Source organism: Citrobacter sp. UYEF32 (genome assembly GCF_040546205.1).
Taxonomy (GTDB): domain Bacteria; phylum Pseudomonadota; class Gammaproteobacteria; order Enterobacterales; family Enterobacteriaceae; genus Phytobacter; species Phytobacter diazotrophicus.
This window is the reverse complement of the sequence record NZ_JBEPNI010000002.1, coordinates 172,548-287,890: the sequence shown is the minus strand read 5'-3', so window position 1 is coordinate 287,890 and position 115,343 is coordinate 172,548. Positions and strand designations below refer to the sequence as shown.

Sequence of the window (115,343 nt, the reverse complement as noted above, 5' to 3'; positions counted from 1 at the left end):
GATCCGTTGCATCAACAATCCATATGTCCCTGTTATTCAGTAGTTCCAGCGCGCTGGTCAGTTGCGCCCAGTCCCCATCCTCCATATCTTTCGGATTACGCAGGCGCGAAACTGACATATTCCCGGTGCCTGCGATCGAGCGCTCGACAATTTGCCCGGCATGCATTTCCATACTGAAAACCAGCGCGCCTCCGCCACGTCCGGAGACCGCATGAACAATGTTCAGACTGAATTCGGTTTTTCCCATACCCGGGCGGCCAGCAACAACCACTAAATCGGTGGTATTAATGCCGCCTGTCGCCCGATCCAGGTCTTCTATGCCTGTCATTAAATTGCGGATTTCAGCATCACCATTTATCCGTTTTTGAACCGTATTCATGTAGCGCGGTAACAGATCCTGGATGTGCACCGGCTGAACATGGCCGGTGTCGGCGGTCATATCCAGCAACTGCGCGATAGTGTTCTCTGTGATCTGGTCACGCTGGTCCTGATTGACGGCATTGCGTATGCCGTCAGCACCATCCTGAAGCAAGCGCGCCATTTCTCGACTACGCCATGCCTTAACCATTTTTGCGGCGTATCCCTTGAGGTTCGGCACAGTAGCAGGTTGTTTGCAGATTTCCGCCAGGTTACCCAGGGTCCCCTGCCCGCCCAGCGCCTCACTCACAAACAGCAGGTCGATCAAGCCGTCCGTGAGCGCCTGTTTTTTAATCTCAGCAAATGCCCGGCGGTAAAATCCAGTGCTGAATGCCGTATCTGGCGTCGTGGCTATAACGTCAAACGCGTCTGGCGTTGCGCCGCCGTTCAACAGCCCGGCCAGCACGATTGATTCCAGTTCCTGCGGCGTCACAGTGCCCCCTCACGTGTTTTGCGGAGTGTTTCAGGCTTCATTAGGTAATCAAAGCTGGCACGCCAGCCGTCGTCGTGTTCACCACCGAAATAAAAATCAGAAGCGATTTCACGGAATCTCTCGAAGTACCCCAGGAATGCCCCGGTTGTCTGGTTTTTCATGTGCGCAGCCAGACGGATAATTGAGCGACGACGGTCAGCGTCCAGTTCTGCCATCGGCATAAGCCCGGCAAAAATTTGATTGAAACCCTCCATGACAGCCGCCGGATCAATGTTTGCCTCAGTAATGGCCCATTTTTCAGCGTCAGCGATGTATCCATCGAACCGGTTCACGCGGCAAATATTCACCGGTTTTGGTAAGCCGGTGCCGCGTCGATTCCAGGTTGCCAGCACCCAGCGAATAACCAGTCTGATGTCGTCCAGGCTATATGCTGTCCGGGTGCTTGTCGGTGTCAGCAATACAACGAACGGTTTCATGTCACGGCAGCGGGTCTCTGTTTTGGCGTTGTAGTAGTCCAGGGCTTTTTGAGCGTCAGCGTGAATTCCCATATCCTCCTCCCGCTGGGGATAAGGGGGATCTTTTGGATCAATGGCTGATTCAAAATAGTGACCGATTCTGGTGCCGCCAACTGGCATAGGGGGAGTGCTGCCTGGCGGCATAGCTGTGTTTTCTTGTGGCACAGGGGGTGTGCTTTTTCGCGGCACAGGTTTATCAAGATTTAACGTATAAATGTTTGATGCATTGCCCTTTCCATTTTTAACGCCTGGACGATTAAGTTTTTGTAGCAAGCCCATTTCAATCAGGGCTTCAACATGTTCGCGCACGGCACTACGGCTGCATTCACAGTGATCGGCAATATGTTGGTACGACGGCCAGCATTCACCGTTGTCGTTGGCGTTATCAGCCAGCTTGATAAGGACCAGTTTACGAATTGGGTTGCCCGTTTTAATGCTCATGGCGCGGGCTGTCAGCGTCATGCTCATCGTTAGATCCCCAACAATTCAGCCTGGTATCGGCCCACGTATTCATCATTAGCTGTCGACAGGCATTGTTTACGAGTTTCAGCTTTTCGCAATCCAGGGACGTCCTGGTTTTCCGCGTAAATCTGCACCACATAAACTTCCTGTTCGTCAGAAATAAATACCGGCTCAGCATTCAGGCGAAAGCCATTAGGCCATGTAATACATTGTGTTTGCATTGGTCTTTCCTCGGCACAGTTAAACGCTGGTCAGGCGCTGTGTTTCCTGCTGGGTCTGTAAGGCGCATGCAACGTGCTGCGCTCGGTCTCTCGCATCGAACAGCCGCGCAGCGGTCATTTACAATCGGCCAGCTCCTGTTGCTAAGCTGCATCATGGGTTGAATGAATGCGATTTTTGTAAGCCTCAGGGTCATATTTCAAAACCCCTTCTGTGATCAGCGCTAATCGAGCGGCTTTACCTTCGGGCACCAACTCACCCCATGCATATACGGTCGGTGCTTTCACACCGGCGGCCTCAGCAAGCTTTTTCTTACTACCGAAATGTTTGATCGCTTCGCTTGTTAACATGTCCCCTCCCGTTTGTTAGATTTTTCTAACAAGCTAGGTGTTCGAGATAACGAAGTCAAGGGAATTTAGAATTATCTAACTATGACGATGCCAGGTGAGCGCATTAGAGCGCGCAGAAAAGAATTGAATCTTACCCAGAGGGCGTTAGCCAAACTGGTTAAAGTCGCGCATGTTACTATTTCACAATGGGAAACTGGAGATAGTGAACCTGGGGGCAAGAACCTCTTTTCCCTTAGTTCGGCCCTGCAATGCTCGCCTACATGGATTCTTTACGGCGATGAAAACAGCGCCCCAGGCGACCCCATCCCCCCGCAAAATCAGCTAAACGAGAGTGAAAAAGAGCTGTTATCGCTATTTGCATCCCTTCCCGAGTCTGAAAAAGAGCGACATTTGTCCGACTTGCGTGAAAAAGTGGCAGATTTCAATCGGTTGTTCGAAGAATTGCTCAAAGCAAGAAACAATAAATAATTATTTATTTTTCAATTACATAACTTTATTTTTGCTTACTTTGTTCGTTTTAGCTAATTTTAAAGTTGCATTGAAAGTTAGATTTAACTAAATTAATCACACCAACAACGCACTAACCACGCGGTAGTTGTTCAGTAAAACGTTCTGACAGTCTGGAAAGACAGACAAAAGATCCGAGGTAAGCCCCGTAGTGAATTGCAGTTGCATTGACAGCAATCAGAAGATAAACACCTGACACCACAACCTTAAAGACGTAAAAAAGCCCACCGAAGTGGGCTCTTTTACCCCGAGCGGAGACCAATCCATCGGGTAGTGGCAACGGGAGACCAATCCCGCGCCGAGGAAAGACCAACGACTATGCCGTGGCTCGGCAGAAAGTATATCACAGGCGTCGCTATGCAAGCGCATACCACCACGCTTTCGACTCATCTGTATTTAAACCCGCATACCAGAAATAAGCTCATGGTCTCCACGACGGGTATACCCAATCCGATGGCGCAAAACATGCACCACATTCCGTTTTAGCCGCGCCTGACCAGCGCAAATCCATCAATTGAGGAAAGACCATGATCAGTTTTAACGCATTATTTGAGTCCAAAAAGTTGACGCGGCAAGCTGCTGTGCTGGGGTTGGGCTGGATGCAGATGTCTGATAAGGGGAGTTTTATTCAGCAGACCAAAACAGAAAGTCAGGTGCTGATCTATAACCGAAGAGTGCAAATCTGTCTGAGATGTGATCGCGCGCTTATTGGGAAAAGTCACTGTTAAGGCAAATGGCGGGGTGAGCTATTCTTCTCGAAAAGTCTTTTTATTCTTCGCCTCAAAAACAAAGGGCTTACCTAATGGTAAGCCCTTGTTTAATCTGGCGGAAGCGCAGAGATTCGAACTCTGGAACCCTTTCGGGTCGCCGGTTTTCAAGACCGGTGCCTTCAACCGCTCGGCCACACTTCCGGAATGAGGCGCACTATAAACATCCCCGATGCATCTGTAAAGCCCTGAAATGTTCATATGCCTGAAAAACAGCCAAATGTGTGTTAATCGCCTGAAATAACAACACACTGACCATTTTACAGCCGTTTTTTATGGCGACAGCACCTCAATGTTTTTTGATGTACATATCCTTCGTTAAATAATACCCGAGCCTGTCCGGGTCAAACCCGCCGACCCACGGCTTCACAAGATGCACGCGGACATAATGGTAAACAGGGATCGCCGGGACATCTTGCCCCAGTAAATCTTCCGCCTGCTGGTAATATTTGCTTCGCCCGGCGAGATTGCTTGCTTTGGCAGCATTTCGTAATGCGTCATCGTAAGCCGGATTACTGTACTGCGAGGTATTCTCGCTATCGCCCGTACGGAAGTTGTTCAAAAAGGTTGCGGCATCATCATAGTCGGCATTCCAGGCATAGCGAACCAGATCGAAGTGACCGGTATGCATGGCATCAAGCATCGTTTTCCACTCCTGGTTTTGCAGCTTTGCCTCTACTCCCAGGTTTTTCTTCCACATAGAACTAACGGCAATCGCGATGCGCTGATGGGTCTCCATGGTGTTATAAAGCAGATTAAACGACAGTGGATGCGCCTCATTAAACCCGGCTTCATTAAGCAATCGTTTCGCTTCTGCAATCCGTTTTTCCTGTGGCCAGGCGGCGTAATCCGGTGCGGACAAGGTTACTCCGCCGATTTCTGGCTGGCTGATTAACCAGGCCGGACGCTGCCCCTGCCCCATCACCTTATCGGCAATAATATCTTTATCCAGCGCCATATTGAGCGCCCGACGTACGCGCGGATCGTTGAACGGTGCTTTAGTGGTATTGAATTCGTAGTAATAGGTCGCCAGCAGCGGCGAAACGTTGACCTGATCGCCGAGCGTCTTTTTCAACTGGGCGAATTGATTTACCGGCACGGTATAGGTGATATCTATCTCACCGGCTTTATAGCGGTTTACATCGGCGGTTTCAGAAGAGATGGGCAGGTACGTCACTTTATTGACGACCGTCGCGCTATTATCCCAGTAGCGCGTATTGCGTACCGCGACGATACGCTCATTGACTACCCAGTCGCTAAGTTTGTAGGCGCCGCTGGTAACAATATGTTCAGGCTTGGTCCATTTTTCGCCAAAGCGGTTGATGAGAATCTTATCGACCGGCACCATTGCCGGATGCCCCAGCATAGCGAGGAAAGCCGCCGTCGGCTGCGTCAGGCGAACCTCAAGGGTATTATCATCCAGCGCCTTAACACCCAATGTCTCGGGCGCTTTTTTTCCAAGAGCAATGTCGGCGGCATTCTCTATATGCATGTTGCCGGGGTAGCTGGCATAGGGTGACACGGTTTTCGGATCGACGAGTCGCTGCCAGCTCCAGACGAAATCTTTTGCCGTAATGGCCGTGCCATCAGACCACGTCACGTTAGGGCGCAAATGAAACACCCATACCGTGTTGTCTTTGTTTTCCCATGATTGCGCGAGACGAGGCTCAACAGTGCCATCTTTTTTTACCGCAACAAGCCCATCGAATAAATCTCTGATAATCCCGAATTCGACATCGCTTTCTACTTTATGCGGATCGAGAGACGCAGGTTCGCTGCCATTGTTACGCACCAGCTCCTGCTGGGCCGCCAGCTCAGTTCCTGCGGGAACTGTCGCCGCGTTTAACGACGCGGAGGCGCTCATAATGCCTAACGCTAAGGCGCTTAGGGTAATACGGGTAAAATATCGTGATTTCATCTTTTTCGCCCTGATTATATTCCTGATGACGACGCGACTTCTTTCTTAGCGCGCTCAAGTCATCAGGGCAATATTTTTCAGTGACATATAAGACACTGGTATGGTTATTTTCTTCAAATGCGCACTTATGCTTAATTTTTGAGCATTTGAAGCATATTTAACCAAATGGATTTGCTTGCTTTTTGAGTAAAGATGGGTAAAACAACTTTGTAAGGAAACGGGGATTTCCTATCCTCGACATTTAATGACATCTGTTATGTTAAAAGAGAGTGCCTCATGGATCGTATTATTACCTCCTCGCGCGACCGTTCATCGTTGCTTAGCACCCATAAAGTGCTGCGCAATACCTATTTCTTACTGAGCCTGACGCTGGCCTTTTCCGCCATCACGGCAACCGCAAGCACCGTGCTGATGCTGCCCTCTCCGGGTTTGATTCTGACGCTGGTTGGGATGTACGGCCTGATGTTCCTGACCTATAAAACGGCGAACTCACCGGCGGGTATTTTTTCGGCCTTCGCTTTTACCGGCTTCCTGGGTTACATCCTGGGCCCAATCCTGAACGCTTACCTGTCTGCGGGCATGGGCGATATCATCGGCCTGGCGCTCGGGGGTACCGCACTGGTGTTCTTCTGCTGCTCAGCGTATGTGCTGACAACGCGCAAAGACATGTCCTTCCTCGGCGGTATGCTGATGGCAGGTATTGTGATTGTGCTGGTCGGGATGGTTGCCAATATCTTCCTGCAACTTCCGGCGCTGCATTTAGCTATTAGCGCAGTGTTCATCCTGATTTCCTCAGGCGCAATCCTGTTTGAAACCAGCAACATCATTCACGGCGGCGAGACCAACTATATTCGCGCAACCGTGAGCCTGTATGTGTCGCTGTACAACATCTTTGTAAGCCTGCTGAGCATTCTGGGCTTCGCCAGCCGCGACTAATCGCGTCATCGTGCATTACCAGGGCCCCGCTTATGCGGGGCTTTGTTTTTTGCTACACTCCCCGCGTTATTGACTCACCTTGCGAACGACCATGATCTTTGACGGTAAAGAAATTGAAACCGATAGCGAAGGCTATCTGAAAGACACGACTCTGTGGAATGAAGCACTGGCATCGGCGATTGCCGAAAATGAAGGTATCACCCTCGCAGAAGAACACTGGGAAGTGGTGCGCTTTGTGCGCGAGTTTTATCTGGAATTCAATACGTCGCCCGCCATTCGCATGCTGGTAAAAGCGATGGCTAACAAATTTGGTGAAGAAAAAGGCAACAGTCGTTATCTGTATCGCCTCTTCCCGAAAGGACCGGCAAAGCAGGCAACAAAAATTGCCGGCCTGCCAAAACCGGTAAAATGCATTTAATAGCGAATCCCAAAATTCGTCCATTCTCTGCCGGGTTGATGAGGCTCTGTTAAGACCTTTTCAACCCTGGCGCTGCGCGGCCCACCGGCTTTCAGCCAGGTAATGAGTTGCTCCACTTTCTCGTTATCGCCACAAGCGACAACCTCTACACTGCCGTCGTCCATATTGCGCGCGTAACCGGTTAACCCCAGACGCTGCGCCTCACGTTGCGTGCTATAACGAAACCCGACGCCCTGGACCATGCCATGAACCCAGCATATTACGCAATTCGATGTTGTCTCGTTCGCCATAACCACCTCCCCTCACGCAAAATCAGTCTCTCTTTTAATAGTAGAAACGTTAATCATCAGCGTACAGTTTTAGGTAAACATCCATAATGCTCACGGAACCTGGCAGTGAAACGCGAACCCGAAAGATACCCACAGCGAGAAGCTATTTCGCCAATAGGCAAGGTAGTGGATTGTAGCTGTGATAATGCAAGCGACATGCGAACCTCCTCGACAATTAGTCGGTAACTTTGAGACTCATCTTTAAGCCGTCTGCGTAAAGTGGATTCGCCAATAGCAAGTTGCCCTGCTATCTCTTGCACACTCCATTTTTTTGCGGGAGACAACATGACAATTTGTCGCACCTGCTCGGTCAGACTATAACGACGCTCAATCAGAAGCGGACCCGCACCCCCCTCTTCAAGCAGTGCTAACAAAAGCCCCATCGCCTGATGTTTTTGCAATTTTTCCGGTAAATCATGGCGAACCGCATGTAATAAATTGTCCCACATAAAGGCCAGATCGTGACTTAGAGGGGCGCATACGGACGCAGGCCTGGCGGCTGGAAAATCCCGTATATATTGTGACTTAAACTCTGTGAGCAGATCGGGCGATAATACTAATAAATCGGAGTGAAACTGGCCATGTACTGGCTGATTAATGATTTCGAGAGAGGTATTTGCCGGAACGATAATAAGCTCATCAGGTGTCGCGACAACCCGATTCTCTTCCTGAATAATAACCTTGCTTCCCTGCGTAATATGGCAAATGGCAGCACTGAAAAGCTTTACACGATGCAGACGATGCAGATGGTTCGAACGGACTTCTGCCGCCGTTAACGTTTTATGCTGAAACTGGACTTTCTGCACCGTGTCACCTTTATCTTCCGTAGGTTGCTGTGAAACTCGCTTTTGCAATGACATTACTGTTGAGCATATAGCCAACCAGAGCACCACTTGCATTGCTATCAATAGGCAGTTTATCAGTACTCAGCGCCCATACGGTGAATTGATACGGATGCGGTTTATCGCCGACGGGAGGACACGCCCCCCCAAAGCCCGCATAGCCATAATCGTTTCGCCCCTGAACTGCCCCGTCAGGCAACGTAGGGCTCTTTTCATCTCCCGCGCCCGTTGGGAGTGTTTGTGTTTGCACCGGTATGTTCACCACCGTCCAGTGCCACCAGCCGCTTCCCGTCGGGGCTGAGGGATCATAAACGGTTATCGCAAAACTTTTGGTTCCTGCTGGTGGATTATGCCAGCCCAGTTGCGGAGATGTATTGCCGCCATGACAACCAAATCCCGCAAAAACCTGTTGTTCTGTTAAACGATGGTTCTGAATATCCGCACTGCTGAGGCTAAACGTCTCAGTCGCGAAGGCATTAACGCTCCCGGCGGCCAAAAAAATTAAGATGGTGAAGGTGATTTTTTTCATTGTATTTCCTCGTTGATGTTGAGAAATACAATTTAAGATTTAGCGTGCGCAGACGTTGTGCCTGAACGTTTTGTTTTTGTGCCGAAACGCTCACCCCATCAGGCGGGTGCCTGGCCCGGGCATGTGTGCTACCCTACGCGCCGTTTAATTATCAAGAGCCGGGCCGATATCCCCCGGTTAATATTGACGTTCGTCAGAGGTTCCCCGGTATGACCGAATCTACAAGTGCAAGGTTTCCCCGTTTAGTGTTAGCCAAAGGGCGCGAGAAATCCTTGCTGCGCCGCCATCCCTGGGTGTTCTCCGGCGCCGTAAGCCGTATGGAAGGAAAAGCCCGTCTCGGTGAGACTATCGACATTGTCGATGCGCAGGGTAAATGGCTGGCGCGCGGCGCCTTTTCGCCGGAGTCGCAAATTCGCGCTCGCGTCTGGACCTTCGACAAAGACGAGCTCATCGACATCGCGTTTTTTACCCGCCGCCTGCAGCAGGCACAGCAATGGCGTGACTGGCTGGCAGAGCGCGACGGGCTGGACAGTTACCGTCTGATTGCAGGTGAATCCGATGGTTTACCGGGCGTTACCATTGACCGCTTCGGTAATTTCCTGGTACTGCAATTGCTTAGCGCTGGTGCTGAATATCAGCGCGCTGCCATTATCTCTGCGCTGCAGACACTCTACCCGCAATGCTCCATCTACGATCGCAGCGATGTTGCGGTACGTAAAAAAGAGGGGCTGGCGCTCGCGCAGGGTCCGGTTGTGGGTGAGTTGCCGCCTGATCTGCTGCCAATCCAGGAAAATGGCATGAAGCTGTATGTCGATATTAAGGCCGGCCATAAAACCGGCTATTACCTCGATCAACGCGACAGCCGCCTGGCAACCCGCCGTTACGTTGCCGACAAACGCGTCCTTAACTGTTTCTCTTATACGGGTGGTTTCGCCGTATCCGCTCTGATGGGCAATTGCCGTCAGGTGGTGAGTGTGGATACCTCCCAGGAAGCGCTGGACGTTGCCAAAAAGAACGTTGAGTTAAACAAGCTTGACCTCAGCAAGGCTGAGTTCATTCGTGATGACGTCTTCAAACTGTTACGCAAATATCGCGATCAGGGCGAGACATTTGATGTCATCGTCATGGATCCGCCAAAATTCGTAGAAAATAAGGGGCAGCTTCAGGGCGCATGTCGTGGCTATAAGGATATCAACATGCTCGCTATCCAACTGTTGAACCCCGGCGGCGTGTTACTGACTTTCTCCTGCTCTGGCCTGATGACCACAGATTTATTTCAGAAAATCATCGCCGACGCCGCAATAGATGCTGGCCGTGATGTACAATTTATAGAGCAGTTCCGTCAGGCCGCCGATCACCCGGTGATCGCTCCCTACCCGGAAGGACTGTACCTTAAAGGGTTTGCCTGTCGCGTCATGTAACTTGATTTTTGGAGCCTTGCCCGCATATCTGGGTCATGTACAGGTTCCCGGGAGGTGACAATGATTGCCAGCAAATACGGTATTGGTCAGCAGGTTCGCCACTCGCTGCTGGGCTATCTTGGCGTAGTGGTGGATATTGACCCTGAGTATTCACTCGACGAACCGTCAGTCGACGAGCTGGCGGTTAACGATGAACTCCGGGCTGCGCCCTGGTACCATGTGGTGATGGAAGATGATGACGGTCAGCCAGTGCATACCTATCTGGCTGAAGCACAACTGACCAGTGAGATTCAGCAAGAACATCCTGAACAACCTTCGATGGATGAGCTGGCGCGGACGATCCGCAGGCAACTGCAGGCACCCCGCCTGCGTAACTGACAACACCCCGCAATGCGGGGTGTTTTTATTTTGCGAGTCCTAACCGCGGGATTTCAATAGCCGGACATCTGTCCATCACGACCTTCAATCCCGCCTCACTGGCCAGCACGGCGGCCTGTTCGTTGATTACGCCAAGCTGCATCCATAATGTTTTCGCGCCGATGGCAATAGCTTCCTGGGCAACGCCCCATGCCGCTTCGGAATTACGAAATACGTCAACCATATCCACTTTTTCCGGCACATCAGCCAGCGTGGCATATCCTTGCTGCCCCAGAAGCGTTGCACCGGCAACTTTCGGTGATACCGGAATAACGTGGTAACCCTGGTCAAGCAAATACTTCATGACCCGGTAACTCGGCCGGTCAGGTTTGTCACTCGCCCCCACCAACGCGATGGTACGTGTCGATTTCAGGATCTCGGCGATATCGGTCTCTTTCATGGTTTCCTCCAGCGGTTTTCCAAAGTGTATGTCAAACATTGCGCTACAACCATGCATCCCATACAGAAGTATGAGTGCGAGAACAGGTTATATGTCTATAAGTTAATAAATAAATTGAAATGTGAATTGGCAATGAGCCCCCAGGAGCGCGCAATGAAGTGCGGGTGGACAGTATTCATTATCACGTGTTTGATACCGGTTAATGTACTGGCTACGTCGCTTCGCCTGTCCGGCGATATCGACCTGTTGGTTCTTGATGGCAAAAAGGTGTCCAGCTCACTGCTTCGCGGCGCGGAAAGTATAGAACTGGAAAACGGCGTTCATCAGGTGGTTTTCCGGGTTGAAAAAAATATGGAGCCTGGCAATCACGAATCCCGGCTATTTATTTCCGTACCGCTGATTGCCACCTTCGATACGCAGCGCATCAGCCAGGTCAACTTCAACCTTCCCCCTATCGACACACAAAAGGCAGCCGAGGCGTTTAACGCCACGCCTCATCTGGCTTTACTGGATGGCAACGCCACACCGATTCCGGTAAAACTCGATATCCTTGAGATCAGTGCAAACGGGAAAATCATTGACTATGAACATGAGACAGAGCATTACAACAAAGCGGGGAAATATGCTTCGCTACCCAAATTTGCAACGATGATGGCCGATGACAGCACCTTACTCTCTGGCGTTTCAGAACTGGATACCCCACAGACACAATCGCAAACCCTCACAGAACAGCGCCTGAGGTTCTGGTACCAACAGGCCGACCCGCAAACCCGTGACCGTTTTATGCAATGGATTAAGCAACAACCCCCGTCATGATCCGCGCGAGTTAACATTACGCGCATTCGCGCATAATTTTTTACGCCATTCTCTTGCAGCATCAGGCGCTTCCAGTAATCTGTAGCGAAAATACTTTGACGGAATCGGATTATGGAACTCACAACACGCTCCTTACCCGTGCGTAAGCACATCGCACTGGTTGCGCATGACCATTGCAAGCAGATGCTGATGACATGGGTTGAACGCCATCAGCCAAAACTGGCTAACCACGTTCTCTATGCCACCGGGACAACCGGGAACCTGATTCAGCGGGCTACCGGTCTTGAAGTGAATGCCATGCTGAGCGGCCCGATGGGGGGTGATCAGCAGGTTGGGGCGCTCATTTCGGAAGGCAAAATTGATGTGCTGATTTTCTTTTGGGATCCGCTGAACGCAGTGCCGCACGACCCGGATGTTAAGGCGTTGCTGCGTCTGGCGACCGTGTGGAATATTCCGGTCGCCACCAACCTTTCCACCGCTGATTTCATCATCCAGTCTCCCGGTTTCGCAGAAAGTGTCGAAATCCTGATCCCGGATTACCAGCGCTACCTCGCTGAACGTCTGAAATAGTCTGTGCGGGCGGCTGATGCCGCCTGCTCTCAGGGTTTCCTCGCCACCGGCACATTAAGCTGCCTGAGCGCATCAACGAATCGCGACGGGTTGTCTTTATCAAACAGCAGCCAGACGCGTTTACGTGCTCGAGTGATAGCGACATACAACAAGCGGCGCTCTTCGGCGTCAGGAAAATCTTCCGGCACCGGCAACAGCGCCTCCTCCATAATGGACTCACGGGCGGGGGCCGGGAAACCGTCCTGCCCTTCGTGTAACCCCAGCACAATGACATATTCCGCCTGCTGACCTTTACTGGCATGAATGGTCATAAAATCGAGCTGCAGTTTTGGCCAGCGCGTGGCGGCTTTATCAAGGCTGGCGGGCTTACCATGGTGATAACGCGCCAGCACCAGAATACGATCCTCCTGGGTGGCATAACCGCTGAGCTTATCGAGAAGCGTATCCAGTTGGTCCGCCGCCAATAATGTCACCGCGTTTTTATCGCCGGCGCTCAGGCTGTTAAGAGGTTTATTGAGCTGGTGCGGATTCTGCTGGATAAATCCATTGGCGACTTCACCAATGCGCGTGTTGAAACGATAGGTCGTATCCAGCGCGCACAGATCGCCTTCGCCAAAATAGTCATGAAACGCCGTGGTCAGCGAGAGTTGCGCGCCGCTGAAACGGTAAATGGCCTGCCAGTCATCACCCACCGCAAACAAAGTGGTTTGTGAATTCTGCCACCGTAATGCAGCCAGCAGCGCGGCGCGTTGCGGCGAGATGTCCTGAAACTCATCCACCAGGATATGCTTCCAGGGGCTGACAAAACGCCCTTTATCCAGCACGTTAATCGCCTGATGAATCAATCCGGAAAAATCAACGGCGTTTTCCGCTTTGAGCGCGGTTTTCCAGGCTTTCAGCAGGGGTGCCATCAGTTTGACTCGCTTGCTGAACAGCGTGCGTACCTCTTCCGGCGCCGCATCAATCATTTCAGTCTGACTGCCACCATGCATACGCATCAGGCTGACCCAGCGATCCAACCGGGGTCCCATCCGACGCCGCAGTTTCTCATCGTCCCAGAAGTTGCCTTCCGGAACCTGCCACTGCAGCTCCTCTTCCAGCCACTGTCGCCAGCCTTTGGCCTGCGCCTTTTTCTCTGCGCACTGAGTTTGCCAGGCTTTAAGCAATAACGTTTGTCGTGCGCTGGTGTCGCTCTCAAGTTTGCTAATTTCCGGCGCTTTTTTTCCACCCTGCTGGATGATGTATAACGCCAGCGCATGAAACGTACGTGCAGTGATGTCATCCGTATGCAACCGCTCACGAATACGCTCATCCATCTCTTGCGCGGCTTTTCGACCAAAGGCCAACAGCAGGATCTGATCCGCTGATGCTTCGCCGCGCAGCAGCAGCCAGCCTGCGCGAGCCACCAAAACCGAGGTTTTTCCACTGCCTGCCCCGGCGAGCACCAGCAGCGCGTTTTCACCATTGACCACCGCCCTTGCCTGCGCCGGGTTGAGCGGAGAACTTTCGATGTTTTTAAAAAAGGCCTCGTACTGGACCAGCATTTTGTCGGTCCAGTCCTGATTGTGTTTGGCGCGTCCAGCCTCTGTATCTTTTAACCAGGCCTGACATTGCCGCCACAGGTCCCGACAGTTAGCAAAAGATTCAAGGCGGCTGGTGGGAACAGGCAACGCATCGAACGCCTTGTGAAGCTGTTGCTGAACACCTTTAAGCTGCGCGCGAGTGAGCCATTTTTCCTGATCCATACGTCCGGAAATGTCCGCGAGTTGTTCGGAGAGTACCCCCGCTGCCACCTCGCTCATCTCGGTGCTCCACGCCACCCAGCGTTCATTCAGATGCTGATAAAAGCGCTGTGTTTCATTCCATTCAGTCCCGTGCAAACGAACGACTTTATTATCTGCCAGAACAAATTCCAGCTCGCCCCATACCAGGCCACGTTTGCACTCGATTGCCAGCAACTGATTAAAAGGAATAAGGTATTCATGTCGATCACCTGAAACCTTCACGCCCGCATTGAGGATGACTACTCGATCATATGGATGCTGCGCCAGCCGCTTTCCCAATGAAGTCGCTTTTAGTTCCATCACACATCCTTTTTCAGCTTATGACTGTGATTGCCAGTTTAACCGCCAGAGAATACGTGCTCCAGCCAAAAAAATCGTTACAATTGTCAGGTCAATTCCCTGACAGAATAGCATTGAGGTAATATGCGTACCGTTCTGAATATATTGAACTTTGTCCTTGGCGGTTTTGCCACCACACTCGGCTGGCTATTAACAACGGTTTTGAGTGTTGCATTGGTTATTACCCTGCCGCTTACGCGCTCCTGTTGGGAAATCACTAAATTGTCGCTGATCCCCTGGGGCAACGAAGCTGTGCATGTCGATGAGCTGAACCCTGGCAGTAAAAATACCCTCATGAATGCTGGTGGGACCGTGCTCAACGTTCTCTGGTTCGTGCTGTTTGGCTGGTGGCTCTGCATGATGCATATTATGGCCGGTATTGCCCAGTGCATGACCATCATCGGCATCCCGGTCGGTATCGCCAATTTTAAAATTGCGGCAATCGCCTTATGGCCGGTTGGCCGCCGTGTTGTGTCGGTTGAAGTGGCCCGTGCCGCGCGCGAAGCCAATGCTCGCCGTCGTTTCCCGTAAACGAGTCACGAATACTATGCTAAGCCCCCTCCTTCGCCGGTACACCTGGAATAGTGCCTGGCTTTATAACATCCGTATCTTTCTTGCGCTAAGCGGAACGGCGGCATTGCCGTGGCTGCTTGGCGACGCGAAACTAACGATCCCTTTAACACTGGGCGTTGTTGCCGCAGCGCTGGCGGATCTCGATGATCGTCTGACCGGCCGTTTACGTAATTTAATCATTACCCTGATTTCTTTTTTTATCGCCTCGGCATCGGTCGAGCTTCTGTTTCCCTGGCCCTGGTTATTTGCCATTGGGCTTATCACGTCGACCATTGGGTTTATTTTGTTGGGAGGGCTGGGGCAACGCTACGCCACCATTGCGTTCGGCGCATTGCTTATCGCCATCTACACCATGCTTGGCACCACGTTATATACCGCATGGTATCAGCAGCCACTTTTACTGCTGGCAGGCGCCATCTGGTTTAACGTGCTGACGCTGGTCGGGCATCTCGTTTTCCCCATCCGCCCGCTGCAGGATAATCTGGCGCGCTGCTACGAGCAGTTATCCCAATATCTGGAGCTCAAAGCGCGACTGTTCGATCCGGATATTGAGGAGGAAAGCCAGGCCCCGCTTTATGAGCTGGCGCTGGCTAACGGGCAGTTGGTGTCAACACTAAACCAGACCAAGGCGTCATTATTGACCCGCCTGCGGGGCGATCGCGGACAGCGAGGAACGCGGCGTACGCTGCACTACTATTTTGCCGCACAGGATATTCATGAACGTGCCAGCTCTTCGCATATACAGTACCAGACACTGCGGGAACATTTTCGCTACAGCGACGTGATGTTCCGTTTTCAGCGGTTGATTACTCTGCAATCCCAGGCCTGTTCCAGGCTTGCTAACGCCATCCTGCTTCGCACACCTTACCAGCATGATCATCGCTTCGAACGCGCATTTATACATCTTGATGCTGCGCTAGATCGCATTCGAGCCAGTGGTACAACGTCGTCTGATCAACTGAAAGCGTTGGGTTTCTTACTCGATAATCTCCGCGCCATCGACGCACAACTGGCGAGTATCGAGTCCGGACAAGCGCAAACTGCGCAGAAAAACGAAACGGAAAACTTACTGGCAGATGACAGCCTGCATGGATTGAGCGATATCTGGCTGCGTTTACGCAACAACCTTACACCGGAGTCGGCACTGTTTCGCCATGCCGTGCGGATGTCTGTTGTGCTGTGTGCGGGCTACGCCATCATCCAAATTACCGGTCTGCACCACGGATACTGGATACTGCTCACCAGCCTGTTTGTCTGCCAGCCTAACTACAACGCCACGCGCCACCGTCTCACGCTGCGTATCGTTGGAACTATTGCAGGTATCGCCCTCGGCCTCCCCGTCCTTTATTTTGTTCCCTCCCAGGAGGGGCAACTGATACTGATTGTTGTTACCGGTGTGCTTTTTTTCGCCTTTCGTCTTGTACAATACGCGCAGGCCACCATGTTCATCACCTTACTGGTGCTGCTCTGCTTTAATTTGCTCGGCGAAGGTTTTGAAGTCGCCATGCCGCGAGTTATTGACACAATCATCGGATGCGCCATCGCCTGGGCCGCGGTAAGTTTTATCTGGCCAGACTGGCGTTTTCGCAATTTGGCACGCGTGACCGAGCAGGCATTTAATGCCAACTGCCGTTATCTGGACGCAATTCTCGAACAATATCATCAGGGTCGTGATAACCGGCTGGCCTACCGTATTGCCCGAAGAAATGCCTATAACAGAGATGCCGAACTGGCGTCGGTGGTCTCGAATATGGCATCGGAACCAGGTGCGACACCTGAACTGCGTGAAGTGGCATTTCGATTACTTTGCCTGAATCATACTTGTACCAGCTATATCTCTGCTCTTGGCGCACATCGCGAACAGCTTACTCATCCGGCCATTCTTCGCTTATTGGATGATGCAGTCTGTTATGTTGATGACGCCCTTCATCACCAGCCTGCTGATGAAGAGCGCGTACAGTTGACACTGGCAGATTTGTCGCGACGAATTAAGCATCTTGAGCCGCGACCTGACAGCAAAGAACCTCTTGTATTGCAACAAATAGGTCTGCTTATCGCCCTTTTGCCAGAAATGTGCCGTTTACAGCGGCAGATCATGACTTAATGATCCTGGTTTTTTTTCTGACCCACCTCGTGGTACCAGTCGATTAACTCCTGGCGTCTCAACGCCGGGAGCGCGGCTTCATGCAGCCCAATGATCGCGCCTTCCAGACCCAGCAGCACCTTGATGCCCATGTGTTTGTTCAACGCCTTCAAACGCAACCAACACGCTTTGGCGCCCAGATGCCGCAGCATACGTTCGTCTGGTATACCTGCGTCAAAAAGCATCATCTCAAGTTGAAAGCTTATGTTTGGAAGGTCCTTAAGGCGATGAGGCGTATCTCGCGCCGCTTTTTCCTCCCGGGCCGCCGCGAGCGATTGTGATGAAAGCCGCAACAATGTTGGCAAGTCATGCCAGAGATGCTCATCAACAAAGTAGTAGTTAAGTGAAACAGCGCGGCCACGCTTCTGGATTGTCAGAAGAGGTGAACTTCGCGTTACCCGATATTCCGCGCTCTCCTCACAGGCACGCAGGTATAACTCTCCTTCTGAAATCATCGCAAACACGGTGTTGTCTATCGATAAGCTGTAGCCACCAAAATGCGCGCGAAAGCGAATTTTCCCCAAAGGTGCGAGGTATTCCCGGGACTGATAGATCCTTTGATAGGATATGTTTTTCATGATTATTCCCTTGTAAATCATGGAGTAAAAACATTAATTCTGTTAACCGATCCGCTACTGAGGAACATAGGCAAGTGCGCGCAACTCAGCAAGAAAATTTTGCGCCTTCATCGCAATACAAGACAAAATTGCGAGATGCTTTCAGAAAATGAGGTTGATCTTTGAACGTCCAGGGGTTACTGTATGTTTATACAGTAACTAACAGGGCTGGGTTGATCATGTACCATTCATTAAGCCGTGCAAATCGTTCAACACAATTTCTTTCCGCACACAGCGCAGAGGCCATTGAGGCTTCTACGGGTCTGATCAGTGAGGTTGTTTATCGCGAAGATCAGCCCGGCATGACACAATTGCTGCTGTTGCCGTTATTACAGCAACTGGGTCAACAATCGCGCTGGCAGCTCTGGTTGACGCCGCAACAAAAATTAAGTCGTGAATGGGTGTTGTCGGCAGGCCTGCCGCTGACTAAAGTTATGCAAATCAGCCAACTCTCTCCCTGCCTTACGCTGGAATCAATGATTCGCGCGTTACGTACAGGCAACTATAGCGTTGTGATTGGCTGGCATGCAGAAGAGCTGACCGAAGAAGAACACCGCCGTCTGGCGATTGCAGCCGAAGAAGGGAACGCTATAGGCTTCGTTATGCGCCCAGTACAATGTAATCCTCTCGCTGCGAGACAGCATTCCGGGATAAAAATTCACTCGAATTTGTATCATTGAGTAAAATTAGGATAAATCCTGGCATTATTTTTCTGTCTGACAAGGTTTACCGTGTAATCAGCGAAATACGCCGCCAGCGCCCGATTCAGGCGACTTGCAAGGCAACTGAACTGGCGAATAGTTCCGCAAAAGTGTTAAATATTGTGTATACAAAGCCTTTTTTTTCATATGCCTGACGGACTTCACACTTGTAAGTTTTCAACTACGTTGTAGACTTTACATCGCCAGGGGTGCTCGGCATAAGCCAAAGATATCGTGAAGATATCTCTATAGGGACTGATGAGCAACGCCCCCGGTGAAGGATTTAACCGTGACTTCTCATCGAGATTTTCATGGCGATTTTTGGATGATAACGAGGCGCAAAAAATGAAAAAGACAGCTATCGCGATTGCAGTGGCACTGGCTGGTTTCGCTACCGTAGCGCAGGCCGCTCCGAAAGATAATACCTGGTATGCAGGTGGCAAACTGGGCTGGTCTCAGTTCCACGACACCGGCTTCATTGCGAACGACGGCCCGACCCATTCAAGCCAGCTTGGTGCAGGTGCGTTCGGTGGCTATCAGGTTAACCCGTACGTTGGTTTTGAAATGGGTTACGACTGGTTAGGTCGTATGCCATACAAAGGCGACAACGTAAACGGTGCGTTCAAAGCTCAAGGCGTACAGTTGACCGCTAAACTGGGTTACCCGATCACTGACGATCTGGATATCTACACCCGTCTGGGCGGCATGGTATGGCGTGCAGACGCTAAAGACAACAGCGGCTTCAAAGACCACGACACCGGTGTTTCCCCGGTATTCGCTGGTGGTGTTGAGTGGGCAGTTACCCGTGATATCGCTACCCGTCTGGAATACCAGTGGGTTAACAACATCGGTGATGCAAACACCGTTGGTACCCGTCCGGACAACGGCATGCTGAGCGTAGGTGTTTCCTACCGTTTCGGCCAGCAGGAAGAAGCAGCGCCAGTAGTTGCGCCGGCTCCGGCTCCGGCTCCGGAAGTACAGACCAAACACTTCACTCTGAAGTCTGACGTCCTGTTCAACTTCAACAAAGCGACTCTGAAACCGGAAGGTCAGCAGGCACTGGATCAGCTGTATGGTCAGCTGAGCAACCTGGATCCGAAAGACGGTTCCGTAGTGGTTCTGGGCTTCACCGACCGTATCGGTTCTGACGCTTACAACCAGGGTCTGTCTGAGAAACGTGCTCAGTCCGTTGTTGATTACCTGGTTTCTAAAGGTATCCCGGCGAACAAAATCTCTGCACGTGGCATGGGCAAATCCCAGCCGGTTACTGGCAGCACCTGTGACAACGTGAAAGCGCGCCCTGCGCTGATCGATTGCCTGGCGCCGGACCGTCGTGTAGAAATCGAAGTTCGTGGCAGCAAAGACGTTGTAACTCAGCCTCAGGCTTAAGTTCACGTGCTGTAAAAAAACCCCGCGATGCGGGGTTTTTTATTGCCTGAACAAAACCAATTGTACAAAAAATCACTCTTTGCCTAATAGCGCCTGCAAATCCTGTTTCAGTGACGACATGGTGGTGGCGTATTTTTCTTTATGCTCGGCATCTTCAATTAACTGCACAATGGTCTCCGAAAGGGTTTTGCCCCGACGCTGTGCCAGAGCGGCCAAACGTTGCCAGACAACAAACTCCAGGTCGATTGATTTCTTGCGCGTATGCTGATGCTCGGCATTAAAATGGCGTTTGCGCCGCGCCCGAATAGTCTGTTTCATGCGGTTCATGAGAGACGGATTAATATGCTGCTCAATCCAGGCATTCACCTGCACGGGTTCATTTTCGAGGGTTAGCAATAAATCGACGGCCTCTTTGGCCGCGCTGGCTTCAATATATCTTGTAATAAGCTCACCTTCCCGGTGCTTTTTCACCAGATACTTCCATTTCCAGCCGCTTTCAAGATTTTCCAGTTGTTGATATTTCATTGCGATCTCAACGTTACCGTGTAACTCTGTTCAGAATATCAGTTTTTTTCTGCTCTGCTGAAAAGAAATCACATTCTGTATATCCCAACAACATATCTGCAACGGGAAAACGTGTATTCCCTGTGTGCTGCCCATGCGTTTACGGTATAATCCCGCCTTTTACATCAGACTAAAAAAACGACTTTGACCATTACAAAACTTGAATGGAATGAACTGACTCCGGATACCGAGAGCTATCAGGATGTGTTTAAGCAGTCCGCACTCACTGACGAGACGGTCTTCTTCCTGGGCAATACCCAACCCCGATTACACTATGCGCTGGAACAGTTGCTTCATCCTGCGGCGACGTCACGCTTTATGCTGGCCAAAGCGCCAGAAGAAGAAGAGTATCTGACGATCCTCGCCGGGGCTGTGTCAGCGCTGCAGTCCGAGGAGATCGACGTTGTAGGTGGCGACTATCAGGTTAATGGTGCGACAGTTACGCTTACCCCCGCACAAAACGCAGAAGCCAATTTTGCCGGTAAAAACCAGGTAGTTATTGCCGATTGGGTTGAAGCTGAGCAGTTGTTTGGTTGCCTGCGCCAGTTCAATAACGAGATTACCCTGCAGCCCGGGCTGGTACATCAGGCCAATGGTGGCACGCTGGTTATCTCTCTGCGCACCCTTCTGGCGCAACCTTTACTGTGGATGCGTTTAAAAACCATGGTGACGCGCCGTCGTTTTGACTGGGTTGCATTTGATGAGTCTCGTCCCCTGCCCGTGTCAGTTCCGTCATTGCCGCTCGATCTTCGGGTTATCCTCGTGGGTGAACGCGATTCGCTGGCTGATTTCCAGGAGATGGAACCAGAGCTTGCCGAACAAGCTATCTATAGCGAATACGAAGACAACCTGCAGATTAGCGATGCGGAAACACTGGCGCAATGGTGTCAGTGGGTTCAACTGGTCGCCCGGGAGGCAGAATTGCCTTCACCGTCTGCAGATGCGTGGCCGGTACTGATTCGGGAAGCCGTTCGTTATACCGGCGATCAAGAGACGCTCCCGCTCTGCCCGCTATGGTTAACCCGCCAGTTAGGCGAAGTGTCCGCTATGACCGACGCCCGGACATTTGATGCTGAGCAGCTTACCACCATGCTTACTCAGCGTGAATGGCGAGAAGGCTATCTGGCGGAGCGCATGCAAGATGAAATTCTGTTAGAGCAGATCCTCATTGAGACTGAAGGTGAACAGGTCGGTCAAATCAATGCCCTGTCAGTGGTTGAGTTTCCGGGACATCCACGTGCATTTGGCGAACCTTCACGTATAAGCTGCGTCGTGCACATCGGCGATGGCGAATTTAACGACATTGAACGTAAAGCGGAACTCGGCGGCAACATTCATGCGAAAGGCATGATGATAATGCAGTCTTTCCTGATGGCTGAACTGGAACTTGAGCAACAGATCCCGTTCTCCGCATCGCTGACCTTTGAGCAATCTTACAGTGAAGTGGACGGTGACAGCGCCTCGATGGCTGAACTGTGTGCCTTGATCAGCGCCCTGGCGGATGTCCCTGTCAGCCAGAGTATCGCTATCACCGGTTCGGTGGATCAGTTTGGTCGCGCCCAGCCTGTGGGTGGGCTTAACGAAAAGATCGAAGGATTCTTTGCTATCTGTCAGACTCGTGGTCTGGACGGCAACCAGGGGGTGATCATACCCGTTGCTAATGTGCGCCATCTTTGTCTGCGCCAGGAGTTGCTGGATGCCGTCAAGGCAGGTCAATTCTCTATCTGGGCCATAGAAGATGTCATGGATGCCCTCCCCTTATTGACCAGACTGGTCTGGGATGCAGAAGGACAAACTACACTGAAGCAGACCATCCTGGAGCGTATCGCCCAGGCGACGCAACAAGACGCTCGTCACCGTTATCCGTGGCCGCTTCGTTGGCTTAGCTGGTTCAGTCCCAACTGATCGGACTTGTTCAGCGTACACGTGTTAGCTATCCTGCGTCCGAAACTCACAATAAGGCTTACATAGAACATGGTAGATAAACGCGAATCCTATACAAAAGAAGATCTTCTTGCCTCTGGTCGCGGAGAGCTGTTTGGCGAAAAAGGCCCACAATTACCAGCTCCAAGCATGCTGATGATGGACCGTGTGGTGTCAATGACCGAAAACGGTGGGAATTTCGACAAAGGATATGTTGAAGCTGAATTAGATATTAATCCGGATCTGTGGTTCTTTGGTTGCCACTTTATCGGCGACCCGGTAATGCCAGGGTGCCTCGGTCTGGACGCTATGTGGCAGCTCGTTGGTTTCTACCTGGGCTGGCTCGGTGGCGAAGGCAAAGGCCGTGCGCTGGGCGTAGGCGAAGTGAAATTTACCGGTCAGATTCTGCCGACCGCGAAAAAAGTCACCTACCGTATCCACTTCAAACGCGTCATCAACCGTCGTCTGGTGATGGGCCTGGCCGATGGTGAAGTGCTGGTTGATGGCCGTGTTATCTACACTGCGACCGACCTGAAAGTGGGCCTGTTCCAGGACACCTCTGCATTCTGATGCTGATTGCCGTGTAACGCGCCACAAAATGGCGTAGGGCAAAAAAGGCGAAACCTCCGCAATGCGGAGGTTTCTTGTTAAAGAGACAGAATCAGGCAATGACGGCCCTGTCCTCCATGGCTTCTCGCCAGCCTCCCATCCATTCGGATCTCTGATTCAGCGTCTGATAAGGACACATTTCTTTTGGCCGTCCGGTGATTCCGGCCTGATACCCACGTTGATGTGCCCGTTCCAGGCGATCTCGCTTTTGTCTCTTCATGCCTCGTTTCCCTCATTTTTTGGTCTGGTGGAAAAGAAAACAGTGGTTACTAAGTATGCAACCACAGGCTACGAATACCCTGGATACGGTTTGTCGTCAATGCGCAAAATTCACGCCAGTGTCATAAATGTGACCTAAACAGAAGTTCATTTGTACAAAAACTGTGAACCAGCACAGGTAATGAATTGAGCACAAAATAAAAAAAGCCGTCAGACAAAAATGACCTGACGGCGTAGATAATGCAGTCAATTTTACTATGGCAGACGTTTAAGCTCGCTGGCGATACTTGCCGATTCCTGTTGCCACGCCTGGGCCAACATTTTCACCATCTCGTCATAGCCGTCTTGCTGCTGCTTAAGCTCAATGTGGAAAGGACGCTTAATCAGTTGCCCACGATGATTAACCAGCCATTCGCCGCTCACGATAACCCGCCCGTCATAACGACCATGAAAGCCGGTCACGGTGACGTTGAGCGTGTCCTGCTCACTGCCAAGCGGTTGCGAAGCCACAACCCAGCCGGGAAGAGCGTTACTTAAATTCGCCACCAGCGTCGTGCGAAGCTGTTGGTCCAGCGGGCTCGCCCACAGGTTATTGGTGGCAATAACGTATTGCACATCGGTTGTCTGATAGACCACGCCATTTCCTGCGAGATAATCCGGCACCGTCACCTGCTCGACCCACAGCAGGTGTTGCCCACGCGCATCACTTTGCGTCACCGTTGATTGCGGCGGTGATGGTAGCTGATAATAGCTCTTCTTATCACCGCTCGCGCTGCAGGCCGTCAGAAGCATGGCCAGAAGCGCTATCATTCCTTTTTTCATTCTTTCGCCCTCTTCGGCTGCGGATCGTCTTTACCCTTCGCTTCAAATACGAGCGCATTACTCTTATCGTTCAGCGTTTTGAGCACCGGCTGTAGCTCACGCAACACCTGATCAAGACGCTGCATATCCGCCACCATCTTGTTGTACGCGGCCGACCCCGGCTGGAAGCCCTGCATACTGCGATTGAGCTCACGCAGCGTATTTTGCATATCTGCTGGCAACTGCTGCATAGACTGACTGGCTGTCAGCTTATTCAGATTATCGAGTGTCGTCTGCAGACGGCGCATCGTCTGCTGGCTCGCCGTTAATGTATTGGTCGCCTGCTCGATCATTGGGTTAAGTGGCAGATTGTTAATTTTATCCAGCGTATCCATCAGTTTTTGCTGAATCTGCGCCAGACCGCCGCTGACCGTCGGGATGATGCGATAACCACCAAATTCCGGCATATCGGTGACAGGTGGTGCTTTAGGATAAAAATCCAGGTCGACATACAGGGCGCCCGTCACAATATTGCCGGTTTTCAGCGCCGCACGCAGGCCACGTTTCATTAACTCGGTAATATGCTCATCCACGTTAGGATCGCCGCCAAACTGGCTAATCAGACGCTGAGGCTCAATACGAATCAGAATAGGTATCCGGTAATCATCATTCAATTTCTGACGCATTTCTGGCGTGAAGAACGGGACTTTCGCCACGGTCCCCAAGCGAATACCGCGAAACTCGACCGGCGCGCCGGGTTGCAGACCGCGAATCGAATCTTTGAAGAACATCAGATAATCGATATGTTCGGTATACAGGGACTCCTGAATACTGCGCTGGTCGTCATACAACATAAACGCCGTTTTTTCAGCAACAGGCTCGCCCAGTTCATTCCCTTCCGGCACGTCAAAGCTCACGCCACCACCAAACAGGGTACTGAGCGATCCCATTTCAACCCGCATTCCGGCAGAGGTTAAATCAACGGCGATACCGCTGTCTTTCCAGAAACGCACGTTGCTGGTGACCAGGCGATCGTTTGGCGCATTAATAAAAAGCTGATAGGTGATCGTACGTTTCTGCGTGTCGAAAGTACTTGTCTCGACAGAGCCGACCCGGTAACCACGGAAAAGTACCGGATCGCCCGGAGAGAGTTGCCCCGCTTTTTTGCTGTCCAGGATAATCCGAATCCCTTTTGCATCCGGCGGTGCCAGCGGCGGCGAATCAAGCAGGTTATATCTCTCCGGCTGATTGCCCTTTTTCCCTGGCTGGAGCTCGATGTAGGCGCCAGAAAGTAATGTCCCGAGCCCGCTGATCCCTTCACGGCCAACCTGCGGTTTAACCACCCAAAAAACGGAGTCGTTGTAGAGCAACTTTTCCATCCCGGTATTCAGGCGCGCTTTAATCTCAACGTGGGTGAGATCGTCCGTCAGCGTCGTGCTCTCTACCACGCCGACATCCACGCTACGGCTTTTGATGGTCGTTTTACCCCCGATGATGCCTTCGGCATTGGTGGTAATGAGGGTGACTTCCGGCCCCTGGTGGCTGTAATGGTAAAAGAGGATCCACGCACCGATGAGGGCCGTGACGATCGGGAATATCCATACCGGCGACCAGTTTTTAACTTTCTGCACTTTCGCCTCCCCACTGGTTTTCTCCATGTTCTTACGACTCCTCATGGCTCGATTCAGGCTCGCGATCCCAACTCAGGCGGGGATCGAACGTCATTGCCGCAAACATTGTGATGATGACGACCAGCGCAAACATCAGCGCCCCCATGGCCGGATAAATATTCATTAATCCTCCCATGCGCACCAACGCGGAGAGCACGGCGATGACAAACACATCAATCATCGACCAGCGCCCAACAAACTCAACGATTTCATAAATAAAGTGCATACGTTCACTGTCTCGTCGGCCGTGGCCTTTCGCATCCCAGCATAACCAGGCGATGGCGATCATTTTCAAGGTGGGCACCATGATACTGGCGATGAAAATCACCAGCGCAACCGGATACGACCCCTCGCTCCAGAGTAAAATCACCCCGGCAAGGATCGTCGATGGCATCTGATCGCCCAACAGATCGGTAATCATGATCGGCAAAATATTGGCGGGCAGATACAGCAGGATCGACGTCACCAGTAGCGCCATCGTCCACTGCAGACTGTTTCTGCGCCTGACATAGCCTTTGGTATGACAACGCGGACAGACGGGTTCGTCCGCCGCCACAATGGCGGTGCAACATGGGCAACTGCGTAATCCCTGATGAATGCCCGGCACACCAACGCGCAACGGCGCGACCGGCACCGGCGCAGGGGCGATATCATCCCACAGCCAGTGACGATCCACACACTGCATGGTACGCAGTTGTAGCAGGCAAAACAGACACCATGGAATAAAGCTGCTGCCGATGCCCACATCACCATAGGCCATCAGTTTGACAAAGCTCACCAGCACGCCGGCCAGAAAAATCTCTGCCATACCCCAGGTTTTAAGCTGGAAAAGGATACGCGCCAGAAACGTTTTGGTCTGCTGCGACATCGGCACGCGATTGACCAGCAGCAGTATGGTCACCAGGCAAAATGCCGGGACCATCTGAACGAAAAGTAAAAAGAGCGTCCCAAGACTGGCGTAATCTTCCGAGAACATTACGCCCGGGATCTCCAGTAGCGTCACCTCACTGGTGACGCCTGCTACTTTCATATTCACAAAGGGGAACAGATTGGAAAGCAGTAGCATGAACAGCGCCACCAGCGCATACGCGGTGGGCCGTTGTCTGGGCTCATCCCATTGCGTGGTTAATGTTGCGCCACAGCGAGGGCAAGCCGCTTTATGACCATGCTGTAATGGGGGCAAAGCCACCAGTAAATCGCACTGGGTACATAAAATATGCCGTGTGGCGTGGTGATGTTCACACATACTGACTTCCTGAGTTATGCGCCGTTTTTTAGAGCCTCCAGATACTCCCAGCGTTCAAACGCTTCTTCCAGCGCCTGTTCCGCCGAAGCCAGTTCGGCTAATACTTTCTGCGTGTGGTCGTGAGGCTGGCTGAAAAAGCTGGCATCTGCCACCTGAGCCTGCAATGTTTCCAGTTCCGCCTCCAGCTTTTCCAGCTTTTGCGGCAGTTGTTCCAACTCACGTTGCAGGTTATAGCTTAGTTTGTTACTGGTTCGTTTAACACTTTCTGTTTTGTTAACCGAAGCTTCGGCAACTTTCTTCTCGGATGCGGCTTTGTAGGCCTGCGATGCCGCTTGCTGACCACGCGCATCATGATAACCGCCAACATATTGACCAATCCGTCCCGCGCCTTCGAAGATCCAGCACTCTGTAACGGTGTTATCGACAAACTGACGGTCGTGGCTGACCAGCATAACAGTGCCCTGGTAGCTGTCGATAAGCTCTTCAAGCAGCTCCAGCGTTTCGACATCCAAATCGTTGGTAGGTTCGTCGAGAATCAATAAGTTACTGGGTTTCAGGAACAAACGTGCCAGCAAGAGTCGGTTACGTTCACCGCCGGAGAGCGCGCGAACCGGTGTCATCGCCCGTTTCGGATGGAAGAGAAAGTCCTGCAGGTAGCCCAGCACATGGCGTGGCTTACCGTTTACCAACACTTCCTGTTTGCCTTCCGCCAGGTTATCCATCACCGTTCTGTCCGGATCGAGCTCCGCGCGGTGCTGGTCAAAGTAAGCCACTTCCAGCTTGGTACCGCAATGGATGCGCCCACTGTCGGCCTGCAACTGACCCAGCATCAATTTGAGCAGCGTGGTTTTACCACAGCCATTCGGTCCGATCAGGGCAATCTTGTCGCCGCGCTGAACCTGAGCAGAGAAATCTTTGACCAGCACTTTGCCGTCCACCTGATAGTCGACATTTTCCATCTCAAAGACGATTTTGCCCGAGCGGCTTGCCTCTTCCACCTGCATCTTCGCGCTGCCCATCACCTCGCGGCGTTCGCTGCGTTCGCGACGCATGGCTTTCAATGCGCGCACACGGCCTTCATTACGGGTACGGCGAGCCTTGATGCCCTGGCGGATCCAGACTTCTTCCTGCGCCAGCTTGCGGTCAAACTCCGCATTTTGCAGTTCTTCAACGCGCAGGTTTTCTTCTTTTTCCAGCAAATAAGTGTCGTAATCGCCGGGATAGGTCACCAGTTTTCCACGATCCAGATCGACAATGCGGGTCGCCATATTGCGGATAAAGGAACGGTCATGCGAGATAAAAATAATGGTACCGCTGAAGGTTTTCAGGAACCCTTCCAGCCAGTCGATGGTTTCGATATCAAGGTGGTTTGTTGGTTCATCGAGCAGCAGTACTTTTGGTCCGCTGACCAGCGCTCGGCCCAGCGCCGCCTTACGCAACCAGCCGCCCGAGAGCGATGCCAGCGGCATGTCAGCTTCCAGCCCCAGTTGTGCCAGCACTTCATTGATACGGTTTTCGAGCTGCCAGAGACCGTGGTGGTCCAGCAGTTCCTGTAAGCGCGCCATCTCGTTCAGGTTTTTATCGCTTGGATCGGTCATCACCAGATGCGAAATTTCGTGATAACGCTTGAGGTACTCCGCCTGCTCTTCAATCCCTTCGGCCACAAAGTCGTAGACGCTGCCCGCGACATTACGCGGCGGATCCTGTTGCAAACGTGCCACGATCAAATCCTGTTCGTACACGATGCGGCCATCATCCAGCCCCTGTTCGCGGTTGAGGATTTTCATCAGCGTCGATTTGCCCGCGCCGTTACGTCCTACCAGACAGACACGTTCGTTATCCTCGATATGCAGTTCGGCATTATCGAGGAGGGGCGCATCGCTAAACGACAGCCAGGCGCCATGCATACTAATTAATGACATCTATTTATCCTTTCAGGCTGCGGTAATCAGCCAGCAGTTGTGGATCTGACGGTTACGGGCGAAATCTTGCGACTGCGTTTTTTGGGTAATTTCTTGTGCTTTGAGCCCAAGCGTAGCCAGCCCTTCAGTATCCATACGGAAACCGCGTTTGTTGTTTGAGAACATTATCGTGCCGCCTTTACGCAGCAAACGTTTAAGATCTTTCATCAGTGCCAGGTGATCGCGCTGGACGTCGAAAGAGTCCTCCATACGTTTTGAGTTCGAGAATGTAGGGGGATCGATAAAAATCAGATCGAACTGCTCGTCACTTTCACGTAACCATGCCAGTACATCGGCCTGTAGCAGGCGGTGCGGACGACCTGTCAGACCGTTGAGACGCAAATTGCGCTCCGCCCACTCCAGATAGGTACGCGACATATCCACGGTCGTGGTGCTGCGCGCGCCGCCAAGCCCCGCGTGTACACTCGCGCTGCCGGTGTAAGAGAAGAGATTCAGGAAGTCTTTCCCCTTACTCATCTGGCCCAGCATACGGCGTGCGATACGGTGGTCGAGGAACAGGCCCGTATCAAGATAGTCCGTCAGGTTCACCCACAGTTTGGCGTTGTATTCGCTAACCTGAATAAATTCACCCTTTTCATTCATCTTCTGATACTGGTTATTGCCTTTCTGCCGCTCACGGGTTTTCAGCACCAGCTTGTTCGGCGCAATACCCAGCACGGCGATGGTAACGGCAATGATGTCAAACAGACGCTGACGCGCTTTTTGCGCATCAATGGTTTTGGGCGGCGCGTACTCCTGCACTACCACCCAGTCACCGTAGCGATCGACAGCCACGTTATAATCCGGTAGATCGGCATCGTACAGGCGGTAGCATTCGATGCCTTCCTGACGCGCCCATTTTTCCAGTTTCTTAAGATTTTTACGCAGACGGTTGGCATAATCCTCAGCCATTACCGGCGCTTTTGCTTCGCCGGTGTTTTCCGCCAGGTGGTAGTTTTTCTGCACGCAATCCAGCGGGCCATTTTTAGCCTTGAACTGACGGTCAGCGCGCAATTGCAGGCAGTTAAGCAAATCGACAGAGGCGCTGAACAACGACAGATTCCAGCCGCCAAACTGCGATTTTAACGTCCGACCAAGCAGGCTATGCAGGGCAATCAGCGCCGGTTCGCTCTCCAGACGCTCACCGTACGGGGGGTTGCTGATAACAGTGCCATACGGCCCTTTTGGCAGCGGGTTGCTTAACTGCGCCACGTCTTTTACGTCGAAAGTGACCAGCTCGCCAACGCCAGCACGGCGGGCGTTACGCTGCGCGCGCTCAATGACACGAGGATCGTTATCGGAGCCATAAAAATGCGATGTGTAATTAGCCAGCCCAGCCCGCGCGCGGGTCTGCGCCTCGGCTTTCACTTCCTGCCAGATTGCCTCATCATGTTGAGCCCAGCCGCCAAAGCCCCAGCGACCGCGGTGTAAACCTGGTGCACGGTCGGTAGCCCACATGGCCGCTTCGATCAACAAAGTGCCGGAACCACACATCGGATCAAGCAGCGGCGTGCCCGGCTGCCAGCCAGAGCGCATCACAATCGCCGAGGCGAGGTTTTCTTTGATTGGCGCCATACCGGTGCCATCACGGTAGCCACGCAAATGCAGCCCTTCACCACTCAGGTCGAGCGCAATGCTGGCTGTCTCTTTGTTCAGCCAGACGTTGATGCGTAAATCCGGCGATTCACGATCAACATTCGGACGCGGCAGATTTTTGCGCGTAAAGCTATCGACAATGGCGTCTTTTACTTTCAGCGCGCCATACTGACTGTTACGAATTTCTTCATTCAGGCCGCTAAAATGCACCGCAAAGGTGGCGTTCGGGCTGAAAATCTCCGTCCACGGAATCGCCTGCACGCCGAGATAAAGGTCCAGATCGCTGTAAACCTTACACTCACTGAGCGGCATCATGATGCGCGAGGCCAGACGACTCCACATCAGGCTTTGGTAAATCAGCCGTGTGTCACCATGGAAATGGACGCCCCCCTGAACCACCCGGCACTCTTGCCCGCCCAGGTTTTCCAGTTCAGTTTTTAATAGCTCTTCCAGCCCACGGGCCGTACTGGCAAACAGAGAAATCATAAAATCACTTATCGATGAAGAAAATTGTTGCGCATTATAGCCAATCTGGCGTTCATGTCATAAAGTTGAGGGCTTATTTTCGTTCACAGAGGAAATGACGTGGCTACCCTTTCGCGTCTTTTTATCCATCCAGTGAAATCCATGCGCGGTATTGGCCTGACGCATGCCCTGGCAGACACCAGCGGGTTATCCTTTGATCGCATTTTTATGGTGACCGAAGCGGATGGCACCTTTATTACTGCACGACAGTTCCCGCAGATGGTCCGTTTTATTCCTTCTCCGCTGACGGATGGCTTGCATTTAACCGCACCTGATGGCAGCAGCGCCGTGGTGCGTTTTAATGATTTTGCGCCTCAGAATGAGCCAACGGAAGTATGGGGGAATCATTTTACTGCCCGGGTTGCACCCGAACACATCAACCAGTGGCTCAGCGGTTTTTTTGCTCGAGATGTTCAGCTTCGCTGGGTGGGGCCGCAAACCACGCGCCGGGTAAAACGTTACGAGGATATTCCGCTCTCATTTGCTGATGGCTTTCCGTTTTTATTGACCAACGAAGCCTCATTACGTGATTTACAAAACCGCTGCCCGGCAAGTGTACAAATGGAGCAGTTCCGCCCTAACCTGGTGGTCACCGGTGCCAGTGCATGGGAAGAGGACTCGTGGAAAGTAATACGCATCGGTGATGTCGTCTTTGACGTGGTGAAACCGTGCAGCCGTTGCGTTTTTACCACCGTCAGTCCCGAACGCGGGCAAAAACATCCCGCTGGCGAACCCCTGGCAACCCTCACCCGTTTTCGCACTGCGCAAGATAATGGCAATGTTGATTTCGGTCAGAACTTAATTGCCCGCAATAGTGGGGTCGTCCGGGTAGGTGATGAGGTCGTGGTCCTTTCCAGTGCACCCGCTAAACCCTATGGCGCAGGACAGGCTGTTGAGTCTGTAGAACAAGAACAGAAAACAGAGGACGTGGTAGATATTGTCTGGCAGGGGAAAAGCTTTCGCGGTAACAATCAGCAAATCTTGCTTGAGCAACTGGAAAACCAGGGGATACGCGTGCCCTATTCCTGTCGGGCGGGCATTTGCGGCTGCTGTCGCATTCGCCTGATTGAGGGTGAGGTCAGCCCGTTGAAAAAATCAGCTATTGCGCAAGATGGTTCTATCCTGAGTTGTAGCTGTGTACCAAAAACCTCCGTTCGCCTGGAAAGTTAAACGGCCTGTTCAAAGCTGAAACTGGCAGCACTGAGCTGCGGTTTCAGCCTGTCATTCATGATCTTAATGGGATCGCCTAATTGCATCGTGCGCCCGGCGATAACCACACCCGGCTGGGCCAGCAGACAAAGTGCGGCATTTTCACCCGGTTCAACGACCAGTAAACTCACCTCTTCGCCGCTGTCGCTCATCACGACGCTCGCAGCTTCTCCCGCACAGGGAGACCACGGCTGATTGTAGCTGGTAAAGTGCCAGCTTTTTGGCATTTGCGGCTTCAGAAAACGAATGGCCACCAGTGCGTTAAGCACCAGCTCGGCACGTTGTTCGTTAGAGAGCATCAGATCGCGGCATTTTTCATCAAAGGAGAAGTATAAGGCGGCATCGTCTACGCAAAATCCGCAGGGGGAAAACGCATCCGGGGTAAGCATTTTACGGGCAAAACGTGAGCGAAATAACATGCCATTGGCCAGATCGAGCATCATACGATCGTGCTCGTCATCAAAATACCAGCGCCAATTATCGTCAGGTTTAATTCGCATTTCGTTCCCCTCTCTCCGTAAACATCCCTTTGCCTTTTTCATCCTTTGCCGTTTCGCTTATTACGCTAAATAAGCAAAGACTAAAATGTACAAATTAGCAACAATCACGGAATATAAAACAACCAGGGCCGGAAATAAAGCCCTGGTTGTCCGATAGTGAGCAAAAGATTAGATATGGGTAACGATTTCTTTAATCAGTTGCGGTCCTTTAAATATAAAGCCGGAATAAATTTGTACCAGTGATGCTCCCGCGTCCATCTTCTCGCGCGCGGCAATCACGGAGTCGATGCCACCCACGCCGATAATCGGTAAGCGGCCATTTAATTCCAGGGACAGGCGACGAATAATTTCGGTGCTTTTTAATTGCAGCGGACGGCCACTTAACCCACCCGCTTCATCACAATTTTTCATTCCGCGAACCAGTTTTCTGTCCAGCGTTGTATTGGTGGCAATGACGCCATCAATATTATGGCGAACTAAACTGTCGGCCACCTGGATCAATTCTTTCTCGGAAAGATCCGGGGCGATCTTCACAGCAACAGGAACATATTTATGGTGGGTCTGATGAAGCTCATTCTGCTTATTTTTAATGGCACCCAGAAGGTCATCCAGCGCTTCGCCATATTGTAATGTTCGCAGGCCCGGCGTGTTTGGCGAGGAAATATTAATCGCAATATAACCGGCATAGGCATAGATTTTTTCCATACAAATCAGATAGTCATCTTTGCCGTTTTCAACAGGCGTATCTTTATTTTTGCCAATATTAATACCCAGCACGCCGTCAAAATGCGCTTTTTTCACATTCTCAACCAGGTTATCAACGCCCAGATTGTTGAAGCCCATACGGTTGATCAACCCTTCTGCGTCGACCAGGCGGAAGAGGCGCGGCTTGTCATTGCCCGGCTGCGGGCGCGGCGTCACGGTACCGATCTCGATCGCGCCAAACCCCATAGCACCCAGCGCATCGATACATTCACCATTCTTATCGAGGCCAGCGGCAAGTCCCAGTGGGTTTTTAAACGTTAGCCCCATGCACTGTACCGGTTTTTCCGGCACACGCTGACGCACCAGTGCCTCTAGCGGCGTACCCGTAATGCGGCGTAATTGTTGAAAAGTAAATTCATGAGCGCGCTCGGGGTCGAGCTGGAAAAGGGCTTTACGAACGAAGGGGTAGTACATGAACTCTCCTGGATTCCCGGTGTGCAAACCGGGGGCGTATTATCTTTGATTAGCCGAAGAAATGGAATTGACCTTGGGCAAAAAAAGGTGAACTGAACGCAATCGTTTTCTTATCCTTTTCTGCATATTCGTTTTTTAACGTGTTTTCACTAAAAAAATCATTTAGCGGAATATAAAACCTCTGCGACACTGAGAAAATAGTTATCGATGTTTGATAAAACGAAGCAAATGGTTATAAGGAGTGAATATGCGAGTTGTTACCCTGGCGGGAAGCCCGCGTTACCCTTCCCGCTCAAGCGCCCTGCTGGAATACGCGCGCGAACGCCTGACGGCCCTTGATGTTGAAGTGTGTCACTGGCATTTGCATAACTTTGTCCCGGAAGATTTGCTCTACGCCCGCTTCGACAGCCCGGCGCTGCAGACACTGCTCGAACAATTACATGAGGCCGATGGGCTGATCATCGCTACCCCGGTGTACAAGGCCTCCTTTTCCGGCGCGCTAAAAACCCTGCTTGATCTGTTCCCCGAACGAGCGCTGGAAGGCAAAGTGGTTCTTCCGGTCGCCACTGGCGGTACCATTGCACATATGCTGGCCGTGGATTATGCGCTTAAGCCAGTTCTGAGCGCATTGAAAGCCCAGGAAGTGTTGCATGGCGTCTTCGCCGATGACAGCCAGGTGGAGGATTATCAGCATAAGCCACGCTTCACCGCGAATTTGCAGACGCGTCTGGACAGTGCCCTGGAAACATTCTGGCAGGCCTTACACCGCCGTGACACGCAAGTCCCCACCTTCGGTGCTCATATACCGGGTGTTGCCAGAGCCTCGTAATAAAAAACCGGGTCGCGCTGTAGACGCTAACCCGGCTTGTTATCACCCAGGGCCTGCCCGCTGAATGTTATGCCAGCGCTTTGCTGATTTTCTCAAACAGATCGCCTGACAGATTCGGCAATGCTTTGAGTTGCTCAAGCGCCGCACGCATTTTTTCCTGACGTTTCGCATCGTAACGTTTTAAACGAATCAGCGGTTCAATCAGGCGGGAAGCCACCTGCGGGTTACGGCTGTTCAGTTCTGTCAGCATTTCGACCATGAACTGATAGCCGCTACCGTCTTGCGCATGGAATGCTGCCGGGTTGCTGCTGGCAAACGCGCCAATCAGTGAACGCACACGGTTCGGGTTGCTCATCGTAAACGAACGGTGTTTAAGCAGACCGCGCACGGTTTCCAGCACATTTTGTGCCGGGCTGGTGGCCTGCAGAATTAGCCACTTGTCCATCACCAGACCATCCTGATGCCATTTGTCATCGTATTCCTGCATCAGCGCATCACGGCACGGCAGTTGGGCGGCAACCGCGGCAGACAGCGCCGCAAGCGCATCCGTCATGTTATCAGCATTGTGATACTGCTCGCTTACCAGCTTATCGGCCAGTTGCGCGTCGCCGAAAGCCAGATAACGCAGACAGGTATTACGTAAGGCACGTTTACCGATATCCGCATGTTCCACGCGGTAGGTATCCAGCTTATTGGCGTTATAAACGGCCAGCACTTCATCTGCCAGTTCGGTGGCCAGGGTGCGGGTCAGCGCTTCACGTACCGCCACGATGGCTACCGGATCGATAACGTCAAACAATTCGGCAATCTCATTTGCCGACGGCAGCGTCAGAATTTCCGCAGCCAGCGCCGGATCGATGTGTTCGTCCAGCAGGATCGCGCGGAACGCATCGGCAACGTGCAGTGGCAAAGACAGCGCCTGCCCCTGCTGATGGCGGGCAACGTTGAGCTTAATGTGCGTCGCCAGCAGACTCTGTGCGGCATCCCAGCGAGAGAAATCATTGCTGGCGTGGCGCATCAGGAACGTCAGTTGCTGATCGCTCCATTTATATTCCAGTTTCACCGGCGCGGAAAACTCACGCAACAGCGACGGCACGGGCTGGAAGTAGACGTTATCAAAGACAAAAGTCTGTTCTGGCTGGGTGACATTCAGCACATGATGCACCGGGTGACCGTCTTTCTGCAGCGGGATAACCTTGCCTTCATTATCATAAAGTTCAATATCAAACGGGATGTGTAGCGGGTGTTTCTCCTGCTGTTCCGCTGTAGGCGGCGTACGCTGGCTGATGGTGAGCGTGTACTGCTCGGTCGCCGGGTTGTAATCGTCATGTACCGTGACAATCGGCGTCCCCGCCTGGCTATACCAGCGACGGAAATGCGACAAATCGATATTTGAGGCATCTTCCATTGCCTGGACGAAATCATCACAGGTTGCGGCGCTACCATCGTGACGCTCAAAATAGAGCTGCATCCCTTTCTGGAAATTCTCTTCACCCAGCAGGGTGTGGATCATGCGGATGATTTCTGAACCTTTCTCATACACCGTCAGGGTGTAGAAATTGTTCATTTCAATCACTTTATCCGGGCGAATAGGATGCGCCATCGGGCTGGCGTCTTCGGCGAATTGCAGCCCGCGCATGGTACGGACATTATTGATACGGTTTACCGCACGGGAACCCAGGTCCGAGCTAAACTCCTGGTCGCGAAACACAGTCAGCCCTTCTTTCAGGCTGAGCTGGAACCAGTCGCGACAGGTCACGCGGTTACCGGTCCAGTTGTGGAAATATTCATGACCAATCACCCGTTCGATATCAAGATAGTCTTTGTCGGTCGCGGTATCGGTACGGGCGAGCACATATTTGGAGTTAAAGACGTTGAGGCCTTTATTCTCCATCGCGCCCATATTAAAGAAGTCCACGGCGACAATCATATAGATGTCGAGGTCATATTCGAGGCCAAAACGGGTCTCGTCCCATTTCATGGAGTTCTTGAGCGAGGTCATTGCCCACGGCGCGCGGTCAAGGTTGCCACGGTCAACGAAGAGTTCCAGTGCAACTTCACGCCCGGAGCGGGTTGTAAAGGTATCGCGCAGCACATCAAAATCACCCGCCACCAGCGCAAACAGGTAACACGGTTTCGGGAATGGATCCTGCCATTGCACCCAGTGACGGCCATTATCCAGCTCGCCCTGGTCCACGCGGTTACCGTTAGAGAGCAGGTAAGGATAGGCAGCTTTGTCGGCGATGATTTTAGTGGTAAACCGCGCCAGAACATCAGGGCGATCCAGGTACCAGGTAATATGGCGGAAACCTTCTGCCTCGCATTGGGTACAGAGTGCTTCGCCAGACTGATAGAGGCCTTCAAGCGCAGTATTCGCAGCCGGGCTGATTTCATTCACGATACGCAATGTGAATCGTTCAGGCAGGCCGTCAATGACCAGGTGATTGTCTTCTTCTTTATATTGTGTCCATGGCTGGTCGTTAACATGGATTGACACTAACGTCAGGTCTTCGCCATTCAGACGCAATGGCACTGGAGAGGCGCTATGACGCGAAATAGTGCTCAGCGCAGTGACAACGGTTTTTGCGGCATCCAGGTCAAAGGTCAAGTCAATATCGCTAATCAGGTAATCCGGCGCACGGTAGTCGTGGCGGTATTTGGCTTGTGGCTGTTGTGTCATAAAAAACCTTTAGCATCTTCTGTTTGGTTACGTCTCCAGTCTATTCCTGTTGCGTAAATCCCGCCACGCAGAATGTTCATCTTTTCAGGGAGAAAAGCTCACTATGCTACATTTTAGTAACACGCGGCACGAAATGCCCTCGACCCGTTTTGCGCCTTATGGTGTGATCGGGGTTCAATAAATCAATAAACAAGGTATACTCCAGCGGTTTCCACCTGCTTTGTTTATTGTACTAAACGCTCCTGTGAGAGGATGCTACGGCGCACCATGACACGACTCGCTCCCCCTGCTCTGCAGACGCTGCTGGATACTGATGCCTACAAATTGCATATGCAACAGGCGGTGTTCCATCACTATTACGATGTGCATGTCACAGCGGAGTTTCGCTGCCGCGGCGACGATCTTCTGGGCATTTATGCCAGCGCAATTCGCGAAGAAATTGACGCGATGCAACATCTGCGCCTGCAGGAAGACGAATACCAGTGGCTGTCCGGCCTCCCCTTCTTCAAAGCGGATTACCTGCAGTGGTTACGTAATTTCCGTTATGACCCGTCGCAAGTGACTGTCATTAATGATAATGGCAAGTTGAACATTCGTATGTCCGGGCCATGGCGTGAGGTCATCATGTGGGAAGTGCCGCTACTGGCGGTGATTAGTGAACTGGTGCATCGCTGCCGCTCTCCACAAGTGGGTGTTCAGCAGGCCCTGCTACATCTTGAAACGAAACTGGCAGATTTTGCTAACCGCACCGCAGAGCTGGATATGTCAGGCTTCCGTCTGATGGATTTCGGCACGCGCCGCCGTTTCTCGCGCGATGTACAGTACGCTATCGTGGAACGTCTCAAACAAGAACCGTGGTTTATTGGCACCAGTAATTACGATCTGGCGCGCCGTCTGTCGCTTACGCCAATGGGAACTCAGGCGCACGAATGGTTTCAGGCGCATCAGCAAATCAGCCCGGATCTGGCTACCAGTCAGCGTGCTGCGCTGGCCGCGTGGCTGGAAGAGTACCCGGAGCAACTTGGTATTGCCCTGACAGACTGCATTACCATGGATGCCTTCCTGCGTGATTTCGGGCCGGTGTTTGCACAACGTTACCAGGGGCTGCGCCATGACTCAGGCGACCCGGTGGAATGGGGTGAAAAAGCCATCGCGCATTATGAGAAGCTCGGCATCGATCCGTTATCGAAGACGCTGATTTTCTCAGACAATCTTGATCTGAATAAAGCACTGGATCTCTACCGCCACTTCGCCTCCCGCATCAAACTGGGCTTCGGTATTGGCACGCGGCTGACCTGCGACATTCCACATGTGAAGCCGTTGAATATCGTCATCAAGCTGGTTGAGTGTAACGGCAAACCGGTGGCGAAGTTGTCTGACAGCCCGGGAAAAACGATTTGTCACGACAAAGCGTTTGTGCGTGCGTTACGCAAAGCGTTTGACCTGCCGCAGGTGAAGAAAGCCAGCTAACGTTCTGACAGAACAAAAGAAGCGTCCCGATATGGACGCTTTTTTTATGCCTGATTCCCGGCGTTATTCTGTTTAAAGAGGCAGACGTGTTCTGATGACCTCGGCGAAATATTCCGCCCCGGTCACCAGGATGTCGTCGTTGAAATCGTAACAGGCGTTATGCAGCGGCGTTGCGCCTTTTGCATCGCTGTCGTCACCGTTACCCAGGAAGATAAAGCAACCAGGGATGTGCTGTAAAAAGGCGCCGAAGTCTTCAGAAATCATCATCTGCTGAACGTTGCCGTCGACGTTTTCTTCTCCCACCACGTTCTTCGCCGCGTTCACCGCCACATCCACGCAAACCTCGTGATTCACCGTCGGAGCAAATTCGTGGGTGTAGGAAAATTCACACTGCGCCCCGTGCATGGCGCAAATGCCCTCGCAAATGGTACGCATCCGCTCTTCAAGCAGTGCCTGTACCTGTGGTGAATAGCTGCGCGTGTCGCCTTTGATTTCAACATGCCCGGGGATCGCATTACGGATGCCATCCGTGTGCAGTTCGGTGCATGAAATCACCGCCGGGACGTTGGGATCGACGTTACGCGAGACAATCGTCTGCAACGTGAGAATGATCTCCGCCGCAATCACCAGCGGGTCTTTGCTCATATGCGGACGTGCCGCATGGGAACCCTGCCCCTGAATGCGAATAACAAAGTTGTCTTCGCTGGCCATAATGCCACCGACGCGGGTCGCTATCGTCCCGGCTTTCATCCCGGGCATATTATGCAGGCCGTAAATCTCTTCGATACCAAAACGGGTCAACACACCATCGACCATCATCGCGTTCGCACCATAGCCGGGTTCTTCTGCAGGCTGAAACACAAAGCACACCGTGCCGTTAAAGTTTTTGCGCTGAGCCAGTAACTGCGCTGCCCCCAGCGCAATAGAAGTGTGTCCGTCATGGCCGCAGCCATGCATCCGTTCAGGCGTGGTGGAACGGTAGGTATGTTCGCCCTGCTCGGTAAGTTGGATGCAGTCGATATCAGCGCGAATGCCAATAACACCTTTACCTTCACCGCATTTCAGCACCCCCACCAGCCCGGTTTTGCCCAGATTGCGATGAACTTCGATCCCCATTTTCTCAAGCTGCTGTGCAATAAATGCCGATGTTTTGACCTCTTCAAATGCGCTTTCGGGATGTGCATGAAGATGATGACGCCATGCCATTAACTGCTGTTTTAACTGTTCCTGATTCATAAATTCTCCGGTCATGTCGTTAGTCTGTTCTCTGGGCGCGCGTTAAGACCACCTGCAGCAATACGTTGCCGCCGGCGATCAGGTCTTTCGCGTCGGTATGTTCTTTGACGTTATGGCTGATACCGCCGACACAGGGCACGAATATCATCCCGGCCGGGCAAACGGAGGCCATAAACTGCGCATCATGGCCTGCGCCGCTGGGCAATCGCCGATAGCTCAACCCTTGTGACCGGGCTTCATCCTCAACGGCATCCACGATCTCATCGGCGAAAATCACCGGCTTAAAGCGCACCAGTGAACGTGTTGCGACCGCCACGCCCTCTTCCTGCGCCGTTTTGGCAACATAGTCTTTCAACTGACTTTCAGCGCGCTGTAGTGCATCGTTATCGGTATTGCGTAAATCCACCGACATGACGACATGGTTGGGGATTACATTGATGAGATTGGGTTTAAAGGTCATATGCCCGACGGTAGCTACCTGATTACCGCCAAACTCTTGCGCCAGTTCACGGGCAAAAACCGCCACTTTCGCCGCCACCAGCCCCGCATCGTGGCGCATCGCCATCGGCGTCGTACCTGCATGGTTTGATACGCCGCTAAAGGTGAATTCACTCCATGAAATCCCCTGCACGCCAGTGACAACGCCGATATCAATGCCGTCTTTGTCCAGAATCGGCCCCTGCTCGATATGCAGCTCGACATAGCTATCAACAGCCATATTGCCAGGCTGGTGGTCACCTTTGTAGCCAATCCCGACAAGCGCTTCATCAAGCGTGATACCATCCAGATCTTTGGCTGCTAATGCCGTCTCCAGCGGATAGTCACCGGCAAACACCACGCTGCCCATCATATCCGGCTGGAAACGCACGCCTTCCTCATTCGTAAAGAAGGTCACCGCAATCGGGCGTATGGGGCGAATACCCGCTTCCTTAAGCGTGGCAATCACTTCCAGCCCGGCCATCACGCCGTAATTACCATCGTAAAGGCCGCCGGTCCCCACGGTATCAATATGCGAACCCATCATGACCATCGGGAGGTCGCGTTCACCAGCATAAACACCCGTCACATTACCAATGGCATCAACGCGGATGGCAAGCCCCAAGGCCTGCATGCGGGCAACCACAAAGTCCCTGCCCGCTTTATCTTCCGCCGTCGCGGCCAGGCGGCAAACGCCCCCACCCTCCAGCGCGCCGTATTTGCCCAGCTCGAAAAGTGAATCAACCAGTCGTTGACCGTTGATCTGCAGATGTTGACTCATATTGCTGTTTCCCTCTTTATCGTGTCTTTACTTCGCCATGCCGTAGAAGATGGCGGAGACCGTAATCAGGCCGATAACCGTGACAAAAACGTTGCTGATTTTGCCCCGGTACGGTGCCAGTACGGGCAGTTTGTGGATGGCGTACATCGGCAACAGCAACAGAATCGCCGCACCGGTCGGCCCGCTGATGCTTTCAATAATTCCCAGAATGCTGGGGTTTCTCCAGGCGGCGAACCAGCAGGTCGCAACCATAAAGATAAAAATCATGCTGTCCACCAGGCGGATCCCCGGTTTCTTTCCTTTCGATCTGGCGGCTTCAACGATCATGTCGCGTAAGGATTCATAAGCGCCGATGTAATGGCCGAGAAAGGATTTCGTGATGGCAACAAAGGCGATGATGGGGGATAGCCAGGCGATAATCGGGGTATCAAAGTGATTCGCCAGGTACGAAAGGATGGAAAGGTTTTGCGCTTTGGCTTCTGCCAGTTGCTGAGGTGATAAACTCAACACGCAGCTGAGGACAAAAAACAGCACCACAACTACCATCAGCACAATGCCATAGCGTTGAATTTGTTCGCATTTTTTGTCGGCCGTTTTCAGTCCATAGCGTTGTTTCTGGCGCACCACCAACGGCGAGATAATCGGATAGTGATTAAACGACATCACCAGCACTGGAAACGTCATCCATAGCGTCATCAGAATGCCGTGCCCCTCCCCCACATGGCTCAGGGTCGTAGTCTCAAGAATGGCACCATTCCACTGAGGAATAAGAAACAGCGCCATAAAAATCAGCGAGATAATGAAAGGATACACCAGCGTGCTCATCACGCGCATGATGAACTGCTGGCCCAGGCGCACAATAAACATCAGCCCAAGGATAAGCGCGATAGCCACCAGCGCCCTCGGGGGTTCCTCCATGCCCAACTGGTGCGTAATAAAGCTTTGCGCCGTATTGGTGATGGCAACCGCATACATAATCAGAATGGTATAGATGGCAAAGAAATAGATAACCGTGAATGTTTTCCCAGCCAGGGCACCAAAATGTTCACCAATTACATCGGTGATGGTGCTTTCCGGCGTGCTGGAGGAGTAGATAAAGCGCGCCAGGCCACGGTGAGCCAGGTATGTAATCGGAAAGGCTAATGCAAACACAATCAACAACGGCCAGACCCCCCCGATGCCGGCGTTAATGGGCAAGAAAAGCACGCCTGCACCAATAGCCGTGCCAAATAATCCCAGGACCCAGACGGTGTCCTCGCCGTGCCATTTTTGCGGATTGCTTATTTCATTTTCTTCAAGGGTCGCTATATTTTTCATAGGTGATGTTCTCTTATTTTTTCCGCGTTATCGCGTCTTTTTATTTATTGTCAGGACGAGTAAAGTCTTAGGGCGTGTAGGGTAATATTGCCGCCCCATTTTTATGCATAAGAAATATCAGGCGCTGCGACCAAACCATACGATATCTTCATAAACATCCGGAGAGGTATCGCCTTCCGTACTAATAAGCAGGACACGCGATTGTTTATTCAGGTTCAGGCGTTCTTTTAATTCCTTGTGACATTGATTGCTCATCAGTTCATAAATAAACCCGGTGCCAATAGCGCCTGACTCCCCGGAAATAAAAGCGTCATCGGTTCCCGGCCGCGGCGCGGCTAAAATACGCATCCCGTTGGCCGCCAGTCGGTCATCTGCTGAAATAAAACAGCTCGTATAATCACGAATCATCGGCCAACTGGTGATATTGGGTTCACCACAGGCTAACCCCGCCATCAAGGTTGCCATATCGCCACCCACACTATGGGGTTGCCCGTCATCGATCATGGCCGACTGGTACAGGCAGTCTGCTTTGCGCGGCTCGACGATGATGATGGTGGGGGCCTGCGCTTTCATTCTTTCAATAAAGTACCCCATGATGCTCCCGGCGAATGAGCCAACCCCCGCCTGCAAAATCAGATGCGTTGGCAGAGGTTCGCCGCGCTCTTCAAGTTGCTGCCAGGATTCAATCGCTAAGGTCATGTAGCCCTGCATGACCCATGTTGGGATCTGTTCATAACCTTCCCACGCCGTGTCCTGCAGCAATACCCATCCGTGCTCTTGCGCTTGCTGATGGGCGAAACGCACGGTGTCATCATAGTTCAGTTCGGTAATGGTACATTCGGCACTGTGGTGGCGGATGTTCTGCGCGCGGATAACCGAGGAACCTTTTGGCATATAAACAACCGCTTTCAGTCCCAGTTGTTCTGCAGCCCATGCGATCCCGCGCCCATGATTGCCATCTGTCGCCGTCACGAAGACGATATCGGCGATCTGCTTTTTCATTTCGGGTGAATTCAACGCGGCAAAGGTGAGCTCGTTAATGTCACGACCGATTTTTTCAGCCAGATATTTCCCTACCGCATAAGAGCCGCCCAGACTTTTAAAGGCATTAAGGCCAAAACGCTGTGATTCATCTTTAATATGAATCGCCCCCAGCCCCAATCGCTGACTTAAAAAAGGCAAATTGCGCAATGGGGTCACGGAATATTGTGGAAATTTCTTATGAAAAGACAATACCTCGTCAGCCACTGACGAATTTAATAAACTTAAATCAGTACCTGAACCATACGTTTTTCGGCGGTCGTTAAATTTATATTTAATGATTTCCGTCATACAAATACCTTTTCTCCCACGAATATCATGTTTAGTTGAATACGATGTAGAATCGTAACGGATAAAATGATTGCTCAAGCAGCGTCATCAAAAAAGAATGCGGATAATTAAATAAACATCAGGACCAGACCGCGTCGATAAATGCATTCACTTTCAGCGCTCGCTATTTCAATCATGTTTATTCCACTGGTTGAAATGGTACTATGCTTGTGGCTGTTAAATGACGCAAAATTGCCCGAAACCATGCAATTTTCACTCTGATTCACCACCTAAGCGCAACAAAATTGCGTGAAGTGATCTGAATCACAAAAATGAGGGAGTTCAAAATGATGTCGCTCGATGCCTGGGATAAAAAAATTCTGACCCTTCTGCAACGCAACAATCGTCTCTCGCAGCGAGAAATTGCCGACCTGGTGAATTTGTCCGCATCGGCGGTAAATCGACGTATTGCCGCACTGGAAGAGGCCGGGGTCGTGAAGGCGAATGTCAGCATCGTGGACGCCAGTAAAGTCGGGAGGCCGATCACCATCATGGCGCAGGTGATGGTGGCTAATGAGCGTCTCGATTTATTAGAAGAAGACCGACAGCGCTTTGTGAATTGCCCACAGGTGCAGCAGGTTTACTACGTGACAGGTGATTTTGATTTCCTGCTGGTGATAAATGTGCGCGATATGGCCGAATATGAAATGCTGACCCGCGAGCTGTTTTTTGTCTCGGGCAACATTAAATCATTTAAGACGATTGTCTCAATGCAAAATGCCAAGCAAGAAATGACCGTCTTGATCGAATAATGCATGCTTGCACCGTTGGTAAAATGCGCCCCACCATCACGCTCTTCACGTTGAGAAAAGATTAATTTCCGAAATCCCCCTTTTCGCTGCGAATTCTACTTGTCTGATGGCGCTCGCCAGGTAACATAGGTATCCCCCCTTTGTGGGCGGACAAACGATGATCTTTTCCAGACAATTAACAGAGAGAATATTATGAGCGTTGTGCCTGTAGCCGACGTACTCCAGGGCCGCGTTACCGTTGACCAAGAAGTCACCGTGCGCGGATGGGTACGTACCCGCCGAGATTCAAAAGCTGGCATCTCCTTCCTCGCCGTTTATGACGGCTCCTGCTTTGATCCTGTACAGGCTGTCATTAATAATTCTCTGCCCAATTACAATGAAGAAGTTCTTCATCTGACCACCGGCTGCTCCGTTGTTGTCACTGGCAAAGTGGTGGAGTCCCCCGGTGAAGGCCAGAGCTTCGAGCTGCAGGCGACTCAGGTAGAAGTCACCGGCTGGGTTGAAGACCCGGACACTTACCCGATGGCGGCGAAACGCCACAGCATCGAGTATTTGCGTGAAGTGGCGCACCTGCGTCCGCGTACCAACCTGATTGGCGCTGTCGCCCGTGTTCGTCATACGCTGGCGCAGGCGCTGCACCGCTTCTTTGATGAGCAGGGTTTCTTCTGGGTTTCCACGCCGCTGATTACCGCATCTGACACCGAAGGTGCGGGTGAAATGTTCCGCGTATCGACGCTGGATCTGGAAAACCTGCCGCGTAACGATCAGGGTAAAGTCGATTTCGACAAAGATTTCTTTGGTAAAGAGTCTTTCCTGACCGTATCGGGCCAGTTGAACGGCGAAACTTATGCCTGCGCGCTGTCCAAAATCTACACTTTTGGGCCAACGTTCCGCGCGGAAAACTCCAACACCAGCCGTCACCTGGCGGAATTCTGGATGCTGGAGCCGGAAGTGGCATTTGCCGATCTGGAAGATAACGCCCGTCTGGCGGAAGCGATGCTGAAATATGCCTTCAACGCAGTTCTGACTGAGCGTATGGATGACATGAGGTTCTTCGCTGAACGCGTTGATAAAGATGCAATTGCCCGTCTGGAGCGTTTTGTTGCGGCTGATTTCGCGCAAGTGGACTACACCGACGCCGTGACCATTCTTGAAAATTGCGGTGAGAAGTTTGAAAACCCGGTTTACTGGGGCGTTGACCTCTCTTCCGAGCATGAACGCTACCTGGCCGAGAAACACTTTAAAGCACCGGTCGTTGTGAAAAACTACCCGAAAGACATTAAGGCTTTCTATATGCGCCTTAACGATGACGGTAAAACCGTAGCAGCGATGGATGTTCTGGCGCCGGGCATTGGTGAAATCATCGGCGGCTCGCAGCGTGAAGAGCGTCTGGATGTGCTGGATGCGCGTATGGCTGAAATGGGTCTTAATAAAGAAGACTACTGGTGGTATCGCGATCTGCGCCGTTATGGCACCGTACCGCATTCAGGTTTCGGCCTGGGCTTTGAGCGTCTGATCGCTTATGTCACCGGCGTGCAAAACGTACGTGATGTTATCCCGTTCCCCCGCACACCTCGTAGCGCCACGTTTTAATGATAAAAGCCAGCATATGCTGGCTTTTTTTGCTCTTCATTATTCCTTCACCCTAACCGGGACATCGTGGACCGGTTAACGCTTCCCTATCTTTATCGGCCTTTTATCTGTGAAATACTTCTGAACAAAAAATAAAGCATACTTAAATTGTGGGTTAGTTTTATCTCATCTGATAGCACGTCTGGATAAAAATCGCACAGCTTTCCAGACGGCTAAAAAGGTCGGTGAGAAAAAGCAAGATGAGAATGGTTCCTGTACAAGATTCACCCTTATCTCAATTAAACATAAGCAATTCATATATATAGTTATGAGGTCGTTGTTTTTGACGACGATCGCCCCCGAACTTTGAGGTGGTTCACAAAGTTCCTTAAAATACATAAATTCTTACACATAATTGCTTTTTGTAACCTCTTTAAGACATTTGTAGCACTTTCAGGCTAGCGAAACGATTATATGAATGGAAAGATGCCTCTCAGACACAGAAAGACACCAAACTCTCATCAATAGTTCCGTAAATTTTTATTGACGGAATTTATTGGCGGCAGTGGCAGGTGTACAAAAAAACCAATGAGGGTAATAAATAATGATGAAGCGCAATATCCTGGCAGTGGTTATCCCTGCCCTGCTGGTAGCTGGTGCAGCTAACGCTGCAGAAGTTTACAACAAAAACGGCAACAAACTGGACCTGTACGGTAAAGTTGTTGGTGAGCACGACTTCGTGACCTCTGGTGACAACACCAACAGCAACGACAACACCTACGCTCAGATTGGTTTCAAAGGCGAAACTCAAATCAACAGCGATGTAACCGGTTACGGTCAGTGGGAATACCGTGCGCTGGCAAGCGATGCAGAAGGTTCACAGGGTACCCGTAACCGTCTGGCTTTCGCTGGTATCAAAGTTAACAACGCTGGTTCTCTGGACTACGGTCGTAACTACGGTATCGTCTACGACGTAGAATCTTATACCGACGTTGCCCCATCCTTCTCTGGCATGACCTGGGCTAACTACTCTGATAACTTCATGACTGGCCGTACTACTGGCGTCCTGACCTACCGTAACACCGACTTCTTTGGTCTGGTTGATGGTCTGAGCATGGGTATCCAGTACCAGGGTAAAAACGATCGTACTGACGTTAGAACCTCTAATGGCGACGGCGCTGGTTACTCTCTGGGTTACTCCTTCGCAGAAGGCTTTAGCGTAATCGGCGCTTACAGCAACTCTGACCGTACTAACAATCAGACTGCAGACGGTAAAGGTGAGAAAGCAGAAGCATGGGCTGTTGGTGCGAAATATGACGCAAACAACATCTACCTGGCAACTGTTTACGCTGAAACCCGCAACATGACTCGCGAAGCTGACGGTTCTTTTGCTAACAAAACTCAGAACTTCGAAGCAATGGCTCAGTACCAGTTCGACTTCGGTCTGCGTCCGTCCCTGTCCTACGTTCAGTCTAAAGGCAAGGACCTGGCTGCACGTGGCTCCTTCACTGGCGGCAACGAAGATCTGCAGAAATATGTTGAAATCGGTGCGTACTACTACTTCAACAAAAACTTCAACATCTATGTTGATTACCAGCTGAACCTGATCGACAAGAGCAACTACAGCGACAGCGTTGGTATCGTGAATGGTCGTGATGACCAGGTTGCGATGGCTGTGACTTACCAGTTCTAATCAGCACACCTCGTTATTATATGCGTGAAAAACAGGGCTTCGGCCCTGTTTTTTTATTGTCTCGCCGCCAAAAAGACTAACTTCTAAAAAGACGCACGCTTTTTATCGCAAACGGTTGGCAATTGTCACATCAACCGTTAACCTGATAGCGGATCTCCCTTCTGTCATCATAATGGAACCTCGTCATGTTTGAGAATATTACCGCTGCCCCTGCTGACCCTATTCTGGGTTTGGCCGATCTGTTTCGTGCCGATGAACGTCCTGGCAAAATCAACCTTGGTATTGGTGTCTATAAAGACGAAACCGGGAAAACGCCGGTACTGACCAGCGTTAAAAAAGCGGAGCAGTATCTGCTGGAAAACGAAAACACAAAAAATTACCTCGGCATCGACGGTATTCCTGAGTTTGGTCGTTGCACGCAGGAACTGCTATTCGGCAAAGGCAGCGCGATTATTAATGACAAACGTGCGCGCACCGCGCAGACCCCGGGCGGTACGGGTGGCCTGCGTGTTGCCGCTGATTTCCTGGCGAAAAACACCTCAGCAAAACGTATTTGGGTAAGTAATCCAAGCTGGCCGAACCATAAAGGCGTGTTTAACTCCGCCGGCCTTGAAGTGTGTGATTACGCCTATTATGACGCGCAAAACCATGCGCTGGATTTCGACGGCATGGTTGCAAGTCTCGAAGCCGCGCAAGCGGGTGATATCGTACTGTTCCACGGTTGCTGTCATAACCCGACCGGTATCGATCCGACGCTTGAGCAGTGGGAGACACTGGCCAAATTGTCCATTGAAAAAGGCTGGCTGCCGCTGTTCGATTTTGCCTATCAGGGTTTCGCTCGCGGTCTGGAAGAAGACGCAGAAGGTCTGCGCGCCTTTGCCGCGCTGCATAAAGAATTGATCATCGCCAGTTCCTTCTCGAAAAACTTCGGTCTGTACAATGAACGTGTCGGTGCCTGTACGCTGGTGGCCGCGGACCAGGAGACAGCAGACCGTGCATTCAGCCAGATGAAGTCAACCATCCGCGCTAACTACTCTAACCCGCCTGCTCATGGTGCCTCCGTTGTGGCAACGATCCTGAGCAACGATGCGCTGCGTGCCATCTGGGAACAAGAATTGACAGACATGCGCCAGCGCATTCAGCGTATGCGTCTGCTGTTTGTAAATACCCTGCAGGAAAAAGGGGCGGATCGCGATTTCAGCTTTATCACCCGTCAGAACGGCATGTTCTCTTTTAGCGGCCTGACCAAAGAGCAGGTGCTCCGTCTGCGTGAAGAGTTCGCTATCTACGCGGTTGCATCAGGACGTATTAACGTTGCGGGCATGACACCGGATAACATGTCGCCGCTGTGTGAAGCTATCGTCGCGGTGTTATAAACAACAATAGATAATAAAAAAGGTCGCGAATGCGACCTTTTTTGTTTTACCAGACCGGCAGTTCATCCTGCAGGAAAGGGTTATGTAGCCGCTCGTTGCCAAGCGTGGACATCGGGCCGTGACCAGGAATAAAGGTCACATCATCCCCCAGAGGCAACAGTTTGGTTTTGATGGCATCAATCAACTGCCCATGATTCCCTTTCGGGAAATCACTGCGCCCTACGCCGCCTTTAAAGATAACGTCGCCGGACACCAACAGCCGGGATTGCGCATCAAAGAAAACCACGTGCCCTGGCGTATGCCCAGGGCAATGCAAAACATCCAGTCTCACATTGCCTACGCTCACCGTGTCGCCTTCGTTTAACCAACGATCCGGCGTCAGCGGCTGGCAGTCATCCAGACCAAACATACGACTTTGGGCGGGTAGCCCTTGCAGCCAGAACTCATCTTCTTTTTCCGGACCAATCACTGGCACGCCATAGTGCTGCGCCAGCTCGGCAGCCGCACCAACATGATCAAGATGACCATGGGTAAGCAGTATTTGCGTTAACGTCACGCCGGAGGCTGCAACTTCCTGTTTGATGCGTTCAGCATCGCCACCGGGATCCACTATTGCTGCCAGCCGGGTTTGCTCACACCAGACTAACGAGCAGTTCTGGGAGAAGGCGGTAACCGGAATAATACGATAGTTCATACTGCTCCTGTCTCTTTTAACTGAGTTTTACCAGTGCCGTAGCGGCCCGGTATCAATATGCACAAAGTTGCTGCTGGGGTAATATCCTACACCACCTGCACGCATAGATAACGCAGCTTTGCGAATATTGCTCAGAGAAATCCCTTCGATATGGAAATCCATCGCCTGTCCTTTGGTGTGATAGCTTTTTTTGGCAACACCAGAACTGTGAGCCCGGAGTTCGTTATTCGTGTCGACAGAACGGTATCCCGAGACCAATTGCACCGGTTTGCTTGTTCCTAACAAACCTTGCAGGCGATAAAGTTGATCAAACAGTCGTGGATCGATGGTTTTAATTTTATTCGCGCGATAATCACGGAAAAAATGGTTGAGCTTTGCTAATTCATCCTGAATATAGCCCCGGCCATCGAAAAACTGCGCCTTAATTGTTTCTCCAGTATGGAGATTATTCAGCGTTAAAATACGCGGACGTGGGGTGGAAAGGGTTGCAAATGCTTGTTGAGGTAAGATGGCTGCACCAAGGGCAATACCACCTAACGCCAACAATTTGCGGCGATTAGCGTCAAATTTGTCCATGATAATCAGGTCTGCAAGATAACAAAGTGATCGTAATTTATGCACTTTTATTGCGCACGAAAGGCACCTTACCGGGCAAAAACGTCTGCGTCAAGGTAGCCAAACCCCAGCAAAGACGGGCCTTACAGCAGATCCGGCCCGTTTTCGCTAATTATTACGACAATGTTATTTCCCGAACTGCTTCATTTACCTGATTAATTGTTCGGCTTTCGCCAGGATTTGTGCGCCAGATCGCGCCGTCAGATCATAATTGTAAATATCTGTACGATATTGGGTACGACCATCTTCGCCAACAAATGCGGTCAAATAATAAAGATTCACCGGTATATTTTGACGGATATTAACGTAACGGGTATCTCCTTGTTTTAATGCATCGGAAATCCGCGTGTCGTTCCATCCCGCATCCTGTAATAGCATATTGGCAAGCTCAGAGGCTTTATTCACCCTCACACAGCCTGAGCTCAACGCTCGCGCTTCTTTCTGGAAAAGATTATGGTTGGGTGTGTCATGAAGATAGATAGCGTCAGAACTCGGCATATTGAACTTATAGCGGCCGAGCGAGTTTTGCGCTCCCGGCGCCTGCTGGAAGCGGAAAGGCAGATTAGATGGCGTGATGGTTGCCCAATCCACCATCGTCGGGTCAATAGCCTCTTTACTGTTCCAGCCACGCAGCACGGTATAACCATGCCGTTCCAGATAGCCCGGGTCATTCCATACTTTCGGTAGAATGTCTTTGCGTGCCAGCGTCGGTGGTACGTTCCACGGCGGGTTAACCACCACGTTATTCAGCGCACTGCTCATCATCGGCGTTTTGCGATCCGGTCGCCCGACAATCACGCGGGAGGCCAGCACCTGGTTGCCGTTCAGATAATAGACCAGCGAATACTCCGGGATGTTAACCATAATCCCCGTGGAGAGCTTACCCGGCAGCAAACGCAGACGCTGAATGTTCAGCGCCAGAACCCCGGCGCGCTGGGCTGGGGTTACATTCAACCAGTCGCGGGTCGACTGCCCAATCACGCCGTCGGCATGCAGACCCTGAGCGGCCTGGAAGCGTTTGACTGCGGCAACTAACTGGCGGTCATAGTCGCTGCTGAGCGTACTTGCTGGTTTCGCTTTTTTGGTCAACTGCGCCGTTGTTGCTCCCGCCGTATCAACCGCGATGGCAGACGGGCTGACGACGCTGCTTGTTGCATCATCGCCAGGCAGCGCGATTTTCGGTGCATCATCCATCATGCCGCTACGTTGCAGGATTTCACGCAGCGCGGGTACATCCCTGCTCTTCTGTCCGGGACGCAGTGAAACGGTACTGGTCAACTGCGGCCACGGTGAATTGTCTGCCACCAGCGTCAGTAAAGACTGATGCATCGCAGCATACTGCGGATGATGAGGTGCAAGGGTTTCGATAAATTGCGGCAGGTTGCCTTTATCCAACGCTAATTGCCACTGATTGATTACCGACAGCGGCGGTGTTTCCAGCGTGTAAGGTTTACTGCTGTAGAGCCAGCGGTTGCCTTTCACCGGAATACCGGCGACGAAATGCAGATACCCCATCATGGCGTCCGATAAGACCAAATCCCGCGCCATTCCTGAGATATTCGGATCGGTCAACAGCCCAACCCAGGTCGTGAATTGCGGCTGGAAACCGGCAATCGCGACTTCGGCGAGTTGTTGCTGGAAAGCCTGAACGGCATCACGATTATCCCACATCGGCTTCATTTCACGCGCGGCATACAACGCGGAAAGCGAATCCATGTAGACCGGTGTCCAGTTAGCAGGCAAGAGTGCCTGCAATGCGCTACGCGCGTTAGCAGGCGCATCTGCTGTCGGATAAGGCTGCAAGCCTGCCATCATTGCCGTCGCAGGCGACTGTTCCAGCGGCTGCGATAATGCCGTGGGTTGATCGCCAAGCGTCGCGGAACTGTCAACCGGTACCACCTCAGGCTCATCGGCCAGGGCCTGAGCGCTAAACAGCGGAGCAAATGCGAATGCCAGACATAAACTCAATGTCGACATCCGACGACCATACGATTTCTTAAGCAACATCCCTTGCCCCCTGTTTCTTCATTACACTCACAATGCTCTTTCTATCAGTATATAAAGACAAAAAAGCATTTGCCTTACCAAATGTAAAGAAGTTTAAAGAAGAGCGCGTGGTCGGGTGCGGTGTTTCAGAAAAGAAAAAGGGCGGCATCTCTGCCACCCTCATTGTTTAAGCGAACCGTTAAGAAGCGTCTGCCGTACCAGGTAATGTCTCCGGTAGCTGAGCCGCGAAGCCGCGCAGACCCACCACGTGAACATGCTCGTGGTTCTGGAAGACTTTACGCACCAGTTTATAGGTGGTGCCTTTTTCTGGACTGATGTTCTCCGGAGCCGCAATAATCAATTGCATTTCAAGGCGTTCGCAGAGTTCGAACAAGGTTGCGATGGAGCGGGCATCCAGACGTGCTGCCTCGTCGAGGAACAACAAGCGGCATGGCGAAATATCTTTACCACGCAGACGTCGCGCCTCGTCTTCCCAGCTCTGAACAACCATCACGAGGATAGACATCCCGGTACCGATAGCCTCACCGGTCGACAGGGCCCCGGATTCCGCACGCAGCCAGCCATCCGAACCACGGTTGACCTCCACTTCCATCTCAAGATAGTTGCGGTAATCAAGCAGCTCTTCGCCGATGGTTTGCGGCGTACGCTGACCAAGATCGATTTGCGGATTCAGGCGTTGATACAGTTTCGCCAGTGCTTCGGAGAAGGTCAGGCGATTGCTGTTAAACAGGTCCTGATGCTGCTCATGTTGCTCGGAAAGCACCGTCAACAACATTGCATGACTCTCGCGGACGTTAACATTCAAACGGACACTGTGTACCTGACCGAAGGAGACGTTTTGCAGACCCTGGTTAAGTTGCCGGATACGGTTCTGCTCGCGCTGAATCGTTTTGCGAATGATATTCGCCACGCTACGAGAGCTGATCGCCAGTTTCTGCTCGCGGGAGGTTAGCTCTTCCGTCAGACGGCTGAGTTCAATCTCCATCTGTTCGATAGCTTCAACCGGATCGTCAGTACGAATAATATCCTGGCGGATACGCTCGCGCAGATGCTGGTAAACCGCGACAAAGAACTGAATCTTACGCTCCGGACGTTTCGGATCTTCCGACATACGCAGCACATCGCGCAGATGTTCGTTGTCCGCCACGGCGAGGCGCAACGCACCTAACGCCTTATCCGACATGGAACGCAGTTCGTCACCAGAAAGGTAAGCCAGTTCACGACGATGCAAGCGACGTTCAACGCCGTTATCTTTCACCATTCGCATCACCGCACACCAGCCTGCTTTCGCCGTGACGACCTGTTCGCGCATCTCATGATAATCACGTTCAAGGCGACGCAACGCACGGGTCAGGTTATCCATTTCCGCTTCGCAGAAGGTCAGCGCTTTTTCCAGTTGATTGCGGCGGGCACGGTTGCCGGACAACTGGGCATGCAGCTCGTCGCGACGAATACGCGCGCGCTCCTCCGCGCCACTGTCGGCACGCACACCAATTTCCTGCAGCTCTTTTTGTAGATCGTTGAGCAGTTCTTTTTTGGTATCGAACGAGCTTTTCAGCGATGCCAATACCTGGTTGTACTGACTGAGCTGGGCCGCGTGGCTACGCAGCGCCTCACGCGTACGGCTACGTTCACGTTCTGCCTGTTCGAGCCGCTGACGCAGCTTCTCGTTGAGATCGTTATTGCCACTGAGCATTTCCGCAGAATCGGAATAGCTAAAGTGCGCCCGGCGCTGTACAACTTCGATCAGCGCAAATGCCTGCTGTCGTGCTTCACGCTGCACTTGCTGGGAGTACGCATAATCTTCTTTCAGTTGTTCATACTGTTCCGGGTCGTTTTGCAGTACGGAAACAACGGGCTCCAGTTTCGCCAGATGGTTGCCAAACTGTTGAATAAAACGCACGGCTTCCTGAGCTTCGTCCAGCCGCTCCTGAATTTCATCAACGCGATCGGCCAGGGTTTCATCTGCCAGCAAGCTCAGGCGTGGCAGCAGGCGGTTCAGCTGAGCAACCCCCTCTTTCGCCTGCTCGAACTGCATGCGGTTCTGCTGGTTGTCATTCTCATGATTACTCAGCGCGCGCTCCAGTTCACCACGGCGGCCACTGAGCGTACGAATTTCAGCTTCCGGGTCTGGATCAAACGCCACGGCAAGATGGCTACCGATAAAACGGCTGAAGGCCTGATGCAGGCGCTGCGTTTTCTGCACGTCGAAGGATAATGTGGCAAAACGCTCGGCAAGCTCTTCACGCTCGGCGTGGAGCCCTTCGATACGGCTTTCACGTGCGGCACGACCAAACAGCGGCACCGACGGGAAACGGGAGTAGCGCCACTGACGATCGGCTATCTTAACCACCACCGCTTTTTCCAGCTCATCGACGCTGAACACACTGTCATCGAAAGATTGCGGATCCCCTTCAATCAGATAGAGATCTTCCGGGCAATCCTCGAGCCCTTCAAGCTGTTCCGAAATGAGGGAGAGGTCCGGGACCACGATCGCGTGACGTGATGGGCCATACAACGCGGAAAAATAGGGCGCATCGTCAAGGCTAACGTCATCGTAAATTTCAGAGAGCAGTACACCGCCAAAGCGTTCAGCCAGCGTGTTAAGACGCCCGTCTTCGGAGCCACCCGGCTGACTCAGACGTTCGATTTCTTCGTCCACCGCACGTTTGCGTGCCCCGACTTCATCGCGTTCAACGATAGCTTCGCGTTCACGCTCCAGCAATTGTTGCAGGTATTCCGTCACTTGTTGGCCGGATTCAAACTGCTCGCCGCTCTGCTCACACAACTGGGTCAGGCTGCTTTGCGCTGCCAGCCAAATCGGTGCGCGCTGGGTCAATATTTGGATGCGTGACTGTAGCTGTTCCAGCTCCTGGCGCAACGCCATACGCTGCTCACCGGCCATGGCCACATTCTCGGAAAGCGCGGCAATTTGCGCCTCCAGCTCATGATGCAGAGCCTCAAGTTCGTCAGCGTCGTACTGTTTATTCTGCCGTTTGCAGAATTCCGCCAGCATGCGTTCAGCATCCTGTTGCTCACGCAGACGCTGTTCCAGTTCGTTCAGACGCGCGCGCAGCGATGGCGCCTGTTCTGCCAGATGGCGCTGATTTACCCCTTCTCGTAAAAGGTCACGTGCGACATCCCAGGCTTCATCACGGGCCAGCGGACCATTGATAGCGACGACCAACTGGTAAGCTTGTTCAAACTGGCTGTGCGCGGTTTGCGCCACGCTCATACGTTGGTCAAGCGACAGGAGTTTCTCTGTAGCTTCCTGCTCTTTCGCCTGGAAGGTTTCCAGCCATTCGTCTGCCGTTTCTGCCGTCAGGTCCGGTAGCTGGCAAAGTTCTTTTGCACGCTGTAAGGCCTGTTGTGCCTGATTGTACTGAATCGCGCGGGTTTGCTGCACATCCAGAGCCTGTTGGTAGTCGGCAAGCTGGTTTTTCAGCTCATCCACTTCCAGTTCAGCGGCCTCGGCGCGCGCTTCGTTCTCTTCCTGATGATCGGTAGCTTCGGCCACCACTTCATTTTGTTCTTCAAGGCGGATTTGCAGTTCGTCCAGATCCGACTCGTAGCGCTCAATTTTTTCCTGCTGGCGCAGCGCGGTCTGCACCAGGTTCAGGTGATCGCTGGCGGCCTGATAATCAGCCTCAAGATCCCCTTCTGCCCCGGTGTGTTCTGCCAGTTCGCGCGCCATATCGACATGTTTGTATTGCTCAGCCGCCAGCTTTTGCCGTGAACTGAACAGATCGCGACGGAATGTCAGCGCCTGATCGAGGTGAATACGTCGTTCGTTGGCATGGCGCATGTAATCCGCCGCCACATAGTTGGTCGCTTCACTGATCAAGTGCTTGAACAGATCGCGATCCGACTGGGTAACGCGAATCGCTTCCAGCGTCATGCGGTTTTCGCGCAGTGCCGCTTCCATATCCTGGAAGGCTTTACGTACACCGCTATTTTCCGGCAAGAGATAGTCGCGCAGAGAACGGGTGATCGCACTGGAGATACCGCCATACAGCGACGCTTCGATCAGGCGATAGAATTTGCTGCGATCGGATGCTGAGCGCAAGCGACGAGCGACGATACCCAAATCGAACATCAGAGAATGATAATCGGTGATGGAGTTGAACTGCTTAAACTGCACCCCTTCCATCGCATCCAGCTTTTCCTTCACTTCCTGCAACGGCAGCACGCGCGCCTGACGCTCGTTAAGCGTTTCTGTCAGCAGTTGTGTCGGCTGAACCGCCGTTGGCAGCCCCTGAATAGCGAACGGTTTGATGTCGACTTTACGATCGCGACCGGCCACCTGTTGCAGGCGAACCCCCACCAGCACGCGCTGATGACGCGAGTTGATCACATCAAGAACAGAGTAGCAGACCCCGGCTTTCAGTTTACCGTGCAGGCCTTTGTCACGAGAGCCAGACGTCGCGCCTGCCTCGGTGGTGTTACGGAAGTGCAGCAGCGTTAAGTCCGGGATAAGCGCGGTGACGAACGCCGCCATGGTGGTGGATTTACCGGCACCGTTTCCCCCGGACAACGTGGTCACCAGTTCGTCCAGGTCAAACGTACGGGCAAAAAAACCGTTCCAGTTAATCAGCGTCAGTGAGCGAAATTTACCGCGATCAATCATTATTCTTCCTCTCCACTATCCGGCTGATTGTCTTCGTTCTCATCATTGAGCTGCAGGTGATTTTCTACAGGCATGGCTTCACCGTCGCGGATCAAGCGCCGCTGAGCCTCGCGTGCATCGTCACCAGAGCGCACATCCGCGCCGAAGCGGAACACAGACTCGGTAATACGAAACTTGCTGCTGTCGTTACCCATAAACCAGATCATGCCAAGACGACGCAGGCGGTTCAGGGAGGAACGCACTTTTTCCTGTAATTTTTGGCGATCCAAATCAGAACCGGTTGAGCGGTTATTCACCAGCTTCAACAGTTTGGCTTCGTCTGCCAGCGCCATCAGCTCGTCATACAGCTCCTGCTGAGTGAAGATACCTTCATTGGCCAGACGTTCCGGGCTGAGATAGAGGTAACAAAGAATTTTACCGACCATCATATCCAGTTCAGACAGTACCGAGCGTGGGATCAGCGTTGTCGAGCGCGGGCGCAGGTAGAAAAAACCTTCTGGCGCACGGATCAACTCAACGTTGTAACGCCCGTAAAACTCCTCCAGAAATTCCTGGAAATCCATTAAAAAGGCGTGATTATCCAGCTCATCAAGGCCGATATGGCGGCCTGAGCGCAGCGCACTGTCGAGCGCCGGAAAGAGTGGGTTTGCCAACGCTTGGGCCAATTTGATCGGCATCACTTGTTCAATATTTGTCAATGACATGCGCCTGTACCTTGGCTCCGTAATCATTAATCGGCTGCCATTTTGCTGGCAGGCCGGTGAAATCTGCTTGCGCTACGCCGAGGCGTACCGCCTGATCAATGACGATCCGCGCGATATCAAAATGCCGCGCGCGCGGGTACCGCGCCAGATATTCGCGTACAACCAGCCCAAGATCCAGTGGAGCTTGTCTGGTTTTATATATCGCCAGTTGTTCTTCGATCATCGCCGCAAGTTGTTCGCGGATTTCGTTGAACTCTTCATATTCCAGGTCAGGCGGAAGCTCACCTGTAACCTCGGCATCGCTCAACGCAATCTCTTCATCGCGCATATCCAGCAGCCTGTCGGCGTTCGCATAGGTCAATGCCCAGGGAGCATCGAAGTAACCCTGTACCGACTGGCGCAAACGCTGGGCAAATACGCGGTTTTTATCCATATCGATAGCGGTACGAATAAACTTGTGTACGTGGCGATCATAGCCAATCCACAAATCGATAGCCTGCTGTCCCCAACTGACGATACGGTCCAGCTTGCTCTGTAAATCAAAAACCAGCCGGTCGACAAACTCCAGATCGTTATGCGCCAGCGTCGCGTCCTGGATACGTAATAAGTTCGCCTGCAGCTTATCCCCTGCCGCTTCCAGCGTATCCTGTAATTCACGCAGCGTACCGGAGGTTTCGGAGAGTAACAGCTCACAGCTTGAAATAGCCGCACGCCAGTCTTTATTCAATAACTGAGCGATATCATCTTTGACTAACTGCTGCTGCTCATCCATCACGCGCTGGGTGAGATCGATGCTGTCGAAAATTTCTGCCACCGAGTATTTCAACGGCGCATAGACGTTGCGATGCCAGTGGAATTCATCCCCACCCTCATCTGCGGCATCAGCAGCGCGTTTCAGTTCTCCCGCCACGATAGATAACTGCATGGACAGGCGCAGCGTAGAAAACTCACGCTGGCGGATATAGTAATCGGTAATGCCAATGCCGAGCGGCGTCAGACGATAGATGGCATTACCGTCAGCCAGTTCGCTGGTAAAACGGTTTAACAGGCGCTGACGCACCATATCGTTTATGGCATTGTTCGCACGCTGAGCAATGGTTTCGCCGCTTTGTTCAAATGCTTCGCTGACGTGGCGAAACGCATCAACAAGCTCTCCCTCGCTCATTTCGCCATCCAGGCGTTCACCGTTCAGCGTGGCAACCGCCAGCAAAAACGACAGTCTGTCTACCGGAAGCGTGATAGAGAAATCGTTTTTCCTGGCCCAGGCAACCAGTTCGGGAACTGTCTGGGAAAATTCACTCATCGTTCATCCTTTCATCTCTCTGCGGCTTGAGCGCGGTCACATGGATATAACGCCCCAGGCTGATATACGGCTCCTGACGACAATATTGCGTTTCAAGTTCAAGCAAGGAGTCAAAACAGTCACGTTGTTGGTGTTTTTCGCGTAAGTAATCGTGAAACACCCGAACACCCGTTTTCCCCGTGATCTGCCAGCCAATCGCATTCAGCCAGCTATAGACTTCATCCGGATGTCGCGGATAATCCGGGGACAATGTGCGCTTTTTCTTTTTAGGCATACCCGCCAGCACATAGTCGAAATTACCTGCCACCATATTGTGCATCAACAGGCCATTAGCATTGTAAAACATCAACGACAATGTCCCCGCGGGCTTTAAAACCGACCACAGCGTTCGCAAAACGTCCACCGGTTCAGCGACCCATTCGAGCACAGCATGGAACAATATCAGATCGACGGGCGATTCCAAATGTTGCGCAATGTCCTGAGCGGGGCATTGTACAAAATGCATGTTACCGCTCACACCTTTCTCTTCTGCGGCTGCGGTAGCACGCGCAATCATCTCCTGCGACACATCACACAGCGTCACATGATGACCCCGTTCTGCCACACGAATCGCTGTCTGGCCTTCTCCGCCCCCCGCATCCAGTACACGAAGCGTGCGATCGCCCATTTCGGCGAGAACCCTATCCAAATCCTGCCAGAGGATCGCCTGACGCAGTTGACCTTTGGTCGTGCCATAGATATTGCGGGAGAATTTTTCCGCGATGTCATCGAAATTACGATCCTGCATGGCCGCTCCGCGATCCTGACAAAACCGCTATTTTGTCACAGCCGTGCTCAGAATGAACCCATCTGGTGTAAGATCCACGCAAAACGCCTGCTGTATGGTTAAAAAGGAGACGGACGCGTGCTTTTTACGCTCAAGAAATACATTGGCGGCCTGATGCTCCCCCTGCCGGCATTGCTTATATTGATTGGGATTGGGCTGTTGCTTGTCTGGTTCAGTCGCTGGCAAAAAACGGGCAAAGGCATCATTAGCGCAAGCTGGTTGATTCTTCTGCTGCTGAGTCTGCAACCCGTTGCGGACAAAATGCTCAAACCCATCGAGGACAGCTATCCCACCTGGCGCGGCGCAGAGACGGTCAAATATATCGTGGTTCTGGGCGGCGGCTACACCTGGAATGACGCCTGGGCACCAAGCTCAAATCTCATTAATAACAGCCTGCCACGTTTGAATGAAGGCATTCGCCTGTTACATCAGAATCCTGGTGCAAAATTAATCTTTACCGGCGCGGCGGCAAAAACGAACCCGGTCAGCACAGCAGAAGCCGGAGCCAGAGTGGCGGAGAGCCTGGGCATACCGCGCAGCGATATCATCACCCTGGATTCACCGAAAGATACCGAAGAGGAAGCTGCCGCCGTCAAACAGGCTATTGGCGATGTGCCTTTTTTACTGGTGACGTCCGCATCACATATGCCAAGGGCAATGGTTTTCTTCCGTAATGCGGGGCTCCATCCCCTGCCCGCTCCCGCGAATCAGATGGCTATCGTTTCCCCTCTCAATCCGTGGGAACGCGCCATCCCGTCCCCGGTCTGGCTTATGCACAGCGACCGGGTCGGGTATGAAACACTAGGGCGGATCTGGCAGTGGTTGAAAGGTGACTCAGGAAAGCCAGGGAAGGAGTGACTTAGACGCCAAATCAAAACTGGGGCGACTGAAGTGGCCGGTATTCACCAGTTTCGCCACTTCATCCCACAGCAAATAGAGCCAGCGCCGCCACATAAAGGATTCTGCGACCGGTGCGCGCTGGAGATAATGCCAGAACAGCCCTTCGGCCAGCGGACCATCCGCCAGGCGGAACAACTCATATTCTCGCGGCGCCCAGAGCATAATACCCGGCCCGACCATCGCCAGAAGCTGGTCGCTCCGGGCATCTTTCAACATACTGCGCAAATTGAAATTGCCATGCACCAGTACACAATTGTCGTTGAACCCTTCGAACAGCGACGGCAGGCACTCTCTGGTGCGGAAGAGGATACGTTTATCCTGCATCGTGAGCCCCGTATTGTGGTACTGATTCAGCGTGGTCCATAGTACTTCTACCCGCTGGCGATACCAGGAGGGCCAGATGTTCTCCTGAGTATTGTCCACCATTCCCACACAGCCGTGGCTGTCCTGTCTGTGCCAGGACAATAACCCTTCCACGATTTGATCTTTCAGATGTTCCCAGCGTTCGGGGGTACGTGCAGGCGCTTCAACCGGCACGCCGCGCAGGCGTTCCATAAGCAGGACATCTGGCCCTGGATGTTCTTCATGGGTCATTACGCCATACACGACAGGCATACGTACCGTGCCACTGCGTGCCAGCATTGAGATTTTCCATGCCAGTTGACGTGCAAGGCCAGGGGTGGAAAAACTCCTCGCCAGTAACGGCATCGGATTTCCCTGGCTGTCATACAAGGACCATAAGGTTGTATCAGGTCTCTCGCTGACACATTCCATGCGGCTCAGCTTTTCACCCAGCAGGTGGCTTAATTCAGCGCGCAGTTGTTCCATATCAGATTGCCCTCATGAAGACTACTGCTTTTATAATGAGCGCCGGATGACGGGATGTCACCTGATGAGATCAAATCAATACGAGAATTTGCTGGAAAAAAGCAAATCCCCTCAGAGTGAGGGGATTGAGAAGGGAAAATTAACGCATTTCAGCGCGCACGCGCACCAGATCTTCCTGCGTATCAACCCCTGTACCCGGAACTTCCGTCGCAACAGCGACGTGAATTTTTTCGCCGTACCACAGCACGCGTAGCTGCTCCAGCATTTCGATATTTTCCAGCGGACTGGCTTCCCAGTTTACATAACGGCGGATAAAACCGGCACGATAACCGTAAATACCGATATGACGCAGGAAGGTATCACCAATTGTCTCACGAGAAACAGCAAAACGGTCACGATCCCACGGAATGGTCGCCCGCGAGAAATAGAGCGCATAGCCTTGCGCGTCGGTTACCACTTTCACCGCGTTCGGATTAAATGCTTCATCGGCATGATGAATCGGCACTGCCAGCGTAGCCATGCCAATGTCGCGAGCGGCCAGGTTTTCTGCCACCTGACGAATAATGGCCGGCGGGATCATCGGTTCGTCGCCTTGCACATTGACGATCACGGTGTCATCACTGAAACCACATTTTTCGACAACTTCGGCCAGACGCTCCGTTCCGGACTGATGATCGGCGCGGGTCATGCAAACCTCTCCACCCGCCGCTTCTACCGCACGCGCAACATCAGCATGGTCGGTCGCAACAATAACGCGCGCCGCCCCTGACTCACGCGCACGTTCCAGCACATGCACCACCATGGGTTTCCCATTGATATCAACCAAAGGTTTGCCCGGTAAACGGGTGGATGCGTAACGCGCTGGAATAATGACAACGAAACTCATGGCCGACTCTCTTCTTCTGTTAATGAGCGCGCTTCGTTTTCCAGCAGCACTGGAATGCCCTCGCGCACGGGATAAGCGAGGCTATCCACTTTGCAAATCAGTTCTTGTTTATCCTGGCTGTAATAGAGTTTGCCGTTACAAACCGGACAGGCGATGATTTCCAGTAACCGATGATCCATATTTCCTCCTGGCGGACCTGACGCATGATCCGTAAATTTTACCATATTCATTGGTCAGGCTGCGTCGACTTCCAGCCCCTGACGATGCTCAATAAAAAGCCCTTCCGGCAGTTTTCCAAAGGTAACACGCTGCGCGCCTTGCCAGCGGGCAAAATCACCGATAGCGGTTATAAGCCCATTTTCAAGCATGCGCCCCGGTTTTACACCGTTTTCCAGGTAGAGCGCAATGACCTCCAGCACCGCTTCTTTGCGATGCATTTTGGCATCCATTCGCCCGACCAGACGGCCACGATGCAATAGCGGCAGCACAAAATAACCGTACTGACGTTTTGGCGCAGGCGTATAGCACTCCAGCCGATAGCTAAAATCAAACAGTTGTTCCGCCCGTTTGCGATCCCACACAACCGGGTCGAAAGGTGAGAGCACAGCGCTATGGGTTGCCGTCAGTTTTCCGGCTGCCGCGAGTTCAAGCTGCGGCAATAAATCAGTATGTAGCCAGGCGGGGCCAAGCTTTTCGACATCCACCGGGACAATGTTGCCCTCTTCCTGGAGACGCTCAAGCAACAGAGGTAACGCAGGCTGGCGCAGACGGTAATAATCCGCGAGCCATTCAGCACGAAAGAGGCCCAGGCTGCGCGCACTCTTCGCAAGCATAAGGTGTTCGGCCTCAGCCTGCGTCAATAAGTCACGCTCGTCATTCCAGTGTGGCATCACCCGATGAGTAAGATCATAAACGCGCTGGAAATTGCGGCGTTCGATAACCATCACCTTCCCTGCGGTAAACAACCCTTCCAGATGGCGCTTATGTGGCTTCCATTCCCACCAGCCGTTGGCCCCTTTACGCGGATGTTCAAAATCAGCCGAACGAACGGGGCCATTTTGCTGAATGTGTGCGATGAGCGACTCAATTTCCTGCGCATGCTCTTGCATCCATGCCTCGCGATACTTCCAGCCCATCTTATCCGGGGCAAGCATACGATGGCGGAATAAGGCAAAATCGCTACGAGGTAAAAAGCAGGCTTCGTGCGCCCAGTACTCCATCAGTTCGCCATTTTTCAGCGCGTCATCAAGCCACTGGGTGGGGTATTTGCCAAGACGGCTGAAAAGTACCAGATAGGGACTACGCGCCACAATGTTGATGGTATCAATTTGTAGCAACGACATACGTTGAATCGTCGTCAGGATGTCGCCAGGGGTGGCGCGACAGGAAGGTTTTCTCAGTAAGCCCTGAGCGGCAAGATGAAGATGACGGGCCGTTTGCAGCGTGATTTGTGGCACAGACATAGGCTTCCCGGTTGTAGAACACGGCGCGCCACGACAAGAGCGTCAGCGCACCAGATTTATGAGTTCCTGCAACAACTTCTCTGCTTGCTTATCCTCAAGATGCGCATCCACAGGCAGATACCACCAGTTATTTTCCGCAAAGGCGCGACACTTGACGGCATCTTTTTCCGTCATGATAAGCGTCTGCTCTGGTTCAAGCAGTGCCGCAACATCCTGCCGGGAAAGTGCCTGATGGTCGGCCAACGCAACGGTTTTCACCGGACGCGCGCCGCTTTCATGCAGCGTAGCAAAAAAACGCGGAGGATGACCAATTCCGGCCATTGCAACCAGATTTTGCAACGCATTGACATTACGGCGCTCACCGGTAAGTAAATTCACGGCCAACCCTGGCTGCAATCGCATGGCTATTTCGCCAGGCTGCGCAATGCCACCGTTGGTGATCACAGCGTCAACGGTTTTAAGACGCGATGCCCGCTCACGCATCGGCCCTGCGGGAAGCCACCAGCCGTTACCAAAACGTCGCACGCCATCAATAACGACAATTTCTTTATCGCGGTGCAGACGATAGTGCTGCAAGCCGTCGTCGGTGACGATCAGTTGCACAGGTGAGTCCGCCAAAAGTGCTTTAACGGCATCGACTCTGGCGGGAGACACAGCGACAGGCGCGCCCGTACGCTGAAAAATAAGCACTGGCTCATCACCCGCCTCGGTGGTCGTAGTGTCAGGGGTAAGCAACAGCGGGTAGTGCGCGGCTTTACCGCCATACCCTCTGGAAACCACCCCTACCCGGATACCGCGCTGCTGTAACTGTTCAACCAGCCAGACAACTACCGGCGTTTTACCATTGCCGCCCGCAGTCAGATTACCGACCACGACAACGGGAACGGGTGCCTGCCAGGCTTTTTTCAACCCCAGACGCCAGCACAAACGAATAATGCCGCTGACCAGGCCATAGAGCCAGGACAGCGGTAATAACAATAGCCACAGCGGTGATTCACCGGACCAGATGCGCGCAATCATTCGCCAAACTGCATTTTATGCAACTGCGCATAGACACCACGTTGCGCCAGAAGCTCGCTATGGCTTCCACGCTCAACGATACGCCCATCTTCTACCACCACGATTTCATCTGCCTGCTCGATCGTAGAAAGGCGGTGTGCAATCACCAGTGAGGTACGGTTTTTCTGCAATTCATTAAGCGCCGCCTGAATCGCACGTTCGGATTCCGTATCCAGTGCCGATGTTGCCTCATCCAGGATAAGGATGGGGCTGTCACGCAATAGCGCACGGGCAATCGCAATACGCTGACGTTGGCCGCCGGAAAGCAGTACACCGTTTTCACCGATAATGGTGTCCAGACCATTGTCCATCTTATTGATGAAATCCATGGCATAGGCCATTTTCGCCGCCTGTTCGATCTGCTCACGGCTGTACTCTTCCGTACGGGCATAGGCAATGTTATTTGCCACGGTATCGTTGAAGAGGTGCACATTTTGCGAGACCAGTGCGACCTGGTTACGCAATGACGTCAGCTTATATTCACGCAGATCATGACCATCCATCAGGATCTGGCCCTTATCAATGTCATAGAAGCGCGTGATAAGGCTCGCCATGGTCGATTTACCCGAACCAGAGCGGCCAACCAGCGCCACCGTTTTTCCTGCAGGAATACTCAGGTTGATATTACGCAGTGCAGGCGTCTCGCGCCCCGGATAAGTAAAGGTCACATCACGGAACTCAACGTCGCCTTTTGCACGTTCAATCACCAGCGTACCTTCGTCTTTTTCCTGCTCGCTATCCAGAATCGCGAACAGCGTCTGGCAGGCAGCCATCCCGCGCTGAAACTGCGCGTTGACGTTAGTTAGCGATTTAAGCGGGCGCATCAGAGCAATCATTGACGAGAACACCACGGTAATGGTCCCTGCCGTCAGAGTATCCATCACGCTTGGGAAACTTGCGGCATAAAGCACAAATGCCAGCGCCAGTGAGGCAATAAGCTGAATGATCGGGTCAGAAATGGATGATGCAGAGACCATTTTCATGCCCTGCAGACGCATCTTGTTACTGACTTTCTCAAAGCGGCTGGTCTCTACTTCCTGACCGCCAAACATCAGCACTTCTTTATGCCCTTTCAGCATCTGCTCGGCGCTGGTGGTCACCTGCCCCATCGTGTTCTGCATGTTTTTGCTGATATTGCGAAAGCGCTTTGACACAACGCGAATAGCAAAAGAGACGATCGGCGCAAGTACAATGAGGATTGCCGACAATTGCCAACTGTAATAGAACATCATCACAAACAGACCGATGATAGATGCCCCTTCACGAACCACAGTGATCAGCGCACTGGAAGAGGAAGAAGCGACCTGTTCAGAGTCATAGGTAATGCGGGACAGGAGCGTCCCGGTAGATTGTTTGTCGAAGAAGGATACGGGCATCCCCATCATATGACCAAACAGGCGGCGGCGCATGGTCATCACCACCTTGCCAGAAACCCATGAAATACAGTAGCTGGATATATAGCTGGTGACGCCGCGTAAAATCATCAGCCCGATAACCACCAGTGGCATCCACAGCAACACTGAGCGGTCCGTTTTACCAAAACCATCATCCAGTAATGGTTTGAGGAGCGATAACATGAATGTATCGCTGGCTGCGTTGAGGATTAACGCTACTCCCGACACGATCAAACCCGTTTTAAACGGCGCAATGATGGGCCAAAGTCGGCGGAATGTCTGCCATGTAGAGAGATCTTTGTCGTTATGCATTCAAAAAACCAGCACTTGTTGAAATAGCCGCATATTCTACCCGTTATCTCCAGGTACGCCAAACCACTGATGATACCAACGTGGGAAAATTTGCTCGCGTAAGCTTAAGATTTTCCAACCTTGCCGCGAGAATAAGACTGTTATTTGCCCATGATGCGGCGTATCAAACCACTGGTAAGCCTGTTGCCGATAGCGCTTTTGCACTTTTGCCGACGGCAAACGCCAGTTGTTGTAACGCGATGCCGAGGCCAGCGCCACCTTTCCATTCACCCTCTGAATAAAAGGGAGCGTGGAAGAGGTGTTGCTGCCATGATGAGGCACCTGGATAAGTGTAGCCTGGAGATGCTGCCAGTAATGGCTCATCATCGCCATTTCCCCTGCGCTTTCAATATCTCCCGTAAGCAGTATGCTTTGTTGCCCGTCATCGACTTTGACCACGCACGAGCGATTGTTTCCCTTCATTTGCACGCCGTTGAGTGGCCAGTGCGCCGTGAAAGTAAGCCCCTGCCATTGCCAGCGTTCACCGCGAAAACAGGGCTGATGGCCGGCCCAACCCAACGGGCTTTTAACCCACAGTGATGGCCAGTCGGCGAGAAGAGTATTAAGCCCTCCCCGATGATCGAGATGCTCATGGCTGAGAATAATGCCTTCCGGTTGCAGATGATGCCAACGCAACCACGGGGTAATCAGTTGCTGCGCGCTATCCCCACCCGGCCAGGCAAGCCCAAGCCAGCGCGCATCGACATCAATCCAGCCGAGCGGCAAGCTCTGCAGAAACCAGAATAAAATCGCAAGAGAACCATCAGCCAGATACCAGACACATGATTCAATACTTTGTGGGCCGATAAGATGCAGCAGCATACCGAAGAGGACAAGTGGGACCGTGACAAAGGTAACCAGCGGTACTGCGATTAAATTCGCCGCCATTGAACTCAGGCTAAGGCCGTGAAAAGACAAAACCTGCAGCGGCATCAGTAATAATGTCATTCCCGCCTGGATATACAGCAGGTCGATGAGGATCCGGCGCCACCAGCACAGGTTATGAATCCGTAACGGGAGCCACTGATACCAAAAAATCAGTGCCGCGACGGCGAAAGCAGACAGCCATAAACTTTGCGACAACACAGCAATAGGGTCGATAAACAGTATACCGGCAATGCAGCACACCCAGACCTGCCATGGTGTCCACAAGCGCCCGGAGAGACGTAATGCAGCCCATATGCCAATAGAGAGACTGGTTCGAAAGGCGGGTGGCTGCATCCCCGTTAAGCCGGCATAGCAGATAGCACAGACCACACCTATCAGTAGCGGTAAATGCCAGTTGATTCGTCTTGCGGGGAAAAAGCGCTGCACGCCTCTGGTCAGTAGCACACCCATCATCGCTGTCAGTGCGATATGCAGCCCCGATATGGCCATCAGATGGGCTGTGCCCGTCTGACGCATGATATCTTTTACGTCATTATCCAGCGCCGCACGTTCACCAAGCCCCAGCGCCATGATGACCTGCCGCCAGGGGTACGCTTCCAGATGCGTACTCAGCGAATTCAGATATCGGCCACGCCAACTACACTGGCCATTTACAATATTTGCCTTCACAACGCGACCGGTCAGCGGTAAATGCGACGACAACGCATGGCGCTGAGTATCGAATCCCCCATCATTGAGTTGCCCATGTACAGGCCGTGCTCTTATGGTCATCTCCCACTGCTGACCAACGCACACAGATTGCGGCAAATATTCGCCGTAGAGCGTAATGCCTGCCGCGGGAATGACGCGCTTACCATCCAGGTGGGTGATGTCAGCATAGTGCGTTGTTGCATGATCGGTGCCGGTAATCACTACCCTCACCTGCCGATTCGCACCCGGCAAATGTTGTGTAGGCCACAGGACCTGCAATGCTGCCAGTAATCCCCAGGCGAAAAACAGAACCGTAAAACCTGCATAGCGAATGTAGCGCTGATGCCTGCTGGCGAGCAGTAATCCTGTCACAGCTATCATCCAGACATGTTCAATTTCAGGCAGTGTCGGGAGAAATAATAGTGGCAATATGCCTAAGTTCACACAAAGTGCTAATGCAGGTAATGGCATGCCCACCTCCTTGTTACGGGAAGTGTGACCAGCGTTACGTATGCCGTCTGGCATGATTTTCTTATTTTGCGGCGAGGGTGGGCAGATTTAAACGCGCTTGCATCTAAAAACACGCATTTTGCGAGCAGCTTTCCAGGATGCAGGGACCAGAAATGAAAAAAGCACCTGTCGGTGCTTTTCACGATGATTAGGTTTCAATACAGATTAAAACTTAACCTTCATAAATATTGGCGCGGTCACGTAATTCTTTACCCGGCTTAAAGTGCGGAACGTATTTCCCTTCCAGATCCACTTTATCGCCCGTTTTCGGATTACGTCCGGTGCGGGGTGCACGATAGTGCAGAGAAAAACTGCCGAAACCGCGGATCTCAATACGCTCACCCTGGGCAAGAGTAGAGGCCATATGCTCCAGCATCTCTTTCACCGCGTCTTCCACCGCTTTCGCGGGAATGTGCGATTGCTGGCTGGCAAGTCTTTCAATCAATTCTGACTTGGTCATGATTCCTCCGGTTTCCTTCAGGGCAAATTAGCTTAACAGCTTGAACAAGGGCGGCCGTAGCCGCCCTTTGTGCTTGATTACAGGACGAAATCTGTAATCTGTCAAGTATACTCATCATACTTCGCGTGTCAGACACCATTGCTTCGCAATATCGCCTCGGCAATTTACCGAGGCGATGTACTAACAGCCGTCTGGCAGTCCAAAGTATGGCGAAATATTACTCGCCTTTAGCTGCTTTGAAGGCTTCTGCCATAGCGTTGGAGAAGTTGCCGTCTTCCTGTTTGTTGTTAACAGTTGCGATAGCATCTTTCTCGTCAGCTTCGTCTTTAGCACGAACAGACAGGCTAACTACACGGTTTTTACGATCAACGCCGGTGAATTTAGCTTCAACGTCGTCGCCTACGTTCAGAACCAGAGTTGCGTCTTCAACGCGGTCACGGGATGCTTCAGAAGCACGCAGGTAACCTTCAACACCGTCCGCCAGTTCTACGGTTGCGCCTTTCGCGTCAACTGCAGTTACTTTACCGGTTACGATCGCGCCTTTCTTGTTCAGAGCAACGTAGTTGTTGAACGGATCTTCTGCGAGCTGTTTAACGCCCAGAGAGATACGCTCACGCTCTGCGTCAACCTGCAGAACAACAGCTGCGATTTCGTCGCCTTTTTTGTATTCACGAACTGCTTCTTCGCCTGCAACGTTCCAGGAGATGTCAGACAGGTGAACCAGACCGTCGATGCCGCCGTCCAGGCCGATGAAGATACCGAAGTCAGTGATAGACTTGATTTTACCTTCAACACGGTCACCCTTGTTGTGGGTTTCCGCGAACTGCTGCCACGGGTTAGCTTTGCACTGTTTCAGGCCCAGGGAGATACGACGACGTTCTTCGTCGATATCCAGAACCATAACTTCCACTACGTCACCAACGTTAACAACTTTGGATGGGTGGATGTTTTTGTTGGTCCAGTCCATTTCGGAAACGTGTACCAGGCCTTCAACGCCTTCTTCGATTTCAACGAAGCAGCCGTAGTCAGTCAGGTTGGTTACGCGACCGGTCAGTTTAGTACCTTCCGGGTAACGTTTAGCGATAGCAACCCACGGATCTTCGCCCAGCTGTTTCAGGCCCAGAGATACACGGGTACGCTCGCGGTCGAACTTCAGCACTTTAACAGTGATTTCGTCGCCCACGTTGACGATTTCGCTCGGATGCTTAACGCGTTTCCAGGCCATGTCAGTGATGTGCAGCAGGCCGTCAACGCCACCCAGATCAACGAATGCACCGTAGTCAGTGAGGTTCTTAACGATACCTTTAACTTCCATGCCTTCTTGCAGGTTTTCCAGCAGTTGATCACGTTCAGCGCTGTTCTCGGATTCGATAACGGCACGACGAGAAACAACAACGTTGTTACGCTTCTGGTCCAGCTTGATGACTTTGAATTCAAGCTCTTTGCCTTCCAGGTGCAGCGTGTCGCGAACCGGACGAACGTCTACCAGAGAACCTGGCAGGAACGCGCGAATACCGTTCAGCTCAACAGTGAAGCCGCCTTTGACTTTGCCGTTGATAACACCGGTAACAGTTTCAGCTTCTTCGTACGCTTTTTCCAGCGTGATCCAAGCTTCGTGACGTTTAGCTTTCTCACGGGACAGCAGGGTTTCACCGAAGCCGTCTTCTACTGCATCCAGAGCAACGTCAACTTCGTCGCCAACCTGGATTTCCAGTTCGCCCTGGGCGTTTTTGAACTGCTCAGCCGGAATGGCAGACTCAGATTTCAGACCGGCGTCAACCAGTACTACGTCTTTGTCGATAGCAACAACAACACCACGAACGATGGAACCCGGGCGGGTTTCGATTTCTTTTAAGGATTCTTCAAACAGTTGAGCAAAAGATTCAGTCATGTTTAATCTTCAGGTTAATATTAACGTCCACCTGGCTCCGTGCCGGATGGGGTTGTTTCACATACCCGCCGTCAATCCTTTGCAGCGGGGGTACTACTAATTCTGTCGCGATTACGCGAGCGCCAGTTTTTGGCGCGCATATTGTAGCGCTTTTTCAATCACTTGCTCAATAGTTAAACTGGTGGAATCCAGCACTAAAGCATCTTCTGCAGGAACAAGTGGGGCGACGGCGCGGTTACGATCGCGGTCATCGCGCTCTTTTATCTCGGATAAAAGGCGATCAAAATTAACACTAAACCCCTTTTCCTGCAACTGTAGCATGCGGCGGTGCGCACGCTCTTCGGAGGAGGCGTCAAGAAAAATTTTCACTGGCGCATCGGGGAATACGACGGTTCCCATATCGCGCCCGTCGGCGATAAGGCCCGGCGCTTCACGAAAAGCGCGCTGACGACGTAACAGAGCCTCACGCACGCGTGGAAAAGCCGCAACCTGCGATGCTGCATTAGCGACTTCCTGCGTACGAATTTCACCGCTCACGTCCTCACCTTCAAGAATCACTTCAAGGTTGCCGTCAGTCGAGACAAAACGTACGTCGAGATGCGCTGCCAGCGGAACCAGTACGTCTTCTGAGGTGACATCAACATGGTGGTGCAGCGCCGCCAGCGCCAGCACACGATAGATTGCGCCTGAATCCAGTAGATGCCATTGCAACGCTTCCGCCATTGCCTTGCACAGAGTGCCTTTCCCCGCACCGCTAGGCCCATCAATGGTGATTACCGGGGCAATTGCCGCCATCTTTTTCTCCTTCATAAAGGCATACCGTTAACGTAAACGCCGCGCATTATACGCTGCAACGTCAATGACCGTTACTACCAGGTATAAATAACGGGATGAATCGTGCTGAGTGAAGAAGGTTTGCGCAATTATAGAGGGGCTGGAGAATTACCAGCCCGAAAGTGACAATTATTTACTTTTTATCTGCGGCGATACGATCACGAATGTGCTGCGCGCGCTCCGCTGATGGCGGGTGAGAATCGAACAGTGACTTCGCGTGGCCGGAGTCCATTTTCGCCAGTTTTTCAAAACTGGTCACCAGCCCTTGTGTTTTAATGCCGCGTTTTTTCAGCAAATCATAGGAAAAATCATCCGAATCCGACTCCTGACTGCGAGAAAATGCGGAATTGATAACGCCATTTGCCAAATCCCCCAGCTGTGAGCGGGACAACTGCGCCGCAACGCCGCTGGTCGCAGAAATCGCATCACGGGCGGCAATCGTCGCGTATTCAGCCTGCATGGCTTTCTTCGAATGGCCCAGCGCCACATGCCCAAGCTCATGACCCAGAACCGCCTCGACTTCGTTATCTGTCATCATGTCCATCAGGCCACTGTAAACACGAACGCAGCCGTTCGCCATTGCCCAGGCATTCACATCCGACGTTAAATAGACTTTATAATTAACAGGCGTACCGTCGGCATTGTTGCCCAATGCTTTCGCTATTGTATTCAGGCGTTTTGTATATTTACTTGATGCGCCCGCCACTTTGTTGGTGGCATCCATCTGCTTACAGGCATCGTTCGACAGCGCTTTGACATCAGCATCCGATAATGTTGCCGCTTTGAAGGCAGAGACACCCGAGCTGGCAAGCATATTAGCATTCATATTTTTGCAACCTACCAGCACTACCGCTGCCACGGCTAATGCCAGAAGTTTCTTTGTATTTGTCATGTGAATCATCCGTTGATTAAACATATAAAATATATATAAATCATCACCTTATATTAAGATGATGCGCAAAAATAGCATTCAATGGGGAAGGCAGCAAGGCGGAGAAAACAACAACGCCGACAGAAGTCGGCGTCAGAAGCAAAGCAACAGGAACAGAATCAGGCAAGCGTACTGATACGCGCCAGTTGCTCGAAATAGTCAGGGAATGTTTTGGCGGTACATTTCGGATCGAGGATCGTGACAGGTGTATCCGACAACGCCACCAGCGAGAAGCACATTGCCATACGGTGGTCATTATAGGTGCCTATTTCCGCATACTGAATGTGGGCAGGTGGGGTTACGCGAATATAATCTTCACCCTCCTCCACCTCGGCGCCGACTTTACGCAGTTCTGTCGCCATGGCAAAAAGACGGTCGGTTTCTTTAACGCGCCAGTTATAGATGTTACGCATCGTGGTAGTACCGCGGGCAAATAACGCCGCCGTCGCAATGGTCATCGCCGCATCAGGAATATGATTCATATCCATATCAATGGCGTTCAGTTCACCGTGCGTACAAGAAATAAAATCATCACCCCAGACAACCTGCGCACCCATTTTTTCCAGTACGTCGGCAAAACGAATATCGCCCTGCACGCTGTTGCGCCCAATACCGGTGACTTTCACCGTGCCGCCTTTAATTGCGCCGGCCGCCAGGAAATAGGAGGCAGAGGAAGCATCACCTTCTACCAGATAGTGCCCCGGAGAGATGTACTGCTGCTTACCACGCACGACAAAGCGCTGATACTGCTGATTTTCAACCTCGACACCGAAAGTGTTCATCAGATGCAACGTAATGTCGATATAGGGTTTGGAAACCAGGTCTCCTTTAATGGAGATAACGGTATCCTGCGTTGCAAGCGGAGCGGTCATCAGCAATGCAGTCAAAAACTGGCTCGATACACTGCCGTCAACCTCGACGACGCCGCCGCTGAACCCGCCGCGCAGACGCAGAGGCGGATAATTTTCCTGTTCCAGATAATCAATCTGCGCGCCGCCCTGCCGTAGCGCATCCACCAGATGGCCAATCGGACGTTCTTTCATACGCGGTTCGCCGGTCAGGACAATGTCATTGCTGCCAAGGCACAGCGCTGCTGCCAATGGTCGCATTGCCGTACCTGCATTACCCAGGAATAATTCCAGCGGTTTTTCTGCCGTTAACGGTCCACCGACGCCGGTTACTTCACAGCGGGTACGATCCGCAGACAGCGTGAAGGAAACTCCCAACGCACTGAGCGCATTGAGCATATGGCGCACATCGTCGCTGTCCAGAAGATTGGTCAGAACGGTGGTGCCCTGTGCGAAGGCGGCCAGCAACAAGGCGCGGTTGGAAACACTTTTTGAACCAGGCAGATTAATGGTGCCATCTACCCGCGCGATGGGTTGTAACGTCAGGGATTCCATGAAACTCAACTCTCAACAAACAGAATAAAAACCCCCGCAGCCAGGCTACGGGGGTACGGGGCAAGCCAAATTTAGCCGTGGCGACGTTCGAAGTCAGCCATAAAGTCGGTCAGCGCTTTTACGCCTTCCAGCGGCATCGCGTTATAGATAGAGGCACGCATACCCCCAACCACACGGTGGCCTTTCAGTGCATGCAGCCCTGCCGCCAGCGACTCTTCCAGAAAAACTTTGTCGAGCGCGTTGTCAGCCAACTGGAACGGAACGTTCATGCGAGAACGGTTCGCTTTGGCAACATCGTTACGGTAGAAATCGCTTTTATCAATAACACCATAGAGCAGATCAGCTTTTTGCTGATTAATACGGTCCATGGCTGCAACGCCGCCGTTGTTTTTCAGCCATTTGAAGACGAGGCCAGCAAGATACCAGGCAAACGTCGGCGGCGTGTTAAACATGGAGTCGTTTTCCGCCAGGATGGTGTAATCCAGAATTGAAGGGCAAGATTGATGCGCTTTACCCAGCAAATCCTCACGAACGATCACCAGCGTTAAGCCTGCCGGGCCGATATTTTTCTGCGCACCGGCATAAATCACACCGTAGCGGGAAACATCCAGCGGAGTTGACAGAATAGTGGAAGAGAGATCCGCCGTGACAACCACATCGGACGCAAAGTTCGGCGTTTCATTGATGGCAATACCGTCAATGGTTTCGTTCGGGCAGAAGTGCAAATAGGCGCTGTTATCGCTCAGTTGCCACTCGCTCATTGGCTTCACACCACGCTGACCCTCAACAGAGATTTTTGCGTCGATAACATTCGGGGAGCAGTATTTTTTTGCTTCTTTGATTGCACTCGCCGCCCAGTAACCTGCGTCAACATAATCTGCAGTGGTTTTATCACCGAGGATGTTCAACGGAATACCGGCAAACTGACCACGGCCGCCACCATGGCAGAACAAAACTTTGTAGTTCGAGGGAATATTCAGCAGATCGCGAAAATCCTTTTCTGCTTCCTCAGCCACCTGAATAAATTCTTTACCACGGTGGCTGATTTCCATCACCGATGTACCAAGACCATGCCAGTCACAAAGTTCCTGTTGAGCCTGTTTAAGCACATCCGCCGGTAACATTGCCGGACCTGAACTGAAATTAAAGACCTGAGCCATTTCCCCTCACCACGCTAAAAGCAATAAGTTATAACAGTGGATATCGGTTTTATCATTCAGTGACACGCGCCGCAATGTCTAAAACTTATGACCCCAAATATGCGGTCGCTGTCACACAAAACATTCTTCCGCTGAATCGTCATAAAACCGACATAATGGCTATCAGGTTACCCGAATTCCCCGGCTTGCCTTCGACCATTCTGGATTTGCACAACGCGGACATAATTGATGGCAGCCCGCCGGCATGGCAATGATTTTACTGCATTGAACGCAGGCGTAGTCTCCCGCTTCCGGTATGGTAGTGAAACGTTCAGAAAATGCTTTAGGCAAAATACACAGACCCGGTTTTACATCCTCATCCGTATAGTAAAAAACACTCAATTGACCATTGGTCTCCAGGATAGCCAGCCTCACCTGCCCAAGATGATCAACGCCACGGATGCGTAGTTCCATAAAGAATTCAAATTCCGTCATGTTTTGCTTATCTAATTTCTCCCAGACAAATTCCCCTTCGTGGATAATGATGGCAGGCTTACCTTCCAGCAGATCCTCGAGTTTCTCGCTGTGCGTCATGAACCACATTACTAAGCGGTACAGTACGGCCAGGGTAACAAATACCACCAGTACCGGAAGCATGGGCACATCGTCATAAAACGCAACGTCGCCTGCCGCTGAGCCTAATGTCAGGATGATTAATACTTCAAAGAGCGACATCTGACGCACGCCGCGCCGCCCCGTGATTTTGAGAAATATAAAGACCAAAACAAAGGTATAGAGGCTGCGAAGCGCCACTTCGCCAAGAAACTCCAGAGGAACTTTATCCAACGCCATGCGGTGGAGATCAAACGCTTTCATTTTTTTATGTCCGAACAACGAGTTAGGTTCATTAATGATAGTCAAAAGTTTTATTTTCGCAGACCGGGCCCCGAAGATAGCGTCAGTCACGTAAAACCCGTATGATTGCCCGCTTTACGTACAAAAAAGTGACTGCTATGACGCAAACCTATATCCCCGGCAAAGACGCCGCACTGGAAGATTCCATCGCTCGCTTCCAGCAAAAACTGCTCGACCTCGGCTTCAATATTGAAGAAGCTTCCTGGCTAAACCCGGTACCGAACGTCTGGTCCGTGCACATTCGCGATAAAGACTGCGCGCTGTGCTTTACTAACGGTAAAGGCGCAACCAAAAAGGCGGCACTGGCATCTGCGCTGGGTGAATATTTTGAGCGTCTGTCCACTAACTATTTCTTTGCCGATTTCTGGCTGGGTGATGAAGTGGCTAATGGCCCATTCGTCCATTATCCAAATGAGAAATGGTTCCCGCTGACCGAAGACGACACACTGCCGGAAGGCATTCTCGATCCGCGTCTGCGCGCATTTTACGATCCGGAAAACGAACTGACGGCAGGCATGCTGATCGATCTGCAGTCCGGCAATGAAGAACGCGGGATTTGCGCCCTGCCCTTTACCCGCCAGTCAGATGAACAAACCGTCTATATTCCGATGAATATCGTCGGTAACCTGTATGTCTCCAATGGCATGTCAGCGGGCAATACCCGTAATGAAGCTCGCGTCCAGGGTTTGTCCGAGGTTTTCGAACGTCATATTAAAAACCGTATCATCAGCGAACGTATCAGCCTGCCTGAAATTCCTGCCGAGGTTCTTGCACGCTATCCTGGCGTTGTGGCATCTATTGAGAAACTGGAAGCCGAAGGTTTCCCGATTTTTGCCTATGATGGCTCGCTGGGCGGTCAATATCCGGTGATTTGCGTTGTCCTGTTTAACCCGGCTAACGGCACCTGCTTTGCCTCATTCGGCGCACACCCGGATTTTGGCGTGGCACTCGAACGTACCGTGACCGAACTGCTGCAGGGCCGCAGCCTGAAAGATCTGGATGTCTTTACCCCGCCGACGTTTGATGATGAAGAAGTCGCAGAGCATACCAACCTCGAAACGCACTTTATCGACTCCAGCGGTTCGATCTCCTGGGATCTGTTCAAGCAGGATGCAGACTACCCGTTTGCTGACTGGAGCTTTGCCGGAACAACCGAAGAAGAGTTTGCCACCCTTATGGCCATCTTCAATGCAGAAGATAAAGAAGTGTACATCGCCGACTACGAGCATCTGGGCGTTTACGCCTGCCGCATCCTGGTTCCGGGCATGTCAGATATTTATCCGGCGGAAGATCTCTGGCTGGCAAACAACAGCATGGGCAGCCATCTGCGTGAAACAATCCTCTCTCTGCCAGGCAGCGAGTGGGAAAAAGAAGACTACCTGAATCTTATCGATCAGCTTGATGAAGAAGGTCATGACGATTTCACCCGCGTCCGGGAGCTGCTCGGTGTGGCGACCGGTAAAGACAATGGCTGGTTTACGCTGCGTATTGGCGAACTGAAAGCGATGCTCGCGCTGGCGGGTGGCGACCTTGATCAGGCGCTCTCGTGGACGGAATGGACAATTGAATTCAACGGTTCGGTCTTCGGCGCTGAGCGCATCAATTATTACCGCTGCTTGCAAACGCTGTTGCAACTGTCTCAGGAAGAAGAGCGTCAGCCGCTGCAATATCTGAACGCTTTTGTGCGCATGTACGGTGCAGATGCGGTTGAAGCGGCCAGCGCGGCGCTAAGCGGAGAAGCGCCTTTCTATGGTCTGCAGGCAGCGGATGGTTCACTGACGGCGTTTCCGGCGCATCAGGGCTTGTTAGCGGCTTACGAAAAATTACAACGGGCCAAACGTGCCTTTTGGTCGAATTAACGACAAGTAACACGACAATCTGTAGGCTTAATCACAGGTCTACGTTATATTACGGGGCAATTTCATTGCCCCTTTTTATTTATATTTCGGCAATGAGTGCCAATTGTAATAATTAAGTTAACCCTGGGTGAATATATTTATATAAACCCAGGGATTATTGTTACTCTTTATGGCAATTACCCCATTTTAATTAACTGTTGTTTGGGAGGCCGCATAAAAAAATTCAACTGTATTTGTAAATTTTAAACTTTATTTTTACTTGGATAATCAACACGTTACTCTGCATTTGCTGAAAAACCATGCACTTTGCAGTCCTATAAGCCAGGCGAGATATGATCCATATCAAATTCTCTTCTATAATGCTTTGTTAGTATCTCGTCGCCGACTTAAATAAAGAGAGAGTTAGTGTGAAAGCTGACAACCCTTTTGATCTAATACTTCCAGCTGCGATGGCCAAAGTTGCCGAAGAAGCAGGTGTCTACAAAGCAACTAAGAAACCGCTGACAACGTTCTTTTTGGCGATTACAGCAGGTGTCTTTATCTCCATCGCGTTTGTTTTTTATATTACTGCCACCACAGGGACAGCATCAATGCCGTACGGCATGGCTAAACTGGTTGGTGGGATATGCTTCTCATTAGGGTTAATTCTTTGCGTCATCTGCGGCGCAGACCTTTTCACATCAACGGTGTTGATCGTGGTGGCGAAAGCCAGTGGGCGTATCACCTGGGGCCAATTGGCTCGTAACTGGGTAAACGTCTATATCGGTAACCTGATTGGCGCATTGTTGTTCGTGCTGCTGATGTGGTTATCCGGGGAGTATATGGTAGCAAATGGCGGCTGGGGCCTGAATGTCCTGCAAACAGCCGACCACAAACTGCACCATACCTTTATTGAAGCTGTCGCACTGGGTATTCTGGCGAACCTGATGGTCTGTCTGGCCGTATGGATGAGCTACTCAGGTCGCAGTCTGACCGATAAAGCGTTGATTATGGTGCTGCCGGTGGCCATGTTTGTTGCCAGCGGTTTTGAGCACAGTATCGCAAACATGTTTATGATTCCGATGGGTATCGTAATCCGTCACTTTGCGAGCCCGGAGTTCTGGACCGCTATCGGCTCCAGCCCGGAAAGTTTTTCTCACCTGACTATTGCAAATTTCATCACCGATAATCTGATTCCGGTAACAATTGGGAATATCATTGGTGGAGGATTGTTAGTTGGGTTGACATACTGGGTCATTTACCTGCGTGGCGATAATCATCATTAATTGATGCTTGTTTCAGGCAGTAAATAAAAAATCCACTTAAGAAGGTAGGTGTTACATGTCCGAGCTTAATGAAAAGTTAGCCACAGCCTGGGAAGGTTTTGCGAAAGGTGACTGGCAGAAAGAAGTCAACGTACGCGACTTTATCCAGAAAAACTATACCCCTTACGAGGGTGACGAGTCCTTCCTGGCTGGCGCAACTGATGCGACCACCACGCTGTGGGACAAAGTAATGGAAGGCGTTAAACAGGAAAACCGCACTCACGCGCCTGTTGACTTCGACACCTCTGTTGCTTCTACCATCACCTCTCACGACGCTGGCTACATCAACAAAGCGCTTGAGAAAATCGTTGGTCTGCAGACTGAAGCACCGCTGAAACGTGCGATTATCCCGTTCGGTGGTATCAAAATGGTTGAAGGTTCCTGCAAAGCGTACAACCGCGAGCTGGACCCGGCCCTGAAAAAAATCTTCACTGAATACCGCAAAACTCATAACCAGGGCGTTTTTGACGTTTACACCAAAGACATCCTGAACTGCCGTAAATCTGGCGTGCTGACCGGTCTGCCGGATGCCTATGGCCGTGGCCGTATCATCGGTGACTACCGTCGCGTTGCGCTGTACGGTATCGACTTCCTGATGAAAGACAAATACGCTCAGTTCCTGTCTCTGCAGTCTGACATGGAAAACGGCGTAAACCTGGAAGCGACTATCCGTCTGCGTGAAGAAATCGCTGAACAGCACCGTGCTCTGGGTCAGATCAAAGAGATGGCCGCTAAATACGGTTGCGATATCTCTGGTCCGGCTACTACCGCTCAGGAAGCTATCCAGTGGACTTACTTCGGCTACCTGGCTGCTGTTAAATCCCAGAACGGCGCAGCAATGTCCTTCGGTCGTACCGCTACCTTCCTGGACGTGTTCATCGAACGCGACCTGAAAGCAGGCAAAATCACCGAACAAGAAGCGCAGGAAATGGTTGACCACCTGGTCATGAAACTCCGTATGGTCCGCTTCCTGCGTACCCCTGAGTATGATGAACTGTTCTCCGGTGACCCGATTTGGGCAACTGAATCTATCGGTGGTATGGGCGTTGATGGCCGTACTCTGGTTACCAAAAACAGCTTCCGTTTCCTGAACACCCTGTACACCATGGGGCCGTCTCCGGAGCCGAACATCACTATTCTGTGGTCTGAAAAACTGCCACTGAACTTCAAGAAATTTGCTGCAAAAGTCTCCATCGATACCTCTTCTCTGCAGTATGAGAACGATGATCTGATGCGTCCTGACTTCAACAACGATGACTATGCTATCGCTTGCTGCGTAAGCCCGATGGTCGTTGGTAAACAAATGCAGTTCTTCGGTGCGCGTGCTAACCTCGCGAAAACCATGCTGTATGCCATCAACGGCGGCGTTGATGAAAAACTGAAAATGCAGGTTGGTCCGAAATCTGAGCCGATCAAAGGCGATGTGCTGAACTTCGCTGAAGTGATGGATCGTATGGATCACTTCATGGACTGGCTGGCTAAACAGTATGTCACCGCGCTGAACGTCATCCACTATATGCATGACAAATACAGCTACGAAGCCTCCCTGATGGCGCTGCATGACCGTGACGTTATTCGCACCATGGCGTGTGGTATCGCAGGTCTGTCCGTTGCGGCTGACTCCCTGTCTGCTATCAAATATGCGAAAGTTAAACCGATTCGTGACGAAGACGGTCTGGCTGTTGACTTCGAAATCGAAGGCGAATACCCGCAGTTTGGTAACAACGATGCGCGTGTAGATGACCTGGCTGTTGACCTGGTAGAACGTTTCATGAAGAAAATTCAGAAACTGACTACTTACCGTAACGCCATCCCGACACAGTCTGTTCTGACCATCACCTCTAACGTCGTGTATGGTAAGAAAACCGGTAACACCCCAGACGGTCGTCGCGCAGGTGCGCCGTTCGGACCAGGTGCTAACCCGATGCATGGCCGTGACCAGAAAGGTGCTGTTGCTTCTCTGACTTCCGTTGCTAAACTGCCGTTTGCCTACGCTAAAGATGGTATCTCTTACACCTTCTCTATCGTTCCGAACGCACTGGGCAAAGACGACGAAGTTCGTAAGACTAACCTGGCAGGTCTGATGGATGGTTACTTCCACCATGAAGCGTCCATCGAAGGTGGTCAGCACCTGAACGTGAACGTAATGAACCGCGAAATGCTGCTCGATGCGATGGAACATCCGGAAAAATATCCGCAGCTGACCATCCGTGTATCTGGCTACGCAGTACGTTTTAACTCCCTGACTAAAGAACAGCAGCAGGACGTTATTACCCGTACTTTCACTCAGACCATGTAATTGGTGTAACCCGATGGATTTCGGGTTGCATCAAAGCGGCAAGTGCGCGAATCCCGATGAGCTTATTCACGTAAGTGATTCGGGTGAGTAAACGAAGCCAACAAATATGCAGCCTGAAAGACAACGGGTAGTGACTGAAATCGCGATTTAAAAAGCGTACAATAAAGGCTCCACACAAGTGGGGCCTTTTTAACACCCTCTCCAGTCTGCTTTGCCAGTTATCTATGCCAAAACGATGGATATCAGCCAAAATAGACTTAAACACAGCCGGTGAGCTGTGCATCAATACAGGCCCCGGATGGGCCACATCTGGAGAAAACACCGCAATGTCAGTTATTGGTCGCATCCACTCCTTTGAATCCTGTGGCACCGTTGATGGCCCGGGTATCCGCTTTATCACCTTCTTCCAGGGCTGCCTGATGCGTTGCCTGTATTGCCATAACCGCGATACCTGGGACACCCATGGCGGCAAAGAAATCACCGTCGAAGATCTGATGAAAGACGTGGTGACCTATCGTCACTTTATGAATGCGTCCGGCGGCGGCGTGACTGCCTCTGGCGGAGAAGCCATTTTACAGGCAGAGTTTGTCCGCGACTGGTTCCGCGCCTGCAAAAAAGAGGGCATTCATACCTGTCTTGATACTAATGGCTTTGTTCGCCGTTACGATCCGGTGATTGATGAGCTGCTGGAAGTGACTGACCTGGTGATGCTCGATCTCAAACAGATGAATGATGAAATTCATCAGGATCTGGTGGGCGTTTCTAATCACCGTACGCTGGAATTCGCGAAATACCTGGCGAATAAAAACATTAAGGTCTGGATCCGCTACGTTGTTGTACCGGGCTGGTCTGACGATGACGACTCCGCGCATCGCCTCGGTGAATTTACCCGCGATATGGGCAATGTCGAGAAAATCGAACTGCTGCCTTACCATGAGCTGGGTAAACACAAATGGGTAGCGATGGGTGAAGAGTACAAACTGGATGGCGTTCATCCGCCGAAGAAAGAGACCATGGAGCGCGTGAAAGGCATCCTGGAACAGTATGGTCACAAAGTGATGTATTAGTAAAAGACCACCTTCTTAGAAGGTGGCTTTTTAGAATGCCCCCTATAAGGGGGGCTACTGTCTCATTCCTGTTACTACTCTAGCAATTCCATCTGCTGTTCATGCATTTGTTCCTTTTTCTCCTGATGCCTCACATATCTCCTGATAATTTCTTCATTCACTCCCACCGTATCGACAAAGTAGCCACGGGACCAAAAATGGTTACCCCATAGTTTCTTTCTTATATGTGGAAAACGATTGTAGAGCCTGATTGCACTGCGGCCTTTCAGATGCCCCATCAGGGTTGATATCGAGATTTTCGGCGGGACTATTACAACCAGATGTACATGATCTGGCTGAACATTTAACTCCAGAACCTCACAATCTTTTATTCCGCATAGGATGTAGATTGTCCTGTAAAGTTCCTTGCTCAGATTATCTTTCAGGATCCTGAAACGGTACTTTGGCGTCCATACTATGTGGTATTTGCAACGCCAATATACATGTGATGAACTCCTGTAAAGCCCCATGTCGGTTTGTCTCCTTTTACTTGTGGTGAGTAAGCAAAGATATTCCGGCATGGGCATTCTGCAGGCTATAGCCTTACAGGATCAATCACCACCTCCCCAGGAGGTGGTTTAGGGGTGACAATTAAAACGCCCGGTTTCCCGGGCGTTATTATTTTATTTGAATACACCATTAATAATTGCCGTCACAACGGCAGTACTCAGCGCCACCAAAACTAAGTCGTCGCCTACAATTCGCCATTCATATCCCGGATAGGATGGTAACTGCCCCAGCATAGACGCAGGCACCGTTTTCTTCGCAATACCTGGCGGTAGTGCTTTACCGCGCGCAACGTTTTTTGCGATTCCCGGCGGCAAAGAGTCATAGCCCGTCAAACCATAATTCACAGCCAGCGTACGCGCACGGTCGTAGCTGACATTCACTGAAACATCATTACCGTCTTTTTGTTTAGCGGATTTATGTTGATTATTTGCCGAATGATTTCCGTTATCACCATGTGAGCCGGAATTACCATGGTTGCCGCTATTGCCCTGCCCTCCGCCATTACCATTCCCATTACCGGGATTAGCCATAGCAGGTATGGATACGAGGGAACACGCGAGAAAGACAGCCAATGCGGCAGTATTGAAACGACGTAAAGACATCATGATGGAGGCCTTCTTAAAGTGAGTCCAGGCGCAGAATATCTGAGATATTCAACGGGTCACAATAGGGAGAACTCCCATAATGGAGAATTTTCGTCTGTAAAGAGAAAAAGCCTGCGTATGCAGGCTTAAAATCAGGCATGCGCCACTGGCGTTGGATGCTGACCAGCTTTACGCATCAGCATTAGCAGATAGATAAAGGACACGCTGGCAATCATGATAAACAGCAGACTGTCGGAATAGCTCTGCATCAGCATTGCGGTCAGCGTTGGTCCTGAGAGGCTGCCAACGGTATAGCTCAACAGCAAAGCCTGGTTCATCGCCACCAGTTGATGGTATTCGACTTTTTCGCAGGCCCACGCCATCGCCACCGGATAGAGCGTGAAACCGGCAGTCCCCAATACAAACAACGCCGGGGCCATCGCCGCGTTGCTGAGCATTGCGAAACAACCAAGGATCACAACAAAGACCTGAACACGCAGCACCAGCAGTCGTCCAAAACGATCTGCCAGGCGGCCAATTGGCCATTGCCCAATGATACCGGAGCTCACCATTAACGCCATCCAGAACCCAATACCCGCATCACTGATGCCCTTATGGTTCAGATAAAGCGGCATCAGTCCATACAAGGAGCCCAGAATGATCCCGGAAATAATGCAGCCATTAACGCCAAGCCGCGCCTGACGCAGGCGAAGCATAGGCCAGATTGCCGTAGTACCGTGAGATTCATCGCGCTGCTCCATAATGCGCGTGAAGAGTAACGGTAAAATCCCCGCCAGTATTAACCCCACCGCCCAGGGCAGCACATGCATCAGTTCAGTGGACAGTTTGCTCACCATCAACTGCCCCAGCACCGTGCCCACGTAATAGACCATCATATAGGCCGCCAGTAAGCGCCCGCGATTACGGGATGTTCCGCTGCACATCAATGCGCTTTCCACCACAACCCAAATCATTGCGCAACCGATACCCGCGACGAAACGCCAGCTAAGCCAGCTCCAGAAACCCACATTCAGCCCCAGCCCTGCGCAACCAACCGCAAAGATGATGGATGCAATGTAATAACTGCGGTTAAACCCAAGCCGCTGGATCACACGCCCGGTCAGCAGTGTCCCCAATAAGTTGCCGGTAAAATAGGATGAACCGACCATACCAACCTGCCAGGTAGGCATGTTTTCATGGGCGAGCCAAAGCGGGACGAGCGTGTTCAGCACTGCAATCGCCAGCGTCAACAGCAGCAAGCCACAGAGCAACAACAGCACTGGGCGAGTATAAGTGGGCATGGGTAAAAACCGTGAGGAAGTTCAAGATTCGTGCGCATCATGCCACTGGCAAAAACATTGTCAATCTACCACTTTTATCCATCGGTACGTTTTACGCCAGGACGATATATAAAACTAATCCAGCGAAGTTTCCGTAGGGTTAAAAGTTTCATTACGTGATTGATTAGACTGGCTTATATCAGAATGGCATCGACAGGGTTCAGTTGAAAAAATTCATGATGATTTCTTGTGAAAACAGCCCTGAAAAGCCGGGACTTCCGCCCCGGCTGTTACAACGTTACCCTGCCACCGCCATACCCACGGTCATGTGCAGGCCGTAAAATACACCACGACCAATCATTTCCCCCACCAGCACCAGGACAAATGCCAGACTCAGTAACGGGACCGCCGGGTAGTGGCCTTTCAGTTGCGGTGCCACCCAGCATACTACAGCCAGGACCAGCGCAACGACGCGCCATGCCATTAACGCCCCGTAATCCGGTACCAGCGCAGACGCCTGCTGGACGGAGCTATGAACAGACGCAAGTTCACTTCCCTGTATCAGCACGACAACCATACTGGCAACCAGTGCAAGCAAAGTAATCACTGGCAGCAGTCGCATTGCCCAGCCTTCAACGCCCACTATGCGCAGCAACAAATAGCCAAGTAGCGGGCCGCCAATGAATAGCGTCAGGAAGAAACTGAGCGGCGTCCAGAGCGTGTACCAGGTCGGTACCGTATCAATGGTGTTGTATACGCGCACCATCATCCAGACAAACACCACGCCCAGTACTGCCGTCACAATGAGCCACAGCTGGCGCAAACCCTGCGACAACTTTCCTGCCATAGCCAGCAGCCAACCGATACCACCCACAGCAAAAAACAGCGATCCTGAGGCAATTTCATTGCTTAACGCTGAGGAGCCGACCCGGTTAAGGGAGTTCAGCGCCCGCATTGGCGTACCAAGGTGCAGCATTGATGCAATAAAACCAATACCCATCAGTACCCACAGACCGAACATCACGCGGACAATACGTTGCTGCGTCCCGGAGTGAGCATCTCCTTTCAGGAGCGCCACAGCCAGTACAATGAAGCCACCCACCACACACTGGCCAAGGACAGTGAAGATCATCAGCGGCCATTCATGCCATCCGTTACCCATCTCACACCTCCCGCGGGTTTGCCAGATAGCCGGTGGTATCCCCTGTCGGGCGGCTGTTGGCGTTAGGTTTAATCACAATGCACGGTTTGGTGAAGTGCGACGCCGGGAGCGGGGCGACAGCCGCCAGCTCACCGTATTTTTTACGCAGTTCTTCAATGGGGCCGAAGTCCAGCGCACGCAGCGGGCAGGATTCCACGCAAATCGGCTTATGGCCCTCGGCGACACGACTGTAGCAGCCGTCGCACTTGGTCATATGGCCTTTTTCGGCGTTGAACTGCGGCGCGCCGTACGGGCAGGCCATATGGCAGTAACGACAGCCGATGCAGATATCTTCGTCCACCACCACAAAGCCATCTTCGCGTTTGTGCATCGCCCCGCTGGGGCAGACTTTAGTACAGGCCGGATCCTCGCAGTGGTTACAGGCGATGGAGAGGTAATAGGCGAAAACGTTCTGGTGCCAGACACCGTTATCCTCTTGCCAGTCTCCCCCCGCGTATTCGTAAATGCGGCGGAAGCTGACATCCGGGGTTAAGTTCTTGTAATCCTTACACCCAAGCTCACAGGTTTTGCAGCCGGTGCAGCGTGCGGAGTCGATATAAAATCCATATTGCGTAGCCATCTTTTACTCCTTACGCCTTCTCGACCTGAACAAGGTTAGTGTGCGATGGGTTACCCTTCGCCAACGGTGAAGGACGCTGAGTCGTCAGGACATTGATACTACCCGCCTGGTCTATGCCTTTCGCATCCGGCGCATACCAGGCGCCCTCGCTCAACGCAACGACGCCCGGCATCATGCGCGGCGTCACCTTCGCTTCAATATGAACTTCGCCACGATCGTTAAAAATGCGTACGCGATCACCGTTGCTTATCCCACGTTTGCGCGCATCAATCGGGTTGATCCACATCTCCTGTCGACAGGCCGCTTTCAATATATCAACGTTGCCATAGGTTGAGTGCGTACGGGACTTATAGTGGAAACCAGTAAGCTGTAAGGGGAATGTCTTGTTCAGCGGATCGTTGTAACTCTCAAACCCAGGGGTATAAATCGGCAGCGGGTCGATAACATCGCCTTCCGGTAATTCCCAGGTTGCCGCGATCGTTGCCAGCGCTTCTGAATAGATCTCGATCTTACCTGACGGTGTGGTCAGCGGGTTGGCCTGTGGATCGTCGCGGAACCCTTTATAGGCGACGTAGTGCCCATCCGGATCGCGCTGTTTGAACATTCCCTGCTGACGGAAGGTGTCAAAATCCGGCAAATCCGGGATCGCTTTGCGTGAAAGCGCGTGCAGGTGACGCATCCACTCTTCCTGCGTGCGACCTTCGGTAAACTGCTGCTCAACGCCAAGACGTTTTGCCAGCCCGGACATCATGTCGTAGATGGTTTTACACTCGAAACGCGGCTTGATGACCTGATCATTAAAAATGACGTAAGACATATTGCCGCAGGAGGCATCAAGCGCGAAGTCCATCTGCTCAGACGCCGTGCAATCTGGTAGCAAAATATCGGCATATTTTGCTGATGACGTCATATGGCAATCAATCACCACAATCAGCTCGCATTTTTTATCATCCTGCAGGATGTTATGCGTACGGTTGATATCTGAATGCTGATTGATGAGGCAGTTACCAGCATAGTTCCAGATCATCTTAATCGGCACGTCCAGCTTCTCTTTGCCGCGCACACCATCACGCAGCGCCGTCATCTCAGGCCCGCGCTCAATGGCATCCGTCCATAAGAACATGGAAATACTGGTTTGTACCGGATTGTTCAGCGTCGGCATCCGTTCGAATGGCAGGGCATAAGACCCCTCGCGCGCCCCTGTGTTGCCGCCATGGATCCCGACATTGCCTGTCAGGATAGCCAGCATTGAAATTGCACGGGTCGCAATCTCACCGTTGGCATGGCGCTGTGGCCCCCATCCCTGGCTGATAAACGCGGGTTTGGTGCTACCGATTTCTCGTGCCAGCTTCACAATACGCTCAGCAGGCACACCGGTAATTGTCGACGCCCACTCAGGCGTTTTGGCCACACCGTCTTTCCCCTGCCCAAGAATATAGGCTTTGTAATGACCATTGGCAGGTGCACTGGCTGGCAACGTTTTTTCGTCGTAACCAACGCAGTACTTATCGAGGAATGGCTGATCAACAAGGTTTTCCGTAATCAGCACCCATGCAATGCCATTTACCAGTGCGGCGTCTGTACCGGGACGAATGGGGATCCACTCATCTTCACGCCCTGCGCCGGTATCGGTATAACGCGGATCGACGATAATCATTCGGGCATTCGATTTTGCCCTCGCCTGTTCAAGATAATAGGTCACCCCACCACCGCTCATACGCGTTTCGCCAGGGTTGTTACCAAATAGCACGACCAGTTTGCTGTTTTCGATATCTGACGGACTGTTACCCGCCGCCCAGCCACCGTAAGTGTAATTAAGCCCCGCAGCAATTTGTGCCGAGGAGTAGTCGCCATAATGGTTAAGGTAACCGCCACAACAGTTCATCAGGCGTGCCACCAACGTTTTTCCCGGTGGCCACGAACGCGTCATTGTGCCGCCCAGCGTACCGGTACCATAATTCAGATAGATGGATTCGTTACCGTAGTCTTTAATAAGACGCGTCATATTCTGCGCGATTGTGTCGTATGCTTCTTCCCAACTGATTCGCTCGAATTTACCTTCGCCGCGTTTGCCAACGCGCTTCATCGGATATTTCAGACGATCGGGGTTGTAGACACGACGGCGCATTGAGCGGCCACGAAGGCAGGCGCGAACCTGATGCAATCCATCGTAGTTATCATCGCCTGTATTATCAGTTTCGACGTATTTAATCTCGCCATCCACGACATGCATGCGCAGCGGGCATCGGCTACCGCAGTTGACCGTACAGGCACTCCAGACAACTTTTTCACTGGTGGAAGGTGGAGAAATGGCGTCAGCGGCGCTGACGAGTCGGGAAAAAGGTAAAGTGAAGGCGCTTCCTGCCGCCGCGAGCCCGCCAATAGCGGTTGTTCTCATCAGCCCACGTCGACTCACCTCCACACCGAGTAGTGTATCGGGGGTCTTAGTTTTCATATGTACTCACTTTGCTTACAAAATTAAAATGCGAGTCCGATATATAATTTTCTATATAACGAAATCTCAACTTTTTAGTGATTTATTCTGATTCGGCAAAGTGAATATTAATCTTATTAAAAGTGAGGTTATTGTCGGGAATCAAGGTGGGCAAAAAAAAGCGCCCGCAGGCGCTTTTTATAAGACGGGAGTGCTAGCCGATATACTCAAGCCCACGCATATAAGGACGCAGGACTTCCGGGATCTCAATCCGCCCGTCGGCTTGCTGATAGTTTTCCAGCACCGCAACCAGCGTACGACCGACCGCCAGACCGGACCCGTTCAGGGTATGTACCAGGCGTGTTTTTTTATCGGATTTGCTACGGCAACGAGCCTGCATACGGCGCGCCTGGAAGTCCCAGACGTTGGAGCAGGAGGAGATTTCGCGATAGGTATTTTGCGCCGGCACCCACACTTCCAGGTCGAACGTTTTGCAGGCACCAAAACCCATGTCACCCGTGCAGAGTGCAACACGACGGTACGGCAGGCCGAGCAGCTCCAGCACTTTTTCCGCGTGACCGGTCATCTCTTCGAGTGCGGCCATAGAGTCTTCCGGACGAACAATCTGTACCATCTCGACTTTGTCGAACTGGTGCATACGGATCAGACCGCGCGTATCACGACCATAAGAACCGGCTTCTGAACGGAAGCATGGTGAATGCGCCGTCAGCTTAATCGGCAAGTCGTCTTCGTCGATGATTTCATCGCGAACAAGGTTAGTCAGCGGCACTTCTGCGGTCGGAATCAGCGCATAGTTACTGCTGTCAGCTTCTTCCTCCAGCGGACGCGTGTGGAACAGATCGCCCGCGAACTTCGGCAATTGCCCCGTACCGTACAGCGTATCCTGGTTAACCAGATACGGAACATAGGTCTCGCTATAGCCGTGCTGCTCGGTATGCAGGTCGAGCATAAACTGCGCCAGTGCACGATGCAGGTGAGCGATTTGACCTTTCATCACCACAAAACGGGAGCCGGTCAGTTTAACCGCTGCAGCAAAATCCAGCCCCGCGTGCATTTCGCCGAGCGAGACATGGTCACGAATTTCAAAGTCGAACTGACGCGGCGTACCCCAGCGTTTCACTTCAACGTTGTCGTTTTCATCTTTACCAACCGGAACGCTGTCATCCGGAATGTTGGGGATTGCCAGGGCGATATCACGGATTTCCGCCAGCAGCGTTTCCAGCTCGGCTTTCGCCGCGTCCAGTTGTTCACCCAGTTTGTTCACTTCCAGGCGTAATGGCTCAATGTCTTCCCCGCGCGCTTTCGCCTGGCCGATGGATTTCGATCGCGAGTTACGCTCTGCCTGCAGGTTTTCGGTGTTTACCTGCAAAACTTTGCGACGTTCTTCAAGAGCGCGCAATTTATCTACATCCAGCTTAAAGCCCCGGCGTGCCAGTTTTTCTGCGACTGCGTCTGGCTCGGTACGCAGCAGATTGGGATCGAGCATGCTTATCCTGTGCTTATCGAATTGAAAAAATGAGAAAGTGACCGCAGCCTGCGGCCACAGAGATACACCGACAACATTACCGCAACGCCACTCTCAGCGATAGCGTTTTGTGGGGCTTTTATGATCCTGTTCAGCGAGCCAGGCGAGCTTTTCGCCAATCTTGCCTTCAAGGCCTCTGTTTGTCGGATGATAATAGCGTGTTTGTGCTAACTCTTCGGGGAAATAAGACTCGCCAGCCGCATAGGCATTGGGTTCGTCATGAGCATAGCGATACTCCTGACCATAACCCATCTCTTTCATCAGTTTGGTTGGCGCATTACGTAAATGGACGGGAACGTCGTAATCCGGACGTTCGCGCGCATCAGCCAGTGCGGCTTTGAAGGCGGTATAAACCGCATTACTTTTCGGGGCACAGGCCAGATAAACAATCGCCTGCGCAATGGCCCGTTCACCCTCCGCAGGCCCAACGCGGGTGAAACAATCCCAGGCCGAAATAGCCACCTGCATCGCGCGCGGATCGGCGTTACCAACATCTTCAGACGCAATCGCCAGACAGCGGCGCGCCACGTACAAGGGATCGCCCCCGGCGCTGATAATACGTGCATACCAGTACAACGCCGCATCTGGCGCACTACCGCGCACCGACTTATGCAGCGCTGAGATCAAATCGTAGAAACGGTCGCCTTTGTTATCAAAACGCGCACTGCGCTCACCGGCAATCTCCGTCAGAAGCGAGGGTTGCAGGACGCGCTTACCGGAGTCATCCAGTTCAGCCATGTCGGCCATCATTTCCAGCGTATTAAGCGCCCGGCGCGCATCGCCGTTGACCAGCTCAGCAATCGCGCGACGGGTCTCATCCGGCAGAGAAATATCCTGACCGCCATAGCCCCGCGCCTTATCTTCCATTGCTTGCGTTAATACCTGTTCAATATCCGCTGTCGTCAAAGATTTCAGCAGATAGACGCGCGCACGAGAGAGCAAAGCGGAATTGAGTTCGAAAGAGGGATTTTCGGTGGTAGCACCAATGAAAGTGATCGTACCGTCTTCAATATGGGGTAAAAAGGCATCCTGCTGGCTTTTGTTAAAGCGATGGACTTCATCAACAAACAGGATCGTGCGACGCCCCGCATTGCGATTTTGCCGGGCTCGCTCAATAGCTTCACGAATCTCTTTCACGCCCGACGTGACCGCAGAAATGCGTTCAACATCGGCACTGGCATAGCGGGCAATCACCTCTGCCAGCGTCGTTTTTCCCGTTCCGGGCGGTCCCCACAAAATCATCGAATGCAGATGACCGGCTTCAATCGCCCGAGGCAGGGGTTTACCCGGAGCCAGCAAATGTTGCTGACCTATATATTGCGCCAAATTTTCTGGCCGCATACGCGCGGCCAGAGGTTGAAACGCATTGTCGGAAAAATCGAGCGACAGATTGCTCACGCATGCCTCTTACTTACGTTGATCGTCGACCGTTACGCCTTTTGGTGGAGTAAAGGTAAACTTAGCAGCATCTACCGTGCCATTTTGCTGGGCTTTTAGCTGGTAGTTACTTTTCTGGTCATCCTGCTCAATCGCGCTGAACTGGTGAATGGTGCCATCACTGCCAACGTTGATCGTGAACTGCTTGAGGTTGCCATTGCTGCTTTTTGGTGTCAGGACAAAATCATCGCCGTTCTGCTGAATATTGTACTGCTGCCAGTCGCTACTCTGGTTACGCGCAATCAGCATAAACGGTGTGTTGCTGGTAGCATCTTTCAGCCAGGTTGCCGTAGCCTGCTCAACAAAGGGGTTGTAGAACCACAATGTTTTCCCATCGGAAACAAGGACACTCTCATCGGGTTGCGTCATGTGCCAGTTGAACAGATTTGGACGCTTGACCCACAAATCGCCCTGACCTTCCTGTACCGCCGCACCGCTTCCGTCCGTCACTTTTTGGGTGAAACTCGCATGGAAACTGTTCACTTTGTCGAGACGGCTTTTCAGATCGCTGGAAGCATCCGCCCACACGCTGCTCACCATAAAGCTGCCAAGTAACGCACAGGTTATCGCGATTTTTTTCATTGTTTTTCCTCAAAAACGTCGCTCCCGGTACGGGAGAACACTTCTGTCACTCTAAAAGCTCATTGCCACAAGTGACAGAAGAAAAGACTGAATTTTTACGGCTTTACCGATCTTTGCAGTCACTCGAACGGCGGAGGCGCTAACACCTCACGGTTACCATTGTGCCCCTGCTCGCTGACGATGCCCTGCGCTTCCATTTGCTCAATGATACGCGCCGCGCGGTTATAACCGATACGGAACTGACGCTGTACGCCAGAGATAGAAGCCTTGCGTTTTTCGGTGACGAAATTAACCGCCTGGTCGAATAACGGATCCAGCTCTTCACCGCCGTCAAAACCACCGCCGCCGCCCCCTTCGCTTTCGCTATCAGAGGTAATACCGTCAACGTATTGCGGACGACCGCGCGCTTTCCAATCCTGCACCACGGCATGCACTTCCTGGTCACGCACAAACGCACCATGGACACGTACCGGCATGGTCGAGTTTGGCCCTGAGTAAAGCATATCCCCCATCCCCAGCAGCGATTCTGCACCGCCCTGGTCAAGGATGGTACGGGAGTCGATTTTGCTCGACACGGTAAAAGCAATACGGGTCGGGATGTTGGCTTTAATCAGACCGGTGATAACGTCAACAGAAGGACGCTGCGTCGCCAGCACCAGGTGAATACCCGCAGCACGCGCTTTCTGCGCCAGGCGGGCAATCAGCTCTTCCACCTTTTTACCTACGGTCATCATCAGGTCGGCAAATTCATCGACCAGCACGACGATGTACGGCAGTTTTTCCAGCACCGGATGCTCAATCGCCATGCTGTCACCCGGTTTCCAGTATGGATCCGGAATTGGACGGCCCATTTTCGCCGCTTCGGCGATTTTGTCGTTATAACCCGCGAGATTACGCACGCCAAGCGCCGACATCAGTTTGTACCGACGTTCCATCTCATTAACGCTCCAGCGCAATGCGTTGGCGGCGTCTTTCATGTCGGTGACCACTTCTGTCAGCAAATGCGGGATACCTTCGTACACGGAAAGTTCCAGCATTTTCGGGTCGATCATGATGAATTTCACGTCTTCCGGCTGCGCTTTGTAGAGCATGCTGAGGATCATGGCGTTAACCCCAACGGATTTACCAGAACCCGTGGTCCCCGCAACTAACAGATGGGGCATTTTGGCCAAATCAGCAATCACCGGCTCGCCACCGATATCGTTGCCCAACACGACGGTCAAAGGCGACGGGCTTTCGCGGAATTTCGCGCAGTCCAGCACTTCGCGCAGATAGACGGTCTGACGCTTTTTGTTCGGTAACTCCAGACCAACGTAAGGTTTACCTGGAATCACTTCTACAACACGAACCGCTGCGGTCGACAGGGAACGCGCCAGGTCACGCGACAGGTTAGAAATTCGTGCCGCTTTCACGCCCGGCGCCAGGTTCAGTTCAAAACGTGTAATCACCGGACCCGGAGAGTAGTTCACCACGTCAGCTTTAATACGGAAATCGGCCAGGCGCGCCTCCACCAGACGGGCCATTTGCTCCAGCGCGAAAGTATCAACCGGCTCAACCTCAGCTGGCGGTGGCGTCAGCAAATCCAGCGAAGGCAGCAGTGTCGTCGGTTTTGGCAACGGCCGGCTGTCGCCGTTACGCATCAATAGCGGATGAATCAGGCTTTCCTGAGGCGCAGGTGCTTGTGGTCTGACCGCTGCAGGTTGCGCATGGACAGGCGCGGAAGGCTGAGCAGTATAATTTACAGCAGGCTGCTGCGTTGGCGGTTCAGCTTCTGGCATCACGCCAGGCGTAAACAATGGCTCGCCAGGGCCATCATCCACCAGCGCTTTAAACGGCGAGAATGCAAAATCATCAGCTGAAAAGGCATGAGCCCCTGTCGGCTGTTCACCGGAATAGCGCTGCTGCTGGGTGGCGGCAAACTGACGCGCCAGTTCAGCCTCTTCGGCCTCATTGTCATCAAGAATAGGGGCTGTCGTATCGTGCTGATACTCCTCGCCATAGCGGTTCTGCTGACTCGTCGCGAACTGTTGCGCCAACTCATGTTGTTGCAGCATGTCGGCATCGTCATCATCCAGCGCACCATTTTGTTGGCGCCCGGCTTCACGCGCGCGCTCTTCTGCCATGCGCTGCGATGGCAGTTTGATGCCATAGGAAGCCAGTTCACGACGTGTAGGCACGCGGACACGGTTCGGGCGCGGCAGTTGTGGTCCAATGCCCTCTTTCACCTGCGGACGAGCAGCACCGCCATCGGCAAGACTAAACACCGGCGCAGTAGCCACTGCCGCTGTCGCAGCGACATCTTTCGCGCCTGCAGCAACAGGCGCGACTGTCGGCACAACGCTGGGTTCAACAGGCGTTGTCGGCGCAGCAGGAATAGAAGGCATCGCTGGCGCGACCGGACGCGTCGATTCTTGTACCGGCTCCGGGATGGGCTGATACCAGGCGGCAAGCTGTTCACGCTCACGTGCTCGCTGGGCTTCAACCTCTTCAAAATAGTAAAGTGGGGGGCGCGTCTGCTTCACCTCTTCTACCGCTTCCGGCTCAATCTCCGGCGCTGGCGCGGGCTCTTCGTATTGAGGCTCTTGCCACGCCTGATATGCTTGCGGCTGTGGTGCAACAGGCGGCGCTTCCGGCTGCCACTCATTATTCTGTGCAGGCGCGGCGTAATGCGAAAGCGGAACCTGCTCTGGCTCTGGCTCATATTGCGCCGCATAGTCGCCAGAAGCTGGCTGCCACGGCGGCGTTTCCACCGGGGGCTGGACCACCGGGCTGGCTGGCGCAGCATACGCTTGTGCCGCTGTCATGGCTGCAGCGGCGGCTGAAACAGGTTCGGTTGCGCGTTGCCCGCTTAACAGCGGATCGTAAGCGTCGATATCCGGTTGTGTGGCTCTATGGCCAGAAAACAGGACATCATCAGCATCTGCTGCGACACCGCGGGCACTGTAGGCAATCTCCTCTTCATCATCATCCATCCGTTTTCCGGAGAACAATGCTGCGTCGGTTTTACGGCCAAGCGGGTTGGCGAATTTCTCCGCGACGCGTTTACGGCGCGCCAGTGCTCCACGCAGAATACGGGCACGACGCGATTCGCGCGGGGCTGCGGGCTCGTCGTCGTACTCCTCTTCTTCATATTCCTCTTCATCAACCCAGGTATCGTCACGGCGCGTGCGATTACTGGCGAAGGTGAGAATACCGAGGATAATGCCACCGAGTTTTTCAGCAATGGTCACCCAGGACCAGCCGGTAAACAGTGTGAGCCCGGCTGCCCAGACACACAATAAGGCGATGGTGCCCCCGCTGCTATGCAGCAACGGTTGCAACGTTGTGCTCAGCAAACTACCGATGACGCCGCCAGAGGCGAAATACCAGATATCGTCAGCGTTGATAGCCGCCAGACCGCAAGAGGTCAGGATCAGCGCCAGCGCGCCAATAAGACGTAATGAAACGGCGAAATAATCGATAAAGTCTTCATTGGCACGATGTCGATAAGCAAACCAGCAACCACCGATGATAATCACCGGCAGGGTGTAAGCCATTACACCGAAAATGAAGAATAACGTATCCGCGAGCCACGCTCCCGGTGCGCCACCCAGATTATGTATGGGTTCATGCCACGCGGTTTGCGACCAACTGGGATCGGAAGGATTAAAACTAATGAGGGCCGCCATTAACCAGACGGCAAACAGAGAAACAAGGATCAGCAACGCCTCAAGGAGTCGACGCCCGCTGCTTAGCTTGGTTAGTGTGACTTCTTTGTCTTCTGTGTATTCCTGGCTCAAGTAAGGCTCTCCAGCTAAAACGGACAACAGCGCCGGGTTACCCCGGCACTGTTGCTGTATGGATTAACAGGAGTGTAATCAAAAAAAGCTGATTTTGCACCTGTTCCGTATTAGCGCGTCTTGATAACCAGACGGTTGCTCTGTTTGACTTCTTCCATCACCACATAAGTACGGGTGTCATTCACGCCCGGCAATCGCAGCAGGGTTTCCCCTAGCAGTTTGCGATAAGCAGACATATCCGGCACACGTGTTTTCAACAGGTAGTCGAAATCACCGGACACCAAATGACACTCTTGAATTTCTTCAAGTTTTTGTACTGCGGCGTTAAATTGCTCAAACACATCCGGGGCGCCACGATTCAGAGTAATCTCAACAAATACCAGAAGTGATGCATCCAGATAATGCGGGTTCAGCAGCGCTGTATAGCCCTGAATGAAACCCTGTCTTTCCAGCCTGCGCACGCGCTCAAGGCACGGCGTAGGAGAAAGTCCCACTCGTTTAGAAAGCTCGACGTTGGAAATACGCCCATCTTTTTGCAATTCGTTCAGAATATTACGATCAATGCGGTCGAGATCTTTGCCAGGGCGCTTCTTGCTATCTACCATTATTATTGTCTCTCTGTATTCCTTCCCTACTCCTGTCTTGACCCTGTGCACTTCACTGTTCAGGGTCTTTGCCCGTCGCTTTACGTGCGGGTTAATAACGATAACGCCGCATGTAATCCCAGGGTCTGCATTAAGAAGTCCGTTGCCATACGGCAGCTATCGACATCACGAATGGCGTCTGTCCACGCCATGCGTAGATTTCGCTAGCCCGGTAAAAATGGTATTTACATGCATGAATTTGCATCACGCGTGAAACACTGCTTTTTTTCTTCCTTTGATGTTTTCGCAAATGCGCAGGGGATTGTCAAAGCAAAACATCTTTTTTTAGTACAACATGCCAGATATTCATCATCACCCTTAGGCAATACTCATTTAATCACCTTATAACGGCCCGTTTTTCAGTAGAAATAGTTATATTTAGGATCTCACTCAGCGTTAAATGATTAGTGCCATCTATTACACATATCGTTAACAAAACCGCTGTGCCCTTTTTTTACGCCTGCAAATTCCCTACAATCCAGCCCAATGTCTGCCAAACAATAATGAGGATCTCATGGGTACGGCCAAACACAGTAAGCTGCTTATCCTTGGTTCAGGGCCTGCGGGATACACCGCTGCGGTCTATGCTGCACGTGCAAACCTGGAACCGGTGTTAATTACCGGTATGGAGAAAGGCGGTCAGCTCACCACGACCACTGAGGTGGAAAACTGGCCAGGCGACCCGCACGATCTGACCGGGCCGCTCCTGATGGAGCGCATGCATGAACATGCCGCAAAATTTGATACCGAAATTTTGTTCGATCATATCAATAAGGTTGATCTGCAAAACCGTCCGTTCCGTCTTATCGGTGATAGCGGCGAATATACCTGTGATGCGTTGATTATCGCCACCGGCGCCTCCGCGCGTTATTTGGGTCTGCCATCTGAGGAAGCATTTAAAGGCCGCGGTGTTTCTGCCTGCGCCACCTGCGATGGTTTCTTCTATCGCAATCAGAAAGTCGCGGTCATCGGTGGGGGTAATACTGCCGTTGAAGAAGCGCTGTACCTGGCAAACATCGCCTCTGAGGTACATCTGATTCACCGTCGTGATTCTTTCCGCGCGGAGAAAATCCTGATTAAACGTCTGATGGATAAAGTGGCCAGTGGCAATATCGTGCTGCACACCAACCGCACCCTGGAAGAGGTGACGGGCGATCAGATGGGCGTTAGCGGTCTGCGCATTCGCGATACCGAAAATGCGGATAATATTGAATCACTGGATGTCGCCGGCCTGTTTGTCGCTATTGGACACAGCCCGAACACCGCCATTTTTGATGGTCAACTTGAACTGGAAAATGGCTACATCAAAGTACAGTCAGGTATTCATGGCAATGCCACCCAGACCAGTATTCCAGGCGTTTTCGCTGCGGGTGATGTGATGGATCATATCTATCGTCAGGCGATCACCTCGGCCGGTACCGGCTGTATGGCGGCACTGGATGCAGAACGTTATCTTGATGGGTTAGCACAAAGTAAATAAACGTTACAACTCAGTAACAAAGGTAAATAAGGCGACTATAAGTCGCCTTTATTTTTGCGCCGATGTAACATTGCGAAGCTCAAAAATTCCGATAACTTCACCTGCAAAGCGCGCAATGAATAAAACCCGTCAACAAGAGTTAACCCGCTGGTTAAAACAGCAAAGTGTCATTTCCCGTCGCTGGCTTATGATGTCTCGCCTGCTGGGCGTGGTGAGTGGCGTTCTTATCGTTGCTCAGGCCTGGATACTCGCCAAAATCCTGAATCATATGATTATGGAAAATATCCCGCGCGAAGCATTGCTGCTGCCTTTTGCCTTGTTGGTGCTGATTTTTGTTTTACGCAGTTGGGTCGTCTGGTTGCGTGAGCGCGTCGGTTTTCATGCCGGCGTCCACATCCGTTTCGAAATACGCCGTCAGGTGCTCGACAGGTTACAGCAAGCTGGTCCAGCGTGGATTCAGGGTAAGCCCGCAGGCAGTTGGGCTACGCTTATCCTCGAGCAAATCGACGATATGCATGATTTTTATGCACGTTATCTGCCTCAGATGGCACTGGCAGCCAGTGTACCGTTGCTGATTGTCATTACCCTCTTTCCAATTAACTGGGCCGCAGCCTTGATTCTGCTGGCAACCGCGCCGCTCATTCCGATCTTTATGGCGATGGTGGGGATGGGCGCAGCCGATGCGAACCGACGCAACTTCAAAGCACTGGCGCGCCTGAGCGGCCATTTCCTTGACCGCTTACGCGGCATGGAGACGCTGCGTATCTTCGATCGTGGCGCAGCGGAGACAGAAAATATTCGTCAGGCCTCAGAGGATTTTCGCAGCCGTACGATGGAAGTCCTGCGTATGGCGTTTCTCTCCTCCGGCGTGCTGGAGTTTTTCACCTCGTTGTCCATCGCTCTGGTGGCCGTCTATTTTGGCTTCTCTTACCTGGGCGAACTCAATTTTGGCCATTACGGCACGGGCGTAACGCTGTTTGCCGGTTTCCTGGCCCTGATTCTGGCTCCGGAGTTCTTCCAGCCGCTGCGCGATCTGGGGACGTTCTATCACGCGAAAGCCCAGGCTATTGGTGCCGCCGACAGCCTGAAAACCTTTATGGAAGCGCCACTTGCCCATCCGCAGCGTGGCGATATCACGCTGAAAGCGGATGAGGCGGTGAGCATCACAGCGGAAGATCTGGTTCTCAAATCGCCAGAAGGCAGCGTCCTTGCCGGGCCACTGAACTTTACGCTGCCAGCCGGTCAGCGCGTGGTGCTGGTGGGGAAAAGCGGCTCCGGTAAGAGTTCGCTGATGAATGCCCTTTCCGGGTTCCTGCCGTATGAGGGCTCCCTGCGGATAAATGGCATTGAGTTACGAGACCTGGCCCCGGAGAGCTGGCGTCAGCTTATCAGTTGGGTCGGGCAAAACCCGCAGCTTCCGGCCACCACATTACGGGAAAATATCCTCCTGTCTCGCCCGGATGCCAGCGCCGCTGAATTGCAGTCCGTGCTGGATAAAGCCTGGGTGAGCGAATTTTTACCGCTCTTACCACAAGGGCTGGAAACAGCTTGTGGCGATCAGGGAACGCGTCTTTCCGTAGGCCAGGCTCAGCGCGTTGCGGTTGCCCGCGCCCTGCTTAACCGATGCCAGCTATTGCTGCTCGATGAACCCGCCGCCAGCCTTGACGCGCACAGTGAACAGCGCGTGATGCAAGCGCTTAATGATGCCTCACTGAACCAGACAACGCTGATGGTGACACATCAGTTAGAAGGGCTGGCCGACTGGAGCGCCATATGGGTCATGGATGACGGAAAAATCATCGAACAGGGGGCTTTCGCGGAACTCTCCACAGCGCAGGGAGCCTTTGCCGCGCTCCTCGCCCGTCGCCAGGAGGAGATTTAAATGCGCGCACTTCTGCCCTATCTCGCTCTGTATAAACGCCACTTCTGGCTGCTGTTGCTGGGTGTGATCCTCGCGATTGTCACACTACTGGCCAGTATCGGCCTGCTGACATTGTCCGGATGGTTTTTATCGGCATCCGCGGTGGTCGGCGCCGCCGGACTCTACAGCTTTAATTACATGCTCCCGGCTGCAGGGGTTCGCGGTGCCGCGATTACCCGTACCGCCGGGCGCTATTTTGAACGGCTGGTCAGCCACGATGCAACCTTCCGCGTGCTGCAACATCTGCGCGTCACCACATTCAGCAAACTGCTGCCGCTCTCTCCTGCCGGCCTGTCACGTTTTCGCCAGGGAGAGTTACTCAATCGCGTGGTTGCGGATGTCGACACGCTTGACCACTTGTATCTACGCGTGATTTCACCTCTTGTTGGCGCTCTTGTGGTGATTGTTGTGGTCACCGTCGGGCTAAGCGTACTGGATGTTCCACTGGCGCTGATGCTGGGTGGAATTATGCTGGCTACGCTGATTATCCTGCCGCCGCTCTTTTATCGTGCCGGGAAACCCACCGGCGAAAATCTGACGCAGCTTCGCGGACAATACCGTCAGCAGTTAACCACCTGGCTACAGGGCCAGGCGGAACTCACGATTTTCGGCGCCAGCCAGCGCTACCGCGAACAGATGGAAAATACGGAACTAAGCTGGCATGACGCCCAGCGTCGCCAGTCCGATCTGACCGCCGCGTCCCAGGCAGTGATGTTACTGATTGGCGCGATTGCAGTGCTGACTATGCTGTGGTTCGCCGCAGGCGGCGTGGGCGATAACACGCAGCCAGGTGCGCTTATTGCCCTTTTCGTGTTCTGTGCTTTAGCGGCTTTTGAAGCGCTGGCCCCGGTTACCGGTGCATTCCAACACCTTGGACAAGTTATCGCCTCGGCGATACGGATTACGCAAATTACCGACTGTCCGCCGGAAGTGCAGTTCCCGCAAACCTCAGCGATGGCCCCCACTGCGGTCAATGTCAACCTGCAGGACATCTCATTTAGCTATCCTGAGCAACCGCAAAAGGCGCTGGATGGCATTAGCCTGTCTATTGCCGCTGGCGAACATGTTGCTGTGCTGGGGCGTACAGGGTGTGGTAAATCAACGCTGCTACAGCTATTAACACGTGCCTGGGACCCGCAGCACGGAGAAGTATTACTCAACGGAGTGCCACTGACTCAATACGGGGAAACGGCGCTACGTGCGAGTATCAGTATGGTACCGCAACGTGTGCATCTGTTCAGCGCAACGCTGCGCGATAACCTGCTGTTAGCCGCACCGCAGGCAACTGATGAGGCGCTGGCTGATGTACTTACCCGCACGGGTCTTGAGAAATTACTCGATGACAGCGGCCTGAATGCCTGGCTGGGTGAAGGCGGTCGTCAACTGTCCGGCGGTGAGCTTCGCCGTCTGGCTATCGCACGAGCGTTATTGCACGATGCGCCGCTGGTCCTGCTGGATGAGCCGACCGAGGGGCTTGATGCTGCCACGGAGAGCCAAATCCTTGAGTTACTTGAAGAAGTGATGCAGAAAAAAACCGTGCTTATGGTGACACATCGCCTGCGTGGACTGAGTCGCTTTGATCAGATAATTGTGATGGACAACGGACAAATAATTGAGCAAGGTAATCACGCAGCGTTAATGGCAAAACAGGGTCGATACTACCAGTTTAAGCAACGTCTGTAGTCTATGGATGTCGTCATTTTCAGCCGCCCATTAAGGGGTGATTCTAAAGTGCTGTGCCGGATGTGACGATATATATGGGGTATTCCTTGTTGCGTTGTGGAGCGTTGTGTCATGCGCCTGGTCCAGCTGTCTCGTCATACCCTTGCGTTCCCTTCGCCGGAAGCGGCGTTGCGTGAACCAAATGGCTTGTTGGCACTGGGTGGGGATCTTAGCCCTGCCCGTCTCCTGATGGCGTATCAACGCGGTATCTTCCCGTGGTTTTCGCCAGGCGATCCCATTCTCTGGTGGTCGCCAGATCCACGTGCCGTGCTGTGGCCGACAGAGTTTCATGTCAGCCGTAGTATGAAGCGTTTTCACAAATCCTCCCCCTATCGCGTTACGATCAATCATGCCTTTGGGCGGGTAATCGACGGCTGCACAGAGGATCGTGATGAGGGAACCTGGATTACACCGGATGTGGTGCTGGCTTATCACCGACTGCATGAGTTAGGACATGCCCATTCAATTGAAGTCTGGGAGGAGGATGAACTGGTCGGAGGCATGTACGGCGTATCGCAGGGGAGATTGTTTTGCGGCGAGTCGATGTTCAGCCGCCGCGTTAATGCATCCAAAACTGCGTTAATGGTGTTCAGCCATGCCTTCGCTCGCGATGGGGGTCAATTGATTGATTGCCAGGTGCTGAACTCGCATACCGCCTCGCTGGGCGCTGTGGAAATTCCGCGGCGCGAGTACCTTGAATGGCTTAGAGAGCTCCGTTTGCAAAAGCTCCCTTCCCATTTCTGGGTGCCCAGGGAACTGTTTTTACCCGCCTGATGAATGTTTTCGGCACATTTTTTATCAGGGTGTTATAATGGACGCTCAGAGCAGCTTCTGCCTGTTACCCCGCCACCATTCGGGAAAGCTTGTATCAGGGACGTCCTTCATTTCCTTCTTCGTTCCCCTTTACACGTTGCGCATATTGCGTGCCGTGAGTGTGGCGTGAGGGTAATGCGCAAAAGCCGCTTTGCTGCGTTTTATCGCACAAATCTTTACTTAACAGACGAACTTCGGCATTATCTTGCCGGTTCAAAAAAATATGGTAGTGATACCCCCGAGGATTAGATGGCCAAAGAAGACAATATTGAAATGCAGGGCACCGTTCTGGAAACGTTGCCTAATACTATGTTCCGCGTAGAACTGGAAAACGGTCACGTGGTCACTGCGCATATCTCCGGTAAAATGCGTAAAAACTACATCCGCATTCTGACGGGCGACAAAGTGACAGTTGAGCTGACCCCGTACGACCTGAGCAAAGGCCGCATTGTCTTCCGTAGCCGTTAATTATTGAAGCACGCACGTGCAAGAATTTGAGAGCCGGACGCGCAGTCCGGCTTTTTTCGTTTCCGAATACGATGCGCCCCGCTTTTCGGGGATGATGCCAACATCAACACCAGTATGCTACGCATAAAAAAACCGGACATCAGTCCGGTTTTTTATTTCAGGCAGGAAGATTAATGTGCGGCTTCCGGTTTGTGCTTTTGTGCACTCTGGAAGTCATATTTCAGCTCATCTTTCTCTTTATCCAGTGTTACCGTTACCTGGCCGCCATCAACCAGCGAACCAAACAGCAGTTCATTGGCGAGCGGTTTTTTCAGGTTATCCTGGATGACGCGTCCCATTGGACGTGCCCCCATCGCACGGTCATAGCCTTTTTCCGCCAGCCAGTTGCGGGCATCCTGACTGACTTCCAGCGACACGCCTTTCTGATCCAACTGCACCTGGAGCTCGACGATAAATTTGTCGACCACCTGATGGATCACCTCAGTCGACAAGTGATCGAACCAGATGATGTTGTCCAGACGGTTGCGGAACTCCGGCGTAAAGATCTTTTTGATCTCTTCCATCGCATCGGTACTGTTATCCTGGTGGATAAGACCAATAGATTTACGTTCGGTTTCACGCACCCCGGCGTTGGTAGTCATTACCAGCACCACATTGCGGAAGTCCGCTTTGCGCCCGTTGTTATCGGTCAGCGTACCGTTATCCATGACCTGCAACAGCAGGTTAAAGACATCCGGATGCGCTTTCTCGATCTCATCAAGCAGCAGGACCGCATGAGGATGTTTAATGACCGCATCCGTCAGTAAGCCGCCCTGATCAAAGCCGACATATCCTGGAGGCGCACCAATCAAACGGCTGACGGTATGACGCTCCATATATTCGGACATATCAAAACGCAGCAGTTCGATACCCAGCGCTTTGGAAAGCTGGACCGTCACCTCGGTTTTCCCGACCCCGGTAGGACCGGCAAACAGGAAGGAACCGACCGGCTTATGATCGTGGCCCAGACCCGCACGGCTCATCTTGATGGCTTCGGTTAAAGCCTCAATGGCTTTATCCTGCCCAAAGACCAGCATTTTCAGGCGATCGCCGAGATTTTTCAGCGTATCGCGATCGCTTTGCGACACACTCTTCTCAGGAATACGCGCGATGCGGGCCACCACCGATTCGATATCCGCCACGTTGATGGTTTTTTTACGCTTGCTGACGGGCATCAGTCGTGCACGCGCGCCTGCTTCGTCAATCACATCAATCGCTTTATCCGGCAGATGACGATCGTTGATGTATTTCACCGCCAGCTCCACCGCCGCACGTACCGCTTTCGCGGTGTAGCGCACGTCATGGTGTGCTTCGTATTTCGGTTTCAGGCCATTGATAATCTGCACAGTCTCTTCGACAGAGGGTTCAGTAATATCAATTTTCTGGAAACGACGCGCCAGCGCACGGTCTTTCTCAAAAATGTTGCTGAATTCCTGATAGGTCGTCGACCCCATCACGCGAATCTTACCGCTGGAGAGCAACGGTTTGATCAGGTTAGCGGCATCCACCTGTCCACCCGACGCGGCACCCGCACCAATAATGGTGTGAATTTCGTCGATAAACAGAATGCTGTTGCTGTCCTGCTCAAGCTGTTTCAACAGCGCTTTGAAACGCTTCTCAAAGTCACCGCGGTATTTGGTGCCCGCCAACAGAGAACCGATATCCAGCGAATAGACGGTGCAATCGGCCATAATTTCAGGCACGTCACCCTGCACAATACGCCATGCCAGACCTTCGGCAATCGCCGTCTTACCGACACCGGATTCCCCCACCAACAACGGGTTATTTTTACGGCGACGACAGAGAACCTGAACAGTGCGCTCAAGCTCTTTGTCACGCCCAATCAACGGGTCAATACCGCCGACACGAGCAAGCTGATTGAGATTGGTGGTGAAGTTTTCCATACGTTCCTCCCCGCCTGCTTGCTCTTCATTATTCGCCTGACTGCTTGAATCAGAAGAGGATTGTCCCGGCTCGTCTTTACGTGTGCCGTGAGAGATGAAGTTAACCACGTCAAGGCGGCTCACTTCATGTTTGCGTAGCAGATAAGCCGCTTGCGACTCCTGCTCGCTGAAAATGGCAACCAGCACGTTCGCCCCGGAAACTTCGCTACGACCGGAGGACTGAACGTGAAACACCGCGCGCTGTAAGACACGCTGGAAGCTGAGCGTCGGTTGAGTATCGCGCTCCTCTTCACTCATCGGCAGGACGGGTGTGGTTTGTTCGATGAAGGCTTCGAGTTCCTGTCGCAACGCCACCAGGTCCACAGAACACGCTTCCAGCGCTTCGCGGGCCGAGGGGTTACTGAGCAATGCCAGTAACAGGTGTTCGACGGTCATAAACTCATGTCGGTGCTCACGCGCTCTGGCGAAAGCCATGTTTAAACTGAGTTCCAGTTCTTGATTGAGCATTGGCACCTCCCCCAAGTTTTATGCCTGCATTCAGGCTCTTTCCAGCGTACACAACAACGGATGCTCGTTTTCCCTGGCATATTTATTTACCATCGACACTTTCGTTTCTGCGACTTCTGCGGTGAAAACACCACAAATTGCCTTTCCACGATAGTGCACAGTCAGCATCAATTGCGTTGCACGTTCTACATCATAAGAAAAGAACTTTTGTAGCACGTCAATAACAAATTCCATTGGCGTGTAATCATCGTTCATTAACATAACTTTATACATGGATGGCGGCTTTAGCGCGTCACGCAGTTTTTCATCCGCCAGGTGGTCAAAATCCAGCCAGTTATTGGTCTTGCCCATCGTCAGTTTTCATCTTAGGTTACAGGTTCCGACCCAAATCAATCGGCCGATTACATGAGTCTAGATGTATTTTTAATCTACATCAGGTGTTAGATAACTATCATCTATCGTTGTCATCCGCGACGGCTGTCACAAACCCCTCCAATAGCGTTAACTGCTTCAAATTTTTGATTGATGCACCCCGCATAACCCCTGCCAAACGCTTGACGCGATGCCTGATTTCTCTAAATTGTACAGGCGAGAGTTGGCGAGGTTTTGAACAAACCCACACTCTGCCACCGGTTCATTCCATCTTACTTAAATAAGATTTACGAAGGATGTCGAAGCATGGAAACGGGTACTGTTAAGTGGTTCAATAATGCCAAAGGGTTTGGTTTCATTTGCCCCGAAGGCGGCGGCGAAGATATCTTCGCACATTACTCCACCATTCAGATGGATGGTTACAGAACGCTAAAAGCCGGGCAAACCGTCCGGTTTGATGTACATCAGGGCCCTAAAGGCAATCATGCCAGTCTCATCGTGCCCGTAGAAGCAGAAGCCGTCGCCTGACGGCGCTTTCTTCATTGTGTACATGCCGCAGTTAAAATGCCAGTCCAGTCGACTGGCATTTTTATTTACTCGCGAGCCAGCGCATCCACCGGGTCCAGTCGCGCCGCGCTGCGGGCTGGCAACCAGCCAAACAGCACGCCAGTAAAGGTTGAGCAGATAAAGGCCGTCAATAGCGCAACTGGCGAAAAGCCTATCTCCCAACCCGGCAGGAACAATTGCAGCGTGAAAGCGATAGCCATCGAGAGCGCCACACCCAGCGCGCCCCCCACCAGACACACCAGCACGGCTTCAATCAAAAACTGCGCCAGTACATCGCTCGCCCTCGCACCCACCGCCATGCGGATACCAATCTCTCGGGTTCGTTCTGTTACTGATACCAGCATAATATTCATTACACCAATACCGCCAACCAGAAGTGAGATTACCGCAACCAACGTTAAAAACAGCTGAAGAGTACGTGTGGTCTTTTCTGCCGTTTTCAATACACCGTCCATATTCCAGGTGAAGAAATCCTTTTTGCCGTGGCGTAATGACAGCAACCGCGTAAGCTGCTGCTCCGCCTGCTCACTGCTGTAACCTTCATTGACTCGCACGGTAATGGAGTTCAACCAGGACTGGCCCAGAACGCGGGCCGAGAGGGTGGGATAAGGCAACCAGACGCGCAAAATCTTACTGCTGCCAAACATTGACTGCTTCTCTTCTGCCACACCAATCACCGTGGCGGGCATATTTCCCACCAGAATCACTTCGCCGGTAACCTGCGCTTTGTTCGGGAAGAGCTGGCGACGCGTATTGCTATCGAGAACCACCACCTGTGCCCGTCCTTTTTCCTGCTCGCTGTTGAAGGTGTTCCCTTCGCTAAAGGTCATGCCATAGACGTTGAAATACTGACCGCTAACGCCATTCGCGCTGGCCGCCACATCAATGTTTCCACTGCGCAGGCGCACGTTTTGCGAGACAGATGGCGTGGCCGAGCGCACCCATGGCTGCTTTTGGATGGCAACCATATCGTCGTATTTCAGCGCCTGTTGATACTGAGGGTCGTCATCGCCGAAATCTTTACCGGGGTAGACATCAATGGTGTTGGTGCCGATGGCTCGAATATCAGCCAGTACCAGTTGTTTAGCGGCATCGCCCACCACCACAATCGACACCACCGAGGCAATGCCAATAATGATGCCGAGCATGGTGAGCAAGGTACGCATCTTATTTGCCGCCATCGCCCGCCACGCCATCATCAGCGCTTCCTGCAAACGCCCGGAGAATTGTCGCCAGTTGCCGGGTTCCGTCCCTGCACTCATTGTCTTCGGCGCGTTGTCGTGCTTCGTAGAGGGAGGATTCTTAATTATCTCGCCATCGCGGATTTCGATTACTCTTTCAGCCTGTGCGGCAATGTCCGCATCGTGGGTGACGATAATGACCGTGTGGCCACGATCGCGAAGCTGATGCAGGATAGCCATCACCTCTTCACCCGAATGGCTATCCAGTGCGCCGGTAGGTTCGTCAGCAAGGATAACCTGCCCGCCGTTCATCAGGGCGCGCGCGATACTAACGCGCTGCTGTTGCCCACCTGAGAGCTGCGACGGCGGATATTCCATCCGTTCATCTAATCCCAGTCGCGCCAGTAGCTCCTTTGCCCGCGCCAGACGCGCCTTACGATCAACGCCTGCATAAACGGCGGGAACTTCGACGTTCTGCGCGGCCGTAAGATGCGACAACAGGTGATAGCGTTGAAAGATGAAACCGAAGTGTTCCCTGCGCAGCCTGGCCAGCGCATCGCCATTGAGCGTTGCAATATCAATCCCCGCAACCCGATAGCTGCCGCTGGTCGGCTTATCCAGGCAACCCAGGATATTCATTAATGTCGATTTGCCGGACCCGGAAGCCCCGACAATCGCCACCATCTCGCCGGCATGGATATCAAGGGTAATGCCTTTAAGAACCTCTACCTGCCCGTCACCAGAAGGATAACTACGGCGAATGCCTTTAAGTTCGAGCAGCGCCGTCATTTATTAGCCCCCGGTTTGATTTCCGAAATGACCACCTCCTCTCCGGCATCCAGCCCTTTTGTCACCTCAGCATCAGTATCATTGCGGGCACCCAGCGTCACTTCACGATCGCGCACTTCACCGTTACGTAGCACTTTCACTTTGTAGCGGTTATCACCCACCGGATCACCTAACGCGGCAAGCGGCACAGTAAGGACATTTTTCACACCCGTTAGCTGAATATGTACCTGCGCCGTCATTTCCAGACGAAGAATGCCTTGCGGGTTAGGCACCTCAAAACGCGCATAGTAAAAAATGGCGTCATTCACTTTCTGCGGCGTGGGGAGAATATCCTTAAGTTTGCCTTCATAGCGGGTGTCCGGGTCACCCAGCACGGTAAACCAGGCCTTTTGTCCTGGTTTGAGGTGGATGACATCAGCCTCGGATACCTGCGCTTTCACCAGCATGGTACTCATATCGGCGAGGGTCAGAATATTCGGAGCCTGCTGAGCGGCAATGACCGTCTGGCCCTGCAAGGTGGTGATTTCCGTCACCTCACCCGCCATAGGCGCAACAATGCGGGTGTAATCAAAATTGGCTTTCGCCGTGTCGAGCGTCGCCTGATTACGCTGAATCTGGGCATCTATAGTACCAATCTGCGCCTCTTTAACCGCCAGGTCGGTAATCGCCGTGTCCAGATCCTGACGCGAGATAAGATGCGTTTTAGCCAGTTGTTGCTGGCGTGTGAGCGTGACCGCAGCCAGTTTGCGCTCAGCCTGAGCCTGACGACGTTGCGCATGCAACTCCATCAGGGTCGCTTCCACTTCCTTGATCTGGTTTGTTGCCTGTTCCGGATCGATAACACCGAGCAGTTGATCTTTTTTAACTTTATCACCGATATTCACCGACAGCGTTTTGAGCTGCCCGCTGACCTGAGCGCCAACATCAACTTTGCGCAAAGCATCCAGCTTACCGGTCGCCAGCACGCTCTGCTGCAATTCGCCCGGGCGAACGATCAAGGTTTGATAGTGAGGCACTGGCGCATTCAACTGCTTAAAGAGCCATATCGCCGCCAGTACGATCAGTACTATCAGCACCAGCCAGATTTTTCGACTTCTTCCCTTCAAATTCATAACTTTTCCAGATATCCAAACTGACTCTATTGATGCCAGTATTCATTAAACAATTGCTCAACGAAACCCAATCTTCTTTTTTTTCACATAATTCATTTATTCGACGTTAAGACATATTTTGTTGAAATATTGACATTACGCTTACAATTCGAGTTTGTGTCATGTCCACTATCGTTGGAATCGCTTCACCCGTACTCTGTGCAAAAACAGGCTGGCAACTTTTTTGCCGTCTTGCCAGTGGCAAATTAATGTCAGGTTTTGCCTGGAAAAATCCCTCTTATCGGCGAAAATTTCTGCTGCGCTCTTTGCTCAAACCACTCGGCACCGCGAAACTGCTATCCAGCCTGGCACAGCACCCGGATTTATTGCTTATTCTTAATGCCCAGCCGGGTTTGCCCTGCCGATTACACCGCCCGTGGCTGTCATTAACCTTCGATGAGAAAAAAACACTCGCCGCGCTCGATTATCATTACAAAACCCTTTATGCGCGCTTACCCACCGAGGTACGTTCAGGTTTTTTTACGCCACAGGGCGTCACCTTTGCTAAATTAACCGGCAAGAATGGGGAGCAGTATACTATCCGTTTTTATACGGACCCGATGCAGGACAAAGAAGGTGAAGCGACACTGGTTTTTTGCGATGAGCAGCGAACCCAACTGGCGGGAATGACCTTCGCGCTGTGTCTATACGAAGGGAAACGCACGCTGTTTATCGGTGGCCTGCAGGGCGCAAAAGCGAATATTCCCCATGAGTTTATCCAGGCCGCAACCAAGAGTTGCCACGGCTTATTTCCTAAACGTCTGCTGCTGGAAGCCTGTACAGAGCTGGCATCTTACCTGGGTATGGAGCAGATTATCGCCGTCAGTAATGACACGCATATTTACCAGAGCTGGCGCTACCGCAAGAAAAAACAGGATAAGCTGCACGCCGACTACGACAGCTTCTGGGAATCGCTCAGCGGCGAACGTACCGCTGAGGGAACCTTCCGCCTGCCAATGTTGATTGTGCGAAAAACCATGGAAGAGATTGCCAGTAAAAAACGCGCGGAGTATCGCCGCCGCTATGATTTACTGGATTCACTGCAAAACCAGATGCGTCAGATTTTACACCGTTAATCCGCTCTCCCGCGCGCCAACCAGAGTACGCGGGAGAACATCTTACGTAGAAGTAATGGCACCGACTCCACGCCCCGCCGCCCCGCTTCCATCGCGACTTCAATAGCTAAGTCGGGTTTCGACGAACGATGAATCGCTTTGATAATGATACGCCGCATATTCATCGGCACATTTTCAGGCAACTGCGCCACACGGCGATACACATCGTCAAACCCCTCGCGAAACATAAAATGCTCCATGTCCAGCGCCGGCAGTTCGGTTAAGTGCTCACGCACCTGGTCACGTTCCTCGTTCAGCAGACCGCGCACCGTTGCCGCGTATTTTTTGCCCGCTTCATCCCCGTCGACCAGCACATGCCATTCAATGCCCATGCGTCTGGCGAATTTGATCAAGGGCTTTAACCCGGACTGGGCGAACTCAATTACCTTAATCCCTTCCGCGTCGAAATGGTGCCCGCACTGACGTGCCAGTTCGTTAATCACCCAGGTCTCCGTTTCTCCTTCTACCAGAAGCCAACAGCGGGCAAACAGCGCCGATGCACGGTTAAAACGAATATGGAAGGCAATACGCCGCCCCTCCTCTGCGTTCATGCCGCCCGGCCCCAGCCGCCATGCAGCAACCCGTGAAGACTCCCTCACAAGGCGGCATACATGCTCAACAGGGGTGAGCGAAAGCAGTTCTCCTGAGTTAGTGGTCGTGATTTGCTGTAACGGCAGCAAGTTGAGTAATTGCCAGGCGACGGAAAGCATAATGGGGTGCAGTCGTGTTTCCGGATCTTCAACCAACAGAAGCGGTCGGGCGTCGCGGTCCAGGCGCACTGTCCCTTTGGCCTGTAACAACGTCGCAAAAAAGCCTAACAGAATGACCCGGTACATACGGCCGCCGGGTTTATCGATCATACGGTTAATGATATCGAGGTAACGCCAGCTACGCTGCTCATCGTGAGAGCGACGGCGCATCAGGCGCTGATGGGATGGACCGCTGCCCTGTTCAGCAAAATAGTGCTCCAGCAGTTGCACCATGGCTGAAAGCCCGTGGCGAATTTGCCCGTCCGTCAGGTTTTGCGGATGGGTCACCAGTTCCCGTGAGAGAAAATCAAGCTGACGCGCGGTTGCTTCTACTTCCAGCGTCTGCGGCAGCGAACCATTACGGATACGTCGCATAAAACGCGCATCACGCAGACGTAGCACCGGCATCAGGCGGATAAGATGGCGCGCCAGGTCATCAATATCGTCGAGTATCAGCGGGTGCCCCTGGGCATCAAGAAAGCTTCGTAGCGTCATGACGCTCTCATCTTGCGCCAGTTCCCCTTCCAGACGGTAAAACAGACGTTGATAGCCATCATCGCTGGGCACCCAGCAGGGCTGAAGCGGTCGATAACGGCGTGTACGGTACCGCCCCGGTTCGGATTCACGAAACGTCAGGATAATGTGCAGATGGTGTTCCCGCCCCTGAATATCTCCCGGCGGAAACCAAAAATCTTCACGTACAAAATGATATAAATCTGTTTCCGGCGAGAGCAACAACGTCAGCGCATCCAGCAGGCTTGATTTACCCCAGGCATTTTCCCCGATCAGGACGTTGGTTTGTTCCAGCATCAGCGATAGCCGATTGATACCGCGAAACCCGACAATCTCTACGCGCTCCAGAATCATAGCCCCTCCGGGAAATATGTCTTTTTTCCATTAAGTTAGCTCAAGTATAGCGGCATGAAACGGGGCAAAACACCGTATTTATCATAGATTAAGCATCTTTGAGTGTGAGCCAGCGTATCGACGCGCTTATGGTTTAATTTTTTAGCGCATGGCTTATTTCATTCGAAATAATTTCCTGCTGCGTTTCTTCGTTCATCGAAAGGCTATTATCATCATTTTGCCTTAAATCAAATTTAAGCCATTTATTTGGCTGGTCCTCACGCGTCATTATTTCTAAAATAGTGACACAGCAGCCAGAAAATGTTTTTGGCTGTCTTCACAGGATGTAGATTTTTATTGAGGATATTATGTTTAGAAAATTAGCGGCGGAATGTTTTGGTACATTCTGGCTGGTATTTGGTGGTTGCGGGAGCGCGGTATTAGCTGCGGCATTCCCAGAACTGGGAATTGGTTTTGTTGGCGTAGCGCTGGCATTTGGTTTAACCGTATTAACGATGGCTTACGCTGTCGGGCATATTTCTGGTGGGCATTTTAATCCCGCCGTAACCCTGGGATTATGGGCGGGTGGTCGTTTCCCGGCAAAAGAGATTATCGGCTATATTATTGCGCAACTGGCAGGCGGGATAATTGCTGCCGGTGTGCTATACCTGATTGCCAGCGGTAAAGCGGGCTTTGATGCTGTCGCCAGCGGCTTTGCGTCAAATGGCTACGGCGAACATTCTCCTGGTCAATATTCCATGACCTCAGCCATCATAATAGAAGTTGTTCTGACTTGTGGCTTCCTGTTAGTTATTCTCGGCGCGACGGATAAATATGCACCTGCTGGTTTTGCCCCTATTGCCATTGGTCTTGCTTTAACGCTGATACATTTGATCAGTATCCCTGTAACAAATACCTCCGTTAACCCGGCACGTAGCACCGCAGTGGCACTCTTTCAGGGTGGCTGGGCGCTAAATCAATTATGGCTATTTTGGGTCATGCCAATTATTGGCGGCATCCTTGGGGGGATTTTGTATCGCACTCTGCTGGAAAAACGTGATTAATTCGAATTAAGCCAATAGGTTATTGGTTTATTTTATCTCTTCGTTTTACGTTGTCAGTTACTCCGAACATTCCTTCTGCCTCTAAGCGGCAACCGGCGTTTTTCATTTAAGGGAGACGCTGGTATCTTCGCCTCTGCTGGTATTGCTAATAATTCTCTTTATTATTAAGCGCCCCCTCTCGTTTTAACATTTACCCCTTAAGCGGTAGACTGGCGGCCTTAAAATTGCGCTAAATCAATCTCTCTGCACATTGCATAAAAAACATCTTTTAAGCCTTTCGGGAGCAGCATAATCTTAAACATGTATTTTAAATATAACTTTAATTTATAAGGTGTGACTATGTTTTGTGTGCAATGTGAACAGACCATCCGTACCCCGGCTGGTGATGGCTGCGCTTATGCGCAGGGTATGTGCGGCAAAACGGCCGAAACATCGGACCTGCAGGATCTGCTGATCGCCGCGCTGCAAGGGCTGTCAGCCTGGGCCAGCAAAGCGCGTGAATACGGCATTATCGTTCATGACATCGACAACTTTGCCCCGCGCGCCTTCTTCTCTACGCTGACCAACGTCAACTTCGATTCCGTGCGTATCGTTGGCTATGCGCGTGAAGCGATTGCCTACCGTGAAGCCTTAAAAGCACAGTGCCTGAGCAAAGATCCGGCAGCCACGGTTGATAACCCGATGGCAGAACTGCAACTGGTCAGTGACGACCTGGGCGATCTGCAGCGTCAGGCGGCAGCCTTCACACCGAATATTGATAAAGCGGTTATCGGTGAAAATATTCTCGGCCTGCGCCTGCTGTGCCTGTACGGCCTGAAAGGGGC

The 115,343-nt window shown here is 52.2% G+C and carries 96 protein-coding genes and 1 tRNA gene (2 of these 97 cut by a window edge); 34 read left to right on the top strand and 63 right to left on the bottom strand.

All coding sequences use genetic code 11. The annotated features are described in order from the left end of the window. The 4 genes from ABIB59_RS05585 to ABIB59_RS05570 form a co-directional block, all read right to left on the bottom strand. A protein-coding gene (locus tag ABIB59_RS05585; protein ID WP_079496792.1) for a replicative DNA helicase crosses the window boundary here: on the bottom strand, positions 1 to 850 show its 5' portion. Its footprint begins 539 nt before the window's first position; the window shows 850 of its 1,389 coding nt (coding positions 1-850); it begins with the start codon at positions 848 to 850; its stop codon lies beyond the left edge, outside the window. After that, entirely contained in the window at positions 847 to 1,833 is a 987-nt protein-coding gene (locus tag ABIB59_RS05580; RefSeq protein WP_354034372.1) for a helix-turn-helix domain-containing protein, read from the bottom strand. Before ABIB59_RS05580 ends, ABIB59_RS05585 begins: the two co-directional genes overlap by 4 nt. 2 nt (positions 1,834 to 1,835) lie before the next feature. Beyond that, entirely contained in the window at positions 1,836 to 2,048 is a 213-nt protein-coding gene (locus ABIB59_RS05575) for a hypothetical protein (protein ID WP_039078603.1), read from the bottom strand. A gap of 141 nt (positions 2,049 to 2,189) precedes the next feature. Continuing rightward, complete coding sequence (locus tag ABIB59_RS05570) at positions 2,190 to 2,396, bottom strand: Cro/CI family transcriptional regulator (RefSeq protein WP_039078602.1); 207 nt, start codon at positions 2,394 to 2,396, stop codon at positions 2,190 to 2,192. 87 nt (positions 2,397 to 2,483) lie between these two features. Between ABIB59_RS05570 and ABIB59_RS05565 the strand changes: the two genes are divergently transcribed. Next, positions 2,484 to 2,864: a helix-turn-helix domain-containing protein gene (locus tag ABIB59_RS05565; RefSeq protein ID WP_502910492.1), complete on the top strand. Its 381-nt coding sequence runs from the start codon at positions 2,484 to 2,486 to the stop codon at positions 2,862 to 2,864. Positions 2,865 to 3,726: 862 nt separating this feature from the next. On the opposite strand, the gene ABIB59_RS05560 is transcribed toward ABIB59_RS05565, so the two are convergent. Together ABIB59_RS05560 and ABIB59_RS05555 are read right to left on the bottom strand one after the other, a co-directional pair. Beyond that, positions 3,727 to 3,814, bottom strand: a tRNA-Ser gene (locus ABIB59_RS05560). Positions 3,815 to 3,959: 145 nt separating this feature from the next. Beyond that, positions 3,960 to 5,534, bottom strand: coding sequence for an ABC transporter substrate-binding protein (locus ABIB59_RS05555; RefSeq protein ID WP_499016533.1), 1,575 nt, complete (start codon positions 5,532 to 5,534; stop codon positions 3,960 to 3,962). Between the two features lie 330 nt (positions 5,535 to 5,864). On the opposite strand from ABIB59_RS05555, the gene yccA reads away from it, so the two are divergent. Together yccA and tusE are read left to right on the top strand one after the other, a co-directional pair. Next, positions 5,865 to 6,524: an FtsH protease modulator YccA gene (gene yccA, locus ABIB59_RS05550; protein WP_039078599.1), complete on the top strand. Its 660-nt coding sequence runs from the start codon at positions 5,865 to 5,867 to the stop codon at positions 6,522 to 6,524. Between the two features lie 91 nt (positions 6,525 to 6,615). Beyond that, complete coding sequence (gene tusE / locus ABIB59_RS05545; protein WP_039078598.1) at positions 6,616 to 6,942, top strand: sulfurtransferase TusE; 327 nt, start codon at positions 6,616 to 6,618, stop codon at positions 6,940 to 6,942. On the opposite strand, the gene yccX is transcribed toward tusE, so the two are convergent. From yccX to ABIB59_RS05530, 3 genes are read right to left on the bottom strand one after another with little or no spacing between them, the layout of a single operon-like run. Next, positions 6,939 to 7,232: an acylphosphatase gene (gene yccX, locus ABIB59_RS05540; RefSeq protein ID WP_039078597.1), complete on the bottom strand. Its 294-nt coding sequence runs from the start codon at positions 7,230 to 7,232 to the stop codon at positions 6,939 to 6,941. The two genes, tusE and yccX, sit on opposite strands and share 4 nt — an antisense overlap. Positions 7,233 to 7,288: 56 nt before the next feature. Continuing rightward, a complete protein-coding gene (locus ABIB59_RS05535; protein WP_354034369.1) occupies positions 7,289 to 8,077 on the bottom strand; it encodes a helix-turn-helix transcriptional regulator in 789 nt (262 codons plus the stop codon). A 10-nt stretch (positions 8,078 to 8,087) separates the two neighbouring features. Next, positions 8,088 to 8,642, bottom strand: a complete 555-nt coding sequence (locus ABIB59_RS05530) for a kinase inhibitor (protein WP_354034367.1) — start codon at positions 8,640 to 8,642, stop codon at positions 8,088 to 8,090. A 209-nt stretch (positions 8,643 to 8,851) separates the two neighbouring features. On the opposite strand from ABIB59_RS05530, the gene rlmI reads away from it, so the two are divergent. Continuing rightward, complete coding sequence (gene rlmI / locus ABIB59_RS05525) at positions 8,852 to 10,063, top strand: 23S rRNA (cytosine(1962)-C(5))-methyltransferase RlmI (protein ID WP_110294709.1); 1,212 nt, start codon at positions 8,852 to 8,854, stop codon at positions 10,061 to 10,063. Positions 10,064 to 10,123: 60 nt separating this feature from the next. After that, positions 10,124 to 10,441 (top strand): heat shock protein HspQ, encoded by a 318-nt coding sequence (gene hspQ, locus ABIB59_RS05520; protein ID WP_039078594.1) that lies wholly within the window; start codon positions 10,124 to 10,126, stop codon positions 10,439 to 10,441. Positions 10,442 to 10,466: 25 nt separating this feature from the next. Here the strand turns inward: hspQ and ABIB59_RS05515 are convergent, their stop codons facing one another. Beyond that, positions 10,467 to 10,880, bottom strand: a complete 414-nt coding sequence (locus ABIB59_RS05515) for a CoA-binding protein (RefSeq protein WP_039078761.1) — start codon at positions 10,878 to 10,880, stop codon at positions 10,467 to 10,469. A 153-nt stretch (positions 10,881 to 11,033) separates the two neighbouring features. Between ABIB59_RS05515 and csgI the strand changes: the two genes are divergently transcribed. Both csgI and mgsA read left to right on the top strand, forming a co-directional pair. After that, positions 11,034 to 11,696, top strand: a complete 663-nt coding sequence (gene csgI, locus ABIB59_RS05510; protein ID WP_354034364.1) for a curli synthesis inhibitor — start codon at positions 11,034 to 11,036, stop codon at positions 11,694 to 11,696. Positions 11,697 to 11,807: 111 nt separating this feature from the next. Further along, positions 11,808 to 12,266: a methylglyoxal synthase gene (gene mgsA, locus ABIB59_RS05505; RefSeq protein ID WP_039078592.1), complete on the top strand. Its 459-nt coding sequence runs from the start codon at positions 11,808 to 11,810 to the stop codon at positions 12,264 to 12,266. A gap of 29 nt (positions 12,267 to 12,295) precedes the next feature. On the opposite strand, the gene helD is transcribed toward mgsA, so the two are convergent. Further along, a complete protein-coding gene (gene helD, locus ABIB59_RS05500) occupies positions 12,296 to 14,350 on the bottom strand; it encodes a DNA helicase IV (protein WP_354034362.1) in 2,055 nt (684 codons plus the stop codon). Positions 14,351 to 14,473: 123 nt separating this feature from the next. Between helD and ABIB59_RS05495 the strand changes: the two genes are divergently transcribed. Together ABIB59_RS05495 and yccS are read left to right on the top strand one after the other, a co-directional pair. Then, complete coding sequence (locus tag ABIB59_RS05495) at positions 14,474 to 14,920, top strand: YccF domain-containing protein (RefSeq protein ID WP_354034360.1); 447 nt, start codon at positions 14,474 to 14,476, stop codon at positions 14,918 to 14,920. A gap of 16 nt (positions 14,921 to 14,936) precedes the next feature. Continuing rightward, a complete protein-coding gene (yccS, locus tag ABIB59_RS05490) occupies positions 14,937 to 17,066 on the top strand; it encodes a YccS family putative transporter (RefSeq protein ID WP_039078589.1) in 2,130 nt (709 codons plus the stop codon). Here the strand turns inward: yccS and ABIB59_RS05485 are convergent. Further along, positions 17,063 to 17,683, bottom strand: coding sequence for a TfoX/Sxy family DNA transformation protein (locus ABIB59_RS05485; protein WP_335256169.1), 621 nt, complete (start codon positions 17,681 to 17,683; stop codon positions 17,063 to 17,065). The two genes, yccS and ABIB59_RS05485, sit on opposite strands and share 4 nt — an antisense overlap. 218 nt (positions 17,684 to 17,901) lie before the next feature. Here ABIB59_RS05485 and sulA point away from each other — a divergent pair, with 218 nt between their 5' ends. Next, positions 17,902 to 18,402, top strand: coding sequence for an SOS-induced cell division inhibitor SulA (sulA, locus tag ABIB59_RS05480; RefSeq protein WP_039078587.1), 501 nt, complete (start codon positions 17,902 to 17,904; stop codon positions 18,400 to 18,402). Between the two features lie 366 nt (positions 18,403 to 18,768). Beyond that, positions 18,769 to 19,812 carry a porin OmpA gene (ompA, locus tag ABIB59_RS05475; RefSeq protein ID WP_039078586.1) on the top strand — a complete coding sequence of 348 codons (1,044 nt, stop codon included), beginning with the start codon at positions 18,769 to 18,771 and terminating at the stop codon, positions 19,810 to 19,812. A gap of 72 nt (positions 19,813 to 19,884) precedes the next feature. On the opposite strand, the gene matP is transcribed toward ompA, so the two are convergent. Continuing rightward, positions 19,885 to 20,337, bottom strand: coding sequence for a macrodomain Ter protein MatP (gene matP, locus ABIB59_RS05470; RefSeq protein ID WP_039078585.1), 453 nt, complete (start codon positions 20,335 to 20,337; stop codon positions 19,885 to 19,887). A gap of 183 nt (positions 20,338 to 20,520) precedes the next feature. Between matP and ABIB59_RS05465 the strand changes: the two genes are divergently transcribed. After that, a complete protein-coding gene (locus ABIB59_RS05465; protein ID WP_354034356.1) occupies positions 20,521 to 22,281 on the top strand; it encodes an AAA family ATPase in 1,761 nt (586 codons plus the stop codon). Positions 22,282 to 22,350: 69 nt separating this feature from the next. Continuing rightward, positions 22,351 to 22,869 (top strand): bifunctional 3-hydroxydecanoyl-ACP dehydratase/trans-2-decenoyl-ACP isomerase, encoded by a 519-nt coding sequence (gene fabA, locus ABIB59_RS05460; protein WP_071194677.1) that lies wholly within the window; start codon positions 22,351 to 22,353, stop codon positions 22,867 to 22,869. 91 nt (positions 22,870 to 22,960) lie between these two features. Here the strand turns inward: fabA and rmf are convergent, their stop codons facing one another. The 6 genes from rmf to rlmKL all read right to left on the bottom strand — a co-directional run bounded on the left by rmf (position 22,961) and on the right by rlmKL (position 30,887). Continuing rightward, positions 22,961 to 23,128: a ribosome modulation factor gene (gene rmf, locus ABIB59_RS05455; RefSeq protein WP_039078582.1), complete on the bottom strand. Its 168-nt coding sequence runs from the start codon at positions 23,126 to 23,128 to the stop codon at positions 22,961 to 22,963. Between the two features lie 254 nt (positions 23,129 to 23,382). Then, positions 23,383 to 23,949 carry a membrane integrity-associated transporter subunit PqiC gene (gene pqiC / locus ABIB59_RS05450; RefSeq protein WP_071194678.1) on the bottom strand — a complete coding sequence of 189 codons (567 nt, stop codon included), beginning with the start codon at positions 23,947 to 23,949 and terminating at the stop codon, positions 23,383 to 23,385. Continuing rightward, the gene (gene pqiB / locus ABIB59_RS05445; RefSeq protein ID WP_039078580.1) at positions 23,946 to 25,586 is read right to left on the bottom strand and encodes an intermembrane transport protein PqiB; all 1,641 of its coding nucleotides are present in this window, start codon (positions 25,584 to 25,586) and stop codon (positions 23,946 to 23,948) included. Before pqiB ends, pqiC begins: the two co-directional genes overlap by 4 nt. A gap of 4 nt (positions 25,587 to 25,590) precedes the next feature. After that, entirely contained in the window at positions 25,591 to 26,844 is a 1,254-nt protein-coding gene (pqiA, locus tag ABIB59_RS05440; protein ID WP_039078579.1) for a membrane integrity-associated transporter subunit PqiA, read from the bottom strand. A 14-nt stretch (positions 26,845 to 26,858) separates the two neighbouring features. Next, positions 26,859 to 28,766 carry an ABC transporter ATP-binding protein gene (locus ABIB59_RS05435; RefSeq protein WP_039078578.1) on the bottom strand — a complete coding sequence of 636 codons (1,908 nt, stop codon included), beginning with the start codon at positions 28,764 to 28,766 and terminating at the stop codon, positions 26,859 to 26,861. A 12-nt stretch (positions 28,767 to 28,778) separates the two neighbouring features. Beyond that, the gene (gene rlmKL / locus ABIB59_RS05430) at positions 28,779 to 30,887 is read right to left on the bottom strand and encodes a bifunctional 23S rRNA (guanine(2069)-N(7))-methyltransferase RlmK/23S rRNA (guanine(2445)-N(2))-methyltransferase RlmL (protein WP_354034353.1); all 2,109 of its coding nucleotides are present in this window, start codon (positions 30,885 to 30,887) and stop codon (positions 28,779 to 28,781) included. Positions 30,888 to 30,986: 99 nt separating this feature from the next. Between rlmKL and ABIB59_RS05425 the strand changes: the two genes are divergently transcribed. After that, a complete protein-coding gene (locus ABIB59_RS05425; RefSeq protein ID WP_354034351.1) occupies positions 30,987 to 32,096 on the top strand; it encodes a YcbX family protein in 1,110 nt (369 codons plus the stop codon). On the opposite strand, the gene zapC is transcribed toward ABIB59_RS05425, so the two are convergent. Beyond that, entirely contained in the window at positions 32,093 to 32,635 is a 543-nt protein-coding gene (zapC, locus tag ABIB59_RS05420) for a cell division protein ZapC (RefSeq protein ID WP_039078575.1), read from the bottom strand. The genes ABIB59_RS05425 and zapC overlap by 4 nt on opposite strands. A gap of 168 nt (positions 32,636 to 32,803) precedes the next feature. Further along, positions 32,804 to 33,814 carry a quinone-dependent dihydroorotate dehydrogenase gene (pyrD, locus tag ABIB59_RS05415; RefSeq protein ID WP_354034348.1) on the bottom strand — a complete coding sequence of 337 codons (1,011 nt, stop codon included), beginning with the start codon at positions 33,812 to 33,814 and terminating at the stop codon, positions 32,804 to 32,806. 247 nt (positions 33,815 to 34,061) lie between these two features. Between pyrD and ssuE the strand changes: the two genes are divergently transcribed. Beyond that, positions 34,062 to 34,643 (top strand): NADPH-dependent FMN reductase, encoded by a 582-nt coding sequence (gene ssuE, locus ABIB59_RS05410; protein ID WP_039078573.1) that lies wholly within the window; start codon positions 34,062 to 34,064, stop codon positions 34,641 to 34,643. Positions 34,644 to 34,710: 67 nt separating this feature from the next. On the opposite strand, the gene pepN is transcribed toward ssuE, so the two are convergent. Then, positions 34,711 to 37,323 carry an aminopeptidase N gene (gene pepN, locus ABIB59_RS05405; protein ID WP_039078572.1) on the bottom strand — a complete coding sequence of 871 codons (2,613 nt, stop codon included), beginning with the start codon at positions 37,321 to 37,323 and terminating at the stop codon, positions 34,711 to 34,713. A gap of 267 nt (positions 37,324 to 37,590) precedes the next feature. On the opposite strand from pepN, the gene pncB reads away from it, so the two are divergent. Further along, positions 37,591 to 38,793, top strand: a complete 1,203-nt coding sequence (gene pncB, locus ABIB59_RS05400; protein WP_071194680.1) for a nicotinate phosphoribosyltransferase — start codon at positions 37,591 to 37,593, stop codon at positions 38,791 to 38,793. 72 nt (positions 38,794 to 38,865) lie between these two features. On the opposite strand, the gene ABIB59_RS05395 is transcribed toward pncB, so the two are convergent. The 4 genes from ABIB59_RS05395 to dpaL form a co-directional block, all read right to left on the bottom strand. Next, the gene (locus tag ABIB59_RS05395; protein WP_079496807.1) at positions 38,866 to 40,029 is read right to left on the bottom strand and encodes a M20 aminoacylase family protein; all 1,164 of its coding nucleotides are present in this window, start codon (positions 40,027 to 40,029) and stop codon (positions 38,866 to 38,868) included. 19 nt (positions 40,030 to 40,048) lie between these two features. Then, on the bottom strand, positions 40,049 to 41,287 hold the full coding sequence (locus ABIB59_RS05390; RefSeq protein ID WP_354034345.1) for a Zn-dependent hydrolase: 1,239 nt from the start codon (positions 41,285 to 41,287) through the stop codon (positions 40,049 to 40,051). Between the two features lie 27 nt (positions 41,288 to 41,314). Beyond that, entirely contained in the window at positions 41,315 to 42,604 is a 1,290-nt protein-coding gene (locus ABIB59_RS05385) for an SLC5/6 family protein (RefSeq protein ID WP_354034343.1), read from the bottom strand. 117 nt (positions 42,605 to 42,721) lie between these two features. Beyond that, positions 42,722 to 43,936, bottom strand: coding sequence for a diaminopropionate ammonia-lyase (dpaL, locus tag ABIB59_RS05380; protein ID WP_079496810.1), 1,215 nt, complete (start codon positions 43,934 to 43,936; stop codon positions 42,722 to 42,724). Positions 43,937 to 44,265: 329 nt separating this feature from the next. Here dpaL and ABIB59_RS05375 point away from each other — a divergent pair, with 329 nt between their 5' ends. The 4 genes from ABIB59_RS05375 (at position 44,266) to ABIB59_RS05360 (ending at position 49,368) form a co-directional block, all read left to right on the top strand. Next, complete coding sequence (locus tag ABIB59_RS05375) at positions 44,266 to 44,727, top strand: Lrp/AsnC family transcriptional regulator (RefSeq protein ID WP_165159737.1); 462 nt, start codon at positions 44,266 to 44,268, stop codon at positions 44,725 to 44,727. A 192-nt stretch (positions 44,728 to 44,919) separates the two neighbouring features. Next, entirely contained in the window at positions 44,920 to 46,320 is a 1,401-nt protein-coding gene (asnS, locus tag ABIB59_RS05370) for an asparagine--tRNA ligase (RefSeq protein WP_354034341.1), read from the top strand. A gap of 583 nt (positions 46,321 to 46,903) precedes the next feature. Further along, the gene (locus tag ABIB59_RS05365; RefSeq protein WP_354034339.1) at positions 46,904 to 47,992 is read left to right on the top strand and encodes a porin; all 1,089 of its coding nucleotides are present in this window, start codon (positions 46,904 to 46,906) and stop codon (positions 47,990 to 47,992) included. Between the two features lie 185 nt (positions 47,993 to 48,177). Beyond that, entirely contained in the window at positions 48,178 to 49,368 is a 1,191-nt protein-coding gene (locus ABIB59_RS05360) for an amino acid aminotransferase (protein WP_071194681.1), read from the top strand. A gap of 46 nt (positions 49,369 to 49,414) precedes the next feature. Here ABIB59_RS05360 and ABIB59_RS05355 read toward each other — a convergent pair whose 3' ends face one another. The 7 genes from ABIB59_RS05355 to cmoM all read right to left on the bottom strand — a co-directional run bounded on the left by ABIB59_RS05355 (position 49,415) and on the right by cmoM (position 60,105). Continuing rightward, a complete protein-coding gene (locus ABIB59_RS05355) occupies positions 49,415 to 50,062 on the bottom strand; it encodes an MBL fold metallo-hydrolase (RefSeq protein WP_039078564.1) in 648 nt (215 codons plus the stop codon). 27 nt (positions 50,063 to 50,089) lie between these two features. After that, entirely contained in the window at positions 50,090 to 50,638 is a 549-nt protein-coding gene (gene mepK, locus ABIB59_RS05350; protein ID WP_039078563.1) for a peptidoglycan L,D-endopeptidase MepK, read from the bottom strand. A 186-nt stretch (positions 50,639 to 50,824) separates the two neighbouring features. Beyond that, positions 50,825 to 52,684 carry a L,D-transpeptidase gene (gene ldtD / locus ABIB59_RS05345; protein ID WP_354034336.1) on the bottom strand — a complete coding sequence of 620 codons (1,860 nt, stop codon included), beginning with the start codon at positions 52,682 to 52,684 and terminating at the stop codon, positions 50,825 to 50,827. A 178-nt stretch (positions 52,685 to 52,862) separates the two neighbouring features. Beyond that, a complete protein-coding gene (gene mukB / locus ABIB59_RS05340) occupies positions 52,863 to 57,311 on the bottom strand; it encodes a chromosome partition protein MukB (protein ID WP_317078685.1) in 4,449 nt (1,482 codons plus the stop codon). Beyond that, entirely contained in the window at positions 57,311 to 58,015 is a 705-nt protein-coding gene (gene mukE, locus ABIB59_RS05335; protein WP_039078560.1) for a chromosome partition protein MukE, read from the bottom strand. Before mukE ends, mukB begins: the two co-directional genes overlap by 1 nt. Next, positions 57,996 to 59,318, bottom strand: coding sequence for a chromosome partition protein MukF (gene mukF / locus ABIB59_RS05330; RefSeq protein ID WP_039078559.1), 1,323 nt, complete (start codon positions 59,316 to 59,318; stop codon positions 57,996 to 57,998). Before mukF ends, mukE begins: the two co-directional genes overlap by 20 nt. Then, on the bottom strand, positions 59,311 to 60,105 hold the full coding sequence (gene cmoM, locus ABIB59_RS05325) for a tRNA uridine 5-oxyacetic acid(34) methyltransferase CmoM (RefSeq protein ID WP_039078558.1): 795 nt from the start codon (positions 60,103 to 60,105) through the stop codon (positions 59,311 to 59,313). The genes mukF and cmoM overlap by 8 nt, the downstream gene beginning before the upstream one ends. A 117-nt stretch (positions 60,106 to 60,222) precedes the next feature. On the opposite strand from cmoM, the gene elyC reads away from it, so the two are divergent. Beyond that, positions 60,223 to 61,002: an envelope biogenesis factor ElyC gene (gene elyC / locus ABIB59_RS05320; protein WP_039078557.1), complete on the top strand. Its 780-nt coding sequence runs from the start codon at positions 60,223 to 60,225 to the stop codon at positions 61,000 to 61,002. Here elyC and ABIB59_RS05315 read toward each other — a convergent pair. The 14 genes from ABIB59_RS05315 to ABIB59_RS05250 all read right to left on the bottom strand — a co-directional run bounded on the left by ABIB59_RS05315 (position 60,979) and on the right by ABIB59_RS05250 (position 76,647). Next, positions 60,979 to 61,872: a YcbJ family phosphotransferase gene (locus tag ABIB59_RS05315; RefSeq protein WP_039078556.1), complete on the bottom strand. Its 894-nt coding sequence runs from the start codon at positions 61,870 to 61,872 to the stop codon at positions 60,979 to 60,981. The genes elyC and ABIB59_RS05315 overlap by 24 nt on opposite strands. A 139-nt stretch (positions 61,873 to 62,011) precedes the next feature. Next, the gene (gene kdsB / locus ABIB59_RS05310; protein WP_071194686.1) at positions 62,012 to 62,758 is read right to left on the bottom strand and encodes a 3-deoxy-manno-octulosonate cytidylyltransferase; all 747 of its coding nucleotides are present in this window, start codon (positions 62,756 to 62,758) and stop codon (positions 62,012 to 62,014) included. Then, positions 62,755 to 62,937, bottom strand: coding sequence for a Trm112 family protein (locus ABIB59_RS05305; protein WP_039078554.1), 183 nt, complete (start codon positions 62,935 to 62,937; stop codon positions 62,755 to 62,757). The genes kdsB and ABIB59_RS05305 overlap by 4 nt, the downstream gene beginning before the upstream one ends. Positions 62,938 to 62,991: 54 nt before the next feature. Continuing rightward, positions 62,992 to 64,221, bottom strand: a complete 1,230-nt coding sequence (locus ABIB59_RS05300) for a winged helix-turn-helix domain-containing protein (RefSeq protein WP_354034332.1) — start codon at positions 64,219 to 64,221, stop codon at positions 62,992 to 62,994. A gap of 42 nt (positions 64,222 to 64,263) precedes the next feature. Further along, the gene (gene lpxK / locus ABIB59_RS05295) at positions 64,264 to 65,241 is read right to left on the bottom strand and encodes a tetraacyldisaccharide 4'-kinase (protein WP_071194688.1); all 978 of its coding nucleotides are present in this window, start codon (positions 65,239 to 65,241) and stop codon (positions 64,264 to 64,266) included. After that, positions 65,238 to 66,986: a lipid A ABC transporter ATP-binding protein/permease MsbA gene (gene msbA, locus ABIB59_RS05290; RefSeq protein ID WP_039078551.1), complete on the bottom strand. Its 1,749-nt coding sequence runs from the start codon at positions 66,984 to 66,986 to the stop codon at positions 65,238 to 65,240. The genes lpxK and msbA overlap by 4 nt, the downstream gene beginning before the upstream one ends. 36 nt (positions 66,987 to 67,022) lie before the next feature. Further along, complete coding sequence (locus ABIB59_RS05285; RefSeq protein WP_354034329.1) at positions 67,023 to 69,074, bottom strand: DNA internalization-related competence protein ComEC/Rec2; 2,052 nt, start codon at positions 69,072 to 69,074, stop codon at positions 67,023 to 67,025. Between the two features lie 211 nt (positions 69,075 to 69,285). Further along, a complete protein-coding gene (gene ihfB / locus ABIB59_RS05280) occupies positions 69,286 to 69,573 on the bottom strand; it encodes an integration host factor subunit beta (protein WP_039078549.1) in 288 nt (95 codons plus the stop codon). Positions 69,574 to 69,790: 217 nt separating this feature from the next. Further along, positions 69,791 to 71,464, bottom strand: a complete 1,674-nt coding sequence (rpsA, locus tag ABIB59_RS05275; RefSeq protein WP_039078548.1) for a 30S ribosomal protein S1 — start codon at positions 71,462 to 71,464, stop codon at positions 69,791 to 69,793. Positions 71,465 to 71,575: 111 nt separating this feature from the next. Then, a complete protein-coding gene (gene cmk / locus ABIB59_RS05270; RefSeq protein ID WP_039078547.1) occupies positions 71,576 to 72,259 on the bottom strand; it encodes a (d)CMP kinase in 684 nt (227 codons plus the stop codon). A gap of 172 nt (positions 72,260 to 72,431) precedes the next feature. Beyond that, positions 72,432 to 73,190 (bottom strand): metalloprotease LoiP, encoded by a 759-nt coding sequence (gene loiP / locus ABIB59_RS05265; protein WP_039078546.1) that lies wholly within the window; start codon positions 73,188 to 73,190, stop codon positions 72,432 to 72,434. Positions 73,191 to 73,348: 158 nt separating this feature from the next. Beyond that, positions 73,349 to 74,632, bottom strand: coding sequence for a 3-phosphoshikimate 1-carboxyvinyltransferase (gene aroA, locus ABIB59_RS05260; protein ID WP_169039636.1), 1,284 nt, complete (start codon positions 74,630 to 74,632; stop codon positions 73,349 to 73,351). A gap of 71 nt (positions 74,633 to 74,703) precedes the next feature. Continuing rightward, positions 74,704 to 75,792, bottom strand: a complete 1,089-nt coding sequence (gene serC / locus ABIB59_RS05255) for a 3-phosphoserine/phosphohydroxythreonine transaminase (protein ID WP_071194692.1) — start codon at positions 75,790 to 75,792, stop codon at positions 74,704 to 74,706. A 162-nt stretch (positions 75,793 to 75,954) separates the two neighbouring features. Continuing rightward, complete coding sequence (locus ABIB59_RS05250; RefSeq protein WP_039078543.1) at positions 75,955 to 76,647, bottom strand: DUF421 domain-containing protein; 693 nt, start codon at positions 76,645 to 76,647, stop codon at positions 75,955 to 75,957. Positions 76,648 to 76,784: 137 nt separating this feature from the next. On the opposite strand from ABIB59_RS05250, the gene ycaO reads away from it, so the two are divergent. From ycaO to pflA, 4 genes are all read left to right on the top strand, one after another. Then, positions 76,785 to 78,545, top strand: coding sequence for a 30S ribosomal protein S12 methylthiotransferase accessory factor YcaO (ycaO, locus tag ABIB59_RS05245; protein ID WP_317078691.1), 1,761 nt, complete (start codon positions 76,785 to 76,787; stop codon positions 78,543 to 78,545). A gap of 407 nt (positions 78,546 to 78,952) precedes the next feature. Further along, positions 78,953 to 79,810, top strand: a complete 858-nt coding sequence (gene focA / locus ABIB59_RS05240) for a formate transporter FocA (RefSeq protein ID WP_039078542.1) — start codon at positions 78,953 to 78,955, stop codon at positions 79,808 to 79,810. 55 nt (positions 79,811 to 79,865) lie between these two features. After that, positions 79,866 to 82,148, top strand: a complete 2,283-nt coding sequence (gene pflB, locus ABIB59_RS05235) for a formate C-acetyltransferase (protein WP_039078541.1) — start codon at positions 79,866 to 79,868, stop codon at positions 82,146 to 82,148. A 326-nt stretch (positions 82,149 to 82,474) separates the two neighbouring features. Further along, positions 82,475 to 83,215, top strand: coding sequence for a pyruvate formate lyase 1-activating protein (gene pflA, locus ABIB59_RS05230; RefSeq protein ID WP_039078540.1), 741 nt, complete (start codon positions 82,475 to 82,477; stop codon positions 83,213 to 83,215). Positions 83,216 to 83,289: 74 nt separating this feature from the next. Here pflA and tnpA read toward each other — a convergent pair whose 3' ends face one another. From tnpA to lrp, 11 genes are all read right to left on the bottom strand, one after another. Further along, complete coding sequence (gene tnpA, locus ABIB59_RS05225) at positions 83,290 to 83,724, bottom strand: IS200/IS605 family transposase (protein WP_165159735.1); 435 nt, start codon at positions 83,722 to 83,724, stop codon at positions 83,290 to 83,292. Between the two features lie 153 nt (positions 83,725 to 83,877). Then, positions 83,878 to 84,366 carry an anti-virulence regulator CigR family protein gene (locus tag ABIB59_RS05220; protein ID WP_039078757.1) on the bottom strand — a complete coding sequence of 163 codons (489 nt, stop codon included), beginning with the start codon at positions 84,364 to 84,366 and terminating at the stop codon, positions 83,878 to 83,880. Positions 84,367 to 84,500: 134 nt separating this feature from the next. Beyond that, on the bottom strand, positions 84,501 to 85,649 hold the full coding sequence (locus ABIB59_RS05215) for an MFS transporter (RefSeq protein WP_039078539.1): 1,149 nt from the start codon (positions 85,647 to 85,649) through the stop codon (positions 84,501 to 84,503). A 277-nt stretch (positions 85,650 to 85,926) separates the two neighbouring features. After that, positions 85,927 to 86,790, bottom strand: coding sequence for a dimethyl sulfoxide reductase anchor subunit family protein (locus tag ABIB59_RS05210; RefSeq protein WP_108701732.1), 864 nt, complete (start codon positions 86,788 to 86,790; stop codon positions 85,927 to 85,929). Between the two features lies 1 nt (position 86,791). Beyond that, on the bottom strand, positions 86,792 to 87,409 hold the full coding sequence (locus ABIB59_RS05205; RefSeq protein WP_222555751.1) for a DMSO/selenate family reductase complex B subunit: 618 nt from the start codon (positions 87,407 to 87,409) through the stop codon (positions 86,792 to 86,794). A 10-nt stretch (positions 87,410 to 87,419) separates the two neighbouring features. Continuing rightward, on the bottom strand, positions 87,420 to 89,864 hold the full coding sequence (gene dmsA / locus ABIB59_RS05200) for a dimethylsulfoxide reductase subunit A (RefSeq protein WP_222555750.1): 2,445 nt from the start codon (positions 89,862 to 89,864) through the stop codon (positions 87,420 to 87,422). A gap of 193 nt (positions 89,865 to 90,057) precedes the next feature. Next, complete coding sequence (serS, locus tag ABIB59_RS05195; RefSeq protein ID WP_039078535.1) at positions 90,058 to 91,350, bottom strand: serine--tRNA ligase; 1,293 nt, start codon at positions 91,348 to 91,350, stop codon at positions 90,058 to 90,060. Positions 91,351 to 91,443: 93 nt separating this feature from the next. After that, positions 91,444 to 92,787, bottom strand: a complete 1,344-nt coding sequence (gene rarA, locus ABIB59_RS05190; protein ID WP_039078534.1) for a replication-associated recombination protein RarA — start codon at positions 92,785 to 92,787, stop codon at positions 91,444 to 91,446. 9 nt (positions 92,788 to 92,796) lie between these two features. Next, complete coding sequence (gene lolA / locus ABIB59_RS05185; RefSeq protein WP_071196086.1) at positions 92,797 to 93,408, bottom strand: outer membrane lipoprotein periplasmic chaperone LolA; 612 nt, start codon at positions 93,406 to 93,408, stop codon at positions 92,797 to 92,799. 119 nt (positions 93,409 to 93,527) lie between these two features. Continuing rightward, positions 93,528 to 97,187, bottom strand: coding sequence for a DNA translocase FtsK 4TM domain-containing protein (locus ABIB59_RS05180; RefSeq protein WP_222555748.1), 3,660 nt, complete (start codon positions 97,185 to 97,187; stop codon positions 93,528 to 93,530). Positions 97,188 to 97,297: 110 nt separating this feature from the next. After that, positions 97,298 to 97,792, bottom strand: coding sequence for a leucine-responsive transcriptional regulator Lrp (gene lrp, locus ABIB59_RS05175; protein ID WP_000228469.1), 495 nt, complete (start codon positions 97,790 to 97,792; stop codon positions 97,298 to 97,300). Positions 97,793 to 98,345: 553 nt separating this feature from the next. Here lrp and trxB point away from each other — a divergent pair. The 5 genes from trxB to infA all read left to right on the top strand — a co-directional run bounded on the left by trxB (position 98,346) and on the right by infA (position 104,235). Beyond that, complete coding sequence (trxB, locus tag ABIB59_RS05170) at positions 98,346 to 99,311, top strand: thioredoxin-disulfide reductase (protein WP_039078531.1); 966 nt, start codon at positions 98,346 to 98,348, stop codon at positions 99,309 to 99,311. Between the two features lie 115 nt (positions 99,312 to 99,426). Beyond that, positions 99,427 to 101,193 carry a heme ABC transporter permease/ATP-binding protein CydD gene (gene cydD / locus ABIB59_RS05165; RefSeq protein WP_354034313.1) on the top strand — a complete coding sequence of 589 codons (1,767 nt, stop codon included), beginning with the start codon at positions 99,427 to 99,429 and terminating at the stop codon, positions 101,191 to 101,193. Then, the gene (gene cydC / locus ABIB59_RS05160) at positions 101,194 to 102,915 is read left to right on the top strand and encodes a heme ABC transporter ATP-binding protein/permease CydC (RefSeq protein WP_071196082.1); all 1,722 of its coding nucleotides are present in this window, start codon (positions 101,194 to 101,196) and stop codon (positions 102,913 to 102,915) included. It abuts the gene before it with no gap. Between the two features lie 111 nt (positions 102,916 to 103,026). After that, positions 103,027 to 103,728 carry a leucyl/phenylalanyl-tRNA--protein transferase gene (gene aat / locus ABIB59_RS05155; protein ID WP_071196081.1) on the top strand — a complete coding sequence of 234 codons (702 nt, stop codon included), beginning with the start codon at positions 103,027 to 103,029 and terminating at the stop codon, positions 103,726 to 103,728. Positions 103,729 to 104,016: 288 nt separating this feature from the next. Then, the gene (gene infA, locus ABIB59_RS05145; protein ID WP_001040187.1) at positions 104,017 to 104,235 is read left to right on the top strand and encodes a translation initiation factor IF-1; all 219 of its coding nucleotides are present in this window, start codon (positions 104,017 to 104,019) and stop codon (positions 104,233 to 104,235) included. A gap of 170 nt (positions 104,236 to 104,405) precedes the next feature. Here infA and clpA read toward each other — a convergent pair whose 3' ends face one another. Next, complete coding sequence (clpA, locus tag ABIB59_RS05140; RefSeq protein WP_039078527.1) at positions 104,406 to 106,685, bottom strand: ATP-dependent Clp protease ATP-binding subunit ClpA; 2,280 nt, start codon at positions 106,683 to 106,685, stop codon at positions 104,406 to 104,408. A gap of 30 nt (positions 106,686 to 106,715) precedes the next feature. After that, the gene (clpS, locus tag ABIB59_RS05135) at positions 106,716 to 107,036 is read right to left on the bottom strand and encodes an ATP-dependent Clp protease adapter ClpS (protein WP_039078526.1); all 321 of its coding nucleotides are present in this window, start codon (positions 107,034 to 107,036) and stop codon (positions 106,716 to 106,718) included. A gap of 327 nt (positions 107,037 to 107,363) precedes the next feature. Between clpS and cspD the strand changes: the two genes are divergently transcribed. Beyond that, positions 107,364 to 107,585 carry a cold shock-like protein CspD gene (gene cspD / locus ABIB59_RS05130; protein ID WP_039078525.1) on the top strand — a complete coding sequence of 74 codons (222 nt, stop codon included), beginning with the start codon at positions 107,364 to 107,366 and terminating at the stop codon, positions 107,583 to 107,585. Between the two features lie 65 nt (positions 107,586 to 107,650). On the opposite strand, the gene macB is transcribed toward cspD, so the two are convergent. Further along, on the bottom strand, positions 107,651 to 109,594 hold the full coding sequence (macB, locus tag ABIB59_RS05125; RefSeq protein ID WP_110295639.1) for a macrolide ABC transporter ATP-binding protein/permease MacB: 1,944 nt from the start codon (positions 109,592 to 109,594) through the stop codon (positions 107,651 to 107,653). After that, on the bottom strand, positions 109,591 to 110,706 hold the full coding sequence (gene macA, locus ABIB59_RS05120; protein WP_039078523.1) for a macrolide transporter subunit MacA: 1,116 nt from the start codon (positions 110,704 to 110,706) through the stop codon (positions 109,591 to 109,593). Before macA ends, macB begins: the two co-directional genes overlap by 4 nt. A gap of 161 nt (positions 110,707 to 110,867) precedes the next feature. Between macA and ABIB59_RS05115 the strand changes: the two genes are divergently transcribed. Next, positions 110,868 to 111,821 (top strand): VirK/YbjX family protein, encoded by a 954-nt coding sequence (locus ABIB59_RS05115; RefSeq protein WP_317077410.1) that lies wholly within the window; start codon positions 110,868 to 110,870, stop codon positions 111,819 to 111,821. Here the strand turns inward: ABIB59_RS05115 and ABIB59_RS05110 are convergent. After that, positions 111,818 to 113,476 (bottom strand): ATP-dependent endonuclease, encoded by a 1,659-nt coding sequence (locus ABIB59_RS05110; protein ID WP_039078521.1) that lies wholly within the window; start codon positions 113,474 to 113,476, stop codon positions 111,818 to 111,820. The two genes, ABIB59_RS05115 and ABIB59_RS05110, sit on opposite strands and share 4 nt — an antisense overlap. 347 nt (positions 113,477 to 113,823) lie before the next feature. On the opposite strand from ABIB59_RS05110, the gene aqpZ reads away from it, so the two are divergent. Further along, entirely contained in the window at positions 113,824 to 114,519 is a 696-nt protein-coding gene (aqpZ, locus tag ABIB59_RS05105) for an aquaporin Z (RefSeq protein WP_079498330.1), read from the top strand. Positions 114,520 to 114,858: 339 nt separating this feature from the next. Continuing rightward, positions 114,859 to 115,343: the 5' end (the start) of a hydroxylamine reductase gene (gene hcp, locus ABIB59_RS05100; protein WP_103245785.1), read on the top strand. Its footprint extends 1,168 nt past the window's final position; only the first 485 of its 1,653 coding nucleotides appear in the window; its start codon is at positions 114,859 to 114,861; its stop codon lies off the right edge, out of view.

What these genes read in the sequence shown, in the direction of transcription:
- ABIB59_RS05580 (WP_354034372.1), bottom strand. Translation starts at nt 1,833, where the DNA reads ATGAGCATGACGCTGACAGCCCGCGCCATGAGCATTAAAACGGGCAAC.
- ABIB59_RS05575 (WP_039078603.1), bottom strand. Translation starts at nt 2,048, where the DNA reads ATGCAAACACAATGTATTACATGGCCTAATGGCTTTCGCCTGAATGCT.
- ABIB59_RS05570 (WP_039078602.1), bottom strand. Translation starts at nt 2,396, where the DNA reads ATGTTAACAAGCGAAGCGATCAAACATTTCGGTAGTAAGAAAAAGCTT.
- ABIB59_RS05565 (WP_502910492.1), top strand. Translation starts at nt 2,484, where the DNA reads ATGCCAGGTGAGCGCATTAGAGCGCGCAGAAAAGAATTGAATCTTACC.
- ABIB59_RS05555 (WP_499016533.1), bottom strand. Translation starts at nt 5,534, where the DNA reads ATGAGCGCCTCCGCGTCGTTAAACGCGGCGACAGTTCCCGCAGGAACT.
- yccA (WP_039078599.1), top strand. Translation starts at nt 5,865, where the DNA reads ATGGATCGTATTATTACCTCCTCGCGCGACCGTTCATCGTTGCTTAGC.
- tusE (WP_039078598.1), top strand. Translation starts at nt 6,616, where the DNA reads ATGATCTTTGACGGTAAAGAAATTGAAACCGATAGCGAAGGCTATCTG.
- yccX (WP_039078597.1), bottom strand. Translation starts at nt 7,232, where the DNA reads ATGGCGAACGAGACAACATCGAATTGCGTAATATGCTGGGTTCATGGC.
- ABIB59_RS05530 (WP_354034367.1), bottom strand. Translation starts at nt 8,642, where the DNA reads ATGAAAAAAATCACCTTCACCATCTTAATTTTTTTGGCCGCCGGGAGC.
- rlmI (WP_110294709.1), top strand. Translation starts at nt 8,852, where the DNA reads ATGACCGAATCTACAAGTGCAAGGTTTCCCCGTTTAGTGTTAGCCAAA.
- hspQ (WP_039078594.1), top strand. Translation starts at nt 10,124, where the DNA reads ATGATTGCCAGCAAATACGGTATTGGTCAGCAGGTTCGCCACTCGCTG.
- ABIB59_RS05515 (WP_039078761.1), bottom strand. Translation starts at nt 10,880, where the DNA reads ATGAAAGAGACCGATATCGCCGAGATCCTGAAATCGACACGTACCATC.
- csgI (WP_354034364.1), top strand. Translation starts at nt 11,034, where the DNA reads ATGAAGTGCGGGTGGACAGTATTCATTATCACGTGTTTGATACCGGTT.
- mgsA (WP_039078592.1), top strand. Translation starts at nt 11,808, where the DNA reads ATGGAACTCACAACACGCTCCTTACCCGTGCGTAAGCACATCGCACTG.
- helD (WP_354034362.1), bottom strand. Translation starts at nt 14,350, where the DNA reads ATGGAACTAAAAGCGACTTCATTGGGAAAGCGGCTGGCGCAGCATCCA.
- ABIB59_RS05495 (WP_354034360.1), top strand. Translation starts at nt 14,474, where the DNA reads ATGCGTACCGTTCTGAATATATTGAACTTTGTCCTTGGCGGTTTTGCC.
- yccS (WP_039078589.1), top strand. Translation starts at nt 14,937, where the DNA reads ATGCTAAGCCCCCTCCTTCGCCGGTACACCTGGAATAGTGCCTGGCTT.
- ABIB59_RS05485 (WP_335256169.1), bottom strand. Translation starts at nt 17,683, where the DNA reads ATGAAAAACATATCCTATCAAAGGATCTATCAGTCCCGGGAATACCTC.
- sulA (WP_039078587.1), top strand. Translation starts at nt 17,902, where the DNA reads ATGTACCATTCATTAAGCCGTGCAAATCGTTCAACACAATTTCTTTCC.
- ompA (WP_039078586.1), top strand. Translation starts at nt 18,769, where the DNA reads ATGAAAAAGACAGCTATCGCGATTGCAGTGGCACTGGCTGGTTTCGCT.
- matP (WP_039078585.1), bottom strand. Translation starts at nt 20,337, where the DNA reads ATGAAATATCAACAACTGGAAAATCTTGAAAGCGGCTGGAAATGGAAG.
- fabA (WP_071194677.1), top strand. Translation starts at nt 22,351, where the DNA reads ATGGTAGATAAACGCGAATCCTATACAAAAGAAGATCTTCTTGCCTCT.
- rmf (WP_039078582.1), bottom strand. Translation starts at nt 23,128, where the DNA reads ATGAAGAGACAAAAGCGAGATCGCCTGGAACGGGCACATCAACGTGGG.
- pqiC (WP_071194678.1), bottom strand. Translation starts at nt 23,949, where the DNA reads ATGAAAAAAGGAATGATAGCGCTTCTGGCCATGCTTCTGACGGCCTGC.
- pqiB (WP_039078580.1), bottom strand. Translation starts at nt 25,586, where the DNA reads ATGGAGAAAACCAGTGGGGAGGCGAAAGTGCAGAAAGTTAAAAACTGG.
- pqiA (WP_039078579.1), bottom strand. Translation starts at nt 26,844, where the DNA reads ATGTGTGAACATCACCACGCCACACGGCATATTTTATGTACCCAGTGC.
- ABIB59_RS05435 (WP_039078578.1), bottom strand. Translation starts at nt 28,766, where the DNA reads ATGTCATTAATTAGTATGCATGGCGCCTGGCTGTCGTTTAGCGATGCG.
- rlmKL (WP_354034353.1), bottom strand. Translation starts at nt 30,887, where the DNA reads ATGATTTCTCTGTTTGCCAGTACGGCCCGTGGGCTGGAAGAGCTATTA.
- zapC (WP_039078575.1), bottom strand. Translation starts at nt 32,635, where the DNA reads ATGCGAATTAAACCTGACGATAATTGGCGCTGGTATTTTGATGACGAG.
- pyrD (WP_354034348.1), bottom strand. Translation starts at nt 33,814, where the DNA reads ATGTACTACCCCTTCGTTCGTAAAGCCCTTTTCCAGCTCGACCCCGAG.
- ssuE (WP_039078573.1), top strand. Translation starts at nt 34,062, where the DNA reads ATGCGAGTTGTTACCCTGGCGGGAAGCCCGCGTTACCCTTCCCGCTCA.
- pepN (WP_039078572.1), bottom strand. Translation starts at nt 37,323, where the DNA reads ATGACACAACAGCCACAAGCCAAATACCGCCACGACTACCGTGCGCCG.
- pncB (WP_071194680.1), top strand. Translation starts at nt 37,591, where the DNA reads ATGACACGACTCGCTCCCCCTGCTCTGCAGACGCTGCTGGATACTGAT.
- ABIB59_RS05395 (WP_079496807.1), bottom strand. Translation starts at nt 40,029, where the DNA reads ATGAATCAGGAACAGTTAAAACAGCAGTTAATGGCATGGCGTCATCAT.
- ABIB59_RS05390 (WP_354034345.1), bottom strand. Translation starts at nt 41,287, where the DNA reads ATGAGTCAACATCTGCAGATCAACGGTCAACGACTGGTTGATTCACTT.
- ABIB59_RS05385 (WP_354034343.1), bottom strand. Translation starts at nt 42,604, where the DNA reads ATGAAAAATATAGCGACCCTTGAAGAAAATGAAATAAGCAATCCGCAA.
- dpaL (WP_079496810.1), bottom strand. Translation starts at nt 43,936, where the DNA reads ATGACGGAAATCATTAAATATAAATTTAACGACCGCCGAAAAACGTAT.
- ABIB59_RS05375 (WP_165159737.1), top strand. Translation starts at nt 44,266, where the DNA reads ATGTCGCTCGATGCCTGGGATAAAAAAATTCTGACCCTTCTGCAACGC.
- asnS (WP_354034341.1), top strand. Translation starts at nt 44,920, where the DNA reads ATGAGCGTTGTGCCTGTAGCCGACGTACTCCAGGGCCGCGTTACCGTT.
- ABIB59_RS05365 (WP_354034339.1), top strand. Translation starts at nt 46,904, where the DNA reads ATGATGAAGCGCAATATCCTGGCAGTGGTTATCCCTGCCCTGCTGGTA.
- ABIB59_RS05360 (WP_071194681.1), top strand. Translation starts at nt 48,178, where the DNA reads ATGTTTGAGAATATTACCGCTGCCCCTGCTGACCCTATTCTGGGTTTG.
- ABIB59_RS05355 (WP_039078564.1), bottom strand. Translation starts at nt 50,062, where the DNA reads ATGAACTATCGTATTATTCCGGTTACCGCCTTCTCCCAGAACTGCTCG.
- mepK (WP_039078563.1), bottom strand. Translation starts at nt 50,638, where the DNA reads ATGGACAAATTTGACGCTAATCGCCGCAAATTGTTGGCGTTAGGTGGT.
- ldtD (WP_354034336.1), bottom strand. Translation starts at nt 52,684, where the DNA reads ATGTTGCTTAAGAAATCGTATGGTCGTCGGATGTCGACATTGAGTTTA.
- mukB (WP_317078685.1), bottom strand. Translation starts at nt 57,311, where the DNA reads ATGATTGATCGCGGTAAATTTCGCTCACTGACGCTGATTAACTGGAAC.
- mukE (WP_039078560.1), bottom strand. Translation starts at nt 58,015, where the DNA reads ATGTCATTGACAAATATTGAACAAGTGATGCCGATCAAATTGGCCCAA.
- mukF (WP_039078559.1), bottom strand. Translation starts at nt 59,318, where the DNA reads ATGAGTGAATTTTCCCAGACAGTTCCCGAACTGGTTGCCTGGGCCAGG.
- cmoM (WP_039078558.1), bottom strand. Translation starts at nt 60,105, where the DNA reads ATGCAGGATCGTAATTTCGATGACATCGCGGAAAAATTCTCCCGCAAT.
- ABIB59_RS05315 (WP_039078556.1), bottom strand. Translation starts at nt 61,872, where the DNA reads ATGGAACAACTGCGCGCTGAATTAAGCCACCTGCTGGGTGAAAAGCTG.
- kdsB (WP_071194686.1), bottom strand. Translation starts at nt 62,758, where the DNA reads ATGAGTTTCGTTGTCATTATTCCAGCGCGTTACGCATCCACCCGTTTA.
- ABIB59_RS05305 (WP_039078554.1), bottom strand. Translation starts at nt 62,937, where the DNA reads ATGGATCATCGGTTACTGGAAATCATCGCCTGTCCGGTTTGTAACGGC.
- ABIB59_RS05300 (WP_354034332.1), bottom strand. Translation starts at nt 64,221, where the DNA reads ATGTCTGTGCCACAAATCACGCTGCAAACGGCCCGTCATCTTCATCTT.
- lpxK (WP_071194688.1), bottom strand. Translation starts at nt 65,241, where the DNA reads ATGATTGCGCGCATCTGGTCCGGTGAATCACCGCTGTGGCTATTGTTA.
- msbA (WP_039078551.1), bottom strand. Translation starts at nt 66,986, where the DNA reads ATGCATAACGACAAAGATCTCTCTACATGGCAGACATTCCGCCGACTT.
- ABIB59_RS05285 (WP_354034329.1), bottom strand. Translation starts at nt 69,074, where the DNA reads ATGCCATTACCTGCATTAGCACTTTGTGTGAACTTAGGCATATTGCCA.
- ihfB (WP_039078549.1), bottom strand. Translation starts at nt 69,573, where the DNA reads ATGACCAAGTCAGAATTGATTGAAAGACTTGCCAGCCAGCAATCGCAC.
- rpsA (WP_039078548.1), bottom strand. Translation starts at nt 71,464, where the DNA reads ATGACTGAATCTTTTGCTCAACTGTTTGAAGAATCCTTAAAAGAAATC.
- cmk (WP_039078547.1), bottom strand. Translation starts at nt 72,259, where the DNA reads ATGGCGGCAATTGCCCCGGTAATCACCATTGATGGGCCTAGCGGTGCG.
- loiP (WP_039078546.1), bottom strand. Translation starts at nt 73,190, where the DNA reads ATGACAAATACAAAGAAACTTCTGGCATTAGCCGTGGCAGCGGTAGTG.
- aroA (WP_169039636.1), bottom strand. Translation starts at nt 74,632, where the DNA reads ATGGAATCCCTGACGTTACAACCCATCGCGCGGGTAGATGGCACCATT.
- serC (WP_071194692.1), bottom strand. Translation starts at nt 75,792, where the DNA reads ATGGCTCAGGTCTTTAATTTCAGTTCAGGTCCGGCAATGTTACCGGCG.
- ABIB59_RS05250 (WP_039078543.1), bottom strand. Translation starts at nt 76,647, where the DNA reads ATGAAAGCGTTTGATCTCCACCGCATGGCGTTGGATAAAGTTCCTCTG.
- ycaO (WP_317078691.1), top strand. Translation starts at nt 76,785, where the DNA reads ATGACGCAAACCTATATCCCCGGCAAAGACGCCGCACTGGAAGATTCC.
- pflB (WP_039078541.1), top strand. Translation starts at nt 79,866, where the DNA reads ATGTCCGAGCTTAATGAAAAGTTAGCCACAGCCTGGGAAGGTTTTGCG.
- pflA (WP_039078540.1), top strand. Translation starts at nt 82,475, where the DNA reads ATGTCAGTTATTGGTCGCATCCACTCCTTTGAATCCTGTGGCACCGTT.
- tnpA (WP_165159735.1), bottom strand. Translation starts at nt 83,724, where the DNA reads ATGGGGCTTTACAGGAGTTCATCACATGTATATTGGCGTTGCAAATAC.
- ABIB59_RS05220 (WP_039078757.1), bottom strand. Translation starts at nt 84,366, where the DNA reads ATGTCTTTACGTCGTTTCAATACTGCCGCATTGGCTGTCTTTCTCGCG.
- ABIB59_RS05215 (WP_039078539.1), bottom strand. Translation starts at nt 85,649, where the DNA reads ATGCCCACTTATACTCGCCCAGTGCTGTTGTTGCTCTGTGGCTTGCTG.
- ABIB59_RS05210 (WP_108701732.1), bottom strand. Translation starts at nt 86,790, where the DNA reads ATGGGTAACGGATGGCATGAATGGCCGCTGATGATCTTCACTGTCCTT.
- ABIB59_RS05205 (WP_222555751.1), bottom strand. Translation starts at nt 87,409, where the DNA reads ATGGCTACGCAATATGGATTTTATATCGACTCCGCACGCTGCACCGGC.
- dmsA (WP_222555750.1), bottom strand. Translation starts at nt 89,864, where the DNA reads ATGAAAACTAAGACCCCCGATACACTACTCGGTGTGGAGGTGAGTCGA.
- serS (WP_039078535.1), bottom strand. Translation starts at nt 91,350, where the DNA reads ATGCTCGATCCCAATCTGCTGCGTACCGAGCCAGACGCAGTCGCAGAA.
- lolA (WP_071196086.1), bottom strand. Translation starts at nt 93,408, where the DNA reads ATGAAAAAAATCGCGATAACCTGTGCGTTACTTGGCAGCTTTATGGTG.
- lrp (WP_000228469.1), bottom strand. Translation starts at nt 97,792, where the DNA reads ATGGTAGATAGCAAGAAGCGCCCTGGCAAAGATCTCGACCGCATTGAT.
- trxB (WP_039078531.1), top strand. Translation starts at nt 98,346, where the DNA reads ATGGGTACGGCCAAACACAGTAAGCTGCTTATCCTTGGTTCAGGGCCT.
- cydD (WP_354034313.1), top strand. Translation starts at nt 99,427, where the DNA reads ATGAATAAAACCCGTCAACAAGAGTTAACCCGCTGGTTAAAACAGCAA.
- cydC (WP_071196082.1), top strand. Translation starts at nt 101,194, where the DNA reads ATGCGCGCACTTCTGCCCTATCTCGCTCTGTATAAACGCCACTTCTGG.
- aat (WP_071196081.1), top strand. Translation starts at nt 103,027, where the DNA reads ATGCGCCTGGTCCAGCTGTCTCGTCATACCCTTGCGTTCCCTTCGCCG.
- infA (WP_001040187.1), top strand. Translation starts at nt 104,017, where the DNA reads ATGGCCAAAGAAGACAATATTGAAATGCAGGGCACCGTTCTGGAAACG.
- clpA (WP_039078527.1), bottom strand. Translation starts at nt 106,685, where the DNA reads ATGCTCAATCAAGAACTGGAACTCAGTTTAAACATGGCTTTCGCCAGA.
- clpS (WP_039078526.1), bottom strand. Translation starts at nt 107,036, where the DNA reads ATGGGCAAGACCAATAACTGGCTGGATTTTGACCACCTGGCGGATGAA.
- cspD (WP_039078525.1), top strand. Translation starts at nt 107,364, where the DNA reads ATGGAAACGGGTACTGTTAAGTGGTTCAATAATGCCAAAGGGTTTGGT.
- macB (WP_110295639.1), bottom strand. Translation starts at nt 109,594, where the DNA reads ATGACGGCGCTGCTCGAACTTAAAGGCATTCGCCGTAGTTATCCTTCT.
- macA (WP_039078523.1), bottom strand. Translation starts at nt 110,706, where the DNA reads ATGAATTTGAAGGGAAGAAGTCGAAAAATCTGGCTGGTGCTGATAGTA.
- ABIB59_RS05115 (WP_317077410.1), top strand. Translation starts at nt 110,868, where the DNA reads ATGTCCACTATCGTTGGAATCGCTTCACCCGTACTCTGTGCAAAAACA.
- ABIB59_RS05110 (WP_039078521.1), bottom strand. Translation starts at nt 113,476, where the DNA reads ATGATTCTGGAGCGCGTAGAGATTGTCGGGTTTCGCGGTATCAATCGG.
- aqpZ (WP_079498330.1), top strand. Translation starts at nt 113,824, where the DNA reads ATGTTTAGAAAATTAGCGGCGGAATGTTTTGGTACATTCTGGCTGGTA.